The organism is Schlesneria paludicola DSM 18645, from assembly GCF_000255655.1.
Taxonomy (GTDB): Bacteria; Planctomycetota; Planctomycetia; order Planctomycetales; family Planctomycetaceae; genus Schlesneria; species Schlesneria paludicola.
Genome location: NZ_JH636437.1, coordinates 115695 through 231037 on the forward strand (window position 1 = coordinate 115695; position 115343 = coordinate 231037).

87 protein-coding genes and 2 pseudogenes (1 of these 89 only partly in view) are annotated in these 115343 nt (G+C 56.3%); 62 read left to right on the plus strand and 27 right to left on the minus strand.

Annotated features, from left to right (window positions below):
- Positions 1-99: 99 nt before the first annotated feature.
- Complete coding sequence (locus tag OSO_RS0138705) at positions 100-1113, minus strand: class I fructose-bisphosphate aldolase (protein WP_010588087.1); 1014 nt, start codon at positions 1111-1113, stop codon at positions 100-102.
- A 421-nt stretch (positions 1114-1534) separates the two neighbouring features.
- On the opposite strand from OSO_RS0138705, the gene OSO_RS49175 reads away from it, so the two are divergent.
- Together OSO_RS49175 and OSO_RS0138720 are read left to right on the plus strand one after the other, a co-directional pair.
- The gene (locus OSO_RS49175) at positions 1535-2071 is read left to right on the plus strand and encodes an RNA polymerase sigma factor (RefSeq protein WP_010588088.1); all 537 of its coding nucleotides are present in this window, start codon (positions 1535-1537) and stop codon (positions 2069-2071) included.
- Positions 2064-2942: a hypothetical protein gene (locus OSO_RS0138720; protein ID WP_010588089.1), complete on the plus strand. Its 879-nt coding sequence runs from the start codon at positions 2064-2066 to the stop codon at positions 2940-2942. The genes OSO_RS49175 and OSO_RS0138720 overlap by 8 nt, the downstream gene beginning before the upstream one ends.
- A gap of 13 nt (positions 2943-2955) precedes the next feature.
- Here the strand turns inward: OSO_RS0138720 and OSO_RS0138725 are convergent, their stop codons facing one another.
- Entirely contained in the window at positions 2956-4152 is a 1197-nt protein-coding gene (locus tag OSO_RS0138725) for an MFS transporter (protein ID WP_010588090.1), read from the minus strand.
- 295 nt (positions 4153-4447) lie between these two features.
- Here OSO_RS0138725 and OSO_RS0138730 point away from each other — a divergent pair, with 295 nt between their 5' ends.
- Complete coding sequence (locus OSO_RS0138730; RefSeq protein WP_157606170.1) at positions 4448-4810, plus strand: hypothetical protein; 363 nt, start codon at positions 4448-4450, stop codon at positions 4808-4810.
- 257 nt (positions 4811-5067) lie between these two features.
- On the opposite strand, the gene bfr is transcribed toward OSO_RS0138730, so the two are convergent.
- Entirely contained in the window at positions 5068-5556 is a 489-nt protein-coding gene (gene bfr, locus OSO_RS0138740; RefSeq protein WP_010588093.1) for a bacterioferritin, read from the minus strand.
- A gap of 305 nt (positions 5557-5861) precedes the next feature.
- Here bfr and OSO_RS0138750 point away from each other — a divergent pair, with 305 nt between their 5' ends.
- Positions 5862-7670: a carbon starvation CstA family protein gene (locus OSO_RS0138750; RefSeq protein WP_029247919.1), complete on the plus strand. Its 1809-nt coding sequence runs from the start codon at positions 5862-5864 to the stop codon at positions 7668-7670.
- A 45-nt stretch (positions 7671-7715) separates the two neighbouring features.
- Here OSO_RS0138750 and OSO_RS0138755 read toward each other — a convergent pair whose 3' ends face one another.
- Positions 7716-8885: a DUF1501 domain-containing protein gene (locus tag OSO_RS0138755; RefSeq protein WP_010588095.1), complete on the minus strand. Its 1170-nt coding sequence runs from the start codon at positions 8883-8885 to the stop codon at positions 7716-7718.
- A gap of 572 nt (positions 8886-9457) precedes the next feature.
- Here OSO_RS0138755 and OSO_RS0138765 point away from each other — a divergent pair.
- The 7 genes from OSO_RS0138765 (at position 9458) to OSO_RS0138805 (ending at position 18815) form a co-directional block, all read left to right on the plus strand.
- Positions 9458-10219 (plus strand): SDR family oxidoreductase, encoded by a 762-nt coding sequence (locus OSO_RS0138765; protein WP_010588096.1) that lies wholly within the window; start codon positions 9458-9460, stop codon positions 10217-10219.
- A 349-nt stretch (positions 10220-10568) separates the two neighbouring features.
- Positions 10569-11588: a porphobilinogen synthase gene (gene hemB, locus OSO_RS0138770; protein WP_010588097.1), complete on the plus strand. Its 1020-nt coding sequence runs from the start codon at positions 10569-10571 to the stop codon at positions 11586-11588.
- A 93-nt stretch (positions 11589-11681) separates the two neighbouring features.
- A complete protein-coding gene (gene rfbD / locus OSO_RS0138775; RefSeq protein WP_010588098.1) occupies positions 11682-12545 on the plus strand; it encodes a dTDP-4-dehydrorhamnose reductase in 864 nt (287 codons plus the stop codon).
- 458 nt (positions 12546-13003) lie between these two features.
- Positions 13004-13270, plus strand: coding sequence for a hypothetical protein (locus OSO_RS0138785; RefSeq protein ID WP_010588099.1), 267 nt, complete (start codon positions 13004-13006; stop codon positions 13268-13270).
- Positions 13271-13530: 260 nt separating this feature from the next.
- Complete coding sequence (locus OSO_RS0138790; RefSeq protein WP_010588100.1) at positions 13531-14091, plus strand: glutathione peroxidase; 561 nt, start codon at positions 13531-13533, stop codon at positions 14089-14091.
- Positions 14092-14317: 226 nt separating this feature from the next.
- Positions 14318-15889, plus strand: a complete 1572-nt coding sequence (gene amaB, locus OSO_RS0138800; RefSeq protein ID WP_010588101.1) for an L-piperidine-6-carboxylate dehydrogenase — start codon at positions 14318-14320, stop codon at positions 15887-15889.
- Positions 15890-16031: 142 nt separating this feature from the next.
- On the plus strand, positions 16032-18815 hold the full coding sequence (locus tag OSO_RS0138805) for a DEAD/DEAH box helicase (protein WP_010588102.1): 2784 nt from the start codon (positions 16032-16034) through the stop codon (positions 18813-18815).
- 147 nt (positions 18816-18962) lie between these two features.
- On the opposite strand, the gene OSO_RS0138810 is transcribed toward OSO_RS0138805, so the two are convergent.
- Complete coding sequence (locus OSO_RS0138810) at positions 18963-20480, minus strand: transglutaminase-like domain-containing protein (RefSeq protein ID WP_010588103.1); 1518 nt, start codon at positions 20478-20480, stop codon at positions 18963-18965.
- A gap of 602 nt (positions 20481-21082) precedes the next feature.
- On the opposite strand from OSO_RS0138810, the gene OSO_RS0138825 reads away from it, so the two are divergent.
- Together OSO_RS0138825 and OSO_RS0138830 are read left to right on the plus strand one after the other, a co-directional pair.
- Positions 21083-21766 (plus strand): hypothetical protein, encoded by a 684-nt coding sequence (locus OSO_RS0138825; protein ID WP_029247924.1) that lies wholly within the window; start codon positions 21083-21085, stop codon positions 21764-21766.
- 45 nt (positions 21767-21811) lie between these two features.
- The gene (locus OSO_RS0138830) at positions 21812-23329 is read left to right on the plus strand and encodes a M14 family zinc carboxypeptidase (protein ID WP_157606173.1); all 1518 of its coding nucleotides are present in this window, start codon (positions 21812-21814) and stop codon (positions 23327-23329) included.
- 301 nt (positions 23330-23630) lie between these two features.
- On the opposite strand, the gene OSO_RS0138835 is transcribed toward OSO_RS0138830, so the two are convergent.
- From OSO_RS0138835 to OSO_RS0138845, 3 genes are all read right to left on the minus strand, one after another.
- A complete protein-coding gene (locus OSO_RS0138835) occupies positions 23631-24383 on the minus strand; it encodes a hypothetical protein (RefSeq protein ID WP_010588107.1) in 753 nt (250 codons plus the stop codon).
- A 144-nt stretch (positions 24384-24527) separates the two neighbouring features.
- A complete protein-coding gene (locus tag OSO_RS49180) occupies positions 24528-26216 on the minus strand; it encodes a sensor histidine kinase (protein ID WP_010588108.1) in 1689 nt (562 codons plus the stop codon).
- Between the two features lie 27 nt (positions 26217-26243).
- Positions 26244-26900 (minus strand): response regulator transcription factor, encoded by a 657-nt coding sequence (locus OSO_RS0138845; protein ID WP_010588109.1) that lies wholly within the window; start codon positions 26898-26900, stop codon positions 26244-26246.
- A gap of 379 nt (positions 26901-27279) precedes the next feature.
- Between OSO_RS0138845 and OSO_RS0138855 the strand changes: the two genes are divergently transcribed.
- From OSO_RS0138855 to OSO_RS0138880, 6 genes are all read left to right on the plus strand, one after another.
- Positions 27280-27636: an STAS domain-containing protein gene (locus tag OSO_RS0138855; RefSeq protein WP_010588111.1), complete on the plus strand. Its 357-nt coding sequence runs from the start codon at positions 27280-27282 to the stop codon at positions 27634-27636.
- The gene (locus tag OSO_RS0138860; protein WP_010588112.1) at positions 27636-28862 is read left to right on the plus strand and encodes a GspE/PulE family protein; all 1227 of its coding nucleotides are present in this window, start codon (positions 27636-27638) and stop codon (positions 28860-28862) included. Before OSO_RS0138855 ends, OSO_RS0138860 begins: the two co-directional genes overlap by 1 nt.
- 296 nt (positions 28863-29158) lie before the next feature.
- Positions 29159-29944, plus strand: coding sequence for an OB-fold nucleic acid binding domain-containing protein (locus OSO_RS0138865; protein ID WP_010588113.1), 786 nt, complete (start codon positions 29159-29161; stop codon positions 29942-29944).
- Between the two features lie 247 nt (positions 29945-30191).
- Positions 30192-30845: a response regulator transcription factor gene (locus OSO_RS0138870; protein WP_029247925.1), complete on the plus strand. Its 654-nt coding sequence runs from the start codon at positions 30192-30194 to the stop codon at positions 30843-30845.
- Positions 30829-32394, plus strand: coding sequence for a sensor histidine kinase (locus OSO_RS46825; RefSeq protein WP_010588115.1), 1566 nt, complete (start codon positions 30829-30831; stop codon positions 32392-32394). Before OSO_RS0138870 ends, OSO_RS46825 begins: the two co-directional genes overlap by 17 nt.
- Positions 32395-32406: 12 nt before the next feature.
- Complete coding sequence (locus OSO_RS0138880) at positions 32407-33666, plus strand: MFS transporter (RefSeq protein ID WP_010588116.1); 1260 nt, start codon at positions 32407-32409, stop codon at positions 33664-33666.
- A 90-nt stretch (positions 33667-33756) separates the two neighbouring features.
- Here OSO_RS0138880 and OSO_RS46830 read toward each other — a convergent pair whose 3' ends face one another.
- A complete protein-coding gene (locus OSO_RS46830; protein WP_040593930.1) occupies positions 33757-34725 on the minus strand; it encodes a bifunctional UDP-N-acetylglucosamine diphosphorylase/glucosamine-1-phosphate N-acetyltransferase GlmU in 969 nt (322 codons plus the stop codon).
- Positions 34726-35031: 306 nt separating this feature from the next.
- Here OSO_RS46830 and OSO_RS0138890 point away from each other — a divergent pair, with 306 nt between their 5' ends.
- The 4 genes and pseudogenes from OSO_RS0138890 (at position 35032) to ccsA (ending at position 42776) form a co-directional block, all read left to right on the plus strand.
- Entirely contained in the window at positions 35032-36492 is a 1461-nt protein-coding gene (locus OSO_RS0138890) for a neutral/alkaline ceramidase family protein (protein WP_010588118.1), read from the plus strand.
- Between the two features lie 34 nt (positions 36493-36526).
- Positions 36527-37786 (plus strand): annotated as a pseudogene (glgC, locus tag OSO_RS0138895) (glucose-1-phosphate adenylyltransferase); the annotation flags it as partial.
- A gap of 191 nt (positions 37787-37977) precedes the next feature.
- Positions 37978-39060, plus strand: a complete 1083-nt coding sequence (locus OSO_RS0138900) for a hypothetical protein (RefSeq protein ID WP_010588120.1) — start codon at positions 37978-37980, stop codon at positions 39058-39060.
- A gap of 68 nt (positions 39061-39128) precedes the next feature.
- Positions 39129-42776, plus strand: coding sequence for a cytochrome c biogenesis protein (ccsA, locus tag OSO_RS50290; protein ID WP_010588121.1), 3648 nt, complete (start codon positions 39129-39131; stop codon positions 42774-42776).
- A gap of 261 nt (positions 42777-43037) precedes the next feature.
- On the opposite strand, the gene OSO_RS0138915 is transcribed toward ccsA, so the two are convergent.
- Positions 43038-43907 (minus strand): hypothetical protein, encoded by an 870-nt coding sequence (locus OSO_RS0138915; protein WP_010588123.1) that lies wholly within the window; start codon positions 43905-43907, stop codon positions 43038-43040.
- A 373-nt stretch (positions 43908-44280) separates the two neighbouring features.
- On the opposite strand from OSO_RS0138915, the gene metK reads away from it, so the two are divergent.
- Positions 44281-45426 carry a methionine adenosyltransferase gene (gene metK, locus OSO_RS0138925; RefSeq protein WP_010588125.1) on the plus strand — a complete coding sequence of 382 codons (1146 nt, stop codon included), beginning with the start codon at positions 44281-44283 and terminating at the stop codon, positions 45424-45426.
- A 181-nt stretch (positions 45427-45607) separates the two neighbouring features.
- On the opposite strand, the gene OSO_RS49190 is transcribed toward metK, so the two are convergent.
- Complete coding sequence (locus OSO_RS49190; protein ID WP_157606177.1) at positions 45608-46882, minus strand: SpoIID/LytB domain-containing protein; 1275 nt, start codon at positions 46880-46882, stop codon at positions 45608-45610.
- A gap of 191 nt (positions 46883-47073) precedes the next feature.
- Positions 47074-48429: a DNA-directed RNA polymerase subunit alpha C-terminal domain-containing protein gene (locus OSO_RS0138935; protein WP_010588127.1), complete on the minus strand. Its 1356-nt coding sequence runs from the start codon at positions 48427-48429 to the stop codon at positions 47074-47076.
- Positions 48430-48735: 306 nt separating this feature from the next.
- On the opposite strand from OSO_RS0138935, the gene OSO_RS0138940 reads away from it, so the two are divergent.
- The gene (locus OSO_RS0138940; protein WP_010588128.1) at positions 48736-49710 is read left to right on the plus strand and encodes a PDZ domain-containing protein; all 975 of its coding nucleotides are present in this window, start codon (positions 48736-48738) and stop codon (positions 49708-49710) included.
- A 157-nt stretch (positions 49711-49867) separates the two neighbouring features.
- The gene (locus tag OSO_RS0138945) at positions 49868-50959 is read left to right on the plus strand and encodes a tetratricopeptide repeat protein (protein WP_010588129.1); all 1092 of its coding nucleotides are present in this window, start codon (positions 49868-49870) and stop codon (positions 50957-50959) included.
- A 35-nt stretch (positions 50960-50994) separates the two neighbouring features.
- Here the strand turns inward: OSO_RS0138945 and OSO_RS0138950 are convergent, their stop codons facing one another.
- The 7 genes from OSO_RS0138950 to OSO_RS46845 form a co-directional block, all read right to left on the minus strand.
- Positions 50995-51402 (minus strand): hypothetical protein, encoded by a 408-nt coding sequence (locus OSO_RS0138950; protein ID WP_010588130.1) that lies wholly within the window; start codon positions 51400-51402, stop codon positions 50995-50997.
- Positions 51403-51595: 193 nt separating this feature from the next.
- Positions 51596-51907: a hypothetical protein gene (locus OSO_RS0138955; protein ID WP_010588131.1), complete on the minus strand. Its 312-nt coding sequence runs from the start codon at positions 51905-51907 to the stop codon at positions 51596-51598.
- 51 nt (positions 51908-51958) lie between these two features.
- Entirely contained in the window at positions 51959-53416 is a 1458-nt protein-coding gene (locus OSO_RS0138960) for a sedoheptulokinase (protein WP_010588132.1), read from the minus strand.
- Between the two features lie 64 nt (positions 53417-53480).
- Entirely contained in the window at positions 53481-55904 is a 2424-nt protein-coding gene (locus OSO_RS0138965) for a CehA/McbA family metallohydrolase (RefSeq protein ID WP_162130588.1), read from the minus strand.
- 469 nt (positions 55905-56373) lie between these two features.
- A complete protein-coding gene (gene ggt, locus OSO_RS0138970) occupies positions 56374-58089 on the minus strand; it encodes a gamma-glutamyltransferase (RefSeq protein WP_010588135.1) in 1716 nt (571 codons plus the stop codon).
- A 22-nt stretch (positions 58090-58111) separates the two neighbouring features.
- Positions 58112-60706 (minus strand): carboxylesterase family protein, encoded by a 2595-nt coding sequence (locus OSO_RS49195; RefSeq protein WP_010588136.1) that lies wholly within the window; start codon positions 60704-60706, stop codon positions 58112-58114.
- A gap of 284 nt (positions 60707-60990) precedes the next feature.
- Positions 60991-62322: a reverse transcriptase family protein gene (locus OSO_RS46845; protein WP_010588137.1), complete on the minus strand. Its 1332-nt coding sequence runs from the start codon at positions 62320-62322 to the stop codon at positions 60991-60993.
- 638 nt (positions 62323-62960) lie between these two features.
- Here OSO_RS46845 and rsfS point away from each other — a divergent pair.
- Both rsfS and OSO_RS0138995 read left to right on the plus strand, forming a co-directional pair.
- Positions 62961-63314, plus strand: a complete 354-nt coding sequence (gene rsfS, locus OSO_RS0138990) for a ribosome silencing factor (RefSeq protein WP_010588138.1) — start codon at positions 62961-62963, stop codon at positions 63312-63314.
- A 93-nt stretch (positions 63315-63407) separates the two neighbouring features.
- Positions 63408-64442, plus strand: coding sequence for an NAD(P)-dependent oxidoreductase (locus OSO_RS0138995; protein ID WP_010588139.1), 1035 nt, complete (start codon positions 63408-63410; stop codon positions 64440-64442).
- Between the two features lie 206 nt (positions 64443-64648).
- On the opposite strand, the gene OSO_RS0139000 is transcribed toward OSO_RS0138995, so the two are convergent.
- Positions 64649-66085, minus strand: a complete 1437-nt coding sequence (locus OSO_RS0139000) for a TAXI family TRAP transporter solute-binding subunit (RefSeq protein WP_010588140.1) — start codon at positions 66083-66085, stop codon at positions 64649-64651.
- 334 nt (positions 66086-66419) lie between these two features.
- On the opposite strand from OSO_RS0139000, the gene OSO_RS0139010 reads away from it, so the two are divergent.
- Positions 66420-68048, plus strand: coding sequence for a sulfatase family protein (locus OSO_RS0139010; protein ID WP_157606180.1), 1629 nt, complete (start codon positions 66420-66422; stop codon positions 68046-68048).
- 105 nt (positions 68049-68153) lie between these two features.
- Here OSO_RS0139010 and OSO_RS0139015 read toward each other — a convergent pair whose 3' ends face one another.
- Positions 68154-69539, minus strand: a complete 1386-nt coding sequence (locus OSO_RS0139015) for a glycosyltransferase family protein (RefSeq protein WP_010588143.1) — start codon at positions 69537-69539, stop codon at positions 68154-68156.
- Positions 69540-69822: 283 nt separating this feature from the next.
- Between OSO_RS0139015 and rfbF the strand changes: the two genes are divergently transcribed.
- From rfbF to acpS, 17 genes and pseudogenes are all read left to right on the plus strand, one after another.
- Positions 69823-70638: a glucose-1-phosphate cytidylyltransferase gene (gene rfbF / locus OSO_RS0139025; RefSeq protein WP_040593970.1), complete on the plus strand. Its 816-nt coding sequence runs from the start codon at positions 69823-69825 to the stop codon at positions 70636-70638.
- 93 nt (positions 70639-70731) lie between these two features.
- Entirely contained in the window at positions 70732-71781 is a 1050-nt protein-coding gene (locus OSO_RS0139030; RefSeq protein WP_010588145.1) for an NAD-dependent epimerase/dehydratase family protein, read from the plus strand.
- Positions 71700-72965, plus strand: coding sequence for a class I SAM-dependent methyltransferase (locus OSO_RS0139035; protein WP_029247933.1), 1266 nt, complete (start codon positions 71700-71702; stop codon positions 72963-72965). Before OSO_RS0139030 ends, OSO_RS0139035 begins: the two co-directional genes overlap by 82 nt.
- 148 nt (positions 72966-73113) lie before the next feature.
- Positions 73114-73638: a dTDP-4-dehydrorhamnose 3,5-epimerase gene (gene rfbC / locus OSO_RS0139040; RefSeq protein ID WP_010588147.1), complete on the plus strand. Its 525-nt coding sequence runs from the start codon at positions 73114-73116 to the stop codon at positions 73636-73638.
- 310 nt (positions 73639-73948) lie between these two features.
- On the plus strand, positions 73949-74437 hold the full coding sequence (locus OSO_RS0139045; RefSeq protein WP_010588148.1) for an acyltransferase: 489 nt from the start codon (positions 73949-73951) through the stop codon (positions 74435-74437).
- Positions 74434-75294 (plus strand): NAD-dependent epimerase/dehydratase family protein, encoded by an 861-nt coding sequence (locus OSO_RS46850; RefSeq protein WP_010588149.1) that lies wholly within the window; start codon positions 74434-74436, stop codon positions 75292-75294. Before OSO_RS0139045 ends, OSO_RS46850 begins: the two co-directional genes overlap by 4 nt.
- A complete protein-coding gene (locus tag OSO_RS0139055; protein WP_010588150.1) occupies positions 75291-76052 on the plus strand; it encodes a cephalosporin hydroxylase family protein in 762 nt (253 codons plus the stop codon). The genes OSO_RS46850 and OSO_RS0139055 overlap by 4 nt, the downstream gene beginning before the upstream one ends.
- A gap of 160 nt (positions 76053-76212) precedes the next feature.
- Complete coding sequence (locus OSO_RS49200; protein ID WP_010588151.1) at positions 76213-77133, plus strand: glycosyltransferase family 2 protein; 921 nt, start codon at positions 76213-76215, stop codon at positions 77131-77133.
- 278 nt (positions 77134-77411) lie between these two features.
- Positions 77412-79100, plus strand: coding sequence for an ArnT family glycosyltransferase (locus OSO_RS0139070; protein ID WP_010588152.1), 1689 nt, complete (start codon positions 77412-77414; stop codon positions 79098-79100).
- Between the two features lie 186 nt (positions 79101-79286).
- Positions 79287-81278 carry an asparagine synthase (glutamine-hydrolyzing) gene (asnB, locus tag OSO_RS0139080; protein ID WP_010588153.1) on the plus strand — a complete coding sequence of 664 codons (1992 nt, stop codon included), beginning with the start codon at positions 79287-79289 and terminating at the stop codon, positions 81276-81278.
- 227 nt (positions 81279-81505) lie between these two features.
- Positions 81506-82291 carry a YqjF family protein gene (locus tag OSO_RS0139085; protein ID WP_010588154.1) on the plus strand — a complete coding sequence of 262 codons (786 nt, stop codon included), beginning with the start codon at positions 81506-81508 and terminating at the stop codon, positions 82289-82291.
- Between the two features lie 140 nt (positions 82292-82431).
- Positions 82432-82920, plus strand: a pseudogene (locus OSO_RS52190) (metallophosphoesterase family protein).
- Positions 82921-82964: 44 nt separating this feature from the next.
- Complete coding sequence (locus OSO_RS46870; RefSeq protein ID WP_010588157.1) at positions 82965-83366, plus strand: (deoxy)nucleoside triphosphate pyrophosphohydrolase; 402 nt, start codon at positions 82965-82967, stop codon at positions 83364-83366.
- 303 nt (positions 83367-83669) lie between these two features.
- Positions 83670-86096, plus strand: a complete 2427-nt coding sequence (locus OSO_RS0139100) for an ABC transporter substrate-binding protein (protein WP_010588158.1) — start codon at positions 83670-83672, stop codon at positions 86094-86096.
- 72 nt (positions 86097-86168) lie between these two features.
- Positions 86169-87164, plus strand: a complete 996-nt coding sequence (locus OSO_RS0139105) for an ABC transporter permease (protein WP_010588159.1) — start codon at positions 86169-86171, stop codon at positions 87162-87164.
- Positions 87164-87781 carry a hypothetical protein gene (locus tag OSO_RS0139110; protein WP_010588160.1) on the plus strand — a complete coding sequence of 206 codons (618 nt, stop codon included), beginning with the start codon at positions 87164-87166 and terminating at the stop codon, positions 87779-87781. Before OSO_RS0139105 ends, OSO_RS0139110 begins: the two co-directional genes overlap by 1 nt.
- Positions 87778-88164: a holo-ACP synthase gene (gene acpS / locus OSO_RS0139115; RefSeq protein ID WP_010588161.1), complete on the plus strand. Its 387-nt coding sequence runs from the start codon at positions 87778-87780 to the stop codon at positions 88162-88164. Before OSO_RS0139110 ends, acpS begins: the two co-directional genes overlap by 4 nt.
- Before the next feature lie 253 nt (positions 88165-88417).
- On the opposite strand, the gene OSO_RS0139120 is transcribed toward acpS, so the two are convergent.
- Complete coding sequence (locus tag OSO_RS0139120) at positions 88418-89695, minus strand: class I SAM-dependent rRNA methyltransferase (protein WP_010588162.1); 1278 nt, start codon at positions 89693-89695, stop codon at positions 88418-88420.
- 229 nt (positions 89696-89924) lie between these two features.
- Here OSO_RS0139120 and OSO_RS0139130 point away from each other — a divergent pair, with 229 nt between their 5' ends.
- Positions 89925-91046 (plus strand): mandelate racemase/muconate lactonizing enzyme family protein, encoded by a 1122-nt coding sequence (locus tag OSO_RS0139130; RefSeq protein WP_010588164.1) that lies wholly within the window; start codon positions 89925-89927, stop codon positions 91044-91046.
- Between the two features lie 108 nt (positions 91047-91154).
- Here OSO_RS0139130 and OSO_RS0139135 read toward each other — a convergent pair whose 3' ends face one another.
- Together OSO_RS0139135 and OSO_RS0139145 are read right to left on the minus strand one after the other, a co-directional pair.
- Positions 91155-91856: a hypothetical protein gene (locus OSO_RS0139135; protein ID WP_010588165.1), complete on the minus strand. Its 702-nt coding sequence runs from the start codon at positions 91854-91856 to the stop codon at positions 91155-91157.
- A 322-nt stretch (positions 91857-92178) separates the two neighbouring features.
- Entirely contained in the window at positions 92179-93009 is an 831-nt protein-coding gene (locus OSO_RS0139145; protein WP_010588166.1) for a tetratricopeptide repeat protein, read from the minus strand.
- 464 nt (positions 93010-93473) lie between these two features.
- Here OSO_RS0139145 and OSO_RS0139150 point away from each other — a divergent pair, with 464 nt between their 5' ends.
- From OSO_RS0139150 to OSO_RS0139200, 11 genes are all read left to right on the plus strand, one after another.
- A complete protein-coding gene (locus tag OSO_RS0139150; protein ID WP_010588167.1) occupies positions 93474-94151 on the plus strand; it encodes a 3-keto-disaccharide hydrolase in 678 nt (225 codons plus the stop codon).
- 53 nt (positions 94152-94204) lie between these two features.
- A complete protein-coding gene (locus tag OSO_RS0139155; protein ID WP_010588168.1) occupies positions 94205-95446 on the plus strand; it encodes a PQQ-binding-like beta-propeller repeat protein in 1242 nt (413 codons plus the stop codon).
- A gap of 79 nt (positions 95447-95525) precedes the next feature.
- Entirely contained in the window at positions 95526-96734 is a 1209-nt protein-coding gene (locus OSO_RS0139160) for a Gfo/Idh/MocA family oxidoreductase (RefSeq protein WP_010588169.1), read from the plus strand.
- Between the two features lie 357 nt (positions 96735-97091).
- Positions 97092-97841: a ribonuclease III gene (gene rnc / locus OSO_RS0139165; RefSeq protein WP_029247937.1), complete on the plus strand. Its 750-nt coding sequence runs from the start codon at positions 97092-97094 to the stop codon at positions 97839-97841.
- A gap of 148 nt (positions 97842-97989) precedes the next feature.
- Entirely contained in the window at positions 97990-98346 is a 357-nt protein-coding gene (locus tag OSO_RS0139170; protein ID WP_010588172.1) for a hypothetical protein, read from the plus strand.
- 16 nt (positions 98347-98362) lie between these two features.
- Positions 98363-98743, plus strand: a complete 381-nt coding sequence (locus OSO_RS46875; protein ID WP_010588173.1) for a hypothetical protein — start codon at positions 98363-98365, stop codon at positions 98741-98743.
- A 2-nt stretch (positions 98744-98745) separates the two neighbouring features.
- Positions 98746-100047, plus strand: a complete 1302-nt coding sequence (locus OSO_RS0139180; RefSeq protein WP_010588174.1) for a glycosyltransferase family protein — start codon at positions 98746-98748, stop codon at positions 100045-100047.
- 321 nt (positions 100048-100368) lie between these two features.
- A complete protein-coding gene (locus tag OSO_RS0139185; protein WP_010588175.1) occupies positions 100369-101466 on the plus strand; it encodes a glycosyltransferase family 9 protein in 1098 nt (365 codons plus the stop codon).
- Positions 101467-101701: 235 nt separating this feature from the next.
- Complete coding sequence (locus tag OSO_RS46880; protein ID WP_157606186.1) at positions 101702-102391, plus strand: 3-keto-disaccharide hydrolase; 690 nt, start codon at positions 101702-101704, stop codon at positions 102389-102391.
- A gap of 21 nt (positions 102392-102412) precedes the next feature.
- Entirely contained in the window at positions 102413-103279 is an 867-nt protein-coding gene (locus tag OSO_RS0139195) for a formylglycine-generating enzyme family protein (RefSeq protein WP_010588177.1), read from the plus strand.
- Positions 103280-103550: 271 nt separating this feature from the next.
- On the plus strand, positions 103551-105038 hold the full coding sequence (locus OSO_RS0139200; RefSeq protein ID WP_010588178.1) for a sugar ABC transporter ATP-binding protein: 1488 nt from the start codon (positions 103551-103553) through the stop codon (positions 105036-105038).
- Positions 105039-105602: 564 nt separating this feature from the next.
- Here the strand turns inward: OSO_RS0139200 and OSO_RS0139210 are convergent.
- On the minus strand, positions 105603-106901 hold the full coding sequence (locus tag OSO_RS0139210; RefSeq protein ID WP_010588179.1) for a GDSL-type esterase/lipase family protein: 1299 nt from the start codon (positions 106899-106901) through the stop codon (positions 105603-105605).
- Positions 106902-107103: 202 nt separating this feature from the next.
- On the opposite strand from OSO_RS0139210, the gene gltX reads away from it, so the two are divergent.
- Positions 107104-108669, plus strand: a complete 1566-nt coding sequence (gene gltX / locus OSO_RS0139215; protein ID WP_040593982.1) for a glutamate--tRNA ligase — start codon at positions 107104-107106, stop codon at positions 108667-108669.
- A 1039-nt stretch (positions 108670-109708) separates the two neighbouring features.
- Here gltX and OSO_RS0139230 read toward each other — a convergent pair.
- The gene (locus OSO_RS0139230; protein ID WP_010588183.1) at positions 109709-110773 is read right to left on the minus strand and encodes a DnaA/Hda family protein; all 1065 of its coding nucleotides are present in this window, start codon (positions 110771-110773) and stop codon (positions 109709-109711) included.
- A 228-nt stretch (positions 110774-111001) separates the two neighbouring features.
- Between OSO_RS0139230 and kdsB the strand changes: the two genes are divergently transcribed.
- From kdsB to OSO_RS0139255, 3 genes are all read left to right on the plus strand, one after another.
- Positions 111002-111781 carry a 3-deoxy-manno-octulosonate cytidylyltransferase gene (kdsB, locus tag OSO_RS46890; protein WP_010588184.1) on the plus strand — a complete coding sequence of 260 codons (780 nt, stop codon included), beginning with the start codon at positions 111002-111004 and terminating at the stop codon, positions 111779-111781.
- 196 nt (positions 111782-111977) lie between these two features.
- Complete coding sequence (locus OSO_RS0139250) at positions 111978-113588, plus strand: CTP synthase (RefSeq protein WP_010588185.1); 1611 nt, start codon at positions 111978-111980, stop codon at positions 113586-113588.
- Positions 113589-113719: 131 nt separating this feature from the next.
- On the plus strand, positions 113720-114739 hold the full coding sequence (locus tag OSO_RS0139255) for a ribose-phosphate diphosphokinase (RefSeq protein WP_010588186.1): 1020 nt from the start codon (positions 113720-113722) through the stop codon (positions 114737-114739).
- A 150-nt stretch (positions 114740-114889) separates the two neighbouring features.
- Here OSO_RS0139255 and OSO_RS0139260 read toward each other — a convergent pair whose 3' ends face one another.
- On the minus strand, positions 114890-115343 hold the 3' portion of the coding sequence (locus tag OSO_RS0139260; RefSeq protein WP_010588187.1) for a SixA phosphatase family protein. The gene runs 44 nt beyond the window's last position; the window shows 454 of its 498 coding nt (coding positions 45-498); its start codon lies off the right edge, out of view; the stop codon is at positions 114890-114892.

The window sequence follows — 115343 nt, forward strand, 5'->3', positions numbered from 1 at the left end:
GCCCCGAAAATGCTATGACCCCATAAATACCGAGGTACCTTTCCACCGCATTTCGAACACATTCGGTGAGACATCCCTCAGATCGAACTGCGACTTGGTTTACGTCCCGCTTTTGCATTCGCCTCGTCGTGCGGCCACATTGGAGATGGCTCGCTCGTACAGCGCCTTTTGTGCCGCGGCAACATTCGCCTTATTGCCCTTCCACGCTTCCATGGCCGGTTGCTGGATGGCGCGGGCGAATGAGAACGCCAATGGCCAGGGTCGACGCGACTTGAAGCGGACATTCATCGCATTCAATCGTGCCGTCGCGAGCTCGGCCGACTGGCCGCCCGACAGGAAGGCAATCCCCGCCACCGCGGCCGGAACTTTTCGCAAGAAGCAGTTGACGGTGGCGTCGGCCACCTCATCGACCGATGGCTGAATCGAACACTTCAGTCCTGCAACAATCATGTTCGGCTTAAGGATCATTCCCTCGAGTATTACACCATGCACGTCCAATTGATGAAATACGGCGGACAGGACTTCGGCCGTCACGCAGCGACATTGTTCCAATGTGTGTGATCCATCCATAAGAACTTCGGGTTCTACAATCGGAACAATTTCGGCTTCTTGACAGAGCGCGGCATAACGAGCCAACCCTTGTGCATTGGCTTCGATGCACCCGTGACTCGGTATGCCATCGCCAATCGTGATCACCGCTCTCCACTTGGCAAACCGCGCACCAAACGCCGCATACTCAGCGAGGCGATCACGCAATCCGTCGAGTCCTTCCGTGATTTTTTCGCCGGGATGAAGCGCCAGTGACTTCGCACCGCCGTCGACTTTGATCCCAGGAATGATTCCGACCTCGCTGAGTGCCTTGGCAAAGGGAATTCCATCGGACTTCTGCTGACGGATCGTTTCGTCGTAGAGAATCGCGCCATTGATGCACTCAGCCAATCCCGGCGTAGTCACGATTAGCTCGCGGTACTCGCGCCGCATCGCCTCGGTCTGCGGAATCCCCAGCGCGGCAAATCGTTTGTTGCAGGTGGGGTTGCTCTCATCCATCGCCAGAATGCCCTTGTCGTTCGCCACGAGACTTTTCGCGGTACTCGTCAACTGCTCGCTCGTCATTTCGAAACTCCTCTGTTTCAGGTTCGACTTGCAGACGCCCCACTACTGCGGGCATCGACGTTTGATTTGGCACTGATCCGATGACGATCAGGTGAACGCACCACATCGCTTCAACTTTCGGGTTCTCCCTATTCCAGAACGGAGCGTTCCTTCACATTGAAGGACGCTTCCGTGCCCAGAGACAGATTGCACGTCCCAGCATATTGTTATAGGCACCCATCAAAACCTTGTCTTGGCCCTGCTGGTCGGATTCGCGTCGAACGGATGCCCGAAATTCTCAAACTTTCTTCAGATTCTGGTGGAAACATCGACGCCTCCCACGTCTTGTATGCACGAAGTGACGTCATGGCCGGCCGGGTGTGATGTCACGAACAAGATTCGCTCACTTTCGTAAGATCCGCTCTTCAAAAGGAGATATGGCGTGAGAGAAGACGCTGACGCCAGCGCGGTTTCCCGGGTCCAACGTGGTGATCGGGCTGCTTTCGCGGAACTCTACGACCGCTACGCGCGGCTGGTTCGGTGTCTCTGTTTTGATGGAATCCGGAATCTAAATGATTCGAATGACTTGTGTCAGGAAGTTTTCCTAAAGGCGTTTCGCTCGATCGGCGAACTGCGGGATGCGAATCGATTCGCCAATTGGCTGACGGGAATTACGCGGAATGCCATCCGTGATTGGCATCGTCGGCACGATGGCAGTCCGATGCAGTTGGACGAGCCTGTTCCCGATTCTGAGCATCGCGACAGTGAAACGGATTTCGCCGAGCTCCGCGATGCGATCGGAGCACTGCCCGAGCAGGAACGCCTCGCGCTACATCTATTTTACCTTGACGAAGAGCCAGTCACGGTCGCTCGGCAGGTCCTGGGATTGTCGCAATCGGGCTTTTACAAACTGTTGGATCGAGCTCGGCGGCAAGTTGCGGAGAAGATGAAAGCAACTCAGGAGATGCGTGATGAATAATTCGCCCAACGATCCCAAACTTCGTGAGTTCTACGAGACATTTTCTACCGACCACCATCGTCAACTTGAGGCACTTATGCAAACGATTTCTGAACTGGAACCGACCCTCGTGCCAAAACCGAATACGCAGCCACGACGAGACTCGTCGCGAAACTCGCGCCGTGCCTTGGTCGGATTGGTGGCTGCCATCGTTGTCGGTCTGTCACTGCCTTTGATGTCGTCGGTCTTCGAGACGAAGCCGGCCTCAACCCTCGCAGACGGATGGCGTCACGAGTTTCGAGTGAGCAGCGACAAGACTCCCGTCGCTGTCGGCGACGACCGCCATGCCATGCTGGAAGTCTGGACCGAGGAAGGTTGGCTGATCGCGTGCCGCAAGTCTTTCCAAGGAGATGTGGAGTGGCAAGTGGTGCTCGCCAGAACCGATGTTGCGGAAGAACCCAAAATCGCTCAAACGCCTGACGAGCTGACCGTGACGTTTGGACCGTACTTGATTCGCGACGCATCAACGGGAAACCTACATATCCGTCGACAGCCGAAGAAAGCGAGCGATCAATGGCCCGAGCTGGAATTGCAGGCGGGTAAACCAATGGCATCATCGGGAAACTGGCGGGGCTTTAAACTGGCGGCGTCGACAATCGGTGATTGGATCTGGGTCACAAGCGGCCCGAGTGATCCGAAGAACGGAGACCACCACGATGTCTGGCTGAGGGCCGAACAGCAGATGCAAAAGCGAGCTGGATACGGAAGTTCTGGAGGAATGCTTTCTGCTCAAGTCTTCATCGGGAATCGGAAAGCAAATGATGACGGAAAACAATTCACGGCCAATCGCGTCATGACGGCCGATGTTGTAAGGGTGCCTCAAGGCTTGTGATCATTGCAATCCCTCATCGACGATGACGGGCAACAGAGAGAATGACTTCGTGCGTAGCAAGCAATAGCACAGAAAGCAGCACGGCGAATGATGCGACAGACTCAAGACTGATTGTGTCGCTAAGGATACCAGCCAGCCCTGGCATCAGTGCGGCGCCCACCATTCCGGCACTGGCTTGGAAGCCGACGGCGTGCGTAGCGACGTCGGCCCCCAATCGCTGCGGTGTCTTGGCCATCAGACACGGGAACATCGGAGCCAGACCCAGGCCAATGACTATCAGGCCCGTACAACTGAGCTCGACCGGCCCGCCGAAGGCAAACAGAAGTGTTCCCGCGAGTGCCGCAATCATCGCGCAACGAATCAGCAGGTCGAGCCCAAATCGAGCCGCAATGACACCGGCCACGATCCGGCCGATCCCAATCGCCGCGTAGTAACCACTGGCAAGCGGCCCGGCGACGTCGGTCGGCAAATGCCGAGATTCAGTCAGGATCGTGAAACTCCATTGTCCAACGGTGAACTCCACCCCCACATACAGAAAGAATAGAACCATCTGCAGCCAGACGAGCGGTTCGCGCAGCGTCACCACCATGCTGATCGGAGCAATCACCTCGCCATTCTCTGAAAGATCAGGGCCAGTCCACCTGTCACGGGTGACGATGAAGATCACCATCATCACAAGCAGCAACCCCCCCACGCTGGCATATCCGATCCGCCACGATCCCCAGTAGAGCATGACGGTCATCAGCAGTGGCCCCAACGTGGCCCCGACGCTGTAGCACGCATGCAGCCAGTTCACATGCTTGGCCGAGAAATGCTTGGAACTGTACGCGTTCAATCCGCTATCGATCCCGCCGGACCCTAGACCCCAGATCACCGCGCACGCGACAAACAAAGGCCAACTCGGCGCCAGGCTAAACCCGAACATCCCCAGTGCCACCAGCCCGCTACTCACCCACAGTAGATTCCCTAGCCCCATCGCATGCGTGATCGTGCCACCGAAGAAACCGGAAGCACAATAGCCGCAACCGAGGGCGATGAAGACCAGTCCAAACCCACTCTGCGGCAAGGAAAACAGATCGCGCACGGACGGCCACGCCACTCCCGCGATCGGATCGGGCAAACCAAGGCTGACGAATCCCAGATAGGCAATCGAAAGTAGAAACACTGTTGGCAACGGCTTGTCAGCACCCGATTCCGTCTTCTCATTCATTGTCCGTCACCCATCCCTGATCAGAAAGCCGGCCACACCCTCGCCTCGAAGCCGCAACCGGCGTGCCCGAGCCATCACTCCACGGCCACTCGGCGACGAAATGGTGAGAAGACTATTACCAGCGAGGACAGACGAAACACAATGCGGGATCGATTTCAGGTCGACCGCGATTGGCTCCAAAGGGCGATGTTGGGCAGGATCTCCATAAAACGGCTTGTCATGAAAAGATGAACATGGGACAGTCGAACGAGTGGCACAGCCATTGGAAACCAACTTGTCGAATGGAAAGGATCAAATGAACAAACGCGTTCGAATCATCCTGTCCGTGGTTGGGCTCCTCTCCTTGTGTTTGATCGTTCCAAACACCGAAGCCCGTCCGAAGTTTCGAAAGATCTTCCAAACCACCTATGAGACACAGTTCGCGGGGAAAGATTTCGGGATCGAATCCTGTACGATCTGCCATGACAAAGTGAACAACAATTTGCGTCCCAGGAACAATTACGGAGACACGCTCGCAGAATTGTTGCCGAAGAAGAACACCACCGATGAGGCCACGATCCAGTCTGCACTCAAGGACGCCGAAGAAAAACCGAGTGCAATCGAAGGCAAAACCTTCGGCGACTTGATCCGAGAAGGACGACTTCCGGCATCGAAATAGACAACGACCGAGGTTTCAGCAGGTACATGTCATGCCGGGCGGGGTGACAACCACATCATGGGATTTCACAATTCGGTGTTTTGGAACTTGTCTGCCAGCAGCAAAGATCCGGCACAAAAAACAGGGACTTCATTCTCGAAAACGAATGAAGTCCCTGTTGGATTGCGATGGTCACCCGTCAGGATTCGCTCTTCGCGGTCCTGCTGGGGATTGATCGTGGTCGGCAGTGATACCCACCAGCATGAAAATGCCGAGAATCAGTGACCGCCTTCTTTGTCCTCACCCAGTTGCTGGGCGAGGTAGTTTTGGATGCCGAGCTTGCTGATCAGGTCCAGTTGGGCTTCGAGCCAATCGACGTGTTCTTCCGATTCCACCAGAATTCCTTCGAGCAGATCCCGGCTGCCGCCGTCTTTATTGTCGAGACAAATCTGGATCGCTTCGTTGTAGGAATGCACGCCTTTGGTCTCGAGCGCCAAGTCGTTCTCGAATTGTTCCTGCACCGTAGTCCCGACACGGATGACATCGTAACGAGCAATCTCGGGGACACCTTCCAGGAAAATGATCCGGTCGATCAGCTTTTCCGCATGCTTCATCTCGCCGATCGATTCGACGTAATGCTTATCGGCAAGCTTGTTCAGGCCCCAGTTGCGACACATCTTCGACTGAACGAAGTACTGATTGATGGCCGTCAGCTCGATGGTCAGACCGGCGTTGAGTGCGTCGATAACGACTTGATTTCCCTGCATGGATGAATTCTCGTTTTCTAGGTGGATTGCGACGAAATCCAGTGATACACGTGGCATTGGCCGGGGAATACATCCCCAAAAACAGCTTGCTGCCGCACGCAAGTCACCGATGGAATTTGGTTTGCAGCGGATTGTAGAACGAAACGAGGACGATCGCCATTGAGACGGCGACAGGCCTTCTTCCGGTCACCGTCTTCGCAATTTGGGATGTCACGGCGAACGACTCGTGATAATCTGGTGAAATCACCGATCAACGATCCCCGCTTCGACAAGCGTTGCTGGGCTCCCCCCGCGGAAAAGTCAAAATGAGTATGCTCGTTATCGTCCTCGCATCAGCCGCCATTTTGTCGGTCGCGTACCTGACCTATGGTCCGCTGTTGGTGCGTTTGCTCAAGCTCGACCCCAAAGCGCAGACGCCCGCGTACGAATTGCGCGACGACGTGGACTATGCACCACTTGCCCCGAACGAGCTCCTCAGCCAACACTTTTCCGCGATTGCCGCCGCCGGACCGATCGTCGGCCCGATTCTGGCGGGTGTGATGTTTGGATGGTTGCCCGCTTTGATCTGGATTCTGGTTGGTTCGATCCTGATCGGCGGCGTGCACGACTTCACGGCCCTGGTTGCCTCGATCAGGCATAAAGCCAGGTCGATTGCCGAAGTCGTGCGAGATCACATGAGTCGACGAGCGTTCGTGCTGTTCCTTAGTTTTGTCTGGCTGGCCCTCGTCTACATCATTGTGGCCTTCACCGACGTCACCGCCGCATCGTTCGTCGGGACACAGACTCTGGAAAATGGTGAAACAGTAACCGGTGCCGGGATCGCATCGTCCTCGCTCATGTATCTCGCCCTGCCGATCATCATGGGTCTCTTGCAACGATACGCGAAGCTTTCGGTTGGCTGGGCCATCATCATTTTTCTGCCAATGGTGGGCGTGTCAATCTGGGCGGGACAATATCTTCCGGTTGACATGACGGCGATGTTGAAACTGGTTTATCCTGCTGCAAACGATGCTATGGCACACAAGACTTGGGATTTTTTGCTTTTGGCTTATTGCTGTGTGGCGTCCGTCGTTCCAATGTGGCTACTGCTGCAACCTCGTGGTCATCTGGGCGGGTATTTCCTGTACGTCGCACTCGCAGCAGGGGCGGTGGGGCTGCTGTTTGGCGGAGCAGAAGTGAAGTACCCCTACTTCAATGGCTGGACGACGGCCAAAGGGGAAACGCTATTCCCCGTGCTGTTCATTACGATCGCCTGTGGGGCCTGCTCGGGATTCCATTCGCTGATCGCGTCGGGAACGACATCCAAGCAGTTGCGATATGAAACTGATGCCCGCGTCATCGGCTACGGCGCAATGCTGCTCGAAGCGATGGTCGCAATCGTGTCGCTCAGTTGCGTCATGATTCTCGCCAAGGACGCACCTCTCTTGAAAGATGGCCAGCCAAATCTGATATATGCCCAAGGCATCGGCGCACTGCTCGAACAATTCTCGGCGTTCGTGCGAGCTCGCGGTTGGAGTGGGTTCCATCTTTCCAGTCAGCTGACGGTGTCGTTCGCCCTGATGGCGTTTACAACATTCGTTTATGACACGCTGGATGTATGCACCCGGTTGGGGCGGTACATCATTCAGGAATTGACCGGGTGGCACGACGCCAAGGGCCGCTGGATGGGAACGTTACTGACGGCTGGCGTGCCGGTGTTTTTCGTGATGCAGTCGATCAACGGAGTCGACGGCAAGCCCGCACCACTCTGGCGAGTCTTCTGGGCGCTTTTCGGAGCGAGCAACCAGTTACTCGCGGCGTTGACACTGCTGGGCGTGACGGTCTGGCTCTGGCAAACACGACGCGAGCTCTGGGTTCTGTTTGTCGTGGGACTTCCAACCGTGTTCATGTACACCATGAGCACTTGGGCGCTCGGCCGTATGATCTACAACTACGTTCGCCAATTGCAGGGGCCGACGTCACCTCAGCAGATCACCTATGTGTTGCTGGGCATTTCGATCTTGCTGCTGGTTCTGGCACTGGCAATGCTGGTCGAAGCGGTGATGGCCCTGACGCGTAGCTCGAATGGCGGTTCACGTCCAAATGCCCCGACTCCGGCAATGGTCTCCGGCTGATTCGATTCGGACGGAATCACAGCGCGCCATTCGCGAACGATGATCTCACACCAACGCGGGCTGCCGGGTCGATGAGCCCAACAGTTCGGACAGTGGGGCATCGGTGATTAATGGAATCGATTTGCCGTCGATTTCGACCGTTTGCGAGGTATCAACACCGAACCAGTTCAACAGGGTCGAAGTGAGTTCGCCCGGTACAACAGGACGTTCGATCGGCTCACGTGCCATCGCATCGCTGGCGCCAATCACCAATCCACCCGGCACCTTGCCACCAGCCACCACGGCCGACCAGCACGACGGCCAATGATCGCGTCCCATGTTCTCGTTCACATGCGGGGTCCGACCAAATTCGCCGGTCACAACAACCAGAGTGTCGTCGAGCAATCCGCGCTGACCGAGATCGTCAAGCAGCCCCGAAAGCGCACGATCGAATTCCGGGCACAGTCGATCCTGGTAATCGAACAATGTCGCTGGTCCGCAATTTCTGTCGCCGTGGCAATCCCAAGTCATTTGATTGCGAAGTGAGTCAAACAGGTTGACCGTGACACATCGAGTGCCACGCTCGACGAGCTGTCGTGCCTGCAGCAGCTTTCGCCCAAATGAACTGTGTCCGTACAGGCGCTGAATGGATTCGGGTTCTTCGTCGGGCTCCGCAGAGATTGTGAGCGGATTCCAATCGGTTCCCAGAACCCCTGCGGATTGTCCGCGATAGGTCGAAACACCAGTATCGAACAATGGTTGAGGCAATACGACGCTGACCGGCGCACCGTTGCGGGCATCGACATTCTGAGCGACCACGCTGCTCCAGTTCGGAAACTGCGCCGGGCCAAAAGACAACTGGCCCGTTTGCAGCAACTGCATTCCCGTTTCATGAATCGGTGCCGCATCATGGTTGAGCGAGCGAATCACGCAGAGTTGATCCGCTCGGCGAGCCAGCCCGGGTAACGATTCACCAAACCGCACGCCGGGAATCGAAGTTTCGATCGACTTGAACGGCCCGCGAATGCTGGCGGGCGCCTCGGGCTTGGGATCAAACGTTTCCAGTTGGCTGGCACCGCCGGTCATCAAGATGAAGATCGCGCGTCGGCTGGTACCGCCGGTCAAGGCGGCCGCCCGAGCCGCACCAGTTAATCCCACGACAGTCAGACTGCCAGCGCGCAGGAAGTCACGGCGCGATACGCCATCCGCGTCGGGCATGACTTCACTTGCCGACATCCCAGTTTCCTTTCGCCAACCCCAATCCCAAAAGTTCATCTTACTGTATCGTCCTGCAATCGGGTTGAAAACGGCGGCACCTATTCATCAGTCGGTTCAGACCGGACAGTGATTCGTCGCCATGTGGTGACTCGGGATAAGGTGAACTCGGACCACGTGAACGCAAAACGGTTAATGTTGTGCCTTCCCTCAGCGGTGATCGCCATGCGATCATCGACTGTATTATTATTGACATCGACCATTGTGCGTTTCGTCATGGCTTCCATCTGCCCAGATTACCAAGCCGTGCGGTGGACTGTGCAAACCTGCAAACCGTGCTTATCCTGCGGCTGGCAGCAATCAGGCCGCCTGGCAAAACAATTCCGGTCGTAGCGATCATTCACCGCAAGTTAATGGACCGCCGCGATCACCCTGACAGGATTCGCCGAATCTCCAGAAGGCCGAAAGACGCAGGATGCCGTGGTGCCCGCCATTTTCAAAATACTGCGGGACGACACAGCCATTGGCAGGTGGGCAATCCGTTGATTGCCTGTAACCATCAGAAATACCCTCAATGACAGAGATGAGATTCGATGATTCTCGATCTATTTAAACTCGACGGGCGTGTGGCACTCGTGACGGGCGCCAGCCGGGGACTTGGGCAAGCGATGGCGGTGGGATTGGCGCAAGCCGGCGCAGACATCGTCGGTGTCGGCCGGTCGACCGATTGGAGCGAGATCGAAACGCCCGTTCGTGAAGCCGGCCGTAAATTTTGGGGATTCTCGGCGGATCTTAGTTTGCCAGCTGATCGAGAAGGGCTGGTCGATCGCATCGTCGAACAGACTGGCCGGGTGGACATCCTGGTCAATAATGCAGGAATCTCGCACAGACATCCTCCCGAAGAATATCCGATGTCCGAATGGCACCAACTGATGGAAGTCCACTTGCACGCCTCGTTCGATCTCTCGCAACAAGTGGCGAAGTTCATGTTGAAACGCGGACGCGGAAAGATCATCAATATTGGATCGGTGATGACGTTTGAAGGGGGATTGAATATTCCCGCTTACGCCGCCGCCAAGCATGCGCTGGCCGGGTTGACCAAGTCCCTGGCCAACTCGTGGGCCAAAAGTGGAATTAACGTCAACTGCATCTGTCCGGGCTATTTCGAAACAACGCTCTCGCACGTTCTGCAACGCGATCCCGTAAGAGGCCCACAGATCCTCGATCGCATTCCCGCTGGACGCTGGGGACAACCGGAAGAGCTCGCCGGACTCTGCGTGTTTCTGGCGTCTGACGCGTCCAACTACATGCACGGCAGTACCGTCGCCATCGATGGCGGATGGCTTTCGCGCTAAAGTCTTGTCTGCGAAATTTTTTGGGTAGCCCGGATCAGAGGTCTTTGCCGAAACTCTGGGGCTTCCAGCGATTCGCTCATCCAGTTCCAGCCACCCAACCCGTATTTTTAGACCCGGCAAAGCACTTGCCCAGAGCTGTCGAAAGCGAACTTTCGACGGCGGAACTTACTTTAATGAACGACAACAGGGGCCCTGTGACGGCGCGATCGGGCGAGAACAATTCAGGCCGCAATCTTGTGAACAAGCGAACGTGTCGTACTATATTCAAGACATTCGCCCACACATCTTGCACAAAGTTCCGTTTGGTCCACTCGTCGCATCCCGTTGATTCCTGCGGCAGAAAATTTCTATGAGCGATCTACGTCCTTCGCCATCAGGTCAATTTCCCCAAACACGCCTGCGTCGAAATCGACGCCATGACTGGTCGCGACGACTGGTGAGGGAAAACCAATTGACCGTCGATGACCTGATCTGGCCCGTGTTCGTACAAGAAGGAACCGGTAAACGGACCCCCATTTCGTCGATGCCAGGCGTCGAGCGACTGTCGATTGATCTTCTAGTCGAAGCAGTGACGAACGCTGCCAAGCTGAAGATTCCCGCCGTGGCAATTTTCCCCGCGACAGACCCGGCACTGAAGAACGAGGACGCGACAGAGGCGGTGAACCCCAATAACCTGGTCTGTCGTGCCGTGCGAGCAATCAAAGCCGCGAAGCTGGATCTGGGCGTGATCTGCGACGTAGCACTCGATCCATACACGTCACACGGACAGGATGGTCTCGTCCGCGAGGGATATGTCGTCAACGACGAAACGCTCGAGATGCTGTGCCAGCAAGCCGTCGTCCAAGCCCAGGCGGGCTGCGATGTGATCGCGCCTTCCGACATGATGGATGGCCGAATTGGCGCCGTTCGCCGGGCTCTCGACCAGGCTGGATTCGATCATGTGCAGTTACTGGCGTACTCGGCAAAATATGCATCTGCCTTTTACGGCCCATTTCGCGATGCCGTCGGCTCGGCGACCAGCCTGGGGCAGGGTGACAAGCGAACGTATCAGATGGACCCCGCCAACACGGATGAATCACTGCGGGAAGTGGCGCTCGACATCGCGGAAGGGGCCGACATGATCATGGTGAAACCGGGCATGCCCTATCTGGACATTGTCCGGCGCGTGAAAGACACCTTCGGCATCCCCACATTCGCGTATCAGGTCAGCGGTGAGTACGCGATGATCGCGGCGGCGGCTCAGAATGGCTGGCTAGATCGCCGCAAAGCGATGCTCGAGAGTCTGCTCGCCTTCAAACGAGCCGGGGCCGATGGCGTGCTGACGTATTTCGCCGTCGAAACGGCTGAACTGCTGCAGGCGAGCACATGAGTTTGATGAAGGATTGAGGACGGTTGGTTTACCGCCATTACGCCGGCCTCCAATAATCAGGTTTTCGTTTTTTCCCAGGAATTGAGTGACAGCATGCGCGTCGCCGTCATTGGAGCCATGGGGCAGTTGGGAAGTGCGCTGGTCGACCAGTTGGGGTCGAAGGCGATTTCGCTGGGTCGCACCGACATCGACATCACGAATGCCAACAACATATGGAGTACACTTGACCATGAACGGCCGGATGTCGTGGTCAATTGCGCCGCGTACAACTTTGTCGACAAGGCAGAGACGGAACGTGAAGCCGCGATGCTGGTCAATCGCCGTGGCCCTGGTTTCCTGGCGGACTATTGCCGTGAACGCGATTTGAAATTCATCCACATCAGCACCGACTACGTCTACGACGGACGGAACGGACAGCAGCCGTGGACGGAACAGGACGAAGCCTCACCCATCAGCACGTATGCCTGCAGCAAACATGCGGGCGAACAACTGGTCCGAACACATTGCCCGCGACACTTTGTCGTGCGGACGTGCGGCCTGTACGGGCGAGCATCCGCGAAAGGAAAAGGAAACTTTGTCGAAACGATCCTGCGACTGGCCAAAGAACGACCTGAACTACGAGTCGTCGGCGACCAGCTCTGCACGCCAACATCGACATTGAACCTGGCCTCGGCGTTGATTGATTTGATGCAGACCGACGCCTACGGACTGTACCATGCCACGAATTCCGGAAGCTGTTCGTGGGCGGATTTTGCAACAGAAATCATTCGCTACAACGGACTCAACTCGAAAGTCGTTTCCATCACGACCGAAGAGTACGGAGCACGTGCACGTCGACCGACGTACAGTGTCCTAGACTGCTCAAAACTGACGGGTGCCATCAATTGGGCCATGCCACCTTGGCGCGACGCCCTGACGCGATACCTGTCAGACCGAGATCGCCGTCACGGTTCGTAAGCAGTGCCCTTGGGATGCGAGTGGCACTGGATTTCTCGTTGCCAAGCTCCCACCTGGCACTGCCTCCTCGACATCAGAAATGTGCATGAGGGTCCCAACCCACTTTTTCTGCTCGACAGAACGCAAGATCGTACGAGGCGTTACCAAACAAAAGGTTGGTAACGAGAACGCGAGAAGTAGAATCGTATTCTATTTACATGAAACGACTTACGAATCGCGATCATACGAAAACAATGCCCACAGCGTCGACTTCTGTGACGAGAACGTCGAGGCTCGTCTTGTTGGCATGACTCGATATTGGGTACGCCCATCATTCGGCAACGGCGTTACATTCTGAGCAAACTCTCCAGAATCAGCAAAAGCCACCCAGACAACTCAAGCTACGTAGTCAATCAAGTCGATTGGTTGGGGCATAACCCAATCCCTTGTTTGGTGTCCCGCCTTCTGGAGCATTGCTGATGTTTCGTCCGACAGAATCCGACAGTCCGTCCGTTCCCAATTTGCGGCTGATTGAACAGGCTCTGAAAGCACTTAAACAAAACGTGAACGACCAGGAAACACGCCTTGATCGCTTGTGTGTCAGTTGGCATAAGACGTGGCTTTCACAGTGTGACGACCTACGAAACCGCATCGACACCTTGGAGGCACGATTGTCTCCTTGGATGAACGAACGCCCAGACGGACCGCGGCTGGCCGTCATTTCACAGCAGGAAGATGCGGCGTAGTGGCATGGCCACCCGGCCCAGACAAGTTCGCGAACCACGCCCGCAGTCGGGTTGAAAAAGGACAGACGACATCCTGGACATCGCGTCCCACTGCCGCGAGGCCGCGTTCACCGGCGGGGGTCGCGATGGCTGACGACGGCCAATTCGCTGGTTATCTGACTTGTGAAGGCTAAACTGTCGGTGCGAACGAGTTTCCCAATCGTACGGCCTTTGTCGGCTGCCGACTCGTTCGCTCGTCCATCCCGCCAGGAGTGCCTTCCATGAGACTGCTCACCGCGTGCCTGTTCGCCGCCACCGCTGTCGCCCTGACATCGATTTCGGCTACCGCTGATGAAAAGGGTGCGAAAGTGCTCGACCATAGGATGAAAGCGATCGACGGCAAAGAAGTGAATCTCGCCGAGAAGTACAAAGGCAAAGTATTGCTCGTCGTGAATGTCGCCAGTGCGTGCGGGCTGACGAAGCAATACACGCAACTCGAAGCGTTGCAGGACAAATACCACAGCAAAGGACTCGACGTCGTCGGCTTCCCTTGTAATCAGTTTGCAGGCCAAGAACCGGGCAACGACGCCGAAATCGTCAAGTTCTGCAAGGCCAAGTACAACGTCTCGTTCGATCTATTCTCGAAGATCGAAGTCAACGGACCAGACGCCGCTCCGATCTACAAACAACTGACCAACGGCAAAGACATTAGCTGGAATTTCGAGAAGTTCGTGATCGGCCGCAACGGTGAAGTCGTCGCCCGTTTCGAGCCAAAGACCTTGCCCGATGCTCCTGAAGTGATTCAAGCCATCGAAGCCGAACTGGCAAAGCCCGCGAAATGAATTCCCGTTAGTCGCGCCATTGATTCAAAGAAACGTCCCCCGCCTGCCGCCACGGTAAGCGGGGGACGTTCGTCTTCCGGGGGGAAATGATGCGTGTTCATCTTCGCTTTTTGAGGACAGGCCGACATAATTGCGAAAGTGCGTCGCCTGACCATCAAGTCGTCCGCAAGTGTGAATTGATCGCCTTGCAACTGACGAAAATCTCTCAACCGTGAAATGGATTACGATGGAAACCATCCCACTCACGTTGAACCAGCTGGGCCTGTCCGGAAAACCACCCGCTGTGTGGATCGGAGAGGCGACTCATCCAGGTACGGGAGACTCGTTGACCAGCCGTTCGCCAATTGATGGCGCAGAGCTGGCCGTGATTTCTGCTGCATCGGTACGAGAACTACCACAAGTCCTGAGTGCCGCAAGTGAGGCGTTCCTCGCGTTTCGAATCATCCCCGCACCGGTCCGCGGTGAGTTCGTCCGGCGGATTGGCAACCGATTCCGCGAACGCAAGTCCGAACTCGCAGCGATGATTTCGCTCGAAGCGGGCAAGATCACGCAAGAAGCACTGGGTGAAGTGCAGGAAGTGATCGATATCTGCGACTTCGCCGTGGGATTGAGCCGGCAATTGTATGGACTGACAATCGCTACGGAGCGTCCGCTGCATCGTCTGGCGGAGCAATGGCATCCACTCGGCCCCGTGGGGGTCATTACGGCCTTCAATTTTCCAATGGCCGTCTGGGCCTGGAATGCCGCACTCGCATGGGTATGCGGTGATCCCGTCGTCTGGAAGCCCTCTGAAAAAACGCCGCTTTGTGCATTGGCGTGTCAGGCTGTTGTAGCCAGTGTCCTGCGCGAGATGCCCGAAATTCCGCCCGGCGTATCATCGGTGATAATTGGCCAACGAGACATCGGTGTGGCGATGTCGGACGCCCCGGAACTTCCGTTGATTTCCGCCACCGGTTCTACCGGAATGGGCCGGGCCGTCGCACAGCGTGTCGCGACGCGGTTGGGCCGATCGCTGTTGGAACTAGGCGGCAACAATGCCATGATTGTCGCACCATCCGCAGATCTGGAACTGACCGTTCGTGCGATCGTATTCTCTGCAGTGGGAACATGTGGGCAGCGGTGCACGACGCTGCGTCGCTTGATCGTGCATGAGAGCCTCGCAAACGAAGTCATTCGCCGCTTGAAGTCGATTTACGAACGACTGCCGATTGGCAATCCGCTGGAAGCAGGAACTCTGGTCGGTCCATTGATCGACGAGGGTGCCTGGACGGCCATGCATCGAGCCCTGGGACAGGCGACTATCGAAGGCGGAACGGTTTTCGGAGGGACGCGACAAACCGATGGGGTTCCTGTGGGCGGCGTCTATGTCCGTCCGGCGATCGTCGATTTTTCCGCTTCAAAATCGCAGAGCACACAGGGAGGCCTCACACCCATCCCCAGCATTGTTCAGGAAGAAACCTTCGCACCAATCCTGTATGTGCAGCGATACCAAACCTTCGACGAGGCGATCGCAATTCACAACAGTGTTCCGCAAGGATTGGCCTCGTCCATCATGACCTGTGACATGCGCGAAGCCGAACGATTCTGTTCCGCGGCGGGGTCAGATTGCGGGATCGTCAATGTGAACGTGGGACCCAGCGGGGCCGAGATCGGTGGTGCGTTCGGCGGCGAAAAAGCGACGGGCGGCGGACGCGAATCGGGTTCAGACAGTTGGAAGTCGTATATGCGCCGAACAACCAACACGATCAACTATTCCACCAGCCTGCCACTCGCGCAGGGAATTCAATTCGATTTGTAGCGTTCTATCGAAGTCCTGCCAGTCGACTCACTGACTTCAACTCTCCTGCACGCGGTCGAAATTGGTTGCGAACAGGCCAGATGCGCGGTTTACTGTGCCCCTTGCTCGCACACCCTCTCTTCGTCGCAACAAAGGTCATCGGATGACGCCTACTCGCCGCAGTCGCAATGGTCAAACAAAAACGAACGGAGCGGCCTCACAGCGTTTGGAAACAGCTCGTGCCGAAGTGCGGTCACGAGTTCCTCGAATCAAGCGATTTGACGAATTGGATCTGAAAGATCGCCTGTCACATTTGACGCTTGACGGTGCAAAAAAACTGCTCGGATCAAATGCGACAAAGCTCATTATGGCGGGTGCGAAACTGGACTTGTCGCCCAAGGATCATGTCTATTTGGGCAAAGATTTGTTTCGACTCACCGTCCCCAGTGAAGGTCGTCGACCGGCAGCAATCGTGACGATCACGTTGATGGCCTCGGCCCTTGATCGACTGCACATGCGATGCACGAGATGTTCACAACCGTGCGAGCATCTGGGCGCGGCGTTGTCGATGATCCTGGAGGAAAAGACGGCATTGGGTCTGGCCGTTGCACCTGAGGCCCCGGACATCAGTCAGAATCCCGCTTCGGAAGAAGAACAGATTGCCGTCGCTCTGGCGGAACGAGAAGAACGTGCCCGCGCCGAACAAATGAAGATTCAATCGAGCGATCGTTCAATCCCCTGGACTGACTACACCGTCACATCGACGCTGTCCGGCAAGACGTATCGAGTGGCCCTGCGCGGGCCGAAACCAGGCGATTCGTATTGTTCGTGTCCCGACTTTCGTACGAATACGTTGGGAACCTGTAAGCACATCCTGCACACGCTTGGCAAGGTGCGTCGACGCCTGGGCGCCGAACTCCTGGCGATGCCTTATCTCCAGAAATCGATCTGCATCGCACTGAGGTATGACCGCGAACTCGAATTGCGCATCTTGTTGCCATCTAAGCTGGACGACGAAGCCAATAGCATCATTGGCAAACTGCGGGACCAGCCGATCGACGACCTGCACGATCTGCTGAAGCGGGTGCGCCATCTGGAGCGCAGCAGGCATGAGGTGACGATCTATCCAGACGCCGAAGAATTTATTCAGCAGCGACTCTTCCAAGATAAGATCTCGGAACGAATCGCCGAGATTCGTCGAAGCCCTAAGTCACATCCGCTACGTACCGAATTGCTGAAAACGGAGTTACTCCCGTATCAGCTCGATGGGATCGCGTTTGCCGTCGGAGCCGGCCGGGCGATTCTTGCGGACGAAATGGGACTCGGTAAAACGATCCAGGGAATCGGGGTCGCGGAGCTGTTTGCACGTGAAACCGATATCAAGAAAGTGCTGGTCGTTACCCCCGCATCGCTCAAATCGCAATGGCGAAACGAAATCGAACGATTCTCTGGCCGCAACGTGCAATTAATCGGCGGGTCGTCGAGTGAACGATCAACGCAGTATGCCAACGAAGCTTTCTTCACGATCTGCAACTACGAACAAGTGCTGCGCGACATCCTGAATATCGAACGCGTCGACTGGGATCTAATCGTGCTGGATGAAGGCCAGCGAATCAAGAACTGGGAAAGTAAGACCACCCGCATGGTTAAGGGATTGCGATCTCGGTTTGCCCTCGTCCTGACGGGAACACCACTTGAGAATCGACTGGATGATTTGTACTCGGTGGTGCAGTTCATCGATGATCGTCGCCTGGGCCCCGGATTCCGCTTTTTCCATCGGCACCGCGTCGTCGATGAACGAGGAAAAGTTCTGGGTTACAGGAATCTGACGGATCTGCGACAGACACTCGCGCCCATCCTGCTTCGCCGAACACGTGCGTCCGTGAAACAACAGTTGCCGCCACGCACCGACGAAATTGTTCGCATTCCACCCACCCAAGAACAATTGGACATGTCGAATGGGCACCTGCAAAACGTGTCGCGTATCGTCGCGAAAAAGTTCCTGACCGAGATGGATTTGCTGGCACTGCAGCGCGAACTGCTGCTATGCCGAATGACCGCCGACAGCACCTACCTGGTCAACAAAGAGGCCCCGGGATTTTCCAGCAAACTCGAACGACTCAACGAATTGCTCGAATCGCTTTTTGAAGAAGAAGGCCGCAAAGCCGTCGTCTTCTCAGAGTGGACCACGATGCTCAATCTGATCGAACCACTGCTCCACAAACGAAAACTGAAGTACGTGCGACTGGATGGATCGGTACCGCAGAAGCAACGCCAGGCGATTGTTCATCAATTTCAGACCGAGCCAGATTGCCAGCTCTTCCTGACGACGAACGCTGGGTCTACGGGTCTGAATCTGCAAGCCGCCAATACCGTCATCAATGTCGATCTCCCGTGGAACCCGGCGGTACTCGAACAACGAATTGCGCGAGCTTATCGCATGGGACAAAAACGTCCTGTCGATGTCTATGTTCTCGTCACCGAACAGACGCTCGAAGAACGCCTCCTCGGAACCCTTGCCGCAAAACATGAATTGGCACTCGCGGCGCTCGATGCAGAATCCGATATCGACGAGGTCCATCTCGAAACGGGCCTTGCAGAATTGAAGAGGCGCCTGGAAGTTCTCATCGGGGCCAAACCAGAAGCCATCGTTGACGAGAGCAGTCGTCGAAACGAAACAGAATCCATTGAACGAAATGCTCAAAGTGAACGCGTCTCAGCGGCCGGGGGGCAACTGCTGGCAAGTGCGATCAACTTCCTGAGTGAGATGATTCCCGCCCGCCCCGACACCGATGCATCCCGCGCCATGGCAGGGACCATCAAGCAGGGACTTTCGGATTTCATCCAACGTGATGAACAAGGACAGCTCAAACTCAGTTTCGCGGTTCCCGACGCGGCGATCTTGGACCGCCTGGCAGAATCGCTGGCAAAGCTGCTCATCAAGTAGGGCCAACCCCGCATCGAATGCCCCGTGCAACATGGTGCCTGCAAAACGTGGCGCCGCGATGATGGTCGTCCGTCAGACCGTGGTTTGCGATATACGACGAATAGCAACGGCACCGCGACTGCGATGACAGACGCCGTGTCGCACCGGTTATTCGGATTTTACGACATCAATTTTCAATTTGCCGATGACCTGCATCAGTGGCAGGAAGCTGCTGAGGGCAGGAGGACCATTGTCGGTCAGGCTGCTGTCCGCCAACTTGATATGGATTGCACCAATGCCGCCATGGCCCAAGGTCGCATCGAGTGGAATCCATTTGCCGTCCAGACTCACTTCGGTCCACATGTGACCAACGAACGCGAACAACTGATCCGAGTACACCATCCCCACGGCGACGCGTGAAGGAATCCCTTTCGCCCTGAGCATCGCAGCCAGAAGGACAGAATGCTCTGTGCAATCACCTTCCAGTGATTGAGCGACTTCGGCGGCAGACGCCATGGCCGTCGAGAAATTCTTTCTGTCGAGTTTACGCTGAACGTACTTTTCCATCCGACGCGCGATTTCAGCGGGATCGGTCGCATCACCCGCAGCCTGATTCGCATGGCGTTTCACACGCTCGTCATCACGCTGCAGATATTGCGACGATTCTAGAAACTCACCTGCCACTTGCCCCACCTTGGCCGTGGCGGGAATCGGCAGCGAAACCACCGTCAGCTCTGCCGTCTCCTTGTCGAGCTTCTTGATTGACTGCGTGTCGCCGGCCGGGATGATCAGTGACGGATCCTGGCCGGTGATCGTGATGCGGTAGACGGCACGTTTGGTGTCGTGTACTTTCAAAATCGGCTGAACTTTGACGACCGTACTGAGCGACAGATCAAGCTCTGCCCCCTGAATCACCTTCAAGGCCTCGGTCTGCGACACGAGAAACGATTCCATCGCCGAGCCCAGGACGCTGGTGGAAACTTTGACGGTTTCACCGTCTTTGTCCAAGTAGCTGTCCGTCGGGACGCCGGGCATCAAAGTATGAGTGCAACTCACCTTAAAGAGTTTTTGCGTGGTATTATCCAGGAGTTTTGTGTCTTCATATTGCTGACCTTTCAGCGTCACTTTTCCGACCTGGGCAAATTCGGGAAAAAACACGTCAAAAGTTCGGATTTCGCCCGGCTTCATCGGATTGTCCTTGATGAGCCGGTCCTGATAGGTCGGTGATTTGACCTCTTTCTTCCAAGGCCGAGTCACCTTCGTCGCTTTTCCATTCACCTCAGTGGTCAGCGTCAGTTGATTCCCCTCAACGACACCACTCGTAATTTTCGGCTTGGCAGGGGGGTTGGTTTCCTCCAGTCGGAACATTCTCAACTCACCTGCCGCGGTTTCTTCGGTCATTTGCAGCTGATTGATCACCAGCGTTTGATCGAACCGTTTGAGTCTCATGTGGACTTTCGCCGACGTTCGCACGATCGCAACGCCATCCTGTTGAAGGTTTTCTACGACCGACTGGCCATATCCAATCCGATGGCCGCTGAGGTAGATCACATTCCACGTTTCTTCACGGGCGGGCTTTTTCTCATTCTGTTCAGCAGCCGTCACGAAACCCGAAAGCACTAACTGAATAACGACGGCACCGCAAATGGCGGTAGCCATCAGCCAGCGATTGTGCGACATCTGCATGGGAAGCAGCCTTGATAGCGAAATGAAACGACAGCACCGGAATCGAACGATTATATCGACAAGGAGGATTGGGCCTAGATTGAGTCCGAGATCCGAGCTCGAAGTTCAAGATCCTCAGGCACGTCCCCGCACTGCGGCGCCGTGCTCCAAATCGACTTCCGCGAATCAGCCCCCTTGAAATCAGGGCTCTGCGCAAACATTTCGGAGCATTTCGTCCCCAGAGCGCGGTAAATGGCCAACCCAAAGCCCTTCGCCGTCACTCTTTTCCCGCCCGGCACGAATTTCCTGATCGTTGCTCCGAGTCTGCGTGGTGGACACGCGTGATAATTCCTCGTCCACGAAACCGAGTCGTTCGGTGGATCGAAAGAAACACGTGCTAGATTTCGAGTGGAGTCGGAACTGGCTGTCGGTTTCGACGAAGGCGAGTACAGAATTGTCTGGACCGTCGGCACCACTCGTGCAATTTCAAACCCGATTTGACACGTTGATGAACTCGCAGCATGCAGGTCACCGAGCCTGCGGGCGATACTCAAGAACTTGTCAGATTTGGGGGCCGTATCACGAGGCTGTTGACACCGACATCACGTCGAGAGGGGATTGCCATGGGGTTCTTGAAACGCTTCTTCAAGAACACGTATCGCGATGGCGAATCGAGACAGGGCCGCAGCAGTTTTGAAAATCTGAGCGAAGACCAACTCGAAACGCACTTGAAAATCGCTCGATACGGCAAGTTCACACTCACTGACGCCGTGCGTCCGTCTTACGATTTGCAGGTCGTTCCACAAGCCGGCTATCGGCACGACTTCTATCACGATAAAGAGTCTGGGATCAAGATCCCCGTCGTGATGGCTGCTGCCAGCCGCGAGATCCTGCTTGACCTGTTCATGGACCTGCTGGAACCGCTCGGCCATACCGTCGATGTCGTCCTTGAAACCAGCCATGATCGACGCGGGAGCCATCAAGATCTGTACCGCGAAGAAATGGATATGCCGGTGCTGAAGAGTACCCTGTACGACTTCGAAGATCTCCTGATGAGCGACGGCTGCACGGGACTTGCGATCCTGAACCCAAATATCCCGCTGGAAGTGCAACTTGACGAGCACAAGTTGCTGATCATGTACGGCCAGGAACTGGTGGACTTCGAAGACATCCTCGATGACTATGGACTGTGTCGCATGGAAGACATCAAGTTCATTACCGAAGCCGAACATGTTCACTCATCGACCGACGAATTCACCAAGCAATTTGACCAACTGAAATACCGGCTCGGCATCGAAGACGAATAACTTCGATCATGGCGTTCCCCCACGCCTGTTCTGGAGAGGATTTCCGTGCGCACATTCATGACCCTGATGACTCTTGGTGCCGCGGGCACCGGATACGCCTATCTTCAGCAATCCTCATCGATTGGCGAGCCCTCCATCTCCCGCCGATTCGACTGGGGACGCCCCAGCAATTCCGGCCCCGATGTCTCACAGATTTCGGTGGACGAATTGCGCGGCCGAATCCGCGAACGAACGCGGTCTGTGCTGGATGAATTCGCCAATCAGCAAAGCGGACATTCGGACGCTCCTGTGGATGATGCGTTCCAGCGATTGAAACAACTCGCACAGTCCGCCGTCGCCGTGACTTCGCGACCCGAACAGTTGGCAGAATTCGGTCCGCACAGCGTCTCGCTCTCGCAAGTTCCGCAACCGGATCTCGACGAACTGCAGCGAACGGCCTTCGATCCAAGCCTGGTTGAAGCAAACCCCATCAACCTCACTACCAATGAGGTCAAGCCTCAGGACGACGAAAGCACCGCCAAACTTCCATCCAAACAGCCAACGCAACCCGCACCCGCGAATCGCGAGCCAGACAGCCGCATTACCCAGGAACCACAAATCGATCCGAGCCCAACGTCACCCGCTGTCACTGTGACTCCGAGTGACCGACCTGCTGACGTCGAGAAGGCGACCGCAGTTGAGAAGCCCATCGCGGAAGTCTCGCGTCTGATTGCTCAGACCAATGCTCCCCAAGCCTCGGTGAAGCCGATGGCCAAACGAGAGACGCGACCACTGGTTGCCGAATGGAAGGTGACAGGAAAGACCACCGAAGGCCGACCGATGCACTCGATTCATCTCGGCCAACAAGGCACGCGCACGCTGGTCATCGCGGGACTCAATGGGGACGATCGCACCGCCGTCCATTGGGTGGAACGTCTGGCCGATGATCTGAAGAAACGCCCCGAATTGTTCGACAACAACGAAATCGTGCTCTTTCGAGCAGGCAACCCGGACGGCCTCGTCAAGAATCTGCGCAACAATGCACGCGGTGTTCCCCTGAATCGAAACTTCCCCAGTCGACGGTATCGTCCCGTCAACGATATCCCGAAATTCGCCGTACCTGCCAGCGAAGTCGAAACACGCGTGATTCTCGAAACATTCTACTCGTTCCGTCCGCGACGCGTGATCCATTTGACGTCGACGACCGGCGATTCACTGGTCCTTCACAATCGACTCGCAAAGAACGTTGCTGAGGAACTTGAACGATCGTCGAAGCTGAAGATTCAAATGCTCGACGCCGAACAGTTTCCTGGCTCAGTCGAAGATTTCTTGGATGGCACGCTGGAGGCCGCCGTCGTTTCGATGCGACTTGGAATCGGCAGTGATTGGCAGAATTCCTGGTCGGCAGTTCGCCCGCAAATTCTTGCTGCAGTAGTCGGCCGTTCAATCGAGCCGAACAAGGGCGCTGTCGCCGATGCCACCGCAGATCCGGATCGAACACCGATCCCCGCAACGCCCGTCGAACCGGTTTCACGGCGCCCTCGCCGAGGCGGATACGAGGAACTTCCAGCGCCTCCGTTCTAAAGTCACGACGACGACCACGAACGGAAACGGAAACGGCGAGCTGTAACTCCCGCCGCAAACCATCGTCTCCGTGTGATCAGTGGCAACTGCAGTGTTGTCATCACTGAGTCACGGAGGGTTTGTCAGCGTTCTTGTAAGAGAAGCAACCAAAGTCAAAACGAAAACCCCGCTCCTCCGAGTCTCCATTACAAGAGATCAAACGAGCGGGGCCAATTTCAGGGACTGCGCAGTTACGGCTGACGAGCACTGCATCGAGAATGCGGTCGCGTAAATCCGTGTATCATCGCGAAGTCAGTTCGCGTTACTCGGCCTTGGGTTGTGGGCGTTTGCCGCGGGCTCCCTGCCCGCCGCCGGGGCCACCGCCGCCTGGACCGCCGGGACCACGACCACCAAGTTGGCTGACGTCAAACTTAGCTCCCGTCAGGGTTGCGAACATCGCGAGCTGATCCTTAGTCAGCACCGCATCCACCTTTGCCTGACGATCTTTTGCAATCGCATCAAATTTCTCTCGCATCTCACCACGACCACCTCCGCCAGCCGCGGATTGGAACAGTTCACGCTGTTTGGCATCAAAATCAGAATTCACCGACTTGATCTGATCTTGTTGAGCCGACGTGATCGTCAGCGCCTTGACGACTTCGGCATCGGTGAAAGCAGCTGTTCCCAAGGTTTGCCAGTGAATTTGCTGCAATCGCGTGAACTGCTCTGGCGTCAGAATGGTTTTCAACTTTGGCAGCAACTTCTCTGTTGCCGCCTTGCCTGCTTCTTGCATCTTTTCAAATGCCTTCGCGCGCTCGTCCTGTGACATGTCACGGAAGTTGCCCATGTTCCCCAGCGACTCACGGAATTCGTCGGCAAGCTCTTTGACCTTGGCCGCCGCATCACTGCTGAGCGCCAGATCCTTTTGAACGGCCTCGTTGCTCGCAAGGGAAATCAGACCTCCACGCCCGCCCGGTCCACCCCGACCACCGCGTCCCCCTGGTCCTTGAGCATCCGCCATCCCCGCGAATGCCAGCACGGCCATCGCACACAAAATCCCAATGTTATTTCTCATGATATTTTCCCCTATTTTGGCCCTGAAATTGATCCGCGAGACCCCGCCTCTGTTCAGGCGCATTTCAATCATCGCGCAATCACAAATCGATCACAGAATCCACCGCCCGCCATTTCCATCCGTCGCGTATTTGCCGTGGTCGACTCAAGTCACTCGCGAGAAGACGCCCGATTCAGTCAGAATCGTAGTCAACAACGACTCACCTGCCGCGACCTTTGTCACTGGTCGCACCAAAGGCAGGCGAACCTCGACAGTCGTTCCGACATTCAATTCACTCGAGACCCGAATCGTGCCTCCGTGCGCTTCGACAATCGTCTTGCAGATCGAAAGCCCCAATCCACAACTACCCTCGGCACGGGAACGAGCCTTGTTGACCTGATAGAACCGGTCAAAAATCAACTCCAACTGATCGCCGGGAATTCCAATCCCCGTGTCGGTCACTTCGAGAATCGCCAATTGGCCGTCGGTTCCCGTGGTAACGCGAACACGACCATTCTCGACGTTGTAGCGAATTGCATTCGACAGCAAGTTCGTCAGGACCTGGGCCAGTTTGTCTCCATCTCCCACGACGATGCACGGCGACGTTTCCGACTCAAGCTGGATGCCGCGCTGTTCGGCAAGCGGCCGAACCAATTCCACACAGTCCTGAATCAGCGGTTCGAGATCCACGCTGTCCTGCTTAAGGGCGGGAGCAGCAGAATCAAATCGGGCGAGCACCAGCAGTGCATCAATCAGCGAACGCATTCGGTGCGAAGCGCGCTGACATGTTTCAAGTGCCCCGCGATAGTCTTCCAGCGATCGCGGCCGTGACAGCGCGAGCTCGGTATGTGTCGCGATCACCGCCAAGGGGGTCCGCAGTTCGTGTGACGCGTCGGCCGTGAACTGCTTCTGCCGTTCGAACGCCATCTGTAGCCGGTCAAACGTTCCATTCAGCACCGTCGCCAGCTTGCCCAGTTCGCTGTCAACTTCTTTGACGTTGATCCGTTCAGACAGATTTTGCGCCGAAATCGATTCCGCAGTCGCTGTCATTGCAGCAATCGGGCGAATGGCACGTGATGACAGCCAGCCACCACCGAGCACACCTGCCGCCAGAATGATCATTCCGGTCGCGACCAGCAGCCAGTCGGACTGATGCTGCGCGGCCAGATCTTTGTCGATCGAACGACCGACGAGGACGTTCCAGTCTGGAATACCCGACTCTCCTCGTTCGCCTGCGTGTTCCCCAGGCCGCGGAGATGGCGGCATGGGAAACATCGGATGACTCATGATCACTTCACGGTACACATGACCGCCTTCGCGTCGCTCGCGCACTTTGCGCACGCGGACGCCATCGATTTCGTCATGCACATTGGGATAGGCCAGTTCCGGTGCAGAATCCGACTTCTGCATCAGAGCACCATCACGTCCCCAGATCAGAAAATAGAATCGTGAATCTTCTTCCCCGCCAAACAGTTGGTCGAAGGCGGCCGGCAATGGCCCCAATGCGGCCGGAGAAGGACCAGGTCCCCCTTCTCGTGATCGAGGTGGCAATTCAGGAGGTCGCACCCCTCGATCCCCGTCATTCTCGGAGCGCGGAGCGTCGGAGCCGACTTTGCCATTGGAATCAGGCCGAAACGGTGGTTCACCTTCGCGGCGGGTTCGGCGACTGGGCCATGGCACCAACTTGCGCATGTTCGCCGCGACGGTATTGACCGTGCGATGCAGTTCCGCGTCCGCTTGCTGTTGACGCGTCTCCCAGTTCAAACGATGCAAGATCGCTCCGAAACTCGCGACGACGACAAGCAGCAAAACGGCATACCAGACCTGCAATCTCCAACGAATGGAATTGAACATGGTTGAGCGCTTTGAATGACCGCAGACCTAACCTTCGATGATATAACCCATTCCACGACGGGTGGTGATCAGATCACGCCCCACTTTACGACGAATGTTCGACACGTAGACGTCGACCAGATTGGAAAGCGACGAATCACACTCGTCAAACAAATGATCGTAGATCTTCGTCCGCGTGACCAATTCACCGCGATGCACCGCCAGGAATTCGAGCAAACAGTACTCTTTCGCCGTCAGGGCCACACCATTCCCATCGACACTGACGGTTCGTGAGGTGGTGTCGATCGCAACGTTCCCGATCTCGATCACCGCCTCGGCTTTCCCGGCCGAGCGTCGAATCAACGCCCGGACACGCGCAACCAGTTCGGAGAGCTCAAACGGTTTCACAAGGTAGTCATCGGCCCCCGTGTCGAGACCGCGAACACGGTCTTTAACCGCATCGCGCGCTGTCAACATCAGCACGGGCGTCGATTTTTTCTGCCTTCGAATCTCTGTCAGAACCGACCAGCCATCACGACGCGGCAGCAGAACATCCAACAGAATTGCGTCATAGTCCCATGTCGTTCCCTTGTACAAACCGTCTTCGCCATTGTCGGCCGTATCGACGGAATAACCTTCTTCGCGAAGGAACATGGTCACCGCTCGCAGAACATCTGGCTCGTCTTCAATCACCAATAGTCGCATGGTTTCTACCGCTGATAGCGTTGGCATTTTTGACCGATCCTGAAAGCAGGAATCGTGAGACTGACTTGCGAAACGATGTAATTTACTGGCAAGACCTTAAACTGTGATGAAGACAGAAGAAACAACGTTTTGTCCGAGTCTGCACGCGGCGAAATCCGCCTCACAGAACTGCCGAAGACCGGGCAAACGCGCCGATGAATACTTGATGAACTTTGTCGAACAAGTATACCGATTTCGCGAACTAGACGGGACTTCCGACGATGGTCTCACTACGCTGACACGGGGAGACAGTGCTTGAACGTCCGCTTATGCGACGGTAGAATTGCCCTTCCTATCTTCGGAGTTTTCTTCTCTCTCGTTCGTATTGGGCCAAACTTTCATGAAATTCTCCGTTTCAGAAGACCAGGGAGAGGTCGCCAAAGTTGTGGTGAATGGCTGTCTCGGGCAACCCGACATCGCCCCGCCGCTCGATCCGTTTCGCCAGGTTCTCGGTCCAGAGGCCTACAAGCGAATCGTCCTTCTGGACATGAAAGACTCGAACTACCTCGATTCGATGTGCATCGGCTGGTTGCTGAGTGCTCACAAGCGATTTCGCGAAAATGGCGGCAAACTCGTCATTCACTCGTTGCAACCGCTCGCCACCAACGTCATCTCATTGCTCCATCTGAACGGTGTGTTCTTGCTGGCGGCCGACGGTGCCAAGGCCATGCAACTCGCAAAAGGAGAGGTCGCCTGATGTCAACTGATGGGCGCTTCTCGGGCGAGTACCTCGCCAATATGACACCTGGTGATGCCTTAGCGGCAGTGATTACTCGGGCGGCCGACCTGCATGTCAGCGACCTGTTCTTCCTCGCCGAAGAAGCGGGAATTCGCGTGGCATTTCGTCGGATGGGATCGATGGAAACTGTCGCGGCCCTGCCGTATGAGACTGGACGCAGCGTTATCACGCTTCTGAAAGCCGAAGCCGGCATCGATCTGGGCGACCGACGCCGACCGCATGAAGGGCGACGGATTCAAACGATTGGCGATCGAGTCATCGATCTGCGAATCAATATCATCCCCACCCTGCACGGCGAAGACGTCACCGCGCGGCTGCTGGACCGAAAATTTGGTCTACGGTCGCTTGAGCAAATCGGGCTGACCCGCATCGAACTCAACAAGATGCACGCGATGCTGAATAATCCGAGCGGTCTGGTGCTCGTCACCGGTCCGACGGGAACGGGTAAAACAACGACCCTGTATGGCTGTCTTCAATATCTGAATGATGGCACGCGGAAGATCAACACACTGGAAGACCCAGTCGAATACGCCGTCAACGGACTGCGGCAATCGCAGACGAACTCGAAAATCGGCCTCGATTTTCCTGAATTGCTGCGAAACATCCTGCGTCAGGCGCCTGACGTAATCATGATTGGTGAAGTGCGCGACGAGGAAACCGCGTCGACAGCAGTCCGTGCCGCCAATAGCGGTACGCTCGTGCTCTCGACACTGCACTCCCCCGTCGCCGCTGCCGCCGTGCAAAGTATGGCGGCGCTCGGCGTCAATCGTTACTTCCTTTCGAACTGCCTACTGGGCGTCGTTGCCCAGCGCCTGGCCCGAACGCTTTGTCCAAAGTGCCGGGTTGCCTATGACATCAGCGAATCGCCGGAAACCTTTGCGGATATCCAGCCGTTTCTCGAACCGGGTTTCGGCACGTTCATCTTCGGCCCTGGTGCGTGCGATGCATGCATGCAGCAGGGATACTCGGGCCGCACCGCGATTGTCGAACTGATGGTCTTCAATCGGGCATTACGGCAACTGGTTGCCAAGGGCTGCACGAGTGAAGAACTGCAGGCGTTCGCCATCCAGAATGGTATGCTGGAATTCCGACGATCCGCGATGGTCAAAGTCGCCATGGGTGTGACCAGCACGGAAGAAGTGTTGCGTGAACTGCCGACCGAGCAACTCGGCCTGGACCTTTGATAGCGCCGAACATCCCCCGCAATTGAGAACGGTCTTGGCGACTGATCGCCAAGACCGTTTTTTTTAAGATGCGGTCGAAGCATCGGCGCGCCCGGCCGCCTCTCTGCACGAATACACACTTGTCTGCCTTCGCGACCCACGCCGAAGCGGGCAAATTCCCCGTCATTTTCCACTTCGGCTGCCGCTTTATCGAAGCTTAATCTTCCCCTCCTAAGATCCCGCTGAACATCGACGAAGACTCCATTCGACTCCGTCAGCCGAACTTCGCCCGATGTGTCCAATCACGAGGGAAAATCATGCTGCGAAAGACTTGGACCAAATCGTTAGTCGCCTTGGCACTGGGAGCCGGATTGAGTGGCTGGGCGATTCAGTCGTACGTCGTCGGACAAGAACCACAAAAACAAAGGGAACACCAATTGGCAACAACCACGGAAACCGTCTCGGGACGAGTCAAAGCGTTACTCAAGAATGATCGCGGCGACACCGATGGCCTCGCCATGGAAAATGGGGCATCGATCCACTTCCCGCCACACATGAGCGAGTCTGTCACCAAACTGGTCCAGATTGGCGACCGCATTGAAGCGCGCGGTCACGAGCAGACGCGTAAGAATGGTGAAACGGTCTTTGAAGCTGAACAAATCGGGAAGGGTGGTGAGTCAATCGAGATCAAGCCACCGCGACCACCGCGTGGCGGACCTCGTGGCCCGAAAGGCCCCCGCGAGTCCGACGAGCCGATGACTGTCACGGCAACGGTCCGCGAATTCCATTCGAATCGCCACGGCGATGTCGACGGACTGATCTTGTCAGACGGAACCGAAGTTAAGGTTCCACCACACCAAGGGGCTGAACTACAGGAATTCGCCAAAATCGGCAGCGAAGTACGCGTCGAAGGACGCCGCCACGAAACACCGCACGGCGATATTCATCTGCATGCTGATCGCGTGGCATCGACTTCTTCCGGCCGCACATTCGAACGCGACGAACCACACCACGGACATCACGAGCCGCCGCATGTTGAGATCTTACGCGAACTGCGTGAAGTTCGCCGGTTGCTCGAATCGATGCAGAAGAAGTCAACCTGACGATCGCAATTCACAAGGTGTCAGAGTTGGAAATCTCGTCTCGAGGTGACGCCACTGGTTCCGCCTCGGCGTTCTTCAGTGGCCACTTCGAGACGCGCCGCTTGAATTGGAATCCGCCCTCAATTCTCAACACCTGATCGTTTGGCGTGATTGTTGCATTGCCTACCAGCGCGATGCATGGCGGCTCCAATTCAGCGACTTAAACAAAGAGACGCTGGTCGATCGTCAGCCGCAATGGGATGCCATCATGCGAGTCCTGGTCATTGAAGATGAGCCTCAAATTCGACGACTGCTGCAGGAAATCCTGGAAGAATCTGGCTACTCCGTCGACACGGCGGCAGAGGGGACGGAAGGGTTGTCCAAAGCCACCATCTGGCCTTACGACGCTGTCATACTCGACCTGCTTCTCCCCAAGATGGATGGATGGGACCTGCTGGAACAATTGCGTCAGACTCACAAGACGCCGGTGTTGATCCTGTCAGCACGTGACGCATTGTCGGATCGCGTGCTGGGACTCGATCTCGGTGCCGACGACTACCTGGTCAAACCTTTCGAACGTGTGGAATTGCTCGCGCGACTGCGAGCTCTGATCCGTCGCTCAGCAGGTCAGACGCAAACACTCATTCCGCTGGGTGATTTGACCGTCGACCTGCGTGGACGTTGCGTGAAACGCGGCGAGACATCACTTGAACTCACCGCCCGGGAGTTTGCCCTTCTGGAGTATCTCGTGCTGCATCGGGGACGCGTTGTGGGACGCACGGAACTTTACGATCACTTGCTCGATGAGTCTGACAACGGCATGTCCAATTCACTTGAAGTACACATTTCCAATCTTCGAAAGAAGCTCAGCGATAACTTGATTGAGACTCGACGAGGGCAGGGCTATGTCATCCCCGAATGAAGCAACCGAACACGTCGACGATCAACACAGTCGCCCGGATGGCATTCCCGGCCCGCTCGTGCCCGCGCATTCGACGCCACACAGAAACAATCCATTCTTACTTCACCCCTGGCTGAATCGCCTGCCTCCGTCATGGCGCGCATCACGCTCGATTCGCAACGAACTGATCCTGGCACAACTCTTATTTCTGTTCGTGATCGTGACCGGATTCGGCGGGGCGATTTACGCGCTCGTCTCGCACGGAACATACCGGCAGGTGGAGTCTGATCTGCTCGGCGCGGCCCAGTTGCTGGCGAATGATCCGAACATTCAGCATGAAATCGCATCGTTATCGATTGCGCAGGTGTACCGACGCCGGTTCGGTCCCGCACCGCGGGACTATGCCTATTTTGGAATCTGGGACAAACAAGGGCGGTTGATCGGCGGAAGCGATCCATTGCCTCCTCACACCCGGCCACTCGATCATGCCCCCCGAACAGATGGCCCGCGTCCCTTTTTTTCGCGGACTCACGGATCGCACCTTGAAGTGATTGTGGCGGGACCGGCTGGCACGCAAATTCTCGTCGGACGCCCTTTAGCACGCGAGAACGATGGACTTAGACGGCTACTCTTCTGGGATTGCGCGTTCGGGCTGCTCAGCATGATCGTCGGCGGAATCGGTGCCTGGTGGCTGGCGCGCCGCATCGCTGAGCCGCTCGAGCAAATGACGAACACCGCCGAACAGATCACCTATCGACACCTCGATCAGCGACTTCCGACGGAATCGTCTTCGAATGAAGTGACACGCCTGACCAACGTCTTCAACCAGATGCTCGAGCGACTGCAGTTGTCGTTTCGCCAGCAGAACCAATTCACCGCCGATGCCTCTCATGAACTAAGAACACCCGTTGCCATCATCCTGGCCCAGGCCGAGCACTCATTGTCACGACCGCGAAATCCGGATGAGTATCGCAATGCGCTACAGACGTGCCTGGACGCCGCCAATCGAATGAAACGACTGATCGACGACCTGTTGATTCTCGCACGAGCCGATCTGGGCTGCTTGCAGTTGCGGCGGAACCCAATCGACCTGGCCGAAGTGGTGCGTCCCGTAATCGCGATGCTGGAACCTCTGGCGCGCGAACGGCAAATCCGAATCTCGTCCCAATTGTTGACGGCCTGGGTCGACGGCGACGCGACGCGACTTGGCCAGGTCATCACAAATCTCGTGACCAACGCCATTCGCTATAACCGCGCCGAAGGCGACGTCTTTGTTTCCGTCTTCGCACGCGATCAACAGTGCTGTCTGGTCGTGGCCGATTCGGGACTGGGCATTTCGCTGGCTGACCAAGATCGTGTGTTCGAGCGATTCTATCGAGCGGATGCGGCAAGAACATTCGACGACAATCAAGGCACCGGATTGGGCCTAAGCATCGCTCAAGAAATCGTCACCGCGCACAGCGGCACGCTGGAGATCAGCTCACAGCCTGACCGAGGCACCACCGTGACGGCCCGATTTCCGCTGATCTCGGGCCCTGTGCCGGGCGCCGAGTCCATCAATCGACCATAGGAGTCAACTCGCATGAGCAGCATCACATCGGAATCGCTCTTCGAACGCGAACCTTCAGCAACGATGGTGACCCCGAAACCTCAACCGCGAGTCAGCGAACGTGCCTTGGACGCGACCACGTTTTTCCTGGCCGATGTTGCCGATGGCCTGGGTCCATTCCTCGTCATCGACCTGACCAGCCGTCGACACTGGTCGTCCGGTGAAGCAGGATTGGCGATGTCGATGATGCTGCTAGGCACGGTCCTTAGCCAGGCATTCATGGGTGCGTGGATCGATCGGACGAAGGCGAAACGAGCGCTGATTGCGGTCGGTTCTCTGATCGTGGCCAGCACCTCAATCGGGCTGTACTACTTTCGATCCAAGGCCGAAATCTACGGCCTGCAGTTCCTGACGGGAATCGCGGTCACGATCTTTCCCCCCGCTATTGCCGCGATCAGCCTGGGACTCGTCGGACGAAATCGATTTCCCGCTCGTGCAGGTCGCAACGAAGCGTGCTTCCACGCAGGAAACGTCGCCTCGGCAGGTTTGGCGGCCGTCGCCGGTTGGATTCATTCAGGAGGCGTCTTCTTTTCGGTCGCGGCCATGGCATTGGCCAGTTCGTTCAGTTCCCGTTGGATTCGCGAGACCGACATCGACCACCGACTGGCGTGCGGGGCCGATGGTCTGCAAGATGATGGCCCCGCCATTCCGCTCAAGACGCTGATGTCCGACTCGCGACTGCTTCGATTCATCGCGGCGGTCGTGCTGTTTCACTTCGCGAATGCGGCGATGCTGCCGCTTCTCGGACAAAAACTGGCGGCCGACCGCGCCGAGTCGGCATCATCGCTGATGGCCGTGTGCATCCTGGTAGCGCAACTGGCCATGATTCCCGTCGCAATTCTGGCTAGCCGCATGGCAATCTCTGGACGACGCCCGGTGTTCCTGATCGCATTCGCAATCCTGCCAATTCGCGGAATTTTTTACACGCTGACGGACAGTTCGGCATTGCTGATCGCCAATCAAATTCTCGACGGCGTGGGAGCCGGCATCTTCGGTGTCGTGGCACTGTTGGTGACAGCCGACCTTACGCGTGGTACCGGGCGGTTCAATTTCGTTCAGGGTCTCACTGCGACTTCAATCGGCCTCGGAGCCGCTCTGAGCAACACCGTCACGGGCCTAATCGTCGACGCTGGCGGGTTCAACGCCGGATTCTTGTTCCTGAGCGCGGTCGCCGTGGCTGCCGCACTCGTCTTCGTCACCGCCGTCCCGGAAACCGTCAACCCAGCAACATGAAGTCCGTCTTCCTTCTCTGTGTCTCCTTCACCACCAATGTGCTCCCGGAGTACGAAAAACGTACCAGCGGGGAGGGAAATGAGAGGAGGATCATTTGCCGGAAAGGTGCTGGAATGGGGCGACAATGGTGCCCGATTCGAGTTGAAGTGGGCCTTCGATCACGGCGTTTGGCCCGATGTGACAGTTGTCTCCAATGACCACCGCGCCACTGATAAACGAAAACGGCTCGATGACCGTGTCGGCTCCCAACTTGACCTGCGGGTCGATGAATGTGTTCTCGGGTGACACGATCGTCGTCCCATTAACCATCCAATTCGACATGGCTGTCCGCTGCAGTGTACGTGTGACTTCCGCAAGTTGCTCACGCGTATTCACCCCCAGGGCTTCAACCATGTCGAACGTTTCCAGCGCCACGACCTTCTGACCAGAATCCTTCATCACCCGCGGACAATCGGTCAGGTAATACTCGGCCTGGCTGTTATTCGGTTTGATTTTGTCGAGCGACGCCAGGAGCGCCTGTGAATCAAAGGCGTAACAGCCGGTATTGATTTCTTGAACGCGCTTTTCTTCCGCGGTGGCATCTTTCTCTTCGACAATCTTCTCGAACCGGCCATCGGCATCGCGAATAATGCGACCCAGCCCGAAGTTGTTCGCTGTCCTGGCTGTTCCAATCACGCAGGTCGCGCGCTGATCTTCGAGCGTGGCCAGCAATCGGAACAACGAGTCTCGCTTCAAGAGCGGCGTGTCGCCCGCTAGAACCAGTACGGCCCCCTGATGAGAACGGAGCTGATCACGGCACATCATCAACGCGTGGCCGGTCCCTTTCTGTTCGACCTGCAAAGCGAACTCGACATCGGAGTACTTCGAAAGCTCGGCTTGTACGAGATCTGCACGGTGCCCCACGATTGCCACGATTCGCGTGACGCTCGCCGATCGTGCCGCGTCGAGCACATACTCCACCATCGGTCGGCCGCAGACCTGATGCAACACTTTCGGCAGTGCCGATTTCATCCGCGTACTTTTTCCAGCAGCAAGAACTACGGCCATCGGTCCTGACATCGTGGTGGCTCCCGAGCAAAGTCCAGTCAAATCGACACATGCAATGCGCGGGTTGTACTCAATGACTCTGTATTAAGTCGACACTGATCTGAGCCCCGACCGCGAATGCCGCGCCCAACGTCAAGATGGGTCATCACCACCGTCGCCACACACACCTGCGCTGTTCGAGCGAACAGGCTTCCAATCAGCGAAACCTTCCTTGAATTCACGGCCCCGGTTAGTTGCGACGTGATTGGACTTGCGACATGCTGTACGCGACGCGGGTCCCTGAATCAGAGATCCGCATTCCACCCGGAGAACGACTTGATGTTTCAGCGGCTTCAGTTTGCCATCGTGTGGATGATCAGCGGCGGATGCATGCTCCAGGGACTGCAAGGAATGGCGGCCGACGATCCGGGCCTGATTCGCGCTGGCGCCCACGCCCAGGAAATCACTCCGCCGCGATTCCCGATTTCGGTCAATGGCGGGATGGCCGATCACTTCGCAACAGCCGCTCATGACCCGCTCTACGCCCGTTGCATCGCCATTCGCAATGCCAAAACCTCAATTGCAATTGTCGTTTGCGACAGTTGCATGATTCCGCGCGAGGCGATGGACCGTGCCAAATCACTGGCCTCGACGAAGACGGGAATTCCCACGTCGCGCATTCTGATCTCTGCCACGCACGCCCATTCCTGCCCGACGTCAGCCGCAGTGTTTCAAAGCGACCCAGACCGCGAGTATGTCGAGTTTCTGATTGAACAGATCGCCATGGGCGTCGAACGCGCCCACAATCAGGCCGAGCCGGCTCGAATCGGCTGGGGCTCCGTGGAGCAGCCATCATTGCTTTTCAATCGCCGATGGTTCGTTCAGTCGGACACCAATCCGATCGAAATGATGGAAAACCCCTTCGGGATGAAATCCGACCGCATCATCACAAACCCCGGATTCAACAACCCCAAGGTCGCGTCGTCGATCAACCAAATCGATCCTGAACTGAGCTTTTTGTCGATCCAAGCGCGTGACGGTCGTCCGATCGCACTGCTGGCGAATTACTCGTTGCATTACATCGGTGGAGTACCTGGTGACCTGGTGTCGGCGGATTATTTTGGCGAGTTCTGTCAGCGTGTGACGCGGCAACTGAAGGCGGGCGACGTCACCCCTCCCTTCGTCGCCGCTCTGTCGAATGGAACCAGCGGCGACGTCAATAATGTCGATTTCCGCCTGAAGAATGCGCCGCAACGACAACCGTTCGAACAAATCGCGTATGCTGCCGAGCTGTTAGCTCAGGATATCGCCAAGGCCTATCCACAAATCGAGTATCAAGCAACTCCCCCGCTCAAGATTCGCGAAGAGGAAATCGTAGTCGGGATTCGTAAGCCGAACGCAGCGGAACTTGCCGCTGCGGAGGAAAAGCTCGCAGCGAATACTGTCCGACCGTTGCAGGGTCTGCCCCTGATCTATGCCCGCGAAACCACACTGCTGGCCGCCTATCCCGATTCCGTTTCGATTAAGTTGCAAGCAATCCGAATCGGGTCATTGGGAATCGTGACTTGTCCTTGCGAAACATTCACCGAAACCGGACTGGCGATCAAGAAATCAAGTCCTTTGAAACAAACATTTACGATCAGTCTGGCCAACGGCTACAACGGATATCTGCCACCACCTGAACAGCATTTATTAGGTGGATACGAGACTTGGCGGGCTCGATCAAGCTACTTGGCGCCCGATGCCGAACCGAAGATCCAAACCACTATCAAGCGTCTGCTGAATGAAGTGAGCCGATAGCGGTTGCCGACAGCCGTAACAGTTCGATCGATGCAATCAGCCGTCACACTTTGACTCACACCGGAAGGAACCGATAATGCAACAAGTGCTGGCACTGATCCTGGCGGGAGGAAAAGGGACGCGGCTGGAACCGCTGACTCGCGACCGCGCCAAGCCCGCCGTTCCCTTCGGCGGCGCCTATCGAATCATCGACTTCGCCCTCTCCAACTGCATCAACAGCGGTCTACGCAAGATCCTGGTCCTGACGCAATTCAAATCGGCCAGCCTTGATCGGCACATGAACCTCGGCTGGCGGTTCCTTTGCCGGGAATTGAACGAATATATCGACGTCCTGCCGCCGCAACAGCGCGTCGACGACAAATGGTATCAGGGGACCGCCGACGCGGTTTACCAGAACATCTACTCGATCGAACAAGCGCGATCGGAATACATTGTCATTCTGTCCGGCGATCACATTTACAAGATGGATTACGCCGACCTGCTGCGCGATCACATCGAATCCAAAGCGGTCCTGACCGTCGGCTGCATTCCGTGCTCGCTCGAGGAAGGGCGCGAATTCGGCGTGATGCAGATCGATGGGTCGCGACGCGTCATCGACTTTGAAGAGAAGCCCGCACATCCGAAACCGATGCCAGATGACCCCGCGCGCTGCATGGCATCGATGGGCATTTACGTCTTCAACACGAATTTCCTGTTCGACCAGCTGTGCCGTGACGCCACGGACGAAAAGAGTGCTCACGATTTCGGAAAGAACATCATTCCGACGCTGATCCAGACGGAACTTGTACGCGCGTACCCGTTCCGCGATAAGAATTCCGGGCACAGCATGTACTGGCGCGATGTCGGAACGCTCGACGCCTTTTACGAAGCAAACATGGATCTGGTCGCAGTCGACCCCGAACTCAACCTGTACGACCGGAACTGGCCACTGCGAACTTACGTCCCGCAAGAACCGCCACCTAAGTTTGTGTTCGCCCAGACGGCCGGCGCCAATCCTCGTTCCGGGCATGCACTCGACAGTCTGGTTTGCTCGGGATCCATTCTTTCTGGCGGAACCGTACGCCGCTCTGTCCTGGGCTACAATGTGCGTGTGAACAGTTGGGCCACCGTGGAAGATTCGATCCTGTTTGATGGGGTGGAAATCGGTCGAAACTGCAAGATCCGCCGTGCCATCATCGACAAACGCGTCCATCTGGCCGAAGGGACCGAGGTCGGATATCACCACGACCAGGATCGCGCTGCAGGATACACGGTGACGGATTCTGGCATCGTCGTCATCGGAAAAGCTGACTGAATTGCCCACAAGTCGTGCGACCTCAGCTAAGTTCCGATTCTTGAGACGGACTGGTTTTGGCCGGGATCGGCAGTGTTTTCGGAAATGTAAGACGGTATAATCCAGGGAAGCTGCCGGATTGCCCTCCCGAAAATGCCTGCCTGGAATTTCGTTTCGACTGTGCCACCGTCGTCTTTTGACAGAGCTGCGCCGTGCTAAAAACCCGATTCTCCGCCGCGTCAGGCATTGTGCCGTTGGGACTCTTCTGCCTGAGCGTGTCACCCATTGGTTGTGAGAGATCGGAGCAGATCACCGCATATACGGTCGTCAAACACGATTCGCTGCAGACGCCCGAGTACTTGAAGAGCGCACAACTTCGCCGCGAAGATGAAGAACGCCGCCGCCCAAAACCGAAACGGATGATTGCGACAATTGTTCCGCAGGGGCCGGCGCTGTGGTTCTTCAAAGTGGAAGGCCCCGTCAACGAGTTGGCCGCGCGCGAACCCGACATTCGAGACTTTCTGAAATCATTGACGTTCGCCTCGCCCGAGGCCCCTGAATGGAAACTTCCCGCAAATTGGAAACAGTTGCCGCCCGCGGGACCACGCTTTGCCACGCTGATCGTCGCTGGTGAACCACCATTCGAAATGTCGGTCAGCCAATTGCCAAATCGGACTGATCAACCGCTCGAAGAACAACTCGTCGCAAACATCAATCGCTGGCGCAATCAGGTGTCGCTACCGCCGATCGCTGAGGACGCCCTGGCAAAAGAGTCTGAGAAGCTCGATTTGAACGGAAACCCAGCCTACCTGGTGAACTTGGTCGGACGTGGTCTGCCGGTCCCTGGAAACATGACACCTCCGCCACCGCAGCAATCACAGGCTCCGTCGGCTGCGGCAAGCAAACCGGTTTTTGAAAAGCCGGCGGAATGGACGGAAGCTCCTGCAACCATGTTCGCGATGGTGTCGCTGCTGGCAAAAGATGGCGAAGCTGAAGCCAAGATCACCGTGACAAGCGCACGCGGCGACCGGTTGAGCAACGTCAATCGATGGCGCGACCAAGTTCAGCTGGAGCCTTGGAAAGAGCACGAATTAAAGGCCGCGGCACAATCGGTCGCGCTGAAGTCTGGGTCAGCAGAGTTGTACGAAATTGCGAACGGCGGGCGGACCATTTACGGCGTCATCGCTGAAGACCATGGACAGACTTGGTTCATTAAATTGGACGGTCCAACGGCGCTAGCGGAACGAGAGCGCTCACGCTTCGTTGCGTTCCTGCAATCGCTACACTGGGAATAACAATCGCCTGGAACGCATCCAGCCGACTTTCTGCGACTGATCATCCCGCATGTTGGGAGAGACGATAAATGGCCACCGACACCCTGCCGACGAACGAAACGAAACCATTCACAACTTCCGGTCCGTCAGGCGTGTCGCTCTGGGATGGCGTGAAACGCGTGCTCGAACCTGCGGCTTCGTTGAAGCTGACGGTGGTTCTGTTCGCACTATCGATCTTTCTAATCCTGGCGGGCACGTTCGCACAGGTCGACAAAGACATCTGGGAAGTGATCGGGCTTTACTTCCGCTGCTGGATGGCATGGGTTCCGCTGCAGGTGTTCTTTCCGCCCTCGTTTTTCCCTGAAAAGCCCATGGAAGTTCCGGGTGGCTTCTGGTTTCCCGGCGGAAAACTGCTGGGTCTGTTACTGGCCATCAACCTGGTCTCGGCACATCTGGTCCGATTCAAGGCGGTCGCCAAGGGTGGACGATTGGTCGCCGGGTTTCTGGCAATCGCCGCCGGATGTGCGGTGACGTATGCGATTATCGCTGCGGGGGCCAATAGCAAAGGCATTCAGGGCGATCCGTTGATTCCCTACACAACCCAATGGATCGGCTATCAAGGGCTGCTCGGTCTGGCGGCATTGAGCGCGGGCTTCGCTCTCGTCAGCCTGTGCCAGCAACCGCTGGCGAAAGCAGGCGACAAATGGGCACGACAACTGTTCTTGCGAGGGCTCGTCGCGGCGATCGGATTCGTCCTGGCCGCACTGTTGACCTGGATCATCATGCGCGGCGAAGCCGGGCGTCCGACGGACGCGTCACTGCGAATTCTTTGGCAGCTCACCCAAGGATCCGTCGCGTCGATCGCATTGCTGGGAGGCTGTTGGGCGGTCTTCGGCCAGCGTGCAGGCATCGTCCTGCTGCACGGTGGGATCGGTTTGATGATGTTCTACGAACTGCACGTCGCCCTGACCGCCGTTGAAACCCAGATGAATCTTGTCGAAGGGGAACGAACCAACTTCGTTCACGATATTCGTACGTGTGAACTGGCGATTGTCGACGTGACTGATCCGACAGAAGATCGTGTCGTGGCAATTCCCAAGTCGTTGGTCACCGGCAAAGAGCCGATTGAAACACCGGATCTGCCGTTCCGAGTGGTTGTCAAGAACTTCCAGCAAAACGCAAGACTGCGCCCGATCAAGTCGGACGACACCAATCTCGCAACCGAAGGTATCGGCCAAAAATGGTTCGCCGAGCCACGCAAACCGGGCGCCGGGACTGACAATGACAGCAAGATCGATATGCCCGCCGCATACGTCACGCTCGAATCCAAAACTGACGGCAAGCCTCTGGGAACACATCTAGTCAGTCTGGAACTCTCGCTGTCCGACAAATCAGACGTTACTCAGATCGGCGATAAGTCGTACCTGATCGAACTGCGTCCGAAACGGTACTACAAGCCTTATGTCTTCAAACTGAACGATGTTCGCAAGGAAGACTATCTCGGTACAAGCACCCCGCGGAACTACGCATCGACCGTGCACGTGGTCGATACCAGCCGTAACGTCGATGAAGACAAGACGATCTGGATGAACAATCCGCTCCGGTTCGCGAACGAAACGTTCTACCAAAGCGGCTATCATCAGGAAGAGGGAACAGGCATTGAACATACGACGCTGTCCGTCGTCGCCAACTCGGGTTGGATGATGCCGTATGTTGGTTGCATGCTTGTCGGTGTCGGCATGCTTGTCCATTTCTTGTCGATGCTAATCCGATTCCTGACTCGTGGTGATACGGTCGAACTATCGACTGCCGATGCGCAACGAGCATCACAACTGGCCGCCAAACTAGGAATGACCCCCAAGCCACCCGTCGGCGCACCTGCACGAACTGTGATCGGCGCGTCAAAATCCAGTCGGGCCTCAATGGCGCTCACCGCCGCAATTATGGCGTGTGCGATGGGATACGTGATCTATGGTGCGATTCCCCCCAAACCCAAGGAACTGTCGTTTGACCTGTATCGCTTCGGACAGATTCCTGTCGTCTCTGAAGGTCGAACGAAACCTCTCGATTCAGCCGCTCGCTCGGCGCTGCTGACGATTTCCGGGCGGACGCGAGTCGCTACGGGAGAGGGGCGAGAGAAAACCTACATCCCCGCAATTCAATGGCTGCTGGAAGTGATCTCGGACGCGAAAGTCTCAGACGAACGTCACATCTTCCGGATCGAGAACCTGGAAGTTCAGGAAACGGTCGGTGTCAAGAAACGCGACGAAATGCGTTATGCACGAAACGAAATTCAATCACGCGCCGACGAATTCAAGAAGCAGTACGATCTCGCCAGCAAACAATCGCACGACGACCCAAAGCAACTGAGTGTCGCTCAAAAGAAGTTGTTGGAACTGAGCGAAAAGTTCTCCACGTTCCTGAATCTGAAAGCGGCGTTCGGCCTGCAAAACACCATCGGCGGGACGACGGAAACGGAAGTTTTCGAATCCTTCCGACGAGTCATGGATCAGACGCAGAGCATCGAAGAACGCGGGCAACCGGTCTTTGCGGTCGGGCCGACGGACAAGGACGACAACTGGCACACGCTGGCGCGGGCCTGGATGCTGAACTTGATCAACCGGATCCAGAAGAAGGGCGATCCCAATCCAACGGTCCTCGCATGGGAACAGATTCTTAAAGCCTTTTCCGACGACAAACCGGCGGACTTCAACAAGGCCGTTGACAGCCTATTGGCGCAGATCAACGAACATCCACCTGCTGATGTCACCCCTTGGGTCATCCGGCTCGAGTCGTACATCAACCATACCCAGCCGTTCAGCTACGCGATTGTCATGTACCTGTTGGCGTTCATCCTGAGCGCGATGGGCTGGCTGTTCTGGCCGCAGGGCTTCAACCGAGCCGCGTTCGGCCTGCTGATGGTGGCGTTTGTCGTCCACACGGCGGGACTGCTAGCGCGATTGATCATTTCCGGTCGCCCCCCCGTCACGAACTTGTATTCGTCGGCGGTGTTCATTGGCTGGGGCTGCGTCCTGCTGGGAATGTTGTTCGAACTGATCTATCGAATCGGGATCGGCAATTTGGTCGCCGGTGTCGCAGGATATGCGACGCTGTTGATCGCGGACGTCCTGGCTTCGGATGGCGACACGTTCACGGTGCTGCAAGCGGTGCTCGATACTCAATTCTGGCTGGCCACACATGTGACCTGTATTACGCTGGGCTACGCGACGACCTATCTAGCAGGACTGTTCGGTGTCGCGTACATCATTCGCGGTGTTCTAACGCCATCTCTGACCGCAGACGATGGGCGTGATATTACGCGCATGATCTACGGAACACTGTGTTTCTCGATCTTTTTCAGCTTCATCGGAACCGTGCTCGGTGGTCTTTGGGCTGACGATTCGTGGGGACGATTCTGGGGTTGGGACCCGAAAGAAAATGCCGCATTGATTATTGTGCTCTGGAATGCCCTGGCCCTACATGCGCGTTGGGGTGGAATGGTAAGGGAACGGGGACTTGCCGCGTTGGCGGTTGGTGGAAACATCGTCGTCAGTTGGTCCTGGTGGGGTGTCAACGCTCTGGGCGCCGGATTGCATTCCTATGGCTTCAAAAAGGGAACGCTGATGGTTCTGGGGCTGTTCATTCTGGCCAACCTGGCGATCATCGGTGTGGGGATGCTGCCAAAACAGTACTGGTGGAGCCTGCGACGACGAGAAGCGACGGCCCCTGGAGTTTGAAGCGGGGTTGAGGCTGTGCGGGGTTCGACGAGCGAAGTGCTGGCAGTCCCGGTGGGTTCATCGTTCTCAATTTCCGTTTGGGAAACTGCGGTTGAGGTTCGCCACCTCAGAAATGCCTACCCGAAAACAAATCACATCTTCGTCGTTCAAGCCAAAGGCGACGGCGTGAAAATCGCCGATCGCGAAAACGAGGATCTCAGCTCACCTCGGCCAACCTCGTAGGCTTGTGGTGGCTGGAATGAAGCGTCACAGTCGCTTGGATTACCACAGCTTTGATGTCGGAATCCGCAGACTGCCGCTCTTTTTTTGCAGTGCCTCGTTGGCCTTTTTTAGAACTCGGCTTTCCTGGGCATGCATCACGCTCTCAATGAAGCTGCGTGAACCATCACCGATCGTTTCCGCAATGTCACCCCGGATTTCGCCAATCCGCTTGACATCCAGCCCCGTCAGGATCAGGTGAACTTCATTCACTCGCGGTTCAAGAATCAAATCCGGCAGTAGACTTTTGCGACACATTTCGGGCCGAATCGTCAGCGAACAACGCGCGACGATCCGCACGTCGGCTTCCGACACCACCGTCATATTGAACCCCTTCACTCCCAGCATCCAGTGTTCAAAGTCTGCCCGGCAGCGTAACTTCGATGCCAGATTCACACTGAACCGAAACTGCTTCGCACTGACGGTTTGAAACTGGTCAATGACGAGCTTGAGCGTATTGACCGGATCGATCAGTTCAATTTTATATTTGTGCCACGCTCCGTGCTTGACGGTGCGTTTCCGCTCCGAGACCCGAATATCGAACCCACGCTGCTTCACGCGAAACCCATCAAAGATTTCATTGGTTTTATCCCAGTGCTGGCGATCTTCGTACTGGTCGGGAATCGCGGTCAGAACGATCACCCGTAGCGCTTCTGTCCAGGATGGAGCATCTTTAAACGCGGGACCATCGAGTGGCGAATTTGATGAAGGCGTATCGCCGTGCACCACACCTAGATTTTCCACAAGTGGTTTTGGAGGCTGCAAATACGGCTGATCAGCGGCAATGGCAGACAACGAAAACAGCCCCGCGACCGTCAGGGCCAACAGATCAACCAACGCCAATCGGATTCGTCCAGTGTCGAATGGGAACATCGTTCAGCTCAGCCATAGGATTGGCAGTTCGCCCGAAATCATCCGGCGGATCATTCGAGCAACGACCAATTCGGTCAAGAGGCGTTCTCCAAGCGCGAGTAATTTCCCGCTCCAATCCCCGCTTGATGCGGAATGAAGAAGGTGGCATTCGGGCGAGAATGGGCAGAATCTCACATCTGCGAAACCACTGTCGTTCCTGACGCAATTTCCGAAACTGAGGCAACGCATTTGCGAATCCGGTTGAGAGAACTCGGCCCCTCACATACAATCCTAGCGAAATTGCGTGTGTTCAGTTTGTCCGTACGGGCAGGCGGCGTCTTTGACAAATCGGCCTGATTGCCCCGAACGCCTTTGACCGGAGTTGCGAATCGAGATGACGAATTATCTGTTCACGAGTGAATCTGTCAGTATGGGACATCCTGACAAGGTGGCCGATCAGGTGTCCGATGGCGTGCTGGACGCAATCCTGGCTCAAGATCCTCGCTCACGCGTCGCCTGCGAAACGCTTTGCACGACCGATCTGGTGGTGCTGTCCGGTGAAATCACAACTCAGGCGAAACTGGACTACGTACAGGTCGCTCGCGATGTCATCAAAGACATTGGCTATATCAGCGACGACATCGGATTCTCGTATGAATCGTGCAAGGTCTTTGTCGCCTTGCACAGTCAAAGCCCAGATATTGCCATGGGCGTCGACCGCGAAGGTGCCGGCGATCAAGGTTTGATGTTCGGTTATGCCTGCGATCAAACGCCCGAACTGATGCCGCTGCCGATCGCTCTGTCGCATCGCATCATCAATCGTCTGACTGAGGCACGCCAGAAGAAGGAAGTCGACTGGCTGCGTCCCGACGCGAAAAGCCAGGTCACCGTCGAATACGATTCCAACAACAAGCCAGTTGGAATCTCGGCAGTCGTCGTCTCAACGCAGCATCATGAGAAGGTCAGCCAGGACGACATCACCAACTTCGTGATCGCCGATGTCATCAAGCAGTCGGTTCCCGCCGAGCTGCTGACCAAGAATACCAAGTACCACATCAATCCAACCGGTCGATTCGTCGTCGGTGGACCACACGGCGACACCGGCTTGACCGGTCGCAAGATCATCGTCGACACCTACGGTGGTTGGGGCCGCCACGGTGGCGGTGCATTCAGCGGTAAGGACCCCACAAAGGTGGACCGTTCCGCCGCATACATGGCTCGCCATGTCGCCAAGAATATCGTCGCCGCAGGGTTGGCTCGCGAATGCGAAGTGCAGTTGGCCTATGCCATCGGCGTCGCCGAACCGGTCAGCGTGCACGTCAACACCAACGGCACCAATGCCATTCCCGATGAAAAAATCGTCGCTCTCGTGCGCGAGCACTTTAAGATGACGCCACTGGCGATCATCGATTACCTGAAGCTGCGTCGTCCGGTCTACCGCAAGACCGCCAGCGGCGGACACTTCGGCCGTTCCGATGCGGACTTCACGTGGGAAGCCACTAACAAGGCCGCCGACCTCAAGAAGGCTGCCGGCCTCTGATCGACGGCATGCCACTGCGTCGCCGTCAATGCTTAGAACCACCCCATTGAGCCTTACGCTCAGTGGGGTGATTTTTTGATGCACGCGACCACCAACCCTTCCGTGGTAACGATTCTTCTCCAATGAAGACTCGGGACAACGCACACAGGCATCAACCATCTTGATTCAGGCGATCCTCGATTCAGTAATCGAGCGTCACCAACTCTGCGCCGGGATAATAGTGCAGCACAATCTGGTCGTACGGACGACCTGAATCGGCTTGCCCTTTGGCCCCCCATTGGCAGAAGCCGACCCCATGCCCATGACCGCGACCCGTGAAGGTCACACGGCTCGGCTCTAGATCAATGCGAAAATGCGGACTCGCAAGCAGTCCCGTCGGCATCCGTTCCCGCAGATCAATCCCCGTAACAGTCGCCACGCGAGTTCCATGATGAATCTCGAATCGCGGAATCGATCCGCGACCGACTTCGACGGGCTGGTGAATCGATCGAATGTCGGACAATGCGCCGCGTGAGACGGGCTCCAACGCACGCTTCTGGAACGCGGTACGATCAATCTCTGCGGTCCAGCGGAAGTGCGGCGACTCGCGGCACCATTCACAGTCCACGGGCGCCAGGCAATCAATCGCATCCTTAAAGACAAGCTTCCCCTCGACAGTTCGCCCACCGCAAACGGCCGAATAGTAGGTGCAAAACAACTTCCCCCCTGACTGGCATACCACCCCTCGTGTCGATGCGACGGCACGGCGGCTACTTTCACTTTCCCCGGCCAGTCGACGCCCCGTCGCGTCCCGATATTCGACTCCCAGATACTTCTGACTGCGCTGTGACGACAACAGGTCATAAACCGCTAGCGAATCGGCCTGCTGTGCTTGATAGAGCGCATACGTTCGTGCGACGACCGCTTGGGCCTTGCGAGCTTCCCCGGGGAATTTCGCGGGCATCTCGGAATCGACGACACTGGCAAGATACTCTTCGACCGGCAGAACGTTGACCGCCGACACCTTTCCATCCGTACGTCGATACAACCGTACCACGCCACGATAGAGGTGGCCGTTCACGCGAATGGCGGGCGACTGACTGGGAATGATCTCCAACTGCCGGCACGCATACTCGTGCGTCCCACACTTCAGCCCATGCTTCGTCGGAGTCACCTTGACGCTACCAGAGTCAAAATTCGCTTGTGGCTTTTCATCGTCGCTCAGTGAAACCATGCGGTAGTGGCCGCGAACCTCAAGCTGAAACGAATCGGCTCCCCCCGGCGTCACGTTCACTCGAATTGCGGGCTCGTTTACCACCACACGCCTGGACGCCAGCGGCACTTTCGCGGTGGATTCCTTCGCAGCAGGCTTGGCAGCGGATCGAACGAACGATTGGAGTGGGGGAGGGGGCTTTTGATCACTTGGAGAGGTACGGATCGTCAAGAAGGCGATCAACACAAGACAGGCCAAGCTCAAGACAATCCATCCCTGGCCGCGTCTCATTCTGGCCTGAGCTGCGACCGACCCGTCGATCGCCGGTGAAGAATCCGATGACGCGTTGGACGCCTCCGAAAAAAAAGAACGAGGCTGACCTGCGGGATCGCGATCAGCCTCGTTCCTGGATTCAGTCACACTGCGGTCTCCGACACGCGTGTTGATTCAAATCATCAGTCGTTTCGCAGCTTCAGGTTGATTTCACCCAACTGCTGACGGATTTCGTTGAGCGACGTCACACCGAAGTTTTTCGTTGCCAGCAATTCGTCTGGCGTACGCTGAACCAACTCGGCGAGAGTCGTAATCTGTAGACGAGCCATACACTTGCGAGCTCGGACCGACAAGTTGAGGTCCGAAACCGAACGAGCCAACAACGCTTGTTCCTGAGGAGACAAATCGGCGGGCAGCACCGCATAGGTTCCTGCACCACCCTGCCAGGCACCGGCATCCTTCGGCTTCGAGGGAGCCAGATTCTGGCCAATTCGCAATCCATGAGCCTGCATCAATTCGCGAATTTCGACCAATGAGGTTTCGCCGAAATTCTTTCCTTGCAGCAGATCGGGCTCGGTAATCTTCGTCAGATCACCCAACGTCTGGATATTCATACTAGCAAGACAGTTACGACTACGAACCGACAATTCGAAGTCGGTGACAGGACGACTGAGCAACTGCTCAAGACGAGCTTCGTTCTTCGCCATGTCATCGTCATAGTACATTTCGCTCGTCGCTTCAATGTCCTTCATGTACATCAAGGCGCGGGCGTGATTCTGATCGTGCTGCAGCACGCGTCGGAAGCAGAATGCTGCGGCCGAGTAATTTCCTTTGTCTTCATACAGCAGACCGAGATTCAGCAAGGCTCCGATATAGAACGGAGGTTTGCTGAGACCTTGCTCGTACAGACGAATTGCTTCGTTGTCATTGCCGTACAGCGCGTTCTCGCCAGCGAGGCGGAACAGTGCCTGCGAATGATGCGGATCCATGTCCACTGCGCGTTCGAAGTACTCGATCGCACCGTATGTATCGCCACGATCGGCCAGGATGCAGCCCATCTGATACGAGTAATCCGCCCGACGGGCACCTTCGGTACCGGCTTGCTTCAGAGCGGTTTCGGCGTCTTCCAAGCGACCATGCATACGAATTGCGCCGGCGCGTTTCATGATGCATTCGACGTTGTCGTAACCGGCTTTCGCGGCGGCAGTGAACTTCTCTTCAGCATCGGTCCATTGTTCGAGCGAGAGGTAGACCATCCCCAGCACGTACATGGCGACGCCATCGCTACCCGCGCCAGACAACAAACGCTCAGCGATTGCGTGTTGTCCCAACAAATAAGCGCCAATCCCCGCTCGAACGCCTTGCCCCGAAGCGGCACCGCTTTCCACATCGCGCAGGATCGCCTCAATTTCTTGACGCGCGGCGACGACTTGATCGGACGCGACCGCCCTTCGCAACTGGCTGAACTCGTCAGCCGTCATTTGTCCCTTGGATTGCAGAATTCCACGAATGTTAACTGGTTCGGCCGTCTTGATCACAGTCAGTTCAACCCTTTCTGGGGGGTACTGGCAGCACCGCGAAACTTTCGAGGGGGCATCCGCATCGGCTCACCTTCTATCAATCGAGAACGAAGAGCCGACATTTGCGAGAATCAGGCCCCGCGCACCGCAATCACGCGAAACTCACGCAAATTGAGGTTTTAGAAGCGGATTTGAACTTGCCCTCTTAAACGAATCGTGCATTATATCGAGAAGACGCCATTCTGCAACGCCGTCCGCCCCTGAGGATCGGGGCGTGCCTCGCAACAGCGGCCAAGCGGAAATCCTGCCGATGAGGACGTTCGCATGTTGGCCTTGAAATCGCTTGTCTCGCTCACACTACTGGCAAGCAGTTCCGTTGCCCCAGAGGATGCCCCTCCAGCCGACGCTCTGTACCCCGAATCAATTCGCTCCGCGATCACCAGATTGGACGAATCCGATTTCCGCCAGCGAGAAGAAGCGGTGGATGAACTTTACACAGCAGGGTTTACGGCGATTCCAGCGCTCAAAGAAGCGGCTGATAAGGGTTCGCCCGAAGTTTCAGTCCGGGCCGTCGACATCCTGCTGCGGCTTTATCAAATCGAAGATGAAAGTACATTCGAGACCATCGAACAAGTCTTTACGCAGCTTAAACATGTGGAAAATCTATCGACGACAGGGCGTGCCGAACGGGCGTTCGATACCGTCAGCGAACTCCGGCAGAAGCGCGCACTTTTGAAATTCGAGCAGTTGGGGGGAATGGTCCAATTTGCCGAGCCCAACCTGGACCGCCAGACATCCGGACGCCCGCGAATTGAATATGTGATGCTCGGCCGTGACTGGCTTGGCGGCGACGCGGGCCTGCAGTTACTAGGGCGAATCGAAGATATTCGCCTGGCGGATATGCCGTCACTATACATCATCCGAGGAGTTGATATTTCGGATGCAACACTCCTGAACCTGAAAGCAGAGCTTCCCAACCTGACCATCAACCGTCGCGGGCCTGCCCAGCTGGGTGTCACCAGTATCGGCCGCGACGGCGGATGTATCATCAAAGCCGTTGTCCCCGGGTCTGCTGCAGAGCGAGCCGGACTGAGAATGTTCGATCAAATCCTTAAGATTGATCAACGGTCCGTTGAGAGCTTTGATGAATTGGTTGAAATCATTGGTGAAAAGGAACCCGGCGACCAAGTTCCCCTCGTTTTCCGACGAGGGGCAGAAATCCACAATTCCGTCGCCGAGCTGTCAGGATGGAAACCCGCTCAATCCAAACAAGTTCCCACCAAAATCCCTCAAAAGTAGCGAGCCTCGCGCCCGTCAATGGCCAGTTCCAACGCAGGCCGCACTGCTGTTTGGCCTGGTGCCAGCACATGGCTCGAACTCGCACCAATAAGCCCCAACGGATTCTTCCCTAAGAACGGTCGGGTTCCGCGACACAAACGCAGCGAGATCATTCGTAATGCCTGCCACCCGTCGCAACTCGACGCCAGTTTCCAAACAGTTTATCGCGTGGCTGGGCTTGGCACACTTCATGTCTGGCAGCCTGTTGGCGCAGGATCGTGCATTGATTCAACAGGCGAAGGGGACTCGAATCCCTGTATCGGGGGTGGTGCAGGACTACACCGGCCGTGAGCTAGTACTGCGTGTGAAAAACAACGAGCCACCGCGCCGGTACCCTCGCACCGAAGTCATTGAAGTCACGACTGACTATACATCTCATCACAATCAAGGACGAAAACTTTTCGCAGCGGGCAAGATTGCCGAAGCCAATCGTGAATTCACCGCGGCACTTGAAGAAGAAGACCGCCCGTGGGTCCGCCGCGAAATCCTCGCCGGACAGGTTCGGTGTGCCCTTTGGAAGGGTGACTATCCCACCGCCGCATCGCGCTTTATGCCGATCGTCGAATCGGATCCTGAAACGTTTCATTACAACCTAGTACCACTCAACTGGGCCAATGACCTCCCACCAGCAAATGTAAAATTCGAGGCCCGCGGCTGGACCGATCCCAAAGCGCCCCTGGTGTCAAAATTGATCGGCGCAAGCTGGCTCGTGACCGTGGACGAAAACGCGGATGAAGCAGAGCAGATCCTGAAACGTCTGGCGCGCGAATCCGATCAACGTATTCAACGTCTCGCCCAGATGCAGATGTGGCGAGTGAAGCTGAGGCAATCGAAACAGATCGATCCGCACGAAATCAGTCGATGGCAGCAATTTGCAGAACAGCTTCCTGTCGAGCTGCGCGGTGGATCGTATTTTGTGATTGGACAGGCATCGAAACAGGGCCAGGACTTTGAACGAGCCGCACGCGCGTTCCTCTGGTTACCGCTGGTCTACGATTCTGATCGCTGGCTTGCCGCGCACGCCTGCTTCGAAGCAGCGGACTCACTGAGTGCGCTGGGCGATCACAATCAAGCGGGAAGTCTTTACAGCGAAGTGGTGTTCCGGTTCGGTGACACCCCGTGGGGCCGTCCGGCCGAAACCGCCTGGAAAGCCCTGAAACCTGCGACCCGAGAGGCGCCCTCTCCCGTGCCCAACCCGCCCGCCCCCTGATTGCAGGCGCCGATTCACTCTGGGCAATGAAATTCTCAGCGTACTGGCCTTGGCTGTAGCCCCAACTGACGCCGACAGAGTCGAGCCAGTTTTTCACCAGGCACAAACTCAGCCAGTAGTGCGGTCACACCAGCCTCGCGCAGAACCCACGCCAAGTCAGTCGCCGTCGCCGCACCGCAAGCGATCACAGGGCAGGGGTGGGGATGTACCCGCAACTCACTCCGAAGCCAACTCAGACACTCTTCAAGTCCCGACTCCAGATCGATGAAAATCAGCGCCGACGGAAACTCCTCAATGGTGGGCAACAGGTCTCCCACCACGCGGCACTCACGCACCTCAACAGAACTCTGTTTAAACTGCCGCTGAAGCTCAGGTCCCCAGAACGGCTGGCGTTCGAAGACGGCAACGATGTGCGAGGGACGTCGTTCGGCCTGCCAATTCATAATGCAAAACCCCAAACGCAACGAAGCCACAGGCGCGATCGTAGAAACAATTCTCGTATCTGCCCCTCAATTTGATGGATAGGCGAACGCTGTTCGTTCGAGTCATCTTCGTCCCCGAAGTCGAACGCACGGGCTTGAGTTTAACAATCTCACCTTCGCCGCAATCGGACTTGCGAGCAGTGACACTCTTTAATCAACGCCCCCCGTGCGCATATTGAATGGCTGCCCCAAAGCAGAAAACAAAATACAAACTGGAACAGATCATGACGAATGAGAATCCCGCGATCGTTAGCCAACTGAACGGCTTGTCTCTGAAGTGATATTGCAACAGACAAATGCCGGCGACCAATATCGGAGGTCCGACAAACGCGAACAGTACGAGAAGATTCCAGACCGCCGGCCCAACGGGAAGATCGCCACTGACGAGAAAGAATACAAACCAATACGCGATAGGAACCACAAGCAGTAACAGGTTGCGGATGATGTGACGTGTTCGCTGTCGCATGGTTCAGGCTTGTTTGTCACGACTCGGCGATGAACAATCCGAATGCCCGCATCATACCTCGGTCGTGACTGATCGAACCAGTTGCTTGGCAGCCTGATTGAGGTCCGCAAAGATTTCTGCTCCGACGCTAGCAACCATTGCCGCACCGAACGCCGCTTCTTCACGATGGGCGGTAAATGTCAGGGGCAGACCAAATTCCGTTGAGACGATTTTTCCCAACAATGGATTCTCGCGCAGGCCGTTTCCTGCCGCGATCAAGATACTGGGCGACTTCTTCGTCACATCGTAGATCGCTTTGAATCCGTCGTGCAGTGATCGCCCCATGCCATCTAGAACCGCACGGGCCAGGTGTGCCGCGGTGAAATTCTGGGGCGAAAGCCCACTGATCGAACCACGCACGGTGGGGTCGAGTCGCGTTCCCGAAAATCGGGGCTCGCAGTAAAGCCCTTCGGCTCCCGCTGAAATCTCTGCCGCGAGTTCGTTCATCGCGCCATACAGCTTGCCCGGCGATTCCGCCTGAAACAGAGTTCGTCCGACATCCTGGAAGAACTGCTCAAGCACTTGATACGACCAGCCTCCGGCAAGCCCCACATTCGATAGCAGATTTCCACCGCCAGGAAAGGGCCGCAATTCAATCGGTGGCGCGAACTCGAAACCTTCCGTAAACACCGCCGCCTGGGCGCCAGTGCCGACATTCACCAGGACGCTCGATCGGCGATCAGCGACGCTACCTAGAAAGCTGGCCTGATGGTCGCCAATCGGTGCAAAGACGGGAATTCCCACAGGAAGGCCCGTCGCATGCGATTGTTCGGCCGTCAGTCCCCCAACGCGTTCTGTCGCCTCCACCACCTGCGGAAACAGTGAGCGATTCAGGCCCAGTGCCGCAATTGACTCGTCATCCCATCCGCGCGAGCGAACATTGAACACGCCACTGCTGCCAGCACACGATGGCTCGGTGATCGGTGGGCGGCCGGTCAGTTTCGCCGCGAAGTAGTCCATGATGAACAGTGCTTGGGCATCCGTCGGCAGTTGACCTTGCTGCTTCAACTGGAACAGCGTCGTTGCCATGAAACCGGGATGCAGCCAGCAGCCCGTGCGCTTCCACGCCTCGTCACCGAGTCGATCTCGCGCCATCACCAGCCAGGTCGACTGACCATCGGGCCTCATTTCGAGTGCCCGCCGATCTTGCCAATTGATCAGCGGCGTCAGCGGCCTGTGTGTCTTGCCATCGACCAGCACAGTGCCATGTTGCTGACCTGTAATCCCGATCCCTACGACCTCTCGAACGAGCCCCCCAAGTTGCTGCGCGGTGCTCTGCAAGCATCTGTTGGCGGCCTCCAGGATCAAGGTCGCATTCCACTCCGAACGCCCCTTCACGCGATCATCGGCACGGGTTGCGTTCGCCTCATTCGCGGCCGTACCCGTTGCGATGATTGTTGAAGACGACGTCTCGACAGCAACGCTTGTGATCTTGGTCGTACCAAGATCCACACCCAACACAATTGGCATCACAGAACCTTCTGAGCGCGAGTCCTTCCACCATCCAATCCACCAGAGCTTGAAGGAACGAGCATCATTCGCCCGTCGCCTCGCCAAGGACTTTGGCGTAGACCTCGCGAGCTTTGTTATACGCCTCTTTTGCCGAAGTTCGTTCTTTTTCGCGGATCGCACGCTGCTTGGCGTTCCAACAAACGTCAACCGCTTTCAGGCACCAGTCGGCACTCGAACGACTGGCGCGAACCGGTTTGCCAGCGACTTCCACAAACACGGGATTCGTATGACAGGACGGCATGATCCGCAGTGCAATCCAGCTCGATTGCTTCAAGTCATAGTCAAACGTGAGATTCTGCAGTGAACCGTCCGCCGGTATCGTTTTCCGTTCGACAGGAACCCCGTTCACAATCAGTTCCACGGGGACGATCTGCGTGTCACCAATTCGCGCACGTTCAAGATGCCAGTACGGCTTTTCATCCAGGCGTTTCGCTCGAATGGCGTCCGATTGCGGCGTCGGTTTCTCCGCGAGAAGCGCGGCGGCCTCGCACGTGATACGCACCTTTCCAGGTTCTTTCAGATCGAGCTGACTCGACTTCCCGGAGGGGCCGGTCATTCCCGCTTCAAACCCGTTGACGGCGAAGTCGAACAGATGGCTCAAACCATCGCCACAATAGCTGCGTCCATCTTTGACACCCTGCACCCAGGTGTCATAATCGACGGGCTGATCGAGCGGCAGCTTCACGTAGACTCGGCCAAGCCCCACCTTGTCGCCATAGATACAGGGAAAATCCGTCTCGCCGCTAATTCGCGTCCGCATCCCGCAGTTCAGCGTGTGATACCAGATATTCAGTTCCCAGATTGCCGGGGTGTCGACGGCGGAAATAAAGTCGCAGGTACCGTTCGTCGCCGTCACGATGAATTCGTTCGCGCCAATGCCATCGAATCGCGGCATCGCGAGGTCGGGCAGCTTCTCCGCCGCTTTTCCCTGCCAGCCGGCACTCGCGCCACCATTCGGCTTGTCCGAAAATTTGCGAGATCCATCGGGCATCACATCAGGCAGGGCGAGTCCCCATCCGCTGTGACTGTAGCCGACGACGCCACCTTGTTTTTGCCCCCATTCCAGGACCGGCTGCGTCCAGCTCGGCCATTCTTCCAGCAGCGTCGTGCCGGGATAATCGTCTTCAATCAACTTGAGCAGGCAAAGGTGTCCCGCATGCGATGAAGGAAAGCCCGACACTTCGACGTCGTAGCGCATCAGATAGTTCGGTCGTGATAGTGCGGACGTCTTTCCTTCGAAGTAGCGTTTCTGCGTGTACCAGCAGGGGCCCCACGAGAGTACGCACCCGATATTCAAATCTTCGCCCAGAATGTGCCGAAGCATGTCACCGGGAGTGACTCCTTCAGTCGGGCTGTCATAGTGAGAGCATCCCGCGGCATGCACGTGGTGATCGCCCGAAATCCAACCGCGTTTGGCAGCGTGAATCCAGCGCCGCAACGAAATCTCCTGCCGTTGGCTGACCGCGTTGCCCGTGACTTTCAACGGCAACTGGTCAACGCGATATTCAGGACCGCGCTGAACCGTCACGGTGTAATCACCAGGAGGAAGCATCACCGACTCACCATCACCACGATAAATCTGCTCGTGAAAGAAGAAGTCGGGTGCCAGTCGTCGCGACGGATTGGGATAGACTCGCCCCCGAGCATCGCGAAACGTCAACGCAGCAAAGGTCGGTGTTCCGTCAAAGTCCTTAATCCCCAGAACGACTTCGACCGCCAGAACACTGTTGAAGAGCAACGGAACAGTGCTGCGAAACCCCAGATCCTGCGTGCCCTGTCCCACATTGAAACCGAGCGACACTTCACGTCTGCCAACATCGCGGCAGTAAAGCTGCAGAATGCGGTATTCCAGTTCAAGTCCCGAAAGGCCCGGTTTCAATGGCTGCTTGTCGAACATATCGGCATCGAGAAACCGATTCGGAACATCCGATGGCTGAACGAGTTTCTCGTCAGTCATCGGTTTCTCACGCGCCTTCTTTCCTCGCTGATAGACCGGCAACAAATTGGGGCTCTCAGGAACAAGCGGTGCTGTGACACCGGCCTCGTTGTGAACCTTCACCAAAAAGGTTCTCCATCCCTGTTGAACGAGCTCCTTCTTGACTGGACCTTCCACCACCGAAACGCGGCTTTCCGGATTGATCGACACGGCAACCAGACACAGTGGATCGAGAATTTTCTCAACGGCCTCGGTACAATCAGCCGCACTGGGCAACTTCAAAGACTCTTCGAGTTTGGTCCGCGTTTCTGCATCCATCGGCGAACCAACAAACTCCAAAGCCTGAATCAGCCGTTCGGTCGCCGCGGCAAGAGGCTGCTGTTCGACACGTCCCACCTTAGGCCATTTTCCGTCGGCCGCGGGCACCACCCGCACCTCGAATGCAAAACAGGCTAGGACGAACAACCCCCACCGAACGATCCGATTCAAACCGTGAGTTGCATCGCGCATGACAACCTCTCTGAAAGCGGACTGGCCTCATTCCGACTCGCAACGCATCATGGAAGTCTGATCGAAAAGAGTCAATCAGACGGCAGCAGACCAATCCACGATCGCCATCCAGAAGGGCCGCGTCCGTGACGGATTTGTGAGAGACGAAAAAAGTCAGCTCGCCTGAATCAATACCAACAACCGAGACAATTTCGAGCTTTTCCCTCGTTACCAAGCACCTGCTTGGTAACGTCTCCGTCTCTTGCAATTCACTTTCCTGTCGAGCAGGAAAATGTCCTCGGTCCGACGTACCGATTTCTAATGTGCAAGAAGCGTTCCCCAGCTTCCGCTTGGCAACGAGGGGAAAACATGCCAAGCGGAAGCTGGGGAATGAAGAGACAACGTTGCCTGAATGGCCGCACAAGTCTGCGTCGAATCTGAATTCGACCGACCGTCGTGCCATGTCTCGCCGGCCGTCGACCAACGTGCGTTATTGTCCGGCCGCCCAGCCGTGTCGGCGAAGATCGCCAACTCCCAGGCGTTTTCCAGTGTCGCGAGAAATGAAAATCGAATGTGCGTCACCTTGGCGCTTTGGCGGCTCTTCGATCGAGTGGCCCATTTCGCGCAGTCGCTGAAGTTCACTGTGATGCTCTTTCTGCAACCGTTCCTCGATCCGCAACGTATCGGGCATCCACGGATGATGCATACGCGGCGCGTCGACGGCCTCTCTCAGCGGCATTTCGAACTCAAGCACATTCATGATCACGCAAAACAAGGTATTGATGATCGTGCGCCCGCCGGGACTGCCTGTCACCAGGACTGCCCGACCGTCTTTCGAAACAATGACGGGACACATCGAGCTGAGCATTCGCTTGGCGGGGGCGACCAGGTTCGGCTTCGTCCCAATCAATCCCTTGGCATTTGTCACGCCCGGTTTGGGATTAAAGTCACCCATCTCGTTATTCAATAAGAGACCGGCCCCGCGGACGACGATCCGCGAGCCAAATTCATCTTCCAGCGTGTACGTGTTCGAAACGGCCATTCCGTCGTGGTCGACGATGCTGTAGTGCGTGGTGTGCTCGTTCTCTGCCGGTAGATAGATATCCGCGCCCCATTCCGCCGACGGCGTGGCCCGAGTCAACGAAATCGATTCTGCGAGCTTTGCTCCGTACTCTTTCGAAGTCAGGAATTCAGGAATCGTGTTGAAGTCGGGATCGCCCAGATAACGCGCCCGGTCACAGTATGCGCGGCGCATCGCTTCAACCATGACGTGCAGGGTTTTCGCTGACCAGCGTCCTTCACGACGCAACTGAAACCCCTCAACGGCATTCAACATCTCGAGCAATACGATTCCACCCGAACTGGGCGGGGCGGAAGCGTAGATGTCAAATCCACGGTAGGTGCCACGCACTGGAGTTCGCTCTTTCGCCTCATACGCCGCAAGATCGGCTTTTGTGATCAGGCCGCCGCCCCGCCGCATTTCTTGTTCAATCGCGTCCGCCGTTGGCCCTTCGTAGAAACCGGGCGATCCTTGCTCTGCGATCCGCTGTAGAGTTTTGGCCAGATCCGGCTGCACGAGGTGATCTCCTTGCTGCCATGGCCGGGAACCGCCGTCTTTGCCAAGCACCCGTTGCAACTCGCCGTTGTCGCGATTCGCAGCCAGAACGGTGTTCAATGACTGGGCCAATTCCTGGCTGACAACAAAACCATCACGCGCCAATTCCACCGCTGGCCGAACGAGTGCCGCCCATTTCAGCCGTCCAAAACGGCGATGAGCCAACTCCAATCCGCGCACCGTGCCCGGGACGCCGACTAATCGATACTGCGATTCGTCGCCCGTGGCGAACATGTCCACCGTCGCCGCCGCCGGTGCACACTCGCGATAGTCGAACATGGCCGGTGCCTGGCCCTGCGGTGGATGGACGAGCATAAAGCCGCCGCCCCCGATGTTGCCCGCTTCGGGCCAGGTGACCGCCAACGCGAAACCCACCGCGACGGCCGCGTCGACGGCATTTCCGCCCGCATCGAGAACTCGTTGACCAACCTCTGATGCGTCTCGCGAGACGGAAACAACCATCCCCCGATCCGAGACAGCGTTCAAACCATGTTTGGGCAACTCGTCACCGTGTCCTGTCGCTTGCAGAAACAGAACCACGGTCAGATTGACCAGTAAACACGTGAGCTTTCGCTGTCGTCGATGGATCACGGTTGTTCCTTCCTTGACACGATCAGGGACGTTTGGCGGCGAAGAGCCGGGGGGCGCCACCCGTGACCGGAACCCGGTACTCCGAATGTGAGCCCACCGGCAGTGTATAGACCTCAGTGCTCGGTCCCAGGTTCCTGCGATACGTCAAGGGGTATGGAATCTCGAACTCATGAAATGCACCAGGCTTCAGCGTCAATGGCTCGCCCCATGAACTTGATGGAGCCTTCGTCTGATAGGTGAACGATTCATTGCTGAGGTTCGAGATCTTGATTCGAGCCAGGGTATACGTCACGTCGATCGCAGGCGAACCAAATTTGACATCGGCCAGCCGCATCTTCGAATCACCAATCGGCAGATCCGGGATTTCCGCGGACGAGCCTTTAATTCCCGCGAAATACGCGGCCCACGCTTCGTTGAACAGTTCCACATAGCGGTCTGATTTCAACGTCGCGTCTTTCGCTGAATACCCGTCAGCAAACTTTCCTGTGCCCTGAGCCTTCGCCGCCGAAAGCCAATCGAGGGCCACAATTCGCTGATCGTGTGACGGCTTCTGCAGGCTCGCCTTCAACTGTTGCGACAGATCCAGGTCAAATGCAGCGCAGGGTTGCCACTCTGCTTGTTCCATTGTCGATTTGATGGAAATCAAGACCTGAACCTTCGGCAGTTCGAATTCCAGTGACTTCGCCCCCTCGGAACCCGTAGCGGACGACGCGTTCCGAACTGTCAAAGGCTTCAGCACATTGACCGTCGAACGAACTCGTAATCCGTCACCGAACTGTGCCAGATCCGGGATCAGTTCCTGAAGAGTGGCGCGATCGGCCAATTTTGCAAACAGCGGTTCAGGAATGTCGAGAAGATCCAGCCGTGCCTGATGGCTTTCCACAAACATGGCCGTGATCGGTTCGAGGATGTTGGGAGCCACCACGACGTGCATCAACTTGTCGGTGGGGACCTGCTGAAGCGAAATATTTGTCCCCGTCGCACGCTTCAACTCTTTCACCGGCGTGAACGGATTCAAGCTCGCCACTGTTAAGCCCACCACGAGCGACAACCCATTTTCGTCCGCCGAGATTTGTTCTGGCCAGGCCTGAAAACGGGGCGGATACATGGGCAGCGGCCATAACTTCGTCATGGTCGAACCTGATTCGGTGGCCTGCGTCGCCGAATTCGGCAGGACGAGATTCTTTTCGATCTCCTGCACGATTTGGGGCGCGATACTCAGCACCGCATTTTCAATCCGGCCTCGGGCTCCGTACAGCCCGTTCGTCAAACCGCTCACGACGGCCTCTTGCGTCATGCCGAATCCCTGGACAGAGACTCCCGCCGGTTGTGAGACCGACCAATTGTCTTGCGGGATCTGGAATCCGGCCCCGATCAGCCGTAGCCGAATCTTACGATCTGCCACGTAGGGGGTCAGTTCCAGATTGAACCAGACCGGATAGGCATACCCAATTCGGATGGCGATCGGGCCTGCCTGAGCCGAATGACGTTCCCCAGTCACCGATGTTCCGGCAATGGTGATCGCGACGTTGCGGATTCCGAGTTGCACCAGAATCCGATCTTTGCCGTATCCTCGCGCTACAATCCGTTCCAATTGGCCCGAGTACGAGATGCCACCGAAGCGAATGCTGAACTGTCGCCCCGACGCGACCGTACTGTCGAACATGTCGCCCAGGCTTCCCGACAACATGCTGGGCGAGATGGTGCGAGGAATCGAGTACGACATGATATCCAGCACTTCGTTGCCCAGTCGCACACCCACCGCCTGTGAAATCTCGAGCGCAGGAACGAACGGAACCGAGATCGCCGGCACAGGCTTAACGGTTGCGGTTCCCAACTTTGCTGGGGTCCTGCGAGGATCAAGCATCCAGGCAATCACAGCATCGTTACCGTAGACTTCGGTGTTGATATCATGGCCAGCATCCGGCAGTTCGGTGTAAGTCGCCGTCCCACCTGCCGCGCTGAGTGCTTCGACAATCTTGCGTCCGTCTTCTGACTTGATCAGGGTGTCTTTCTCACCATGAAAGGCCCAGACGGGTACGTCTTTCAGCCCCTCAACGCGCCGCGCGTCTCCGCCACCGGACAAAGGCACAACCGCAGACCATCGCGTCGGTTCTGCCGTCGCCAGACTCCAGGTGCCATAGCCGCCCATGGACCATCCCGTCAGGACGACCCGCTTTTCATCAAAGTTATAGTGCTTTCGGGCATCGTCCAGGATCGCCAATGCGCGCTTGCCGTTGACGTGATCGGCATTCCACGATTCAAGAATGCGACCATCCGCCATTTCGCACTGCGGAATCACAACCAGAAACGGAAAGCTCTGCACCCGCGCCTGTATGAACGGCGCAATTCCCACCGTCAGTGGCAAACGATTGTCTGTTCCCCGCTCGCCCGCCCCGTGCAGAAACAACATCGCGGGGGACGCTTTCTCAGATCGATAGCCTGTCGGGATAAACACAAGATACTTGTGTTCGCCCGCATCATCACGCAGCACGCGCTCGTAGAAATGACCGGGGGAATCGGCGGCCTGGGTCATTGGACCGAACGACGAAATCACAACGACCAAGCACCACAGCAGCGGCCGCCTCCAAACAGCGGACAGATACGGATTCTTCATAATCTCATTCTCCTTAACTTAGAGCGGCGACGCGAGAACCATGGTTTGGTCCATTGCTGCCGGTATCCTTTGGATGACTCGTGAATCGCTTTCATGCGCGATGTTCGTAGCACAAGGTGACAATTCGCCAGCCTTGTATGATGGTAGGCGCCACGACGGGACGTTCCAGCCAGGCTGACTGGCCAAACCAATCCGTCATTACGACAACCATGTCGTAGCATCTTCCGGGCCTCGCCGGGAAGGATCAGCCGATTTATGAAGATTTTCGCAACACGTGCGAAGCGTCACCTCGCCCAATCGATGACCTGAAACAGCTCGGTCAATTTCTGACCGCGAACTGGGTTCAACATCGAAACATGTGCAATGCAGCCTCGCAAATGATTGTAGAAATCGACGACTCCATCGCGATTTTGAGACGACGGCCCGTGACGCTGGCAATTTGTGAGCATCGCCTTCAACCGATCGTAATCGCCGCGTGAGATATTCGGCTTTTCGTTGACGACCACCCCGGTTACCGACTGTCGCTGATGGGAACGCAAGATGCGCCGTTTTTTGTGGTTCACAAAGAATCGCTCTTGCCTGACAATCTGCTGCACGAGTGGAATGATCGCCCGCAATCCGCGGGTCAATTCCTTGGATCCCGAGATCGTCAAGTCGTCCGCATAACGCGTGTAGGTCGCGCCAAATGACTTGGCCAATCCCGTGATCCTCGCATCCAGTCCGAACGCAGACAAGTTTGCCAACCCGGGCGATGTCGGGGCTCCCTGCGGTAGATGTCGCCGCAAATAAGCGACAAGCGCATAGGGTCCCTGTTCTTGAAACCCCAGATTGCCAGGCACTGCGGACGTGGTGAGTAAACCAAGCCAGATCGCCACTTCGCGCGAATAGCCAAGACCACGGAAAATGGCGACGACGCGGGCAAAGCTGACCGTGGTATAAAAGTTGGACAAGTCCAGCTTCAATACGACGTGCTGTCCGACATGTGGCAGCGCATTCGTCACGATCGACCGACCGACCGTGAATCCATGCGCGGATCTGTGAACGGGAATCGGATCGAGCAGCTCGCGCAGGATTTTCGTCTGGACAAGCTTAAGCATCGCCTTGGGCGCTTCGATCAGTCGCCAGCCCCCTTGACGCTTCTTCAACCAGTGAAAATGATAGTGTGCGTCTTTCACCGTGGCCGGTCGGCCCGCAGAAAATCGGTGAACCAGCCAAGCCACCTTGTTCAGCGGAAGGCCGATCCAGTTCGCGAGATCATCGGGCGTCCGTAAGACGGGCAAACCAAATTGAGCGAGCCGAGCTTCATTCGCATCACGGCTGAGATCCAGGTAGCGGCCGGTTTGCGAGCCGTAACGAGCATAGTTGTACGGCTCGCCTTCCGTTTCGACGTACGCCATGGATGGACGAGTAATATCAGATTCGACGCGAGTCGAAGCAACAAGTCGCGCACGGCCTGGCGGGTAACTGCGGCGGGTCGTTCGAAGTGATGTCGGCGTGAGATTCTCGGATTTGGCAGAGGCTTGTTCGGAAGCAGGCCGTGAGTTGGATTCAGTCGGAACGGGTCCGCGCGACGATCCCCACCCGAGACGCTGCATTAGCCAACGAATTAACCCCATGAAGCCGTTTCCATAGAGACTGACGCTACTCCGCAATCACCGCGAATCTTTCGATGGCACATTCACAGGACCGCAAATGGGGATTGGCACTGCAGTCGAAACAAAAATACTGACCTGCGGGCCGCACAACCGATCCCGTGGCGAAGAGCTGTTGACGGTATCGACTACCGTCACAGCTCTTCACAGCTCGATTGAGGAACAACTCTGCGACCGCGGGGTAACCCCGCAGTGTTTAGCACATCCCGAACAGGGACGGCCAAACGTGTCTTGTGCGACCCACAGGACAGCGGCCATATCGTAACTGACCGGCCACCGCGGTCAATGCGCGAACCCCTGCGAAACACCAGAAAACTGGCCCATTCGAAATCGCGGGTTTCCCCGAAATCGTGGTGCCGCGCTTCGTGTTTCCACAAATATTTCCTCTCGAAAATGCGTTCCGCGTGACGGATTGAGCACGCATCAACTTCCGTATTTCGATCACCTGTTTTGCATCGGCGCTTGAACAAGGGTGGGTGAACCTCTTACAACGTTAGGGTGTCCGACAGGACAGACCTCCGTCAAAATCCGTCGCCGATCCCTGGAGTTTCGCTATTTCTCCCGCCGCAGCCACCTCCGCAACACCCCGACTGCAACGCAGCTTGGAAGATGCGTGTCACATTGCCAAACTCTGCGAAGAGTATCGCGGTAAGGACGTCGTCGTACTTGATTTGACGGCGATCACGCCGATTATGGACTTTTTCGTCATTGCAACCGGCGCCAATATTCGCCAGATGCACGCGCTGACTGACGAAGTTCGCGTCCTGATGAAGTCCCGCGGAAATAAACCTCCTGCGACCGAAGGGTACGAACAAAGTTCTTGGATCCTGCAGGACTGGGGCGATATCGTCGTCCACGTCTTCCTGGCCGATGCGCGCGAGTTGTACGATCTCGAAGGCCTGTGGGCCGATGCGAAACGCGTCGATTGGAAAGATGTCCTCGCCAAATCGAGCTGAACTTTCGCAAATTTTTGCGGTGACGTTAGGATGGATACCTCGGTCTTCCGAACCATGAATTGACGACATTGTCATCCAGACAGGATTGGTGAGATGCCCGCTTCGTCACCGTTTCGAATTGGATTGACTCGAGACTTCCTCAAACCCGATGGCACGATCGGGTTTGGCGATATCGGATTGTCGTTATTCGACACCGCGCCCAACGTGACGTGGGAATTCCTGGCAGATCACTCACCGATACTCACACCTCAGCAGATCGCGGGGTTTGACGGATTGCTGGTCTTGGCTCCGCAAGTCACGGCCGCAACACTCGTCGGCAATGATCGCCTGAGTCTGATCGCACGATTTGGCGTCGGCTACGACAACGTGGATGTTCCCGCCTGCACTGCGGCCGGAGTGATGCTGACAATCACACCCGACGGAGTCCGCCGCCCCGTCGCCGTCTCGGCCATCACTCTCCTGCTGGCACTCTCCCACAAGTTGCTCATCAAAGATCGCTTAACGCGTACCGGGCGGTGGGCCGAAAAACTCAACCACATGGGGCAGGGCGTCAAGGGGCGAACGTTGGGTGTGCTGGGCGTCGGCAATATCGGACGTGAGATCTTTCAACTGGCCGCACCGTTCGAAATGCGGCATCTGGGCTATGATCCGTTCCTGAAGACCTCGGTCGCGGGTGTCGAACTGGTGTCATTCGAAACGATCTTACAGGAATCCGATTATCTGATTGTGAGCTGCGCACTGACGCCAGAAACGCATCACCTGCTGAATGCCGACCGCCTGGCGCTCATGAAATCGAATGCCTATCTCATTAACGTGGCCCGCGGTCCGATCATTGACCAACTCGCACTGACCGACGCTCTGGCCGAACAACGAATCGCCGGCGCGGGATTAGACGTCTTTGCCGTTGAACCGATCGCGAACGACGATCCTTTGCTGGCGCTCGACAACGTGATTCTGTCGCCACACGGCATCTGCTGGACTGACGAGTGCTTTCAGGGGATCGGCCGCAGTGCCTGTCAAAGCTTGATCGACGTCGCCGCAGGGCGTACTCCAACCAACCTCGTCAACCGGGATGTCCTCAATAGCCCACGACTTCGCAGCCTGTACGAATCACGAGTCCCACGGTAGCCCAGGGCGCAACTTTATGGACATCGCAAAGTCGTCAAGTTGCGTCACAAATCTTCAGGCCCAATCGGGCCTGAGACAAATAGATCGCCAAGGTGGCACATAAAACTTGTGCCCCGCGTTGATTGGTACCCGCAATCCAACGAAAAAATCCTTCACAGCATTGCCTGGGGGTATCTCACGGAACGAGATGGCCGCTCGCCTCTCAATCACACCACCTTCACGGGGGTGATGGGTGGATTCGACGGGACCGACATTGGATCAACTGGTTCGGTCTTGATTGTTGCATGTAGGATTTTCAACTGGATATTGATCTTCAATCCATCACAGCGCTGGTGAATGATCTCGGGCATGCCGCTGAACAACAGTGACGAGTTCTCTTGCGTATAGTATCCACCAATCATGCTGACCAACCCCAGCAAGTCGCTGCACAGGCTGAGGTACAGCAGATGATCGTGCCGCAGCGTCTCATCCTTCACTCCTAGGACATCCTTCGAGCTCTGATGGATACTGATCAAGCTGACCAGGGAATTCAGCTCATGAAAGCGTTTTCGATACGCAAGCATCTCAAGTCCGGTCAGCGCGAGAAACGCCAGAACGAGATTGATAATGATTCCCAGGAACGCATCGACTCCCTGGACGAACTCACTCGTTTCCCCCAATGTTGGCTCATATCGGCCATCGGTAATCGACAAGGGCTGACCGTCAAGCAGGTGGCTGGCCGCCGCCAGCATCCGCGCCGTCAGCGCTCGTTTCGCCACCAGATAAGTGGCAACCGAGTACGTTGAAGTAGCCTCGGTTGGGTAGGGGGGCGCACTGCGAAGATACCCTGCGGGAATGATCGTCGGCTTCAAATAGTCCAGATGCGCCAGCCGAGCCCCCAGATCGGGTGCAGCAAGGCGAAACCCTGCTTCGGCCAGCCGATCGCTCGCATGCAAGGTCTTTTCGTCCGCCAGATCTTTGACAGCAAACACCGCATCAACATCTTCAGGAATTACGTACTTTTCGTTGCCCGTCAACTCGACCCAGTCATGTAGATACCTCACCTGTTTGTCGATCTTCCAGGCCTTCATGAACTGTTGTGCCACCGAATGACTTCCGGCCCCTTCGACCGATGTCAGTACGCGGCGCACGGATTGCAAATCCGTCGCCCTCGGCCGTACGAACCATAAGACGACTTCTGGATCAGGGGTCTCCAACCTGGGCAGCCCTGACTGGATTTCAATCCCGCCTTGCACAAACGCGAGATCCACCGCTCCCTGTTCCACCAGTTTCGCAGCTTCTGGTGATCCCGCCACGAAAACCGGTTTAAGCTCCAGTCGATCGACTCGTTTCGAGCGCTCATTCAACTCGTGTGCGTCGCGATCGGGTAGGGCAATCGTCAACGTATAAGTGCGGAAGAAATGGACATAGATCCAGGCGACAAGCATCAACAGAGCCACAACCAGAAATAAGGCTGGCAGCCGATGAATGCCAAATGGCCGACGCAAACGTTCGGCGACATGCTTGGCTTCGCTGGCCGCCGCCGCGACCCCCCCGGCAAGGCTCATCAATCCCGTGTGATGGGGGATCTCACGCTCCACGCGACTGCGCACGTCTTCCGCATTGCGGATGACGGGATCGATCCTCAGTCGTAACGGATTCACAAAACACTCCTGGGTTCAGCAATTTGAAATCGAGGTCCGGTAGTTGAGTCGATTTCACGCGATTCGTCTATCGCAGAGCGCGTCACTTCAACACACGCAATTGCTCACTGAGAAAGACCATTCGATCTTCGCCCACATGTGGCCTGAACTGCCCCCCAAAGGCCTGCCGAATCAAGGGGTCAGGCAAATTGGCGTTCATGCCGTCTGCCATTTTGAATCGGTATGAGGCCACCCACCGTAATTTCCCACAGGCCGCGAGATCCTCGCGAGATTGTGACAGGATTGGTATACGAATCGAATCGATTCCGCTCACTTTATGCGTAGCGAGAACATCATGGACAACGATCAACGCCACCGACCGGTTCATCATTTCCCGCAAAAGAACTCGGGCCGTACCAGAAATTGGCGGATTCTCAATTTCGCGCTGCTGATCATCGGATGGACCGCAACCGTTCAGGTCTCGGCCGCCGAACGTCCCAATGTACTGTTAATTCTATGTGATGATCTCGGTTATGGAGATGTCGCCGCTCTGAATCCACAATGCAAATTCCGGACTCCCCATCTCGACCGACTCGCCAAAGACGGAGTCAGCTTCACCGATGCGCACTCAAGTTCGGCCGTGTGTACGCCAACACGCTATGGCCTGCTGACAGGCCGGTACAACTGGCGTACGCGATTGCAGAGTGGTGTGCTGGGCGGCCTTAGCCCCCGCTTGATCGAACCTGAGGTCCGCACTCTGGCCGATATGCTGCATGCGGAAGGTTATGACACGGCCTGCTTCGGCAAGTGGCATCTGGGCATGGAATGGTCTCGTCTGCCGAACGAACCTGCCTTCACGGATGCCATCGAAAAGGGCAGCGACGGATGGCGTGTCGATTATCGTCAGCCGTTTCGAAATGGCCCCTTGAGCGTCGGGTTCAATCGATATTTTGGCATCGCCGCATCACTCGACATGGTTCCGTATACATTCCTCGACAACGATCGCGTTGCCGTCATCCCGACCGTCGATAAAGAATTTCCCATGCTGCTCGGTCGCGAACAGGGACAAACGCGCCGCGGTCCCGCGGCCGCCGATTTCGATGCCGCCCAGGTCTTGCCAACACTTACAGGACATGTCATCGAATACCTCAAGCAACATGCAGCAATCGGTTCAAAGCCCTTTTTCTGCTACGTCCCACTCGCGTCGCCGCACACCCCCATCGTTCCCACAAAACAGTGGCAGGGCCATAGCGGTACCAATCACTACGGTGACTTCGTCGAGGAAACCGATGACGCCATCGGACGAATTCTGCAAACGGTTCGCGATCAGCATCTGACCGAACGCACCATTGTGATCGTGACTAGCGACAATGGATGCTCGCCGCAGGCCGATTTTCCCGAACTCGCACGCTTCGGTCACAACCCCAGCCATCATTTCCGTGGCCACAAGGCCGACATCTTCGAGGGAGGTCACCGTGTCCCATATATCGTGAGTTGGCCCGGCCGTATTCCCGCTGGCGAAACCTGTTCGAAGCTGACTGGACTGCAGGACACGTTCGCGACTTGCATCGACCTCGTGGAGATCAAACGACCCGAGAACGTCGCGGTCGACAGCTTTTCCTGGAGATCGCATTTGATACCCGGCGCCTCACTGCATCGGGTTCGCGAATCGCTCGTTCATCATTCGATTAACGGCTCATTCGCATTGCGACGTGGTCAGTGGAAACTGTGTTTCTGTGGAGACTCGGGCGGATGGAGTGAGCCGCGTCCGAACTCATCGGCCGCCAAATCGTTGCCGTCGCTGCAGCTTTACGACTTAAGCGTCGATGTGAGCGAGCAGCAGAACCTGGCCGAGAGCCAACCCGCAATCGTACGACAACTGACCGACGAAATGGCAGAACTCATTGCACGCGGTCGCAGCACGCCGGGCCCGGTCCTCGCGAATAGCGCTCCCGTAATTTGGCGGAAACCAGAACTGCCCTGACGAGTCGTACGTGCAGCAATGGGATCTGACAAAAAGCGGCCCACGGCGCGAGAATTCATCCATTGGAACTCGCGAAGAATGAAATCGTCACGATGAACTCCTAACTCATTCAACAGGTGCCAGTTCAGAGAATGCGGCCTGGACAACCGGCTGTGACGACTTCTTGGATTCGAGCCAGAAGATCTGCAATGTACCGTCCGCGACTTTGTTGTCGATGATATCCCTGGGTAGCCGGTTCAACTTGACCCGTTGACCAGTATTGAACAGGTCGATCGTGAACGGCTTACCTGAACGAAAGCAGGCGTAGTTCGACCCCGCGGCGTCATTCGGAAACGCCTGGATTCGAGACACGGTCTCGGCCATGACATCTTGCGAGACCTTGAGGTTCTCATGAAACGTACGGTCGACGAGTAGCCGGACCGGCTCAAAGCGTGAGGTCATCATCAGACGACAGCAAATCATTGTGACAAACGTGGCACGCAGAAATGCGGGAGCGTAGGTTCCGGCCAGCGCCGGTCGTGCCAGCGCGTCGAAGACCAGCCCCACTCCGATCGAGACTGCAATCACCAGATCAAACTGCGCATTATGTCCCACTCCATCGCCGGCCTTCTGCAAGAAGAACATGACAAACGAAATGCCGACAAGCAGATTGCAAAGCTGAACAGCGCCCTCTCGGCGCTGCTGAAATCCGATATACGTCCAGGCCATCAACCCGACGATGACCCATTGCAAATGTCCGATCGCACCGACGGGATGCCGCCAGGTGTAAAACCGTGGGGCCAGCATATTCAGAAGAAAGTCGGGCCCGTATGCCAAGTGGCAAATGACAAATCCTGCCACGATCGCGCCCATCGCCGCGGCACTGGGCTTCAACGATTGCCGTGGATGCTTGACGACCAGCCAGATCATCGCGGTCATCGGCATCGACACAATATTGTGCTTGAAAAATCCCGCCACGACCATCACCAAGAGAGGCAGTACGAAGCCGTGACCACGGCGGTTCGCGGCGAGAAACAGGGCAAACCCAGCCGTCATGATCGCTTGAGCGAACAACTGGGGATCGTTCATCCCCACATAGTCGGTAAAGAATCCGCACATCGTCGCGACGAAGTACAGTCCTGCCAGCCACGCAGCCGCCGGTGTCCCATTAAACTGCCGCACGCAAATTCCCACGGCGAATCCGATCGCCAGAACGGAAACGAGCGAAATCAGTCGGCCAGCGAAAATCACATCTCCAATCGCACGACCCAGGTATCCGACGACGTAAAAGGACAACGGTGGATAGTTGTTCGTGATCAGTTGATCGGAGTCGGGATAGAGCGGCATACGGCCCATAGCCGCGTCGGCATAGAACGCATTCCATCCTTCGTTCGTGTCGATCTCGACGTTCAAAACAGACCGATAGACAGGCCAGATCACCAAGAGAATGGCCAATGAGACCAACCACATGAACGCCAGCTTCAATCGCGAGTCAGCGGTCATCTTGAACATGTTCATGCTCGTTCTCACCACACTTCGTTCAGTAGTCCTTGCACGTCGGGGCCGCGGACTGTAGTGAGATTGCTTCCAATCAACAACGCGAATTTGAGAACCTTATCGGGAAGGAGAGCGTTCATGGCTCTGCGCTGATCTTGACACTCGGAAAGGCCGTTCTTACATTCCCCACGGTCACCGCAGATCAAAAGCGGCGGTCCCTTCATGGATTGAAGTGTCGGACATGGGATTCCAGAGCGAATCCGTCCTGATCGAAAAATGGATTTTTACGGGGCGCGCGATGCGAGTAGTCATTCTCGCCGGGGGCATGGGAACTCGGCTGCAGGAAGAAACGACCGCCCGCCCAAAACCGATGGTCGAAATCGGCGGCAAGCCGATCCTTTGGCACATCATGAAGCATTACGACCAATTTCGGTTTGATGACTTCTATATCGCCCTGGGGTATATGGGCGACTTCATCAAGGGTTACTTCCTTGAGCGATACAACCTGTCCGGCAGCCTGTCGATCGATTTCGCCAAGAAGTCGATCAAACGGACCGACGTTGAAGTCGAGAGCTGGAATGTGAATCTCGTCGAAACCGGCCTGTCGACGCTGACGGGCGGAAGACTGCTGCGGCTCAGGCGATTCCTGTCGGACGACACGTTTATGCTGACTTATGGCGACGGCGTTTCCAATGTCGATTTGTCAGCGCTGCTCGATTTCCACCGCAAACAAGGCAAGATCGCCACCGTCACCGCAGTCCGCCCGCCCGCGAGGTTTGGCGGACTGACGATCGAAGACGGCATCGTGAGCTGCTTCAACGAAAAATCCGTCAAAGGCGAAGGCTGGATCAACGGCGGCTTTCTGGTCTTTGAACCGGCCATTTTCGATTACCTCGCGAGCGACACCGACAGTCTGGAAGCCGACGCCCTCAGTCGTGTCGCGGCCGACGGTCAACTGGCCGCCTACGAACACGACGGGTTCTGGCAATGCATGGACACCCTGCGTGACAAGCATTACCTCGAACAGATGTGGCAATCGGGATCAGCCCCCTGGCGAACCTGGGATCGTGACGCCGAGATTCCCACACTGAAATTGAGACCCAAAGCCGCGTAGCACCAGACGTCTGTCGATCGAGACACGTGCGACCACGGGGCGTCTCGATCCCTGACCGCCGATCACTGATTGAGCCGAGAAGAAAACATCATGATGGAATCCTGCGGCAGCTTCGACAAAACGTTCTGGCGCGATCGACGCGTCTTCGTCACGGGCGCCACGGGACTAGTTGGTGGATGGTTGGTCCGCCGATTACTCGACGCCGAAGCCGATGTGGTCTGTCTGATCCGCGACTGGACACCTCAATCGGAATTGTTCAAAAGCCGCATGATCGACGAAGTCACCGTCGTGAATGGCGACCTGTGCGACCAGGCGGTCCTGGAACGAGCCCTGGGCGAATTTGAAATCTCGACCGTCATGCATCTGGCCGCCCAGACCATCGTCGGCATTGCCAACCGCAACCCGATCTCGACCTTCGAAGCCAACATTGGCGGCACCTGGAAACTACTGGAGGCCTGCCGCCGCTCACCGAAAGTCGGCCAAATCATTGTGGCATCCTCCGACAAAGCCTACGGCGAAGCGAAGACACTTCCTTATACGGAAGACACGCCCCTGGCCGGTCAGCATCCGTATGACGTCAGCAAATCGTGCAGCGATTTGATTGCACAGACTTATGCGGTCACCTACGGCTTGCCCGTCATGATCACGCGTTGCGGCAATTTTTACGGCGGCGGCGATCTGAATTGGAATCGCATTATTCCCGGAACCATCCGCTCGGTCTTACGCGATCAACGTCCCTTGATCCGCTCTGATGGGACGTTCGTCCGAGACTATTTCTACGTCGAGGATGGTGCCGCCGCGTATATGTTCCTCGCCGAACAACTTGCACGACGGCCTGATCTGGCCGGACAGGCCTTCAACCTCTCCACAGAAATTCAGCTTTCCGTGACCGACATCGTTCGCATGGTGCTCAATGTGATGAGGTCGAAGCTGGAGCCCGAAATACTGGGCGAGGCCAGTCACGAAATTCCGCATCAGTATCTCAGTGCCCAGAAGGCCCGTGAACTTCTGAACTGGCGTCCGCTATTCACCTTGGAGGAAGGCCTCCGTAGGACAATCGCATGGTACACGAATCACCTGCAGCCAACGGTCAAACACACCAGCACGATGTGGCCTGTCGGATTTGCGGCCAAGTCGGCCTGAACTCGATTCTTTCGCTCGGTCAAACCCCGCTCGCGAATGCGTTGCTGCGCGAAGACCAACTGGCCGCTCACGAACAGACGTGGCCACTGGAGCTCGCATGGTGCCCTGATTGTTCGCTGGCACAAATCACCGAAACCGTTCCGCCCGAGATTTTATTTCGAGAGTATTCCTACTTCTCGTCGTTCTCGGACACGATGGTGGCACATGCCCGCACCATCGCCGACCGGATGCGTACCACGCGCAACTTGGGACCTGAGAGCCTTGCGGTCGAGATTGCCAGCAACGATGGATATCTGCTGCAGTGGTATCACAAAGCGGGCGTTCCGGTTTTAGGGATCGAACCGGCCCAAAATATCGCCAAGGTCGCAGAAGCCGAACGCGGCGTCCGGACTATTAGCGAATTCTTCGGGAAAGATCTCGCCACCCAACTGGCTCAAGCGGGCCAACGGGCTGACGTCATTCACGCCAACAACGTCCTGGCTCACGTCGCCGATCTAAATGGTGTCGTCGCCGGCTTCGCGGCGATGCTCAAACCAAACGGTGTGGTCGTCGTCGAAGCGCCTTACCTGAAAGACCTGCTGGATCATGTCGAATTCGACACGATCTATCACGAACATCTGTGCTACTTCTCGCTGACAGCCCTAAAGCAACTGTTCCAGCAGCATGGCCTGAGTATTGTCGACGTCGAACGTTTGACCATTCACGGTGGCTCGCTACGAATCTTCGCGTCACACGCGGGAAGTGCACCGATTCAACCCGCCGTAGTACAGCTTCTGCAGCAGGAATCAACCTGGGTCCGCGATGATGCTTACTACCAATCATTTGGGAATCGCGTCGAAGGCCTGCGGAAGCAGCTTGTCGAGCTTTTGCATTCGATCAAGGCCGACGGAAAGCGCATCGCCGTTTACGGAGCATCGGCCAAGGGCAGCACGCTGCTGAACTACTTTGGGATCGGTACTGAGTTACTCGACTATGTCGTTGACCGTAGCACCGTAAAGCAAGGCCGGTACACTCCCGGTACCAAACTCAAGATCTGCGATCCCACACGGCTGACTGAAGATCAGCCCGACTACTGTCTGCTGCTGACCTGGAACTTCGCAGAAGAAGTCCTGGCCCAGCAAGCCAAGTACCGAGACCAGGGCGGCAAGTTCATCGTGCCGATCCCCCAAGTACGGGTCGCCTGATTTTCAGTCTCATCTCCGTGTCCCTGTGCCTCTGTGTCTCGCACACCACCAGTGCGTCCCCAAAGTGAACGTCGCGTTCGGCGGGGTCCAGCGGTGGTGAGGGAGACACAGAGGCACAGAGACACGGAGAACTACGGCGAGGGATACCGTGATCTTTCGAGAGACGCCGCTTCGTGGTGCGTACCTGATCGAGCCTGAACGAATGGAAGATCCGCGAGGGTTCTTCGCGAGGTCGTGGTGTCAGCGCGAGTTTGCCGAACGCGGGCTTTGCGATCAGTTCACGCAGTGCAACATCTCGTTCAATCATAAAGCGGGCACCGTCCGCGGCATGCACTATCAGGCCGCGCCGCATGCGGAAACCAAACTCGTTCGCTGCACTGCGGGTGCCATCTACGACGTGATCGTCGATATGCGTCCAGTCTCGCCGACATATCGCCAGTGGTTCGCCGCCGAATTGTCGGCCGAGAACCGACAGATGCTTTACATCCCCGAAGAATTCGCACACGGCTTCCAGACCCTGACCGATCAGTCAGAAGTTTTCTACCAGATGTCACACGAATTCCATGCGAGTAGTTCCCGTGGCTTCCGCTGGAACGACGAGAAAATCGGGATCTCATGGCCAAGTCCTGTCACTGTCATTGGCGACAAAGATCAGAACTGGCCTGCACTCTGAAAGAAACCCGGTGAAAGAAACCCGGGCGACGATCACGAGCGCAGCCGGCGAGACTTGAAGCTCACATCGCGTCTCTGGCATCGAATGAATCATCTATGCCCCCTCGAGTGACTTCCCCCCAAAAGGTCATCTTGACCCTCTTAGAGGGTTCACCTATCGTCACCGCGCGGTGGTTTGGGCAATCTTGATGCAATGGCGCTGCGCATGCGACTTTCACGTGTGCCGCGGACGCTATCGTGGATCAGGAAGTGAATCACCTCAACCTTTTTAATCCATTCGGAGAGCGGCCTGACGCGATCTGGAGCCTGAAATGCTTGTCGCGGACAATTCCGCTCGCATCTCGAAATTTGCGGACATCGATGAATCGACCCGCGGAACCAAAATCCGCGTTGGAGCGAATTCGGTTATCGACTCGTTCGTGCGCATCAAATGTGCAGGCGGAACTGACGACGTCGTCATCGGTGAGCATTGCTTCATCAATTCAGGAACGGTGATTTATTCGGGGAATGGCGTCCGCATGGGCGACCATGTTCTCATCGCCGCCAATTGCACCCTTGCTCCCGTCAATCATGCCTGTCGTGACCGAAACCAGTTGATCGTCGAACAGCGATTCTCGCCCAGCAAAGGGGGGATCGTCATTGAGGATGACGTCTGGATCGGCGCTGGCAGTGTAGTGCTCGACGGCGCGATCCTTCGTCGCGGTGCGGTCGTCGGAGCCTGTGCCCTGGTTCGAGGGGAACTCGAATCCTACGGAATTTACGCCGGCAATCCGCTCAAGAAGATTGGAGAGCGGACATGAAATACACCGTCCTCGGTGCATCCGGGTTCATCGGTTCCCATCTGGCCGCGTTGGCTCAACGCCAGGGACACGACGTTTTCTGCCCCGCCCGCGATGCGGCGCTTGAGGGGCTCGATCTGGGCCATGTGATCTACGCCATCGGGCTGACGTCCGATTTCCGTCAGCGGCCACATGACACGGTGACAGCTCATGTCACGAAACTGCAAGAGATTTTGACACAAACGTCCTTCGATTCGCTCGTGTATTTGTCGTCAACACGCGTCTATTCGCGTTGTCTAACGAACATGATCGGCAGTGACGGTACCGTCGCCGTTTCCGAAGAGACCCCGGTGAGTGTCCTTTCGTCCGATTTCAGTGACCTCTACAACATCTCCAAACTGATGGGTGAAAGCCTGGCCCTGACGCATGGCCGCAAGGTCAAGATCGCCCGGTTGTCGAACGTCGTGGGAATGGACGTCACATCCGACAATTTCCTGATCAGCGTACTACGAGAAGGGCTCAAGACGGGGCGTGTCGAACTTCGGACGGCGCTCGATTCGGCCAAAGATTATGTCTCGGTCTCGGACGTCGCAGACATCTTGCTGCGACTCGGCACTAGCGGAAAGCATTCGATCTACAACCTCGCGTCAGGCGTGAATACAACGCACCGTGAAATTGTCGCGAGACTCGGGCTGCTCACGGGAACGCGCTTCCACGTGGCACCCGGATCGCCAACCATTACCTTTCCGCCGATCGACGTCCGTCGCCTGGTCGACGAATTCCAGTATGCGCCCCGCAGTCTGGATGCGATGATCTGTTCCATCGTGAGCGGCTTCCGCTCGCATTTCTCACATCAAACAGGCAAGTACGCCGCATGAAAATCGACTTCGAAAATGCCGTGATCGAGGTACCCGGTCCCAGCGGTGAACTGCGCCGCCTACCTTTCGCCAGTGCCGAAGGGTTTCGAGAGGTGACGAAAGCCTGGCTGCGCGTTGGCTGGGACACCAAGTACGTCTATGGATTCACCTGGCTGGGCCGCCCGATCATTCAACTGCCCGATGATATGATTCGTCTGCAGGAAGTAATCTATCAAATTCAGCCCGACGTGATCATTGAAACCGGCATCGCACACGGCGGATCGCTGATTTATTCGGCCAGTCTGTGCCAGATGATCGGCAAAGGCCGAGTGGTCGGGGTCGACATCGAGATCCGTCCGAAGAATCGAGAGGCAATCGAAGCCCATCCACTCGCCTCGTACATCACCATGTTCGAAGGCGACTCCACTTCTCAAGACGTGGTCGGCAAAGTTCGTGAGCAGATCCGTCCCGGTGAAACGACGATCGTGTTTCTGGACAGTTGTCATACCGCCGATCACGTGATGAAAGAACTAGAAGCCTACGGACCACTCGTCACATCGGGTTCCTACATCGTGGCGATGGACGGCATCATGAAAGATGTTGTCGGAGCTCCTCGCACCTCGCCTGATTGGGACACGAATAACCCTCAGACGGCGGTCGACGAATTCCTGAAGAAACATCCAGAATTTACGCTGGAAGAGCCCGCGTTCCCATTTAACGAGGGAATCGTCACAGATCGCGTGACCTACTGGCCAAACGCCTTCCTCAAGCGGGCTTGACCGGTTCCCAGAAGTGAATTATGCCACGTCGACGCTCGGTGGATATTCGTTGAAGATTGGACTTTAGGGCCATCAATCGCAATCGGATTGCGACGCGGCCAGATGACGTCTGCTCGAAAAGTCCAGACAATGCCGAGTGCTGCGGAAAGGATGGCGCAGAATGTCGACCCCTCTCGTTTCGATTGGAATGCCTGTTTACAACGGGGGCGAAACGCTCCGACGCGCTCTCAAAAGTGTGCTGGCTCAGTCGGAGGGCAATTTTGAAATTATTCTGTCGGACAACGCATCAACCGACGGTGTGACTCAAGCGATCTGTGAAGAGTACGCGCGGCTTGATCCGCGAATTCGCCTGACGCGACAGCCGGAGAATCGCGGCGCGATCGCCAACTTCTTGTGGGTGGTGGAACACGCCCGCGGCAAGTATTTCATGTGGGCCGCTCATGACGACACCTGGGCAAAGGACTATGTCGAATTGCTCAGCCGCCGTCTGGATGCCTGTCCCACAGCCGTGCTGGCAACGCCGTCGATCACGACCGAGAAAACAATCTCGCACGGCGACCGGATTCAACACGTCATTCCACCAGCCCCGAATGCGGATCGATGGACCACACTGGACGTCTTCATCAAAGACGCTGGCTGCGAATGGATCTATGGACTCTATCGCACCAACTGGATCAAAACGGCGACTCCCCAATGGGTGAACTTCCCACTCGACTACGGTGATCTGGTCTGGATGTTCGATCTGATGGTGCGTGAGCAGGTCGTTGGTGAGCCGAACACGATGTTCTACTACACCAACAGCCATAAGACACAGAAGACTGCAAACCGGCGGCTCAGAAAAATCGAAGTGTGGGCACAGCTGATCTATCACCTCAATCGAATCAGTTGGACCCGTGTACCTCCTGCCGAACAATGGCGTGCGTTCTTCTACGCCTGTCGCATCATCTTCCGTTTCCACATCTATCGTCGCGGGATCCTGGGAACACCCGCCAACATCGCCAAGCTGGCGATGCTTTGGGCGATGTTTGGCTTCGGAAAGGGAGTCAATCGAATCATGGGCCATCGCAGTCTGGCTCGGTAAACAAGGACATGAGTCAGTCACCGTTCACAGACCGGCGACTGACTCATTTTCCCGCAACAAAAGAAAGAGTTGCTCTGGTCGATGCGATTCAGATTCGAATGAACCGGGAAATTGTGCCTGTTCCCCTCTCTGCGGGCGGTGAACGGTTACCGTAATGAAATCAGGGCCCTTCTGACACTTTTTGACGTATCGTTAACACCATGCCGCCACACACATCGGAACCAAACCTTCCATCCGCGTTAACGACTCGCCACGACGGAACACGATGGGAGGAGCTGGTGATCCGTTGTCGCAACTGGTTCGCGCTGACGCCGCAAATCGATTCGAGTTCGGCTCATTTCGACACCGACCAGCAACGTACCCAAAGGATCATCGGCTGGCTGATCGGATTGGGATTGCTTGCGAGGGTCGTTCGGTACTACTTGTGCTTTCCCCTGTGGGACGACGAATCGTTCTTGTGTGTCAACTTCATCAGCCGCAGTTTCGCAGAGCTCTTGCGGCCACTCGACTATCACCAGGTCGCGCCCGTGCTATTTCTGTGGATCGAACGGGCGCTCGTGAAGCTGTTCGGCTTCTCGGAATACGCCCTGCGGTTGTTTCCGTTTGTGTGCTCGATCGCCAGCCTCTTCGTCTTTCGCCGCGTCGCCGAGAAACTGCTGTCCGGCCCGGCGCTCATCTTCGCGATCGCGATGTTCGCCGTCTCATACCCTGGTATTCGCTACGCTGCGGAAGCCAAGCCCTACGGCAGCGACATGTTTGTGTCGCTCGTGATGCTATCCTGCGTCGTCGACTGGTTCCAACGGCGGGACAGCCGAATCCTGATCCTGCTGGCTGTGGCGATGCCCATCGTCATGGGTGTCTCATACCCGGCCGTCTTTGCAGCGGGGGGGATGAGCCTGGTTGTGGCCGCTGTACTGCTGACCCAGCACGGATCACAACGTGAATGGCTGCTCTGGGCGGTTTGGAACGCCAGCCTGGTTGCCAGTTTTGTGACCTGGTTCAGCATGGTTGGCCGCGTGCAAAATGGTGCTGAAGCGGAATTCATGGGTGCATACTGGAAAGAAAACTTCCCACCCATCGCTCAACCCTGGCTAGTACCATATTGGCTCTTGAAGACCCACGCGAGCGACTTTCTGGCCTACCCGTTCGGCGGCCCTAAATGGGCCAGTTCACTGACACTCATTGTTTGCCTGATGGGACTCTGGAGTCTCGCAAAACGTCGGCTGATTTTGATTCTGGGCCTACTGCTGGCGCCAGCCGGATTGCATTTGCTGGCGGCCGCCCTGCAGAAATATCCCTACGGTGGTCACGTCAAGTTTTCGCAACATCTGGCTCCGATGATCTGCTGTCTGGGCGGAGTGGGATTGGCTCAACTTCAGGACTGGATCGCGCAAGGCAGCGAATCGAGAAATCGTGGTTTGATTGCGATCTGTACGCTGCTAGTCGCGGTCGGAGGGGCGTCGATCGGACGCGACCTGATCAGCCCCTACAAAACGCGATCCGACTTCCGAGCCAGAGCGTTCGCTCAATCGTTCTGGGCGGGAGCCCACTACGCCGAAGAAGTGGTCTGCGTGGAAAGTGACCTGGGATTCAATCTCGTCCCGGATCAGCATCGAGAACTGAGCTGGTGTGCTCACTTTATCTGCAACCGAGCCATTGAAGTCAGCCGGGCGTCGCTCCGTCCCGCCGATGTGACAAAAGTCTCGGCGACACGCCCATTGCGTTGCGTTCTCTACCGCGACGCACGATATTCCCTCGATCAAGACATTCTGAATCAGTGGCTCGCCGACATGCAACAGGACTACGAACTGGTGGCGCATGAAAGCGTTCCATTCCCACGAATGGCGAAAAACGATCGTAGTCTGATCACGATGGAACATGTCGATTCCTACAAGTTCATTCCTCGTGATGGCGTCGTCCGGGCGGAATTACCCTTCGCGCGCAGACAGACGGCCGCGTCGAACTAGTACGAATTGACCTGTCGGTGAATCTCTTGCGAACAGGCCAAGGTATCTACTGGCAATGTTCGCAACCTTGTCAGATCAGTGTGGAGAAATCACCAGAAACCGAGGGGACTGTTGAAACAACCTCCGTAGGCTTCCTGATGTTTCTCCAGGCCGAGAATGTCTTCCTTAAAAGCCTTGTGAGCCTTCATGTGCGGGATTGCCGGTTACATCAGCTTGAAGAACGCACCCGTCTATCGCGAAACGATCGCGCGAATGGTTGCGGCAATCAAGCACCGGGGTCCTGACGCTCAGACGGTACATCTGGATGGCCCGGTCGGGTTTGGACATGCTCGCCTTTCCATCATCGATCTCGCTGGCGGTCAGCAACCACTGTTCAACGAAGACAGGACCGTCTCGGTCATCTGCAACGGCGAAATCTATAATTATCGCGAACTTCGCGAGCGCCTTCTGCAACGAGGCCACCGCTTTCATACCGGCAGCGACTGCGAAGTGATCGCCCATCTCTGGGAAGAACACGGTTCAAAGCTGGTCGACGAGCTGCGAGGGATGTTCGCATTCGTCCTGTACGATCGGCGTCAGAACGTCGTGTTCGGTGCCCGCGATCGATTCGGGCAGAAGCCGCTGTACTACTACCATAGTGACGATACGTTCGCGTTCGCGTCCGAGATCAAAGGGTTGCTGCCCCTGTCCGAAATCTCGCGGAATCTTGATCCCTTCGCCGTCGATCAGTTTCTATTTCATCAGTTCATCCCGCAACCACGAACCCTGTTTCGCTACGTGAAAAAGCTGCCAGCGGGGAACTGCTTCGAACTCCGATTGCCACCATTACCGCATCAGGCTGCACAAAGGCTTGCAGAAGAACTGACGTCAGCGGGCGTCACAGCACCGCCACAAGCGGCGACGCGTCAAAATGGCCTGGAAAAATCGTCGAGTAGCCGAGGCGCTCACTTTTTCACCTGGCGGTACTGGCATCCCACGTTCGCTCCAGACTGGGCCAAGTCTGACGCTGAACATCTAAACTGCGTCGAAGCGTCGCTCACGGATGCGGTAGAAAGCCACATGGTGGCCGACGTACCAGTCGGAGTCTTTCTAAGCGGCGGAATCGATTCCAGCCTGATCACGGCACTTGCCGCGAAATTCAATCCGCAGCCCCTGGAAACCTTCGCGATTTCGTTTCCGGGCAGCGAACATGACGAAGGTCCAAGCGCTGCCGCGGTGGCCAAATACCTCGGCACCAAACACCACGAATTTCCGTTCGTCCCCGGCGATATGCGTGAACTGCTGACGCGAGCCGCCACGCTGTATGACCAACCCTTGGCCGATACGGCTGTGTTGCCACTGATGGCGCTCAGCCGTGCCGCGGCCAACCACGTAAAAGTCGTTCTGACCGGTGACGGTGGCGACGAACTGTTCGCGGGATATCGGAAGTATCAACGCGTTTCTGGTGTCCCCGGCCGATATCGATGGCTCTCGCGGATCAGCGCGTTGCTCTTTCCGATGCACGAGTTGGCCGCCTGCCGCCCCGATCCGCTGGGACTGCGCAAGGCCCGAGCGCGTGTCGCAATGGTCATCGCGCCGACCTGTCGTAGCGATTACAACCGTCAAGGTTGGGAAGGTTGGGAACGGTATGCAATTTACCGTCCCGAAATCGCGCAGATGATTGGCGGTCAGTTCGAGTCACTGCGGCGACCGTGTGACTTGGAACTGGGAAAGCTCTCTCCACTCAATGCGGCCTTGCAACTTGATCAGGGTACCGTGTTGGCCGATCGACTGCTCCTCAAGGGCGATTGCTCGACCATGGCGTTTGGCCTCGAAGCACGGGCCCCATTGTTGGACCATCACCTCGCCAAGATTGCAGGCGAGTTACCCTATCATTTGAAGGTGACACCGTCCAAAACGAAGGTCGCCTTGCGCGAAATCGCGAGTCGGTACCTTCCCGTCGAGATCATCAATCGCCGCAAGAAAGGCTTTTCGATGCCACTCGACAAATGGTTTCGAAATGAGTTACTCGATTGGACCAAGAGCTGCCTTTTGGACGATTCGATCGCCCTGTCACGCTACTTCCAACGAGCCCCGATCGAAAAGCTCATCCGCGAACATGTCGCCGGCCAAAACCACGCCGCCCGCATTCACACGCTGCTGATGTTCGAACTCTGGAACCGAGAATACGCCAGCTAGCGCCCTCTCTTCTCTGTGTCTCCGTGCCTCTGTGCCTCGCTTCATCCCCACTGGATCCACATGGACGCGTCGCGTACATCGGGAACACACTGGTAGGGGATTGAGACACAGAGGCGCAGAGCCACAGAGAATTTCAGTTCGCACGAACAAGTGGGCGAAATGTAGGACTCGCCTATCTGGCTAGAATCCGATACGAACAATAGTCGATAGAAGGTGGAAAGAACCCCATGTCATTTCAGCAACCGATCTTTCTGACAGCGGAATGGCGACATCTGGTGATGCTGAATTACTTCATCGATCCCGCGATCCTCAAACCGCTCGTCCCCGCAGGAACAGAGTTGGATTTCAGGAACAATCAAACTTATGTCAGTCTTGTCGGATTTCGGTTTCTCAATACGAAGATTCGCAATGTTCCGGTTCCGTGCCATCGCAATTTTTCGGAAGTCAATTTGCGATTCTATGTCCGACACCGTGATGGTGACGAATGGCGTCGGGCCGTGGTGTTCATCAAAGAGATCGTGCCACTTCCTGCGGTCACGTTGATCGCGCGTCGTCTGTACAACGAAAACTACGTCACGCTCCCCATGCGACAGACATTGATGCAGACATTCATCAATCATCGTCGCAGGCAATCCCTATCCTATTCCTGGAAGTGGCAGGGCCGCTGGGCTGAACTCGCCGCCGAGACTGAAGGGGATCCCGAGCCGCTGGCGAGGGGTTCGGAAGAAGAGTTTATCGCCGAGCACTATTGGGGTTACACAACTCAACGCAATGGCAGCACGATGGAGTACGCTGTTGAACATCCGCCATGGCAGGTCTGGCGCGCGACAGTCTCCCGTTTTCATGGCGACGCGACTTCGCTGTATGGCCAGGAGTTTGCCGAAACACTCTCGCGGCCGCCGAGCTCGGCGTTCGTCGCAGACGGATCGGAAGTGCTCATCCGCAAGGGGACCCGATTGCCGAAGCCTTCGCCGATCGCTCGAACGATTCCCTCGTCAGCGAAATCCCACTAAAACCACACGAGAGACCCCGCCACCAAGCCTCGTCGATGAACCACGACTCACAGAGGAACGCGGTCTGCGCCCAGTTCTGCATACGCGTATGCCCAACAATTCTGTGCTCATCGAGCACATCGCACCTTAACGAGATCACAATGTGGATCGGCATCATTTCAGACACCCATGATCAGACTGACCGGACAACGCGTGCCGTTCAAACGCTGAAGGAGCACGGAGCCGAACATCTGATTCACTGCGGCGATCTGATCGAGCCCGAGATCCTCGCCGCTTGTAGTGGGCTGCCGCTACACTTTGTGTTCGGCAACAACGATGTCCGCCGCGTCTCGCTCCTGCGATCCGCCGCCGAAGCACAATGAGCGACCTGTCTGGAATGGGGCGGTGAATTCGAACTCTCTGGAAAGCGGCTGGCCGTGGCTCACGGGCATGACCTCCACGAAATCCGTCGGCTATTGGCAAACCATCCCCACTATCTCTTCTCCGGACACACGCATCTTGCCGCCGATGAACAAGAGGGCGTTAACCGGCGAATCAACCCAGGAGCACTGCACCGTGCTCGTACCTTTTCGGTCGGGTTATTGAACCTCGAAACGGACGAACTTCGGTATTTGGAAATTCCACGTTAGAACTCGTGCAGAGACCAAGCCAACCTGATTCTGGAGAACACCGCGTGACAGCGACAAAGCGAATTGGAATCGCAATTGTGGAACATGCAGGGCAATACCTGGTGGGAACGCGCGGTCCCGACGGCCCATTGCCCGGCTATGCCGAATTCCCGGGGGGGAAGTGTCTTCCCGACGAAACTCCTTCCGACTGTGCCATTCGCGAATGTCTCGAGGAATCAGGCCTGCCAATTGCTCCCGAGAAGCTGCTGCAGCAATTGGAATTCGAATATCCGCACGGTCGAGTTCATCTGCATTTCTACCTCTGTCATCCCGAGGATGCGAAATCGGTGAGTGATCGGCATCAAGGATTCCGCTGGGTCGAACTGGCAGAACTTACGACTCTAAAATTCCCAGAGGCCAATGCGGACGTCGTCAAAATGCTGGTGCGTGAGTCCAACGAAAGCTGAAGTGTCTTCAGGGCAAATTTGTGCTGACACGTCAGCGGATCTGTTCGCGTATGATGCTTTGCGTTACGGATTGCGTTCGAATCCTTGCCGGAGCGGTGAGGCTCTGCCAGAATCCCGTCTGAGACGGACCGGTGAGAGGAATCGCCACTCAATCCGTCTTGAGAATTCGAAACGGGTCAATTCGCCCGCAAGCCACACAGCCTGAAAAAAGAACGAGAACCGGCGCCGCCAGTCCTCGAACGTTGTCATCGCGACGGCCACAGGCTGCCAGGACTCGGGGCGAGAAGATAAGGATGCTTCACTATGCTTCGTTGCTGTGCGTTGATCAGCGCATTGGTCGTGTTCGGGGGATTCCTAAGCGGCTGCATGAAATCCAGCCCACCCGGCACACAACAGACCTCATCTACTCCAGCAGATTCGTCGAAGCCAGAGGAATCCGGGTCACCCGCCGCAACGTCAACACCCGTGAAACCGACCGCAGCGTATTGGGATGATTATCCCGATGTACCCAAAATCGAAATCATGGCTGAAGTCGATGGGATTAAGATTCCCCGCATGAAACTGGGTAATGATACCCTTAGCATGAAGGGAGCAATCCCTGCGGATGTCGGTAATGAACACGCCAAACAGAAACCGAGCGAACCGACCACCGGCGACACGCTGACCGTCCGTTTCAATGCCGAGCCGAAAGTCTTGAATCCGCTGACGGAGAATTCCGCAGTGATGCAGTACATCATGCAGTATGTCAATGACTCGCTGTATGCTCAAAATCCGGAAACGTTTGAGTTCGAGCCGCGGATGGCCAAGAGCTCGATCATCGAAGATTCGGTGAAGCTGTCGGCGGACTATCCGGGTCGCGAACGTCGCGTGGCACTGAAAGACGGGCCTGCACTGGCTTCGCTGAATTTGGACTACGTTGTGCCGCCGCCGGTCGGTGACAAACCCCCAGAAGCACCCCAAGTCGCGCTCAAGACATCTGACAAAAACGGAAACAGCGTCGGTGGCGTTTGGGTGGGAGTCTTTCCCGTTGACAAGATTCCGGGCGCATCGATCACGGGATATCACTACTGGAGCGATACCAAGGGTCAGCTCGAAGTCGGTGGATTCCCCGCCGGAAAATATGTGGTCAAGACGGGCGATGAAGTCTTCGGAAAATCTGAACCCCATGAAGGCAGCTCGCTGCTCGTCAAACCGATCTCGGCCGAAAACCCGCTGAAAGAGCCACTCATCCTGAAACCGGGGGAATGGCAAGACGTTCAAGCCCGCACCTACTGGACGTTTTATCTGCGCGACGACGTCAAATGGTCTGATGGATCGCCATTCACCACTAAGGACATTGAATTTGGCTATGCACTGGTCAACAACATCAACGTCGATGCCGATGCAATTCGTACGTACTACAATGATCTCGTCGAATGTCAGGCGCTGAGCCCGCTGACGGTCCGCGTGAAATACCGGCAACAGTATTTCAAGGCGCCTGAATTCTTGTATGGACTGGCATCGATCTGCCCTCCATTCCATTTTTTCGAGGCAATCTTCAAAGCTCAAGACCGCCAGCTTGTTTTGAACGCGATCTCTCCTGAAGAAGAAGCCACCAAGAAACAGATCAGTGCCCGTGGACAAGAGTTTGGCAAATTCTTCAACACCGACGACCGGTACAATGACAAGCCGCTCGGGTTGGGCCCTTACATCGTCGACAAATGGGAACGCAAAGATCGTGTCGAGCTTGTCCGAAACAAGAACTATTGGGAACCCTCGAAAGCAGGACATCTCGATCGACTCGTTTTTCGTTTCATTCCTGATCAGGTGACCGCACTGACGGCATTGCGAGCAGGCGAGATCGATTTCTTCTACGACATGGCACCCGAACAATATTTTGAGGATTGGCCGACACTCGACAAGCAAACCCAAGACACCTACGTCAAGGCCGAGTGGTACACGCCAGCGTTTCAATGGATCGGGTGGAACCAGCTCGCGCCGCAATTTAAAGATCGTCGAGTACGCATCGCGCTCGCCATGTTGTTTGATCGACAGGACTTTATCGACAAGAAAATGCATGGCGCGGGAATCGTCGTTTCGGGAACGCAATATCTGTTTGGCCCCGGCTACGACAGTGCCGTCGCCCCATTAGCCTATGATCCCGACACCGCCCGGGAACTGCTGACCGACGCCGGTTGGATCGACACTGACAACGATGGTATCCTCGACCGGAATGGCGAAAAGTTCTCGGTGACCTTGCGAATGCCGCAGGGCCGCGCGATCTACAATCAGATCGTCGAAGTCATGCAAAAGAACTTCAAGAGCGTCGGCATTGAACTCAAAATTCAAACAATGGAATGGGCGTCGTTCATCGAAAAACTGCGTTCGAAAGAATGCGACGCGGTCATGCTTCGGTGGGCGCTGGCGCCAGAGAGTGATCCATTCCAAATCTGGCACAGCTCAGAAGCCGCCCGTGAAAAACGGGGTAGTAACACGATCTCGTTCCGCAGTTCACAGGCAGACGAGTTGATGGAAATGTTACGCGTCACGCTGGACGAAAATAAACGTCGCCGCATTCATCAATCGTTCCATCGCCTGATCGATAGCGAGCAACCTTATTCGTTCTTGTGGACCCCCAAGGAATTTGGCGCGTACCACAAACGATTCCGCAATGTGAAGTGGTACCGACTGCGCCCCGGTTTCGATTTGAGCGAATGGTACGTTCCGAAAGATGAACAGCTCCACAAGTGATCCCTTTCGTCAATTACGCTTTTGGATTTGAGTGCTGAGTTGGCTACGTACCTGATTAAACGATTGTTGCTGATGATCCCGACGCTATTCGGGATCCTGGTTGTCTCGTTTCTCGTGATTCGACTTGCCCCTGGCGATCCCGCTGCCGAGAAGTTTGGTGGAGCGGGACAAGCGGCATCCGGCGTCAATGCGGACCGAGGAACCGAAGCGGCCGAAAAACGCTTTCGCGAGCGATTCGGCTTCGACAAGCCGCTTCCCACTCAGTTCATGCTGTACCTGAATCGCTTGATCCATGGAGACATGATCTTCTTCCAGTCCGAGCAACCGATCTGGAAGGAATTGTGGGCGGCACTGAAAATTACGATCATGTTGAACCTGATCGTCTTCGTCCTGATCTATCTGCTGGCAATCCCATTGGGGATCTTCAGCGCTGCATATCCGCGCTCTCGATTCGACAATTTGTCGACCCTGGCACTATTCATCATGTACAGCCTGCCTTCATTCTGGGTGGCAGAACTGTTACGGCAACTTGTCATGCAACGCTGGTTCTGGGCCTTGCTAGGAAAGCCGGATATGCAGTGGCCTATCATGAGCTTGAAGTCACCGAATTATGACACCCTGACGCCTATCCAGCAGTTCTTAGATTACAATCAACACATCGTCTTGCCCGTCATCTGCCTGACTTATGGAGCATTGGCCTACGTCAGTCGCCAGATGCGCGCCGGGATGCTGGAAGTGATTCGCCAGGACTATATCCGCACGGCGGAAGCGAAAGGTTGTGGCAAACCTCGCATGATTCTGGTCCACGCCTTGCGAAACAGTCTGTTCCCAATCATCACGCTGCTGGCGTCATTGTTGCCGTTTCTGGTCGGCGGTAGCGTCGTGATCGAAGTCATCTTCAACATTCATGGCATGGGACTGCTGTCCTACGAAGGAGTACTCCGTCGCGAATACGACCTGGTCATGACCACGCTGATGATTTCCGCCGTCCTGACATTGATCGGGATTCTCGTCTCAGACGTGCTGTATGTCATCGTCAACCCCCGGGTCAGCTTCGAGGACAAGTGATGGACGATGGCCCCACGACCGTCCGATCGACGATGACCTATCCACTCTCGTCATCCCAGTTCATCTGGTTGATGGTGAGCTCATTGGCCACAACGGCGCTGACTCTAGTATCGGCCCACGCACCGCCACGCATCCGCCTGATAGGTCTGTTCTCGATCGCGTTTGGTGCACTCGTGGGATGGGCCATCGTCCAATTGGCAATCCGGTTCGACGCAATGCTCCCCAGACGTATCGTCGGTTTGACTGCCGTCGTGCTGACCATCGCGGGCCTGATTGGTTGCATGATCGAAACTTATCGTCAGACGCGTTGGCCTGACTCACCAAAAGGACAAATGAGCGCACAACTGCATGACTTGGGGCTTAAGATGGTGGAAGAAATGAATCGGCAGATAAAACCATCAGATACTGCCTCGCAAGTTGACCTGTATGCGACGATGTCGTTCCGACGATTTCTCGCCCGTCGACTTGCCCAATTGGGTGAATGGTCCAGCCCCTGGCCCGAATTGTTCTGGGCCGCGGAAATTGGACTCGCTGCGGTCACGAGTTTCTGGGTAGCGACCCGCAGTATGCTCAATACCCCGAGCGTGCCCGAACCATCCTCGACGACGCAACCATGATCATCGGCCTGGGTACGGATATCGTCGAAGTCGAACGGATCGCCAAAATGATGGCCGATCATGGAGACCATTTTCTCGAGCGGGTTTTTACCGCAGCGGAAGTCGCCCATTGCCAGCCCCGGCGCGAGTCCGCACCGCACTACGCCGGGCGCTGGGCGGCCAAAGAAGCGGTGATGAAAGTCCTGGGAACCGGATTCACGCCAGAAGTCGGCTGGACCGACATCGAGATCGGCGTCCGACCAAGCGGCCAGCCATTCGTAATTCTGTACGGATCAGCCAAAGAGCTCGCCGATCGGCTAAACATCAACAACATTCTCGTGACGATCTCGCACACAAAAACATACGCTACGGCAACCGCCATCGGTGTGAACAACCCGAGTTAAGCGGTCGACACATAAACACCCATCTTCGCCACATCAGCTCTTGTTTCTGCGTGCAACTGACTTTGCCAGTGCCCGATCCGCATTGATCTTCAATAGGACAATGACGGTTGTCGAGAAACTATTCAACAAGGTGTTTTCGTCGTAAGACGATCGCCGTTCGTTTCCCTACAAACGGAGTTTCTCTGTCTTGCATCCACCGGCACTGACAGCGCCAGTGGCACACAAGAAGAAGCCCTGAAATGGCTCACAGAAACTACTCGAGCCTGCACCAGATCGTCTTCAGATACTCGGATTCTGGGCAGGTTGTCGCGATCGGATGATCTGGTGCAGCACCGCCCTTGGCGAAGATCTGGCAACGACGACCGACCTCAGGAGCGGCACAGACGATCTTTGTGAACTCGGCCATGTCGAGCAGGCCCGAGCAACTGCAGGTCAGCAGGATCCCGCCCGGATTGACCAGTTGCATCGCCAAACGATTCAGGTCGAAGTACTTATGACGGCCTTCTTCCGTTTCCATCCGGCCACGAATCAGTTTAGGCGGATCAAGAACGACGACGTCGAAGCGGCGTTTATTCCGCAACATGTCGCGCATGTATCCGAAGACTTCCGCCTGCACAAAATTGATCTTCACCTGATTCTGCTGAGCGTTCTCTCGTGCGAGGGCGACGGTGTCTTCATCCAATTCGACACCTGTCACTTCCGACGCCTGCCCCAACCGTTTTGCCTGCAACGAAAAGCCGCCGGTATAGCAGCACAGGTCTAACACCGTTTTGCCGCGGCAAAATTCGGCGAGCTGTTTTCGATTGTCACGCTGGTCGCAATAGAAGCCGGTCTTATTTCCCCCGGCAAAGTGCACGCGGAACTTTGTGCCATGTTCCTGGATTGTCAGCTTGATCGGAACCTCGGCAGATCCGTACGGAGCGGCCGTGAACCCTTCGTGCTCCTGCGACATCGGTGCCACGCGCAGGACGCCGTGCTTGGTTCCAAGCAGTGGCTCAAGTTGAGCGATAATCGCCTCGGCACGCTGATACATCCCCAGTGAATAGCATTCGGCGACCAGAACGTCTCCGAACCGATCGATGACCAGCCCGGGCAGTCCGTCGGCTTCTGCGTGAATCACGCGATAGGCCTGGCTCACTTCGTCCAGTCGCAAGGTTTCACGTCGCAGGGCGACGGCTTCGGCCAGCCGTTCGCTCCACCATGCTTCGTCCGGACGATGTTGCCCCGTGCGCAGGACGCGCACGGCGATTTCGGCTTCGGGATTGAAGAGGCCGTGCCCCAGCGTTCCCCCTGAAGAACTGACCAGTTCGACCAGATCGCCAGGTTGAGCATCGCGGGAAATCTGTCCCAGTCGTTTGCGAAAGACGAACGGGTGCCATAGGGCCCCACCCATATTCACTTCGACTTTCGGCAACGGTCGCTTGTCCTCAGGACAAAGGGGTCGTTGCTCGAGCAAATCCCGTTGAATGGGAGCGGGTCGGCGGTTGGTTTCAAAACGACGGGGGGGCGGAGAGTAAGGCTTGCGAGTCATCCCCCCATCGTAATGGACCCCGGAACCGCTCACAACATGTCGCTTCGGAAGTTCCTGATTTCCGTGGTCGGCGGAGACTCGTCAGATTCGCTCGGATTGCGTACTGTTTTTGTTCTATCGCGAGAATGACCAAGCCAGAATTTTTTTGCCGAAGCCTGGCTCTGCCCGTTTCGCCACAATCCGCGCTTGCGTCGTCGTTCGGCTTGAATGAACTGAAGAGAGTGTGTTGATGAAGATTTCACGCGTCGAATCGATTCCTGTGCGCATTCCGCTGAAGCCCGAACGCCGTATGATTTCGGCCCTGGGCCGCCAGGACGTTTCCGATTTTCTGCTAGTTCGCGTGATCGCCGACAACGGTGTGGAAGGCTGGGGCGAGGCCACCGTGACACCGCGGTGGAGCGGTGAAACGTGTCGCGGCGCCCAGGCGATCGTCGACACCGTGCTCGGTCCCGCCGTCATCGGCTGTTCCGTCAACGACATTGTCGAACTCGACCGACGGCTCGATGCGGTCGCGGTCGGAAATTGGTTCGCCAAATCCGCCATTGAAATGGCGTGCTGGGACATCCAAGGAAAAGCGGCAGGAAAGCCCGTCTACGAACTACTCGGCGGCGCCTGCCGCCCGCTCACCATCCGCAGCCGATTCTCGCTAGGGGCCTATGATCGAGAGCGTGCCCGTCGCCGTGCCGGGGAACTGGTCGCCGCCGGCTTCACCACCATCAAGGTGAAAGTTGGTGTGAATCCGGTCGAGGATGTCGAGCGTGTCCGAATCGTCCGCGAAACGATCGGCCCCAACATCGCGTTGACCATTGACGCGAATGGCGGCTGGGATATCGAAACGGCGATCCGCTGCATCGGTGAACTGAAGGACTGCAATCTGGCACTGATTGAACAACCCATTCCGGCCGGAGACTATACAGGTCTGCGCCGCGTTAAAGTGGAAACCGGCGCGACGATTCTGGCGGATGAAAGCTGCTTTGACCTCGTCAATGCCCAGGAACTGATTCAACATCACTGTTGCGATGCAATCAGTTTGTATCCGGGGAAGAATGGCGGCATTCGCAAATCGGTTGAGATCGCCAAGCTGGCAGAACGCCATGGAATCGCCTGTTCGATCGGTTCGAACCTCGAATGGGATCTAGGAACCGCCGCAATGGCGCACTTCATCGTGTCGACGCCGAACATGAAAATCGACCTGTACCCCGGCGACGTGCTAGGTCCCGACTATCACGAGGTCCGGATCGCACGCCAGCCCATCTTCATCGAAGGCCCGTTTACGACGATCACGGATCGACCGGGACTTGGCGTCGAAGTCGACCTGGATGTCGTCAACCAGCACCGCATCGTCTGGTGAATCCGCTCGCGGAGCCAGTCCCCATTAGTCCAACTTTTCCTCGTTGCCAAGCGGAAGCTTGGTGACGAGGAAACCGATTGAGCCTAAATGAGGAGCACGCGATCCCGCTCAACTCGCCGGCGCATAGGAATTCGGCATATCGCGGGGCAGAACGGTCGACGGCTGCGGAACGCCTTGCGGCACGGGCTGAGGAGCAAGCAGCGGCGCCGGCGCGATTTGCTGACGCGGGTTAGTACCGCGCTGGTCATAGCCTTGGTCCTGGTATTGGCCGCCCGTTCCCGCTCGACAATCACCGCGGCGCAAGTGGATCTCATTGAAATCCGACACCCCGTAGTCACAACTGACACGCAACCCGGCGTCATATCCGGCAAACCAGTCGTCGACGTAGGGCCGTCCGGCACAAGAACGGTAGAACGCGTTCCAGTACTTCGGTGGAGGAACAACGGGTGGCGAGGGACGTTTGTTAAGCGCCACATCCTCAAACGCCGTGATAAATCCACATTTGAAATGATGGGAAAGTGACTCGTCGCATTCGCTGCTGTACTGGCGGAATGCTCGGTACGCACTCAATTCGGCCGCATAGCGCGTGATATGAAAATCCCACCACGGCTCATACTGGCTGGTCCAGGGACGATGCGGAATCGTTTCGCTGCAATCCCCATGTTCCCCGGCGAAGATGATTCCGCTCGGTGCGTGACTCTCCACGCTTGCTTTGGCTAGCGACGCTTGACGCGGAAGGGACATGCAAAAGTTGCAGCAACCCGACGCGAACATCAATGCGAAGCAGGCGAGAATCATCCGTGACATCATGGTCCGCCTCGTTTGAGCGACAAGCGTGATCGATTCAAACCCATTCCCTGAGTCAGAACACGCCTGTTGTCATATCGGAACCACTTGCACCAAGATCGACGCTTTCGCCTCAAATGCCAGACAGACCATGTGTAGCGAACAGTACTAATGAAACGATCACAGCAACTCGCGAGACTGAACTGGAACAACCCGAATGATTCAAGTTTCCAGAGCTGCGATGACACTTAAAGGAAACGCCATGAACGATTTTTGCCAAGCTTCTCGACGCGAACAACAAGGTCCAACTGTTTGATCGTATGCCAATTGGAAGCCTCTTCCGTAATCACTTCGGCAACTTCCGCAATAACTGCCGGGCCCGGCTCTTCCAGCGGCCAAATTTGCGGGCGATTGCGATGGGGCTGGCATGAATATCCTGCAGCATCGCCTGAAGGTGCTGGCGTGCGGCGTCGGTATCCCCCTGGTCGGCGCACAACTTTGCCAGCATGTACACCCCTTCAGGATGCCGCCAGCGACGGACATGCCGCTCCAGATGCGTGCGGGCCGCAGGAAAATCTCCAAGCTCGTTCAATGCCCGGCCGTAAGCGAGAGACACGTCGCCAAACTTGTATTGAGGATCTTTCTCGAGCACTCGCTGGGTCAATGAACGTACGTCCTCAAAACGCTTCTGACTGACGGCCACCTGGGCCGCTCCCCACAGCGCGGGCAAATTCACAGCGTCTTTTGCCAGGGCACTGTCGTACGCCTGACGAGCCTGATCGAGCATTCCAACTTCACGCAGCGCGTCGCCCCACTGCACAAACTGGTGTGCATTCCCAATCTGCTGTGCCGCAATCTCTTTCCGCATCAATTCGCGACCGCGAGTCCATCGCCGTAAAAATGCCGGAGTGGGAAACTCTTTCGAGGGGATATACCGCAAGAAGAAATAGGCAATCGGTCCGATCGGCTGGGCAATGATCAGAATCCAGATCCAGAATTGCCGATCGGGCTCGGTCCGATAGCAGTGAATCAGCATCCAGATCCAGAACGCGAAATAGGGAAATGTCAGCAGCGAAAAGAAGACCTGGCAGAGCATCAGAACCCAAAGGTCCCCCCCATCCAACTGGAAATCGGGATGCTCCTGAAACTGATCTGCCAACTCTGCCAGCAACCACATCAGGCAATGTCCTCAATCAAGCTTGAAGTGCCGATGACGGCGAATTCCTTGGGAGGCGTAAGGCAATCAGATTATCAATCCGCCAGTGGAATCTCGACAACTCACACGCCGGAAATTGGGAGCCACAAGCAATTCGATCAGATTCACAATACGTTCACATCACATGAGGCTTGCGAACAGGTCGGGCCGCCGGGCTCCGTGGCATTCCGACGAACAGACGGTCATTCCTGCGGTCGAAAGTGCGGTCATCTCGCTCAGTCGGTACAATCCAACTTCCGTAGATCGAGTCTCAATGCCGTAACCGTCCTCAGGCCAGGGACTGGCACATTTTCCAGTGGTAAAAGAAGGATGACCCTAGTCGATGCACTGTGGATTCCCATTGAACCGGGAAAATTTGCCTGTCCCCTCTCTTCGGGCTGTGAACGGTGATCTCAATGCCTCCTGTTCAAATGAAGGTGATGCCAATGTCTCGTCGGATTTCTGTGCTCGTCGCGTTGATGGTTGCCACAATGAGCACATGCTCACTAAAGGCCGCAGAAGCACCATTCACACCCGACCCCGGTTTCGTGTCGCTCTTCGATGGCAAGACGCTGAAAGGTTGGAAGGGCCCCGAAGCAGGTTTCGCTGTGGAAAACGGAGATCTGGTCTCCGTGAAGGGCGGCAAGGGGAATTTGCTGACCGAGAAGGAATACGAAAACTTTACGATCAAATTCGAGTTCAAACTGACACCCGGTGCGAACAACGGATTGGGTATCCGAACCCCGCTGATGACCGAGGGAAGTCTGCATTTACTTGGTACCGAACTGCAGATTCTTGACGACACTGCGGACCAGTACAAGGAGTTAAAACCCTATCAATATCACGGCTCGGTCTACGGAATCGTGCCTGCCAAACGAGGTTCTCTGAAGCCGCTCGGCGAATGGAATCAGCAGGAAGTCACATTTCAGGGCCGCAAAATCAAGATCGTGGTCAACGGTCAGATCATTGTAGATGCCGACCTCGACGAAGCCACCAAATCGGGCACGCTGGACGGACAAGAACACCCGGGACTCGCGCGTGTCAAAGGTCACGTTGGATTTCTCGGACACGGCGACCGCGTTGATTTTCGCCGGATTCAGATCAAGGAATTTCCAACGAAGTAGTCGCCACGAACGTCGATGTTGCCCCGTGATTTCACATATCAAGGACTGATTTCATGCACTGTCGTTCATTTGCCGCGATCGCGTTGCTGGCCACCGTTCTGCCCATACACGGCGCGGTCGCTGGCGATTGGCCTCAGATCATGGGGCCGCATCGCAACGGAATCACGAATAACGAGCGATTGGCCGAACAGTGGCCGAAATCCGGCCCCCCAAAACTGTGGGAAGCAAAGATCGGATCGGGCTTCGCTGGTGTCGCGGTTTCGGGTGACAAGGTCGTCTTGTTTCACCGTGAGGGTGATGACGACAAGTTGACCGCATTCAACCGCGAAACGGGCGAACGCGTTTGGACGGCCAAATTCCCATCCACCTTCCAACCTCAGATTGTTGAAGACGACGGGCCGCGAGCCGTCCCGACCATTCAGGGTGACGCGGTCTATGCCTACTCGGCACAAGGGAAGTTGTATTGTGTCGAACTGCAGTCTGGCACAGAACGCTGGCAACGAAACACCCATCAAGACTTCCGTGCGGATGGGGGCTATTTCGGAGCGGGTTCGGCACCTGTCGTCGAAGGATCACTCGTCATCGTCAATGTGGGTGGCGATAAAATGAAGGCAGGAATCGTCGCATTTGACACCGCCACGGGCAAAACGGTGTGGTCGGCCGGCAATGATCAAGCCAGCTACGCAGCGCCGATTGTCACGACCATTAGTGAGACCCGCCATCTACTCTGTGTCACTCGGCTGAACTTTGTGTCGCTCGATCCACTCACCGGAAAAGAACACTTTCGCACCCCTTTTGGTCAACGCGGGCCCACCGTGAACGCCGCAATCCCAGTCGTCATGGGCAACCATGCGCTCCTGACCGCCAGCTACGGAATCGGAGCCGAATGGCTTGAACTCGGTGTCGACAAGGTCAACGTCGCCTGGGAAGACACCCTTCTGTCCAGCCAGTACACAACTCCCATTATTCATGATGGAGCGGTGTATGGCATTGATGGCCGCCAGGACAGCGGGGCTCCAAGCACGCTCAAATGTTTTGATCCGGAAACGAAAAAAGTGCACTGGTCAAAACCCGGCCTGAAGTACTCCACGCTCATCGCCGCGGGCCCCGTACTGCTCATGATGCAAACAGATGGCGTTCTCAAAATGGCCCGACTGACAACCGACGGCTACGAACAACTCGGCTCAGCATCACTGTTGACAGGGACAACCCGTGCCTTGCCAGCCCTGGCCGATGGCCGATTTTACGTTCGAAACGAAAAAAACCTGATTTGCGTGGATCTCGCCGCACACTAACACCGTGACGCGGCGATCTTGCGAATCGCGGTCGAGCCCGTCACGCTCTCCGTCCACGGCCTTCATTGGAGTCACAAAGATGCGATTCGCGGTTCTCTGTGACGACCCGACCGCCCGACCGCTCGTTGAAGCCCTTGATTCCCGCATCGACGGCCATCAATTGCGGTATGTGGTTCAGTTGGGACCAAAAACTTCTCAGCCGCATCAAGGTCTCAAGTCCGCCACCATCGTGTCGCGTTGGGAAGATCTTTTGGCCGCAAATGACGTTGATGTTGTCCTGGCTGGTGGGAACACCGAGCAGATGTTCGAAGGTGTCAAACAGTTGGCGACCGCGGGCATCCCCATTCTTTTTGTTCCACACGCGAGCCAGGGTTCGACGTTCATCTATGAACTCAGCCTGATTCGTGACGACAATCATGTCGCCCTGATTCCATTTTTGTGGCACCGATTTGACGCTGCTGCACAACATCTCAAACAACTACTTCGCGACGGTGCCTTGGGAACCATCCAGTTCCTACAACTGGAACGCAGTGTTTCGCAATCCCCTTCGAGTTCTCCGATCGCACAAGCGGCAGTTGATCTCGAACTGTTGCCCGATGCGGATCTCTTACGCTGGCTTGTCGGTGACTACAATCAGATCACAGCTCTGCGAACAGCGGCCACGGATCAGGGCGTCATGATGGCACGTGTCGTTCTGTCGGGACGATCGTTGCCAGAAGCGAATTGGGTCATCGCCCCTGCGGTGCGACCAGCAGAATGGAAACTGACCGTTCACGGGGAACGTGGAACGGCGCTGCTGTCCCGCGCGGACGGAGCCACCTCGTTTGTCTGCGATTTTGACGGACAACACGTCGAAGGCCATTCCCACACCACAGCCAGCGGCTTGCTCACGGCGATGGAATCTCTGATTCAACGCCGCGATCCCAGCACGACGGCGGCGGCGGACGACCCATGGGGTGATCTCGTGCAGTGCTTTGAAACCGTCGACGCCACCCACCGTTCCGTCCGCCGCAAGCGTACAATTGAACTGCATTTCGAACCGATGTCGGAACGCGCGATCTTTAAAACTCAAATGACGGCGATTGGTTGTGGATTGTTGGTCGCCACGTTTCTGCTGACTCTTTGTTACCTCGGCATCGCCAGCGTGGTCCCGCTGCCCCGGGGCATCCTGATTGCACTCCGCGCCCTCGTCTTCGCCCCTTTGGTCATCTTCCTCGCCGCACAAATTCTGCTGCCTCTGACACGCCCTTCATCAAACGACCATCCCACCCCACAACCAAAGGTTTGACGGCCTTTCCCTTGAAATTCTTCTCTGTGTCTCCCCTTTCTCCGCTGGGTCCACGTGTATGCGTTGCGTACGTCGGGGACACAAGGGTGGTGAGGGAGACACCGAGGCACGGAGACACAGAGAAATGCGACTTCACAGATGGGCGACGGTCTGTATTCGTCAAGCGATCTCGGCGACGTAACCTCAAACAAGCTAATAAAATTGCAACAATGTCAGACTCCCAATTGACACCTCTTCATGAACGAAATATAGAAACGGTATCAGCTTGAGATCCGAGGTTGGGTTCAGTCGTGCTCCTGTTCCAAACTCCGATCCCGCGCTGGATTCACCTCCCAACCATTCGCGCCGGGTAATCGCATGTCCGAGACTCTTGGAACTTCGCGCCTTGAAGACACCCTGTCTGCCTGTGAACAGGCACTCGGTTACCAGTTTCGTGACCGAACTCTGCTGAAGCGCTGCCTCACCCATTCCTCCATCGCCCGCACTCGGTTGGATTCAAATGAACGGCTCGAATTCCTGGGGGACGCCATCCTGGGAACGATCGTCTGCGAACTGCTGTTCCTTCGATACCCAGAGAAGACAGAGGGAGATCTGACGCGAATCAAGTCGGTCGTCGTCAGCCGAACGACCTGCGCGAAGCTCAGTACCGACTTGAAGCTGGGCGACTTCCTACAGCTCGGCAAAGGACTTTCCGAATTCGACAAGATCCCGCTTTCAATCCAGGCCGCCGTGTTTGAATCGATCGTGGCAGGCCTGTATCTGGACGGAGGCATGGACGTTGTACGCCCATTTCTGACGCGTTTGATCGAACCGGAAATTGATCGAACAGTCGAGTCGGCGCATGGACGAAACTACAAGAGCCTGCTGCAGCAGCTCGTTCAAAAAAACCAACGCGGCACGCCGCTTTATCAATTGCTCGATGAATGTGGTCCGGACCATTCAAAGTGTTTCAAGATCGCGGCGGTGGTCGGAATCGACGCGTTTCCGCCCGCATGGGGTCCCAACAAGAAAGAAGCCGAACAACGCGCGGCGGAAAATGCCTGGTGCCTGCTTCAGGGCGAGACGCCACCGTTTGATGCCGAAGATGGACCGTATCAGCTTCCTTGATCGGCAATCCAGCTGGCCATGGATTCGATCGTTCCGGGCGAAACATGAACAGAACACGGCGACCACAATGTCGCCCATCTCGCGGAACGCGATATTTCACTTATTCACTTCTTGATCACGGATTGTGATCGCTGCAGGAGATCAGTTTATGGCCGACGAGCCCGACAGGAGACGTGACTGGGCGGTTACGTTTCTGGGGCGACTTTGTTTGATCGGCTGGACCTGCGCCATCCTGTACGAAGCGTTCGACTTTCTGAAACCCGTGCGTCAGATCTGTCTGCTGTTCGGGCCCTGGGCCTGCGTGATTGCGCTCGTTAACGCGATCGGGTTGCTGCTGATTCGTCGGCGGGGGATCTTTTTGCTGTTCTTGCTGCTGATCATTCCACCGACCGTTCATTTCGGTATGGTATTACGGAATATCGCCGACCAGAAGTTGAAACTGTACGATGCGGGAACCCCGACAAATCCAGACGCGGCTTTGTCCGAGCCACCTCCGGCGAATTGATTCGAAGGAATCTGCGATGCGAGCTCTAAATCCAATCCTGGCCCTGATCCTTCTGGCTTCGTCAGCGATGGCCGAAGAGCCGACTCCAATCACTCCTGCCGAAGCGGCAAAAAAAGTGAACGAGATGGTTCTCGTTCAACTTGAGGTCAAATCGACGGGCGGCCGATCGAATCACTACTTGAACTCCGAGAAAGAATTCACCGACGCGAAGAACTTCACCGTGTTCATCGCAAAGGATCATCTGGAACTCTTCAAAAAAGCCGGTGTCGAGAATCCCGCCCAACATTACAAAGGTAAAGTCATTCAAGTCTCGGGCAAGGTCGTGCTCGAACAACAGAAGCCCTGGATCAAAGTGGCGGACCCCGCGCAGATCAAGCTCGTTACTCAAGAGAAATAGTCATGCCACGACGCGACGCGATCAGCGTTATCGCCTGCTTGCTGATCGCGCTGGTTCTGCGGTTCGGCGTCATTTTGTCCCAGCCTGCACAATTGACCGTTGACCGCGACGCCTACATTGCGATCGCAACCAGCATCGTTGAAGGTCGCGGCTACAGCGGTCCGCACAGCACTCATCCCACCGCTTTCCGCCCGCCAATCTATCCGCTCAGTCTTGCCGCGGGGCGAATTCTGCTTCCCACCCCGGTCGTCGTTGCGGGACTGAATCTGATTTGTGGTCTGGTCGCAGTTTGGTTCACCATTCAAGTGGGTGCACTTCTCCATCTCGGAGAATGGCGATTCCTGGCGGGATTGCTGATAGCGATTGATCCATTGCTGCTGCAGTATTCGGCCCAACCGATGACCGAATCGTTGTGCGTCGTTCTCGCGATCGGATGGCTCTGGTCCGTCTTGAACGAAAACTCAGAGAAGCCCGCATGGCGGGTCATCCAATGGATACGCTGCGGCGCGGTGTTTGGAATCCTGGTCCTTAGCCGACCGACCTTCTGGCCGATCGCCGCAATTGAAGGTCTGTTTTGGCTGATGGCACTCCTGCGAACGCAGCAGTCCGTCGACCGAATCACTCGCATCAACGTTGGCCTGGTGCATCTCGGGACAACTGTCGTGGTTGTTGCCCCGTGGCTGATCCGGAACTGGATCGTCATGGCAGCTCCGATCCTTACAACCACGCACGGCGGATACACATTGCTCCTGGGAAACAATCCGGTGTTCTACCGCGAAGTCGTCGAGAAGCCCTGGGGAACAACTTGGCCCGATGAGAGTCAGCACCAATGGGAGGCGGATCTTGAGGCCAGCCTGGTTCGTGATCTCGGCGCCAATGCCTCGGAAGTGGCGCGCGACGCATGGCAATCGCGCCAAGCACGTCAGAATATGCTGGACGAACCTCGTCTGTGCCTTCAAGCAGCTTTCCACCGGATACGAAGTTTTTGGAACACAACGCCGCAGGGCGATGCCGCAAAAGGCGTGAACTCGGCCGTTCTGGCGCTCGTCGGTTGGTACTCGGTCTTTTTCATCACGGTGGCCCTGATGGGAATGGGTTTAGTAGTGGCTCGGACCGAGCGAGCACGCTGGGTCCCCCTGTATAGCCTGGTCGTGGCCCTGCAGGTTGTGCACCTTTTTTATTGGACAAACACGCGAATGCGCGCACCGCTAACACCCGCACTCGCCCTCTTTGCCGCAGCCACCTGTTCGACTTGGCCGACCAATCGACAGCGAAGTGGACACGGCGAAACGATCGGAATCTGAATACTCGCGTCCACCTCGTTCCCAAGCTTCTGCTTGGTAACGCCTCTTGGGGTTTTGTTTTCTGTCGAGCGGGAACGTGGCCTGTGACCGTCGTAAACATTTCTGATGTGTCGGAAGCGTTGCCAAGCGGGAGCTTGGCAATGAGGCCAGGTTGAAGCAATCGGTACAGACACCTTGCGGAGCCAGTCCCTGTTGCTTCAACCTGGCCGGTGAGTTCTCGGATCTTGAATTTTTGGCCTGGAAAATCAACTTGCCCCATTTCTTAGAAACGAACTAAGATTGCGGCGTTTGTATTTAATGACCCCACTCGCAGGAAAACGGATGTTCCGGCGGATCATCGCTTCTGAACTGACGCAGCTTACGCCCCGGCGCATTTGCCTGATCAAACCGAGTGCTCTCGGGGATGTCGTGCAAACGATCCCTCTATTGCCGGTGCTGAAGCAGTGTTACCCAGAGGCGGAAATCTCGTGGGTCGTGAACCGGGAACTGCGAGATCTGATCGACGGGCATCCCGCGCTGCATGAATCGATTCCGTTCGAACGCCGTGGTGGCTGGTCCGCTTGGATCACGCTACTGAAAACACTCAGGGAGCGCCGGTTTGATCTGGTGTTCGATCTACAGGGTCTGCTTCGATCCGCAGTGATGACTGCCGTGACAGGAGCACGCGTTCGTGTTGGAATGGAGACCGCACGCGAAGGTTCGCGGTATACGCTGAACTGCATGATTCCCAATTCCGGACGTGACGTTCCGGCCCACGCCCGCTACTGGCGCGTGGCGGACGTGCTGGGCTTTGGTGAGACGCCACGTCAGACAAAAATAGTAACCTCGGATGCGGATCAAGCATGGGCGATCACGCAACTGCAGGAGCTACCTCGTCCGATTTTCGCCGTGCATCCCGGAGCCCGCTGGGTCACCAAGCGCTGGCCTGTCGAGAAATTCGCCGATCTGATGCGACGCGCGGATCGACAGTGGTCCGGCAGTGTGTTGATCCTGGGCAGCAAGGCCGAACGACCCGATGCCGATCAACTGACAAATCTGCTGGCCGAAAAGATGGGTACGATAGGTACGTCTCGGATCAAAAATCTGGCGGGCCAGTCGACGCTGAAGCAATTGACCTCGCTGCTGGAACGAGTTGATTTCGCCATCAGCAATGATTCGGGTCCGATGCATCTGGCCGCCGGATTGGACATTCCCACATTGGGCCTGTTTACGTGCACGTCCGCGATTCGTTCAGGGCCACCGGGGTCCATGCACGAATTGGTCTCAACGAAAGTCGCCTGCGCCGCCGGTTATCACAAGACCTGTCCGCATCACGGTGCCGAGCATCTGTCCTGCCTGCGGGAACTCGGTGTCAGCCGAGCCTGGAGCGCCTTGCAGCGACTCGTCGACAAGAACGCGACCGCACAGCGTGTCGCTTAGTGCATTCGGTTCCAGTTCGGTGAGCAGTCTTCCCCAGCACGGACCCGGAGTCCCACAGCGCGCCCATATCCACGAGTCATCGGTAGCGCGCGTGATTGGTTTTGACTGACCGCAGCAGTAGTATCAACCGGGAATCGTCTCACCGATGGACGTTCGTTGTCACCTGAATCGCCTCTTGGCTCGTTTGGGTGCACCGTCTGTTCCGAATGTCGAAACCTTGTCGCGAGGATTGATCATGCGCCGAAGTCACTTCTTGCTCATGCTGCTACTGATCACCGGTGGAACGGATGTCGGTTCCGCTCAAGACGTCAAGGAAGCCCCCGTCATCCCACCGCGGGAAGGCAAGCGTGAAGTGATTGAGATCTTCAATGGAAAGGATCTCAAAGGGTGGATCGGACATACACAATACTGGTCCGTCGAAGACGGCGTCATCACCGGCAAGAACACGGACGAAGTGAAAGTCAGTAACTACCTGCTGACCGAACGACAGTTCACCGACTTTCGGTTTGTCTTTGACTTCAAACTGGCCGAGTCGGAAATGCATTCGGGCATCGCAATGTGGGGAAGGATCGCACCCGACCATGGCGATGAATACACCTATGCCGGACATCTGGTCATGTTTCCGTCAGGCTATGGTTTTTATGACCTGTACGGTCGCAAGATGATTCATCAGAACATCGAGATTGCCAAGACGGTCAACAAGCAGCATGACTGGAACACGTACGAAATTTTGGCTCAGGGCAATCGAATCCGATTCGTTGCGAATGGCAAGTTGATCTCGGATTGGCGTGAACCAGAACCGCAGTTCATCAAGGCGGCACCGATCGGGCTGCAGTTGCATTCGAATAAGGTTCCACAGATCGTGCAGTTCAAAAATCTGAAACTGGAAGCGTTTCCTGAAGACAAGTTGTTGACGGTGAAATGAACGACGAAAGGACTATTCGGGATGATCTGCGATTCTTTAACAGGTTCTCGCATTCTTGCCGCGATCGTGATGCCGCTGATCCTCTGTGGCAGTTCGACCTTGGCAGACGAAGCACAAAAGGAAGAACTCGTTCGGACCTTCGTCGAAGAATTCGTGTCCATCACGCCAGGGAAGGACACGTTTCCCGCGACTTTTCGTATGGGTGACGCCGCTGGGGATTCAAACGAACAGCCAGTTCACACCGTCACGTTGACGAAGGAATTTGGAATGGCTCGTTACGAGGTTCCACAGAATCTGTACGAAGCCGTCATGGGTTCGAATCCAAGTCGCTGGAAGGGGCCAAGGAACTCGGTCGAAATGATGACGTGGGACGATGCCAATTCGTTCTGCCAAAAGGTGACCCTATTGGCACGCCAACAGAATCTGATCAATGACGCCGAAGTGATTCGACTGCCGACCGAGGCCGAATGGGAGTATTGCTGTCGAGCGGGGACGACGACGCGTTACAGCTTCGGCGAAGACGCTCAAAAGGAAGATGACGCGCCGCCCAAAGCGTCGATTCTGAATCAGTTTGGCTGGCATACCGGAAACGCCGCGGGCAACGATCCGCCCGTCGGAGCCCTCAAGCCCAATCCTTGGGGGTTGTACGACATGCACGGGTACTTGTGGGAATTCACTGCCGATGCCTGGGCACCGACCTATGAGCATTCTCCGAACGACGGTTCACCGGAACCCGTTGTCGCGGACACAAAGGCGGTCGTGATTCGCAGTGGATCGTGGAAAGATAACTACAAGAAGCTGACGAGCGCATCGCGACAACCAGTGAAGCGCACTGCGGTGGATGATGCAGTTGGATTTCGCTGCGTGAAGGCCAAACGAACAGATTGAGGCATATCGTGCGGCGCTGCTTCGGGACACAACGGCACGCGGCACAAGGGACGTCACGATTGCAATAACCGGTTGTGTGCCAGTGGATGCTGGAATGAGGAACACCGTGGGATGGGGATCGGACGGCAATCCTCTTCCAAAAAAAGCACCTTGTTGAATGGTCGATCAACGACCTTCACAGTCTTGTTGAGGATCAAATGCCGACTGGGCCAGGGCAGAGCCAGTGGCACACAAATCCTAAGACTTAGACGCGACACAGGGGAATCGTCCGATGACAAGCGGTGAGCTGTTGACGATGGAGAAGATCTCCAAGCAGTTTGGGGCGACCCAGGCGCTGCGAGAGGTGTCGTTGACCGTTCGCGCGGGACATGTTCTAGCCCTGATCGGTGAGAACGGTGCCGGTAAAAGTACGCTGATGAAGATCCTGAGTGGCGCTCATGCACCCGATTCCGGCGTCATGCACCTTTCCGGAAAACCATATGCCCCCACCGGTCCTCACGATGCCCGTATGGCGGGCGTAGGCATGATTTATCAGGAGCTGAACCTCGCCCCCGATTTGTCTGTGGAAGACAACATCATGCTGGGTCAGGAACCCCATCTGTTCGGTGTGAGAAACCGTTCACAACAACGCGCACAGGTTCGCCGTGTATTGGATCTCTTAGGACACCCTGATCTTCGACCTGAAACGCCGGTACGCGAACTGTCGATTGCCACGCAGCAACTGGTGGAGATCGCCCGGGCCTTGGCGTCGGATTCACGAGTTCTCGTCTTCGACGAACCGACCAGTTCGCTCACCAGACATGATGTCGAACATCTGTTTGCCGTGATTCGCAAACTACGCGACTCAGGTTACGGCATCGTCTATATCAGTCATTTTCTGGAAGAGATTCGCCAGGTGTGCGACTGTTACGCCGTCTTGCGGGATGGCCAATCGGTCGGCGAAGGCGAATTGGCGGGAACATCAGATGGAGAGATCGTCTCACTGATGGTCGGCCGGAAGGTTTCGGACCTGTTTCCAACCGTGCCCCATCAGCCGGGTGAGACCCTGCTGTCGCTCGCAACGATCAGCGGTGAGCGTTCACCTGAGGACGTTTCACTCGAGCTGAGACGTGGTGAAATTGTGGGACTGGCGGGATTGATCGGGGCGGGCCGGACGGAACTGCTTCGCTGTCTATTTGCACTCGATCCGGTCCGGAATGGCACCGTCAAAGTCGCAAAGCTCACGATTCGCCACAACACTCACTCACGCATTCGTGCAGGACTGGGGCTCGTCTCTGAAGATCGTAAAACTGAGGGGCTAGCGCAGATCCGTTCGATCGCCGACAACCTGACCTATAGTCGCTTACAGCCTTATTCCACGGCCGGCTGGTTGAATCTGTCAAAGCGAACCAATTCCGTCATGGACTGGATGAAACGCCTGCAGATCAAAGCGCAGTCACCCGAACAGACGATCGGTGAATTGTCGGGGGGGAATCAGCAGAAGGTCGCGATCGCACGCGTGCTGCATCAACAAGCCGACATCTTGCTGCTCGACGAACCCACTCGCGGAATCGACGTGGGAACGAAATCCGAGATCTATCGGCTGATGGGCGAATTGGCAGCCGAAGGCAAAGCAATTCTGTTCGTCAGCTCGTATCTGACCGAGTTAATGGCCGTATGCGATCGATTGGGTGTGATGTCAGGCGGTCGCCTTCGAGATATCCGTCCGACATCGGAATGGACCGAAGAATCCATCATGAGCATCGCAGTGGCAAGGTGAGTGTGCAGGTACCCCATGCCAAAACAACTCCAGGCGAGCCGGGCGGCTGTCGTCGCATTGGGCGATAACAGGCTTCGTGATCTCCCTGTCAAGAAAACAAAATTGCAAGAGGCGTTCCCAAACGGCAGCGCTGGCGATGTCAGTTCCTCAAGCCCAAGCGGGCCGACCTGCCTTCCAACAAGACATCTGCTGTTTTTTCTTCCTTGCGTCGTTGCGCCTTTGCGTTCCATTTTTTTGTTGCGAAAAACTACTTCGGAAAGAAAAGTTAACGCAAACGCGCCAAGGCGCAACGACGCAAAGTGAAGACCATGCGACTTCACTTTGCGATCGATTCGTAGCGAACAGGCAAATAACGCAACTTCAAAAGCGGAATCTTGGCAACGAGAAGACGGTCGGATTATGAAAACAAATCATCGGCCCAGTTGAAGAACCGGGCGTTAACGCAGCCCGGCTCGCCTGGATCATGCCCTAGAGATGACCACATTTCCAACTCGTTACCAAGCTCCTCGGCCTGCTTGGTAACGTTTCCTACGCCCAGAAATCGTACGCAACGCGGCGTTCGCACTACGGCGTTTCTTTGATGCGAATCCGGCGGTATTCCATCTGGCCACTGTCGCCTTCGAGGCCGATGGGTCCACTGGCTGGAAGTGTCAATGCCTCTTCCAGGACTTCGTCGTTGCAGGTGCATCGGGCGACGTTGTTCTTCACCACGACGACCAACTCGTTCCAATCCTGTGCACGATAGTGCTTCAGCGTCTTGTAAGGTCCGGCCAGAGGATAGTCGCGGCACTGCAATTGTGGCTTGCGGATGAAGACACCGCTGTCGGCGTTGGGCGTCGCTCGGAACTCAAGCTTCAACACGAAGTCTTTTGAGAACTCACGCTTGGTCCACAGCTGCTGGACGCGTCGGCCTTCAGCCGGCGTCGAGACAACCACGCGACCATGCTTCGCAATATACCGACCATCCGTGGTCGTCACCTGGCCGTCAAATGCGGCCTGGTGCTCCATCGTTTTTTGATCACGGAAATCCCATCCCGTAAAATCTTTTCCATTGAACAACGACTCAAACCCGGCTTCCGGCTGAAAATCATCGTCGGTCGTTTCGAGGTAATTCAGCGTTGCGAGGATCGGTTTGAGGGCCGCGGCCCACTTTGCATAACCTGCGGCATTCGGATGCAGCAGATCAGGAAACTCTGCGACTTTAGCATTGCCTTGCTCGTCGGCGAAAAGGGGCCAGGTTTCCAGAAGTGTGACTTGCGCATCACCTTTCACGGCGGCGGCGTACAGCTTGTTGAGGGCTTTGATTTTTTCAGCCGGACGCTTCGCGGTTTCGGAACTTGGGAAGACCTGACACAGAATCACGGGCAGCTTGGGATCGTATTTTTTCAACGCGGCCAGGATCAGCTTGAGGTTTCCTGCAATGACTTCGGGTTCCGCGTTCTCTTCGAGGTCGTTCGTTCCCATCAGTAGAACGACGCCCGTTGGTTTCAACGCGAGCACATCGGTTTGCAGTCGAATCAGCATTCCGCGAGTCGTATCGCCACCAATTCCACGGTTGGCAACTTTCACACCCTTGAAGCTTCCGCCGAGATCATCGCCCCAACCTTGGGTGATCGAATCTCCCAGGAACACGAGCGACTTCTGATCCTGATCGACACGCTTCGACCAGACCTCGTGCCGTTCCTTCCAGACATTCTGAAACCAGTCATATCGACGGATTGGACCCGCACCGGGCAGTCCGTCATCGGTTGCGGGCAATTCGAGACCGACCGATTTTTCCTGAGCGAACGCACCTGCGGGTGCGAGACCCAAAAGGAGAACGGTGGCAGCCAACAGCAGTGAGACGAGGTTGATCTGTTTCATAGCGGTATCCTGATGATTCCGTCTCGGACTTGCAACCGGGGCGATAGCAACCGAGATTACCTTGGAGAGACCGCCGTAAACCCAGCGACCGAACCCGTTTGTTCCTCACACTTTGACAGTGAACGGCGAAACGGCTCTGGCCTGGTTCATGCGACGGATCGTCCCTGAATCCAAAACCTCCTTCGATACGAAAACGCTCGCGATGAACACTCCCGTTCGAACACGATTTGCTCCCAGTCCCACCGGTTACATGCACATCGGCGGCATGCGCACGGCCCTCTTCGCCTGGTTGTGGGCGCGTCACACGGGGGGAACTTTTATCCTGCGCATCGACGATACCGATCAGGAAAGAAATGTCGAGGCGGCACTTGGTCCGATCTTTCGCGCCTTCGAATGGCTGGGCCTGACATGGGACGAAGGTCCGAAGGTGGGTGGATCGTTTGAGCCGTACTACCAATCACAACGCGGGCATCTCTATCAAGCGGCGGTTGAAAAGTTGCTGGCCGCGGGACGTGCGTACAAGGATTTCGATCCACCAGAACTGATCGCCGAAGATCGGAAAGAAGCCGAAGCGGCGAAGCGTCCGTACGTGACAGTGCGTCGCTCTCTGGAACTGTCGGACGCCGAACGTCAGCAACTGGAAGCTGCTGGAAAGCCGTTCGTCGTGCGGTTTCTGATTCCACGCGATCAGAAAATTGCCATCGACGATGCGGTACGCGGGCATGTCGAATGGGACTGCTCGTTAATGCCTGACCCGGTCATCATGCGCAGCAACGGCACGTTCCTTTACAACTTCGCGACGGTCGTCGACGACGCTCAGATGCAAATCACGCACATCATCCGAGCCGAAGAGCATCTCGCCAACACGCCTGTGCAGGCGTTGATCCATCTGGCGCTCGAGAACCCGATGCCGGTGTTCGCCCATATCCCGTTCATCACAGCGCCTGGTTCGACGAAGAAGCTTTCCAAACGCGATGTCGAAAAGCTGCGCAACAGCCCGCAACTGAAAAAGATGTTTGACCGTGCGGATGAAGTGTTTCCTCAACTGGGGATTGGCGATTCGAAGACATTGAATCCAGTCATGGTTGAGTACTACGAAAAACTGGGCTATCTGCCTGCGGGAATCCTAAACGCGTTGTCACGCCTTGGCTGGTCCCTGGATGGTAGCACAGAATTCATGTCGCTGTCGGACGTCGTTCAGAATTTCACGCTCGAACGAATCGTCAAAGCTCCTGCCGGCTTCGATCCTGAGAAGCTGCAATCGTTTCAGCAACATTGGATGAATCAACTGTCCATCGACGAAAAGGTCGCGGGCTGCTTGCCGTATTTGCAGCAGGCCAAACTGATCCCTGCCGAGATCGACGAGCAAACTCGCACGAGCGTGGGACGCGTCATCACAGCGATCGCTGATCGGTTGCGAGTATTCAGTGACATTCTGGATTACAAAGAGTTTTTCATCTCTGACGATGAGCTGACGTTCGATGCGAAGCCTTTCCAGCAACGCATTCGCGATACGGCGGAAGCGGTCGGCCTGCTCAAGGCGCTGCGCGAACAACTGGTCACTGCCGAGCCGTTTGATTCGGTGTCGCTCGACAAGCTTGTGCATGATTTCGTGGAGGCGCAAGGGATTAAGATTGGGCAAATTGTACATGCCTTACGCGTGGCAATCACTGGGAAATCTGTGGGGATTGGCTTGTTTGATGCGATTGCGATCCTTGGACGTGAACGCTCGTTGCGACGCATTGATCGAGCATTGGCTCACGTGTGAGCTCTTTCTCCTCTCTTCTTCAAATCTCTAAATAAGTTTCGTAGAAGTCTTATTAGAGGGACCTCAAAATTGTGGATTGTTGGATTGTTGAATGGCCGAATTCGCCATGATGAAAACGCTTACGACGTCTTCTCCACAATCGTCGTCTGTGGAAACTTCGACGACAGCACGTCGAAGACCGTGTGGAGAACTGTCACGAAGTCGTCGAGTTGTGATGATGGCTGAATCGCGGCGCCGTGGAGATGTGGACAACGCAGAAAGTTGCTGTCGAGTTATCAACAATCTGTCCACAATCCGCTGACGCAGTGACACGCAAGAGACCTTGATGCCTAGGTAAATATCGAGGTTTGGGCGATTCGTGGAGTGAAATCAGTGCATGCGATGTTGCACGTTTTTGAGGTCGCGTGATCGCATCAATGACTTGGTAAATCATGCCGTTTGGTCATCATCGTTTGAACATGACGAAGGCGTTGATGAGGTTGACGAGGTGAGCTTGGTTGAGTGTTCGGTGATCAATGAGCGGCCTCTTCGCATGTCGAAGTGAGTCGACTGGATCAATGGCTGATCGGTTGGGGATGATGCTAAGTGATCAGGTTTGCAGATCCGGACAACCAGCACGAGGCAAGTCCGACCATCCAGTTCAACTCGTTTGGTTCTTGCGTTGCCAAGCGGGGAACTTGGCAACGCTTCCTCTTCATGGGAAGTGAGTGCGAGGCCCAGGCGGTTTTCCAGTTCGAAGAGAAACGAGTTCGCATGAAGCGTCACCAAGCAGGGGCTTGGTAACGAGGGGCAAACGAGGAACAAGAGAGAGCAATGTGAAGAGGCGTTACCAAGCGGGACGGCGTGTTGATTTAATCGAAAAATTGACGACGCGCGACGAGGATTAAGGAGTTACGGAGATGCTTTTCGCTGTAACTCCTTAATCCTCCTCGTCACCGCTCACGCACGGCGATTAAATCAACAGGCCGGGGAGCTTGGTAACGAGGGAAATCCAGTGTTGTTGTCGGCCCCGAAGAGGAGGCGAGATCTCTCGTGGTTGCTACGCGCGTTCTTCGCGAGGGAGCTGCTTGAGCTGTTGGCGCAGCTTGTGGACCTGCTGCCTGAGTGATGGAACCGTGGGGATCAATTCCTTCAGGCGTGACAGGCTGTGCGAGACGGTCGTGTGCGAACGATCGAAGTAGTCGCCGATCTGGTCCAGTGGTCTTCCGGTCAATTCGCGTGCTAATAGCATGGCGCACTGGCGGGGTAACGACAGACCTGCCTGACGTGATCGCGAACGGAGTTCCGATGGGTCAACCCCGAACGCCTGGGCAACCTGGTTCACGATGGAATCGATCGACAAACGGGGTGAGCGATCTTCTTTTGCAAGCCATCGTTCAAGATAGGCCACATCAATTGGGGCGGGTCGACGGGCATGGCGCAGTGTCAGATCCATGACGGTTTGACGCAGATCGCGAGGGGGAATCGGTAAGCGTTCTGCGAGGAACTGAGCCGATGCGGCAAACGGTTTGATGATCGGCAGCCGCATCTCTTGGAACCAGTGCTGCAACAATTGCACGCGGCTTTCGAGACTGAGCGGCGGCATCTGGACACACAGTCCGCCATGACAGCGACTGACCAGTTTCTGGTCCAATTGAGGAATTTCGCCCGCAGGCTGACGTGAGGTCAGCAGAACCTGTGTTGTCCCTTCTTCGAGTGCATCGATCAGCATGACGAACCAGGGTTGGTAGGGTGAATCATTGCCCAGTTCGTGCAAATGTTCACAGACCAGCACATCGAGTGTACGGAACTGTTCAAATAACTCGGCCAGTGATTGGCGTTCATCGGCCCGTCGAAGAAGTTCGCCGAGTGCACTGACAGTCAGATAGGCGAATCGCAAGCGTGTGTGGCGTCGTCGCAGTTGTTGCAGTGTCCAGCGAGCGAGGTGTGTTTTGCCGATTCCCGCAGATCCGTAGACCAAGGTGATTGATCCGGATGTGGCGGTGTCAGAGGTGTGACGGAGCCGCGTGACCGCGGCTCGAGCGAGGCGGTTTTCGTCCAAAGTCAGATATGTATCGACCTCTTGAATGGCCGACTTGCTCGACGCGAGCAACTCTTCGAACATCGTGAACCGACCTTCATGGCAGTCATGTTCGCAAGTGTCCTTTTGCTGGGAGTCGTCCGTGTGAGGCAATATCCTACTACAGTTCGGCCCGAATTTCCCAGCAACAAAGCGGCGATCGGAATTGCCCAGGGCGCGGTGGACGACTTTCCGGTGTGACGAGGCGTTGAGCGTTGGCGTTGACACTGCTATCGTTCACACGAAGGCGCAGTCACTGTTCTCGGGATCAATATGAACGTCTACGGAATCATTCCCGCTCGGTTGCAATCGACGCGGTTGCCTCGGAAGCTGTTGCTTTCCGACACCGGGCGAACCGTTATCGAATATACGTGGGAAGCCGCATCTCGTGCGACGAGCCTCAATCATGTGATTATCGCTGCGGACAGTGACGAAGTGGCGACAGCGGTCAAGCAGTTTGGCGGTCATTGTGAATTGACGGGTGAACATCCCAGCGGCACCGACCGCATTGCGGAAGTGGCCGGTCGGTGTTGTGCTGACGGCGATATTTTCGTGAACATTCAGGGCGACGAGCCGGAAATGGACCCGGAGAATATCAATGCCGTCGTCAAAGCGCTGGTGGATTGTCCGACAGCTCAAATGGCGACACTGGCGACGCCGCTGAAGTCGCTGGAGCAAGTTCAGGCGTCTTCCTGCGTCAAAGTTGTTTGCGCAAAAGATGGCCGCGCGCTCTATTTCAGCCGCTGTCCGATTCCATTTTGTCGTGATCGCGATCCGAACGAAGTGCTGGTTGCTGAACAACCGTGGCTGCTGCACCTGGGGATTTATGCCTACCGACGTGATTTTCTGTTCGAACTGACGAAATTGCCTCCGTCGCGGCTGGAACAACTTGAGAAACTCGAACAACTTCGAGCCCTGGAAGCGGGTGCTCGAATACAAGTCGCGATCGTCGAACATCACTCAGTTGGAATCGACACTCCAGAGGACTATGCTCGATTCGTCGAACGAATCCGCTCGAACCCAGCCCGCTCGCGTCTCGAGGTACATGGCTGAACGCGGAAGGAAGACCGTAAACGGGGCGGCGGCCATAAGTAGCCTGTTGAAATAAGGGGGACAGGCACCTCGGTCAGAGGAATGGCAAGGCGTTTTTGACGCCTGGCGGAGCCAGCCCCGTGATTTCAGCAGATTGCCAGGCCACATTCATCCTTTCGACGGCGTTCTCACAGATTTTTTGATTCAAAAGAGACTCATGAGCAAGCACATTTTTGTTACGGGCGGCGTGGTTAGTTCTTTGGGAAAAGGACTGACTTCGGCGTCGATTGGGACGATTCTTGAACGGCGTGGTCTGCGGGTCCGGATGCAAAAACTTGATCCGTACATCAACGTCGACCCCGGCACGATGAGCCCCTTTCAGCACGGAGAAGTCTATGTGCTGGATGACGGATCGGAGACGGATCTCGATCTGGGTCACTACGAGCGGTTTACGAACAGCCCCCTGTCCCGCGAATCCAACTACACATCAGGCCGCATTTATTCACGTGTGATTCAAAAAGAGCGTGAAGGAAAGTATCTCGGCAAGACCGTCCAGGTCGTGCCGCACATTACGGATGAAATCAAGGCGGCCGTGCGGGGCTTGTCCGGCCCCGACGTCGACGTGGTCATTACGGAACTCGGCGGGACCGTCGGGGACATCGAAGGGTTGCCGTTTTTCGAAGCGATTCGCCAGATTCCGCTGGATATCGGCCGCGAAAACTGCCTGTTTATCCATCTGACGCTGGTGCCATATCTGAAGGCGGCCAAAGAACTCAAAACGAAGCCCACTCAGCACAGCGTGCAGCAGTTGCGGGAAATCGGCATCCAGCCCGATATTCTGATCGTACGAACGGAACGTGAACTGGGACGCGAGAACGCCGACAAGATTGCGCTATTCTGCAATCTCGAAAAGCGGGCGGTCATCGAAGAAAAGGATAAGGAATTTTCGATTTACGAAGTTCCCGTCGGGCTCGTCGAATACGGTTTGGATAAACTGATCCTGGAAAAGCTGCACCTGCAAGCCGGCCCATCGGCCATGGAAGATTGGGAGGATCTGGTTACTCGGATCAAGAATCCCAAGCACGAAGTCAATATCGCGGTCGTCGGCAAGTACATCGAACATCGTGATGCGTACAAATCGATCTATGAAGCACTCGATCACGCTGGTTTTGCTCATTCAACGCGTGTGATCGTCAAGCGGATCGAAGCGGAGCTGCTGGAACGGCAGGAAGCCGCGTCGGCCCTGGCGGGTATCGACGGAATTCTGGTTCCAGGTGGATTCGGTCATCGTGGGATTGAAGGGAAGATCCAGGCGGTCCGATTCGCACGGGAGCAGAATGTTCCTTACTTCGGGATCTGTTTGGGAATGCAGGTCGCCGTGATTGAATACGCACGTCACCAGATTGGACTCGACGATGCAAACAGCACCGAGTTTGAAGGGGATACCCCGCATCCCGTGATCTGTCTGCTGGAAGAACAGCGAACAGTGGATTCCAAGGGTGGCACGATGCGATTGGGGGCTCAGCCCTGCCTCTTGAAGGAAGGTTCTTTGATCTCCGCCGTTTATAAGCGGAGCGAAATCTCGGAACGCCATCGGCATCGATATGAATTCAATCCCGAGTATCGTCAACGATTTGAAGCAGGGGGCTTGTCGCTGTGTGGCAGCAGCCCCAGTGGCAAGCTGGTCGAAGCGATCGAAATTCCGAAGCATCCCTGGTTCGTCGCGGTACAGTTTCATCCCGAGTTCAAATCGAAGCCGAATCGTCCGCACCCGCTGTTTTATGGGTTTATCGAAGCCGCCCTCAAGCGACATCAGTCCCGGATGTAGTCGTTGGTTGAATCGGGGGACAGGCACCGTGGTGGCAACGATGTCAGCAGGCGTTCTCAAGGGAGAATGGAGTCCGTCCCCCCTGTTTTTGCAGGCTAGTGAGGTTTCTTTCCATTCCGGAGATCCATTCGATGGATTACTTGCGGCCTGATTTGGGCGGCCCCCGACTCGTTCCTTTCCAAGCGCCACAAGGTGACCTGGCGATCATTGCGGGCAGCGGAAATCCGCTGCTGGCGCAAACGATTGCGAACACCCTGGGGGTTTCATTGATCCCTGCTCGGGCTCATATCTTCAGCGAAGGGAACGTGTTCGTCCGGATCAAGGAAAATGTTCGAGGCAAGGACGTGTTCATCATTCAGGGGTGTCACTACCCCGTAAACGACAATTTCATGGAGTTGTTGTTCTGGATCGATGCCGCGCGGCGAGCCAGTGCCCAGACCGTGACGGCCGTGATTCCGTTCTTCAGTTATGCCCAGGGTGACAAGAAGGACGAGCCACGCGTTTCGATTCGTGCGCGTGTGTGTGCTGACGCAATCGAAGCTGCGGGGGTCGACCGCGTCCTGACGATGGACTTGCACAGCCCGCAGATTCAGGGCTTTTTCCGCGTTCCGGTCGATCACTTGTATGGCCGGATCGTGCTCGCGAACCACTTCAAGACTTTGAATGTTCCGGATCTGGTCGTCTGCAGCCCGGACGTGGGTTTTGCCAAAGGGGCGGCGGCCTATGCCAGTTTGCTCAATGCGCCCGTGGTGATTGGAAACAAGCACCGAGCGGATCACAGCGAGACGGTGCAGATTCTGGAAGTGATCGGAAACGTGCAGGACAAGAACGTGTTTCTGGTGGACGATCTGACCATTACGGGCCGATCGCTTGTGGAAATGGCCAAGACGCTCAAACTGCGTGGTGCCAAAGACATTTATGTCGGTGTCACGCATGGAGTGCTGTCGAGCGGTGCGGTGGCACGAATCGCCGACAGTGACATCAAGCGAATGTTTATCACCGACACGATCGAGAACTCATTCGATCCTTTGCCGCACAACTGCGAAGTGGTCTCGGTGGCCCCGCTGATGGCCGCCGCGATTCGCTCGATCCACGACCGTACGAGCGTCAGTATGCTGTTCCCCGAAAAAACTGACGAACCCCGTGCCTAAGTTTTTTCTTTCTCTGTGTCTCGTTGCCTCTGTGTCTCACCCCTTCCCGCTGGGCCCACATGTACGCGTTGCGTATGTCGGGTGCACAAGGGGGGTGAAGGAGACACTGAGGCACGGAGACACAGAGGGAAGGCGACGATTGAAGGAAGATCAATCGAGGTCTCGCGGGCGCCAGAGTTTTTTGATCTGCCCGACTGTCTGTAGAGAGAATTCGTGCCAGAGGTTGAGTTCGAACTCGATCTGGGCGAGGGCTGCCGTCGGGAAATGAAGTTCTGTCTGAGTGAGCGCGGCGAGAAATTCTTCGAAGCCCGGATTGTGGCCGATCAACAGCGGGCACTGAAATTGGTCGTCAATCGCCGCCAGAATGGCGGCGATCTGCGCAGGGGGTGCGAGGTAGAGATCCGCGCGATCGATTCTGGTCGGTTTGTTTGTGACTTGTTTGAGGACGCGCTCGGCGGTTTCCTGAGCACGGATCGCGGTCGAACAAATGAGCAGGTCGACCGGAAGCTGTTCGTGGTGGATCAGTCGCCCCATTCGCTTTGCGGCTTTGCGTCCGCGTTCGTTGAGCGGTCGATCGTGGTCGTCCAGGTTGGGATCGTCCCAG

What these genes read in the sequence shown, in the direction of transcription:
- OSO_RS0138705 (WP_010588087.1), bottom strand. Translation starts at nt 1,113, where the DNA reads ATGACGAGCGAGCAGTTGACGAGTACCGCGAAAAGTCTCGTGGCGAAC.
- OSO_RS0138720 (WP_010588089.1), top strand. Translation starts at nt 2,064, where the DNA reads ATGAATAATTCGCCCAACGATCCCAAACTTCGTGAGTTCTACGAGACA.
- OSO_RS0138725 (WP_010588090.1), bottom strand. Translation starts at nt 4,152, where the DNA reads ATGAATGAGAAGACGGAATCGGGTGCTGACAAGCCGTTGCCAACAGTG.
- OSO_RS0138730 (WP_157606170.1), top strand. Translation starts at nt 4,448, where the DNA reads ATGAACAAACGCGTTCGAATCATCCTGTCCGTGGTTGGGCTCCTCTCC.
- bfr (WP_010588093.1), bottom strand. Translation starts at nt 5,556, where the DNA reads ATGCAGGGAAATCAAGTCGTTATCGACGCACTCAACGCCGGTCTGACC.
- OSO_RS0138750 (WP_029247919.1), top strand. Translation starts at nt 5,862, where the DNA reads ATGAGTATGCTCGTTATCGTCCTCGCATCAGCCGCCATTTTGTCGGTC.
- OSO_RS0138755 (WP_010588095.1), bottom strand. Translation starts at nt 8,885, where the DNA reads ATGTCGGCAAGTGAAGTCATGCCCGACGCGGATGGCGTATCGCGCCGT.
- OSO_RS0138765 (WP_010588096.1), top strand. Translation starts at nt 9,458, where the DNA reads ATGATTCTCGATCTATTTAAACTCGACGGGCGTGTGGCACTCGTGACG.
- hemB (WP_010588097.1), top strand. Translation starts at nt 10,569, where the DNA reads ATGAGCGATCTACGTCCTTCGCCATCAGGTCAATTTCCCCAAACACGC.
- rfbD (WP_010588098.1), top strand. Translation starts at nt 11,682, where the DNA reads ATGCGCGTCGCCGTCATTGGAGCCATGGGGCAGTTGGGAAGTGCGCTG.
- OSO_RS0138785 (WP_010588099.1), top strand. Translation starts at nt 13,004, where the DNA reads ATGTTTCGTCCGACAGAATCCGACAGTCCGTCCGTTCCCAATTTGCGG.
- OSO_RS0138790 (WP_010588100.1), top strand. Translation starts at nt 13,531, where the DNA reads ATGAGACTGCTCACCGCGTGCCTGTTCGCCGCCACCGCTGTCGCCCTG.
- amaB (WP_010588101.1), top strand. Translation starts at nt 14,318, where the DNA reads ATGGAAACCATCCCACTCACGTTGAACCAGCTGGGCCTGTCCGGAAAA.
- OSO_RS0138805 (WP_010588102.1), top strand. Translation starts at nt 16,032, where the DNA reads ATGACGCCTACTCGCCGCAGTCGCAATGGTCAAACAAAAACGAACGGA.
- OSO_RS0138810 (WP_010588103.1), bottom strand. Translation starts at nt 20,480, where the DNA reads ATGCAGATGTCGCACAATCGCTGGCTGATGGCTACCGCCATTTGCGGT.
- OSO_RS0138825 (WP_029247924.1), top strand. Translation starts at nt 21,083, where the DNA reads ATGGGGTTCTTGAAACGCTTCTTCAAGAACACGTATCGCGATGGCGAA.
- OSO_RS0138835 (WP_010588107.1), bottom strand. Translation starts at nt 24,383, where the DNA reads ATGAGAAATAACATTGGGATTTTGTGTGCGATGGCCGTGCTGGCATTC.
- OSO_RS49180 (WP_010588108.1), bottom strand. Translation starts at nt 26,216, where the DNA reads ATGTTCAATTCCATTCGTTGGAGATTGCAGGTCTGGTATGCCGTTTTG.
- OSO_RS0138845 (WP_010588109.1), bottom strand. Translation starts at nt 26,900, where the DNA reads ATGCGACTATTGGTGATTGAAGACGAGCCAGATGTTCTGCGAGCGGTG.
- OSO_RS0138855 (WP_010588111.1), top strand. Translation starts at nt 27,280, where the DNA reads ATGAAATTCTCCGTTTCAGAAGACCAGGGAGAGGTCGCCAAAGTTGTG.
- OSO_RS0138860 (WP_010588112.1), top strand. Translation starts at nt 27,636, where the DNA reads ATGTCAACTGATGGGCGCTTCTCGGGCGAGTACCTCGCCAATATGACA.
- OSO_RS0138865 (WP_010588113.1), top strand. Translation starts at nt 29,159, where the DNA reads ATGCTGCGAAAGACTTGGACCAAATCGTTAGTCGCCTTGGCACTGGGA.
- OSO_RS0138870 (WP_029247925.1), top strand. Translation starts at nt 30,192, where the DNA reads ATGCGAGTCCTGGTCATTGAAGATGAGCCTCAAATTCGACGACTGCTG.
- OSO_RS46825 (WP_010588115.1), top strand. Translation starts at nt 30,829, where the DNA reads ATGTCATCCCCGAATGAAGCAACCGAACACGTCGACGATCAACACAGT.
- OSO_RS0138880 (WP_010588116.1), top strand. Translation starts at nt 32,407, where the DNA reads ATGAGCAGCATCACATCGGAATCGCTCTTCGAACGCGAACCTTCAGCA.
- OSO_RS46830 (WP_040593930.1), bottom strand. Translation starts at nt 34,725, where the DNA reads ATGTCAGGACCGATGGCCGTAGTTCTTGCTGCTGGAAAAAGTACGCGG.
- OSO_RS0138890 (WP_010588118.1), top strand. Translation starts at nt 35,032, where the DNA reads ATGTTTCAGCGGCTTCAGTTTGCCATCGTGTGGATGATCAGCGGCGGA.
- ccsA (WP_010588121.1), top strand. Translation starts at nt 39,129, where the DNA reads ATGGCCACCGACACCCTGCCGACGAACGAAACGAAACCATTCACAACT.
- OSO_RS0138915 (WP_010588123.1), bottom strand. Translation starts at nt 43,907, where the DNA reads ATGTTCCCATTCGACACTGGACGAATCCGATTGGCGTTGGTTGATCTG.
- metK (WP_010588125.1), top strand. Translation starts at nt 44,281, where the DNA reads ATGACGAATTATCTGTTCACGAGTGAATCTGTCAGTATGGGACATCCT.
- OSO_RS0138940 (WP_010588128.1), top strand. Translation starts at nt 48,736, where the DNA reads ATGTTGGCCTTGAAATCGCTTGTCTCGCTCACACTACTGGCAAGCAGT.
- OSO_RS0138945 (WP_010588129.1), top strand. Translation starts at nt 49,868, where the DNA reads ATGCCTGCCACCCGTCGCAACTCGACGCCAGTTTCCAAACAGTTTATC.
- OSO_RS0138950 (WP_010588130.1), bottom strand. Translation starts at nt 51,402, where the DNA reads ATGAATTGGCAGGCCGAACGACGTCCCTCGCACATCGTTGCCGTCTTC.
- OSO_RS0138955 (WP_010588131.1), bottom strand. Translation starts at nt 51,907, where the DNA reads ATGCGACAGCGAACACGTCACATCATCCGCAACCTGTTACTGCTTGTG.
- OSO_RS0138960 (WP_010588132.1), bottom strand. Translation starts at nt 53,416, where the DNA reads ATGCCAATTGTGTTGGGTGTGGATCTTGGTACGACCAAGATCACAAGC.
- OSO_RS0138965 (WP_162130588.1), bottom strand. Translation starts at nt 55,904, where the DNA reads ATGCGCGATGCAACTCACGGTTTGAATCGGATCGTTCGGTGGGGGTTG.
- OSO_RS49195 (WP_010588136.1), bottom strand. Translation starts at nt 60,706, where the DNA reads ATGAAGAATCCGTATCTGTCCGCTGTTTGGAGGCGGCCGCTGCTGTGG.
- OSO_RS46845 (WP_010588137.1), bottom strand. Translation starts at nt 62,322, where the DNA reads ATGGGGTTAATTCGTTGGCTAATGCAGCGTCTCGGGTGGGGATCGTCG.
- OSO_RS0138995 (WP_010588139.1), top strand. Translation starts at nt 63,408, where the DNA reads ATGCCCGCTTCGTCACCGTTTCGAATTGGATTGACTCGAGACTTCCTC.
- OSO_RS0139010 (WP_157606180.1), top strand. Translation starts at nt 66,420, where the DNA reads ATGGACAACGATCAACGCCACCGACCGGTTCATCATTTCCCGCAAAAG.
- OSO_RS0139015 (WP_010588143.1), bottom strand. Translation starts at nt 69,539, where the DNA reads ATGTTCAAGATGACCGCTGACTCGCGATTGAAGCTGGCGTTCATGTGG.
- rfbF (WP_040593970.1), top strand. Translation starts at nt 69,823, where the DNA reads ATGCGAGTAGTCATTCTCGCCGGGGGCATGGGAACTCGGCTGCAGGAA.
- OSO_RS0139030 (WP_010588145.1), top strand. Translation starts at nt 70,732, where the DNA reads ATGGAATCCTGCGGCAGCTTCGACAAAACGTTCTGGCGCGATCGACGC.
- OSO_RS0139035 (WP_029247933.1), top strand. Translation starts at nt 71,700, where the DNA reads ATGGTACACGAATCACCTGCAGCCAACGGTCAAACACACCAGCACGAT.
- OSO_RS0139045 (WP_010588148.1), top strand. Translation starts at nt 73,949, where the DNA reads ATGCTTGTCGCGGACAATTCCGCTCGCATCTCGAAATTTGCGGACATC.
- OSO_RS46850 (WP_010588149.1), top strand. Translation starts at nt 74,434, where the DNA reads ATGAAATACACCGTCCTCGGTGCATCCGGGTTCATCGGTTCCCATCTG.
- OSO_RS0139055 (WP_010588150.1), top strand. Translation starts at nt 75,291, where the DNA reads ATGAAAATCGACTTCGAAAATGCCGTGATCGAGGTACCCGGTCCCAGC.
- OSO_RS49200 (WP_010588151.1), top strand. Translation starts at nt 76,213, where the DNA reads ATGTCGACCCCTCTCGTTTCGATTGGAATGCCTGTTTACAACGGGGGC.
- asnB (WP_010588153.1), top strand. Translation starts at nt 79,287, where the DNA reads ATGTGCGGGATTGCCGGTTACATCAGCTTGAAGAACGCACCCGTCTAT.
- OSO_RS0139085 (WP_010588154.1), top strand. Translation starts at nt 81,506, where the DNA reads ATGTCATTTCAGCAACCGATCTTTCTGACAGCGGAATGGCGACATCTG.
- OSO_RS0139100 (WP_010588158.1), top strand. Translation starts at nt 83,670, where the DNA reads ATGCTTCGTTGCTGTGCGTTGATCAGCGCATTGGTCGTGTTCGGGGGA.
- OSO_RS0139105 (WP_010588159.1), top strand. Translation starts at nt 86,169, where the DNA reads ATGATCCCGACGCTATTCGGGATCCTGGTTGTCTCGTTTCTCGTGATT.
- OSO_RS0139110 (WP_010588160.1), top strand. Translation starts at nt 87,164, where the DNA reads ATGGACGATGGCCCCACGACCGTCCGATCGACGATGACCTATCCACTC.
- acpS (WP_010588161.1), top strand. Translation starts at nt 87,778, where the DNA reads ATGATCATCGGCCTGGGTACGGATATCGTCGAAGTCGAACGGATCGCC.
- OSO_RS0139120 (WP_010588162.1), bottom strand. Translation starts at nt 89,695, where the DNA reads ATGACTCGCAAGCCTTACTCTCCGCCCCCCCGTCGTTTTGAAACCAAC.
- OSO_RS0139130 (WP_010588164.1), top strand. Translation starts at nt 89,925, where the DNA reads ATGAAGATTTCACGCGTCGAATCGATTCCTGTGCGCATTCCGCTGAAG.
- OSO_RS0139135 (WP_010588165.1), bottom strand. Translation starts at nt 91,856, where the DNA reads ATGATGTCACGGATGATTCTCGCCTGCTTCGCATTGATGTTCGCGTCG.
- OSO_RS0139145 (WP_010588166.1), bottom strand. Translation starts at nt 93,009, where the DNA reads ATGTGGTTGCTGGCAGAGTTGGCAGATCAGTTTCAGGAGCATCCCGAT.
- OSO_RS0139150 (WP_010588167.1), top strand. Translation starts at nt 93,474, where the DNA reads ATGTCTCGTCGGATTTCTGTGCTCGTCGCGTTGATGGTTGCCACAATG.
- OSO_RS0139155 (WP_010588168.1), top strand. Translation starts at nt 94,205, where the DNA reads ATGCACTGTCGTTCATTTGCCGCGATCGCGTTGCTGGCCACCGTTCTG.
- OSO_RS0139160 (WP_010588169.1), top strand. Translation starts at nt 95,526, where the DNA reads ATGCGATTCGCGGTTCTCTGTGACGACCCGACCGCCCGACCGCTCGTT.
- rnc (WP_029247937.1), top strand. Translation starts at nt 97,092, where the DNA reads ATGTCCGAGACTCTTGGAACTTCGCGCCTTGAAGACACCCTGTCTGCC.
- OSO_RS0139170 (WP_010588172.1), top strand. Translation starts at nt 97,990, where the DNA reads ATGGCCGACGAGCCCGACAGGAGACGTGACTGGGCGGTTACGTTTCTG.
- OSO_RS46875 (WP_010588173.1), top strand. Translation starts at nt 98,363, where the DNA reads ATGCGAGCTCTAAATCCAATCCTGGCCCTGATCCTTCTGGCTTCGTCA.
- OSO_RS0139180 (WP_010588174.1), top strand. Translation starts at nt 98,746, where the DNA reads ATGCCACGACGCGACGCGATCAGCGTTATCGCCTGCTTGCTGATCGCG.
- OSO_RS0139185 (WP_010588175.1), top strand. Translation starts at nt 100,369, where the DNA reads ATGTTCCGGCGGATCATCGCTTCTGAACTGACGCAGCTTACGCCCCGG.
- OSO_RS46880 (WP_157606186.1), top strand. Translation starts at nt 101,702, where the DNA reads ATGCGCCGAAGTCACTTCTTGCTCATGCTGCTACTGATCACCGGTGGA.
- OSO_RS0139195 (WP_010588177.1), top strand. Translation starts at nt 102,413, where the DNA reads ATGATCTGCGATTCTTTAACAGGTTCTCGCATTCTTGCCGCGATCGTG.
- OSO_RS0139200 (WP_010588178.1), top strand. Translation starts at nt 103,551, where the DNA reads ATGACAAGCGGTGAGCTGTTGACGATGGAGAAGATCTCCAAGCAGTTT.
- OSO_RS0139210 (WP_010588179.1), bottom strand. Translation starts at nt 106,901, where the DNA reads ATGAAACAGATCAACCTCGTCTCACTGCTGTTGGCTGCCACCGTTCTC.
- gltX (WP_040593982.1), top strand. Translation starts at nt 107,104, where the DNA reads ATGAACACTCCCGTTCGAACACGATTTGCTCCCAGTCCCACCGGTTAC.
- OSO_RS0139230 (WP_010588183.1), bottom strand. Translation starts at nt 110,773, where the DNA reads ATGTTCGAAGAGTTGCTCGCGTCGAGCAAGTCGGCCATTCAAGAGGTC.
- kdsB (WP_010588184.1), top strand. Translation starts at nt 111,002, where the DNA reads ATGAACGTCTACGGAATCATTCCCGCTCGGTTGCAATCGACGCGGTTG.
- OSO_RS0139250 (WP_010588185.1), top strand. Translation starts at nt 111,978, where the DNA reads ATGAGCAAGCACATTTTTGTTACGGGCGGCGTGGTTAGTTCTTTGGGA.
- OSO_RS0139255 (WP_010588186.1), top strand. Translation starts at nt 113,720, where the DNA reads ATGGATTACTTGCGGCCTGATTTGGGCGGCCCCCGACTCGTTCCTTTC.